Genomic DNA, 115343 nt, shown 5'->3' with positions numbered 1-115343 from the left:
AGGCCCTCCTTGGCGACGGTGCCGACGACGTCGTACGGCAGCCGCTCCCGCAGCAGCGCGCCGTCGGGCGAGTTCAGCAGGTCGCGCAGCGCGGGGGAGGCCAGCATCTCGCCGGGGCCGGGGAGTCCGTCGATGCCCGGCGGTACCGGCGGCCGGTCGCCCTCCGGCTGGAGAATGCGGCCCCGCACCCGTTCGCCGTGGTACGTGGTGTCGGTGGTGAGCTGGAGTGCCGAACGGTCCGACTTCTGGATCGTCGCCCCGCCCGGGGTGAAGCCGTAGTTCTCTCGGGCCTCGGTGCGTGCCTCGCGGGCGCCGATCATGTTCGGCACGGACGCCGCCACCAGCAGCACCGTCACTCCGATGCCGACGCCGAACGCCGTGAGCACCGTGCGCACCCAGCCCTCGCGTCCGCCGCCGACCGCGAAGCGGGCGCCCATGGCGAGGTCCGTGGCCCAGCGCCGCAGCGTGCCGGGCTGTGGACGGTCCCGGTCCGCTTCGGGGGCGGGCGGGGGCGGGGCGAGTGTCGTCCGGGTCATCGGGTCGCACCCGCCAGGTCCTGCGCCCGCCCGTCCCGCACGACGACCTCGCGGTCGGCGTAGGCGGCGACCCGCGACTCGTGGGTGACCAGCACGACGGCGGCGTTCGTGTCCCGCGCGGCGTCGGTGAGCAGCTCCATCACATGCTCACCGTTGAGCGAGTCGAGCGCGCCGGTGGGCTCGTCGGCGAAGACCACCCGGGGGGTTCCCACCAGCGCGCGGGCGATGGCGACCCGCTGGCCCTGGCCGCCGGAGACCTGACCGGGCCGGTGGTGGCGGACGTCCGCGACCTCCAGCCGCTCCAGCCACTCGACCGCGCGCGCCTCGGCCTGTTTGCGGCCGGTGCCGGTCAGCCTCAGCGGCAGGGCGACGTTCTCCGCACAGGTCAGTTCCGGCACGAGCTGGCCGAACTGGAAGACGAAGCCGAAGTCGGAGCGGCGCAGGGCGCTGCGGCGGGCGTCGGACAGCCCGGAGAGGTCCTCGCCGCGGTAGCGGACCGAGCCCGCGTCCGGCGGCACGATGCCGGCCAGGCAGTGCAGCAGGGTGGACTTGCCGGAACCGGAGGGCCCCATCACGGCGACGACCTCGCCGGCGTGCAGCGAGAAGTCCGCGCCGGCCAGGGCGGGCGTGGCGCCGTAGGTCTTGTGCAGGCCGGTGGCGGTGAGCAGGGCGTGCGCCGTCGTGGCGTGCTCGGTCATGGCCGCACCTCCGCGGCGAGCTTGTCGAGCCGGGCGGCGGCGAGTTCGAGCCAGCGCAGATCGGCCTCCAGGTGGAACAGGGCGTGGTCGCAGATCAGCTGGTCCGCGAGGTCGCCGTCGCGCTTGCGGCGGGTGAGCTCCCGCATCAGCCGCAGGTGCTCGGTGCGCTGGACGTCCAGGAGGTGGCCGGCGTTCCGCCCGGTGAGCAGCGAGAGCACGACCTTGCTGTAGAGCACGCTCTGGAGGTACGGCTCGGGCTTCTCCGGGCGGCCGAGCCACGTGTCGACGTCGGTGACCCCGGCGTCGGTGATGGCGTAGCGCTTGCGGTCCGGGCCCTCGCCGGCCTCTATCCCCTCGACCTCGACGAGGCCGTTCTTGAGCAGCCGGGACATGGTCGAGTAGACCTGCCCGTAGTGCAGTTGCCGGTCGTGACCGAAGCGCTCGTCGAAGGCGCGCTTGAGGTCGTAACCGTGACGTGGCCCGGACTCCAGAAGGCCGAGCAGAGTGTGACTGATGGACATGGGCGGGACTGTACACCATGTGTATACACGCGATGTATACACGAGGGAGTCGCGGCCCCCGTCCCGTCCGGACGGACCGGTGGACGGGGGCCGCGGCGGTGGGGTGTCGCGGCGGTGGGGGTCAGCCGCCGTTGACGGCGGTTGCGATCCGGTCGCCGACGTTCTTGTCGATGTTGCGCCAGTACTGCAGCGCGCGGTCCAGCACCGGACGGCTCACCCCGTCGAGCAGGTGTCCGGTGACGTTGCTCACCAGGCGGTCGCGGGCGGCGTCGTCCAGCACCTGCCGGACCATGGTCCCGGGCTGCCCCCAGTCGTCGTCCTCGCTGCGCAGCGTGTACGCCTCGCGGACCATCTCGCCCGCCGTGGCCCAGCCGGCCGGCTCGCCGAACCGCGCGGTGTCCGCCTCCGGGCCGCCGTAGGAGTTGGGCGCGTACGGCCGGGCGGTGTTCGGCGGCTCGTAGCGCATCGGACCGTCCTTCGCGTACGACCGCACCGGCGCGTGGGCGCGGTTGGGCGGCAGCTGCGCGTAGTTCGGCCCGATCCGGTAGCGGTGCGTGTCGGGGTACGAGAAGAGCCGTCCCAGGAGCATCTTGTCCGGCGACGGACCGATGCCCGGCACCAGGTTCGCGGGCTCGAACGCCGCCTGCTCGATGTGGACGAAGTAGTCCTCCGGGTTCCGGTTCAGCGTCATCCGGCCGACCTCGATCAGCGGGTAGTCGCCGTGCGGCCAGACCTTGGTCAGGTCGAACGGGTTGAACCGGTAGTCCGGCGCGTCGTCGAACGGCATGACCTGCACGTACATCGTCCAGGTCGGATCCTCGCCCCGTTCGATGGCGTCGAAGAGGTCCCGCCGGTGGAAGTCGCCGTCCTCGCCGGCGAGCCGGTCCGCCTCCTCCTGTGGCAGGAAGTCGATGCCCTGGTCGGTCTTGAAGTGGTACTTGACCCAGAAGCGCTCGCCGCCGCCGTTGACCCACAGGTAGGTGTGCGAGCTGTATCCGTTCATGTGGCGCCAGGAGCGGGGAATGCCCCGGTCGCCCATCAGCCAGGTGACCTGGTGCGCCGACTCGGGGGAGAGTGTCCAGAAGTCCCACTGCATGTCGTGGTCGCGCAGGCCGTTGTCCGGACGGCGCTTCTGGCTGCGGATGAAGTCCTGGAACTTCGACGGGTCGCGCACGAAGAACACCGGGGTGTTGTTGCCGACCATGTCGTAGTTGCCGTGCTCGGTGTAGAACTTCAGCGCGAAGCCGCGCGGGTCCCGCCAGGTGTCGGGACTGCCCTGCTCGCCCGCGACGGTGGAGAACCGGGCCAGCATCCCGGTCCGCCGACCCGGCTGGAACAGGTCGGCCCTGGTGTACTGGCTGACGTCGTTGGTCACCTCGAAGACGCCGTACGCGCCGCCGCCCTTGGCGTGCACCACCCGCTCCGGGACCCGCTCCCGGTTGAACTGGGCCATCTTCTCGATCAGGTAGTGATCCTGGAGCAGGATCGGTCCGTCGGGGCCGACGGTCAGCGAGTGCTCGTCGCTCTCCACCGGGATACCCGCGTTGTTGGTCGTGTAGCCGGTCATGAAACCTCTCCCGTCCCGCGTGACTGTGCGGTTCTCCATGCGGATCCGGCCCTTCCACCCGGGCGCCTCGGGCAACCCGTCCGTCCGCCGTTCGGCGGCGGTCCGGGCGCCGGACGCGGAGTGTGCGGGACCGGCGTGCCGCCGGGTACCCCGTCACCGCGCACGGGTCACCTCCCGTCCGGCTCCGGCGGGTGTGAAGGCGCGGGGCGGCGCGCGGAGGCGTCGCGGGTGTGCCGGTCGGGTGTCCGTCAGCCGTGGGCCGGGCGCACCGGCAGCTCGGACAGCGCCTCGCGCAACGCGTCAGCGAAGGCGGCGAACTCCTCGCCGCGGGCCGCGCCGCTGCGCATGGCCAGCACGATCCGACGGTACGGGGCCGGCTCGGCGAAGTCGCCCGTCGCCAGCTGCTCGCTGCGCCCGGTCTCCAGGCGGACGGCCGTGCGCGGCAGCAGGGTCACGCCCATGCCGCCGGCGACCAGCTGCACCAGCGTGGACAGGCCGGCCGCGCTGGTGGTGAGCGAACCGCCGGGCGACCGGCCTGCCTCGCGGCAGACGTCGAGGGTCTGGTCCCGCAGACAGTGACCCTCGTCCAGCAGCAGCAGATCCAGCTCGCGCAGCGCGCTGCGCGGCACATCGCGCTGCCCGGCGTACGCGTGCGTCTGCGGGGTGACCAGCACGAAGTCCTCGTCGAAGAGCGGGATCTCGGTCACCCCGGCGGTGGTGAGCGGCGCGGCGAGCAGCAGCACGTCCAGCCGCCCCCCGACGAGTCCCTCCAGCAGCGAGGCGGTCTGCTCCTCGTGCACCTGGAGGTCCAGCGCCGGGTACCGCTCGTGCACCAGGCGCAGCACGGTGGGCAGCAGGTAGGGGGCACAGGTGGGGATGGCCCCCAGCCGCAGCACGCCGGTGAACGGTGCGCGGGCGGCCTCCGCCTCGTCCAGCAGTTCGGCGAAGCATTCCAGCACCCGGTGGGTGCGGGCGGCGAGCCGTTCACCGGCGGGGGAGAGGAGGACCTTCCGGGTGGAGCGCTCCAGCAGCTGGACGCCCAGGGACTCCTCCAGCGCGGCGACGGCGCCGGAGAGGGCCGGCTGGCTCATGCCGATGGCGGCCGCGGCGTCGCGGAAGTGCAGATGCTCCGCGACGGCGGCGAACGCGCGGAGCTGGGACAGGGTGGGCCGGCGGGGGGCGCCGCGCCTGGGCGAAGGGATCTCGGGCCTCCGGTACACGGCTTCCGGTCGGTCTGCAGCCGATGCTAACCGGGGCCGGTCCGTGCGTCAGTCCGGGCCGCCGGACGGGCCGGAGGGGGCGGGCTCTGGCCCGCCCCCTCGGCGCTCACCCGGTACGGCGTCAGTCGTTGACGCAGCCGTTGCCGAACGCCGGGTTGAGGGCGCCGACCAGGTTGAGGCTGTTCCCGCACGCGTTGACCGGCACGTGGATCGGCACCTGGACGACGTTGCCGGAGAGCAGGCCCGGCGAGTTGGCGGCCGCGCCGCGCGCGATGCTGTCGGCGGAGGCGGTGCCCGCGGCGCCCAGGACGCCGACGGTGGCGAGGGCTACGGCGGCGAGCGAGGTACGAACGCGCATGATGACTCCTGTGTGTAGTGATGCGGTCACAGAGCATCACAGCCTAGGTGCGGCGGCCTCGCACGCCGGAGACCTTCGACGGAGTGGCGTGCCTCTTTCTGGCTGCGGCGGGATGCGGCCGGAGGGGAGGCGTCCCAGTGGGGTCCGTCCGCGGCCGACGAGGACCTCGGCTACCGCTGGGGGCCACCGGTGCCCCCCGGCGGTAGCCGGCGTCAGCCGGTGACCGGTGCGGTCCTCCGGGGGCCCTCGGCCCAGGACATCGCCCGGTGGACGTCCTCGACGAGCTGCCGGAGCACCGCGGTGGGGTCGGGCTGAAAGTAGAAGTGGCCGCCCTCGAACAGTCGCAGCCCGAGGAAGGGGTCCGCCCGGTCGGCCCAGCCCGCCAGCCGCTCGGGCGGGGCCACCGCGTCGTCCCTGCCCCCGAACACCGACAGCGGTACGGGCATCGGCGTGCTTTCCGGGCGCGGCCGCCAGGTCTCCACCAGGCGCAGGTCGTTGCGTATGACGGGAGCGAACAGCTCCCAGATGTCGCGGTTCTCCAGGACGGCGCCCGGCGTGCCCCCCATGGCGACGAGTTCGCGGCGGAGCTCGCCGTCGGAGAGCAGGTGCCGCTGGGTGCCCTCGCCCTCCGGGCGGGGCGCACTCCGGGCGGACAGCCCCAGCCAGCGAGGCGGTACACGGCCGGCGTCCAGGATGCGGCGGGTCAGTTCGTACGCGATCAGCCCGCCCATGCTGTGGCCGAAGAAGGCGTAGTCGCCGTCGAGTTCAGGACCGAGGCACTCCAGGAAGTGGTCCACCAGGCGGTCGGCGTCCGCGATGGGCGCCTGGTCCGCCCCCAGGCCGCGGCCCGGCGCGTCCACCAGGCGCACGTCCCACGAGGGCGGCAGCAGCGCGGGCCAGCCGCGGTAGGGGAGGTGCGAGCCACCGGCGTGGTGGAAGATGAACAGGCGCAGTTCCATGAGGGCTTCCCCTCGGTGCGGGGCCGCGGGCGTCCCCCCGCGCTCACCGGGCATCCTCCCACCTGTCGACCGCGGCATGGTGCTCGGGGTCGCCGCCGCTCGGCAAGGACCGGTGGCCGTCGACACCGCACAGGGCGACGGGTGCCGGGAAAGGGATAACCGATCGCCTGCCGCAGAATTCTGTGCCAGGCTGAGCGCGCGCTGCGCATCGCATCGAGGAGGTCCTATGCCCGACGTGCAGGACGGCAGTGACGGCAGGGAAGACGCCCGCGCGAAATTCCGTGAGGCGCTCGACCGCAAGAAGAAGTCCTCCGGGGCGAGGAGGGCGTACGAAGAGGGCCGCATGAAGGTCAAGGGGATGGGCGGCCCCATGGGTCAGAAGCGCTACACCCGGCGCAAGACCGGCTGAACAGTAACGTTCCCGCCTCGGAAGGGGTCCGGCTGCCGTTTTCCCCGAGCCTCCCGGCTCGGGGAAAACGGCAGCTCTTGCGTGCCCGGAAACGGCCGCCGGAGCGGAGCACCGGCCGGAACGGGGCCGGATCCGGGGCGCTCCCTTCCCGCGGCTTCCCCGAGGCTTTCCGCGGATTCCCCGCGTTTTCCCCGGCCCCTTCCGGTGCGACCCGGAATGCACGCGTAAGACCGTGCGAGGAGTGCCGGAGAACCCCTCCGGGAGACGAGGAGGGGAATGCTGTGACGCACGCGTGCGCCGCGGCCCGCGCCGGTGTGGGGAACGCCACGCGGCCCACTCGGCAGACCCCCGCTACCTGCATAAATAGGGAGATCCGATCAAGATCTTCGATCGTGTCGATTTAACTGATCAATACCGGCTGTGGCAGGGTGAAGATCGTCCAACCCATGGAAGGCCCGTACCAGGGGCTTTCCGCTGTGCAAGGAGAGCGCGTGCTCACTGTCGGTGACAAGTTCCCCACCTTCGACCTGACCGCCTGTGTGTCCCTGGAGAAGGGGCAGGAGTTCCAGCAGATCGACCACAAGACCTACGAGGGCAAGTGGAAGATCGTCTTCTTCTGGCCGAAGGACTTCACCTTCGTGTGCCCGACGGAGATCGCGGCCTTCGGCAAGCTGAACGAGGAGTTCGCCGACCGCGACGCGCAGGTTCTGGGCGTCTCCGGCGACAGCGAGTTCGTGCACCACGCGTGGCGCAAGGACCACGACGACCTGCGCGACCTGCCGTTCCCCATGCTCGCCGACTCCAAGCACGAGCTGATGCGGGACTGCGGGGTCGAGGGCGAGGACGGCTTCGCCCAGCGCGCCGTCTTCATCGTGGACCAGAACAACGAGATCCAGTTCTCCATGGTGACCGCCGGTTCCGTCGGCCGTAACCCCAAGGAGGTCCTCCGGGTCCTCGACGCGCTGCAGACCGACGAGCTGTGCCCCTGCAACTGGACCCAGGGCGAGGACACCCTCGACCCTGTCAAGCTGCTGGCCGGTGAGTGACCGGCATGTCGCTCGCTGACCTGAAGTCGGCACTGCCCGACTACGCCAAGGACCTCAAGCTCAACCTGGGTTCCGTCATCGGCAACTCCGATCTTCCGCAGCAGCAGCTGTGGGGCACGGTGCTGGCCTGCGCGATCGCGGCCCGCTCGCCGATCGTGCTGCGCGAGCTGGAGCCCGAGGCCCGGGAGAACCTCAGCCCCGAGGCCTACACGGCCGCGAAGTCCGCCGCCGCGGTGATGGCGATGAACAACGTCTTCTACCGCACGCGGCACCTCATCTCCGATCCCGAGTACGGCACCCTGCGCGCCGGCCTGCGGATGAACGTCATCGGCAACCCGGGAGTGGAGAAGGTCGACTTCGAACTGTGGTCGCTCGCGGTCTCCGCGCTCAACGGCTGCGGCATGTGCCTCGACTCGCACGAGCAGGTGCTGCGCAAGGCCGATGTGGACCGGGAGACCGTCCAGGAGGCCTTCAAGATCGCCTCGGTGATCCAGGCCGTGAGCACCACGGTCGACGCCGAGGCCGCGCTGGTCACCGCCTGACGCCCCCGGCGCACCCGCCGGCACGCGACGACGAGCCCCGCACCGCCTTGCTGCGGTGCGGGGCTCATCGCGTGCGCGGCGTGCGAGGCGCTGCGTCGGTGCGGCGCGCGGGCCGTCAGGTCAGGCCGAGGTCGTCCTCCGGGATCACGAGCGGCATCGGGGGCGGCGTGAGCTGCCCGCCGCCGGTCAGCGGCAGCTCGAACCACACCACCTTGCCGGTGGACAGTCGGGTGGCGCCCCAACGCCGGGCGATGCGGTTCACCAGGTACAGCCCGCGCCCGCCCTCGTCCGTCGCCCGCGCCTGCCGCAACCGCGGAAGCTGCGGCACGTCGTCGCCGACCTCGACCCGCAGCCGGTCCGTGCACAGCAGCCGCAGCGTCACCGGGCGCTCCGCGTACCGGACGGCGTTCGTGACCACCTCGCTGACCAGCAGCTCCACCGAGTCCTGGAGCTCGTCCAGCCCCCAGCGGGACAGCGCCCGCCGCACCAGGCGCCGCGCCTGACCGGCGGTCTGTGCACGCGGGTCCAGGTACCAGTACGCCACGTCGCTCGGTGCGATCCCGTCGAAGCGGGCCGCGAGCAGCGCGATGTCGTCGTCCCGGTCGCCCGGCCCCAGGATGTCCAGCACCTCGTCGCAGAGCGGCTCCAGTGGCGGCGCCGTCCCCGGCCGGGTCAGCCGCGCCGTCTCCGCCAGTTTCTCCCGCAGGAACTCGATGCCGGTCCAGACGTCCCGCTGCCGCGACTCCACCAGGCCGTCGGTGTACAGCAGCAGCGTCGCCCCGGCGGGCGCGTCCAGCTCCACGGCCTCGAAGTCCACGCCGCCCACGCCGATCGGGGCGCCCGCGGGTATCCGCAGCACCTCGGCGCCGCCGCCGCGGTGCAGCAGCACCGGCGGCGGATGGCCGGCGTTCGCCACCACGATCCGGTGCGCGACCGGGTCGTAGACGGCGTACAGGCAGGTCGCCATGCGGTCGCTGCCCAGCCGCTGGGCTTGCTCGTCCAGGTGGTGCAGGACCTCCTGCGGCGGCAGGTCGAGCTGTGCCAGGGTCTGCGCGGTCGTCCGCAGCTGGCCCATGATCGCGGCCGACGTCATGGAGTGCCCCATCACGTCGCCCACCACCAGCGCCACCCGGCTGCCGGGCAGCGGGATCGCGTCGTACCAGTCGCCGCCCACCCGCGCCGTCTCGGCGGCCGGCAGATAGCGGCTGGCCAGGGTGCAGCCCGTCGGCCGCGGCAGCTCGTCCGGGAGCATCGTCCGCTGGAGCTCGTCGGCGATGTACACCTCGCGGCCGTACAGCACCGCCTTGTCCACGCCCAGCGCGGTGTGCGTCGCCAGCTGGGCCGCGATCAGCAGGTCGTCCGCCTCGAACTGCGGACGTTCCGGCCGCCGCAGGAACACCGCGGCGCCGATGACACGGCGACGGCCGCGCAGCGGAGCCAGGATCGCCCGACCGTCGTCCGGCACCTCGCAACCCCGGCCGAGGAGTTCCGGCAGCGCCTCGGAACCGGCCACGGAGTTGCCGAACACCGGCCGTACGCCGCGCAGCACCTCGGCCAGCGGTCCGCCCGGCCGTACCTCCGTGTGCTCGGCCGCGCCCTCCGCGCTGCCGTCCTGCGCGGCCGCGCCCAGCAGCGGCAGCTTCGCGCCGGGCCGCTGCTCCTCGGGAATGCGGTCGCTGCGCCGCAGTCGCAGCACCACAGGGCTCGCCGGCCGTTCGTCGCCCACCGGCAGCGGGTCGCGCAGGTAGACCAGAATCGCGTCCGCGTAGGCGGGCACGCTGGCCCGGCACAGGCCGAGCACCGTCTCGTCCAGGTCCACGCCGCGGGCGATCCGGCGCGTCGCCGCGCCCACGAACCGCAGCCTGTCACCGCCGCGCCGCTCCCGCTCCGCCCGTTCCGCCTCGTCCGCGTCCGGGGCCGTCCCCGCGGGCGGCACCTGGGGAGCAGGCGGGTTGGCGTCGTCCGGGGTGCCGGGAGAGTCGACCGCGTCGTGCTGGGGGCGCTGCCGCGCGCCGGAGCCGCCGTCCCCCGCCTGTCCGGGCGGTCCGGGCGGAACCGACGTGGTGGGCGGGCGCCGCCGTGCCGCGCCGCGCGCCGCGTTCCGGTCGGGCGCGGGTGCGGCCGCGTCGTCCGGCCGGCGGCGGCTGGTCGCGTCGCCGGGGCCGCGGTCCGCGTGTACGGCCTGGCCGCGGCGCGTCCCGGTGGCCCGCTCGCGGGGGTCCGGCACCTGGGCGTGCGCGCCCTCAGGGGCGGCCGCGCCGGGCGCCGTCTCGCTCTCGGACCTGCTCGCCGCAGGCGGTTCGTGCTCCGTCACGCGTTCGGTTTCCATCCGTCGGGGCTGCGCGTCCTGCGCGCCCAGCGCTCCATGCTCGCGGCCGGGCCGGCGGGGCGCCGGCCCGGCCCGGGGGTGCCTCGTGGACCGGACCCCGCCCGGCCCGCGGGCCACCCCTTACGAGCGCTTTCTACAGTGCAGGAAGATCTGGATCTCGGGCGGTACGTCCGTGGTGGCCGGTGCGTAGGCATAGGAATCCTCCCCGGCGATCTCGAATCCCGCATCCGTGACGACCCGGTGCAGGTCCTCCCGTAGATAGCCGGATACCCGGATCGTGTTGCCCAGGAACGGGATCGAGAAATCGTCGACGTCCGCCTCGACCATCGACAGCACCAGCGGCGCGCCGGGGCGGAGCAGGCCGTGCAGCATCCGCAGCGCGACCGGGATTTCGGCACGGGGCAGCATCAGCAGGGCGAAGAAGGCCGCCGCGCCGTCGAACGGGCCGAGGCCCGCACTCTCCACATCGGCGATGTCGAGGGTGTGGAAGTCGGCCTTCGGCACGTTCTCCCGGGCCAGCTCGATCATGCCGGAGGACAGGTCGACGCCCGTCACCTTCAGGCCGGACTCGGTGAGCTGCCGGGCGGTCGGCGTGCCGGTGCCGCAGGCCAGGTCGAGCACCCGGGCGCCGGGCGGAAGCTGCTCCGCGAGCCAGACGCCGGCCGCGATCTGGCCCTCCTTGTGCGGGAAGGCCTCGTCGTAGCGGTCCCCGATCGCGTCGAACGCCTCCGCCTGGCCGGAACGGTCGAGGCCCGCGCGGCCGAGGGCGGCGTAGGCGCCGTGGTCCTCCGCCCTTGCGTGGGAGGTGCCGTCAGCACCGTTCACCTGCTCGCTCCTCTCCAGCTCACCGGCAAGTCCCCCACCCAAGAGGGGAGTTGCTCGGAAGCGCACGGTCTCCGGACGCTGATCCTACGGTTGCGGACTGGGGGCGCAGCAAGAGGTGGCGGCAGGTTGTGGCAGGCATGTGATCGACCAGCTCTCAGGATCGGGGCCCGCGCGAGGTGCCGTCGAGGCGCCGCGGCCGGGTGGGCGGCTCCGAGCGCGGCACCGGTGACCGGTCCCAGTCGGCCGGCAGCGCGGGCACCGTCCAGCGCGGGTCCGGGCGCCAGCGCTCCCAGCCGTCGCTGTACGGCGGACCCCAGGCGCGGATGCCTTCGACCGCCGCGCGGCCCGCCTCCCGTACCCTTCCGGCCTTCTCGTTGTCCATCAGCCCTGCCTGCTGCGCCTGGGCGAACTCGTCCTCGTCCCGCCACTCCCAGGTGCGGTCGGGGTAGACGGCGATGTCCAGGAAGTGGTCCTCGGAATCGATCCCGCCCGCCCACCGGTGACGCGGTTCTTCAAGGTTCACGTACCAGTTCTTGAATTGCCACCCCCGCTCCCAGAACAGCCACACCGACCAGGGCTCGCCGGGCGCGGCCAGCTTCAGCACGCCGGTGCCGAACCAGCGGGAGAGGGCCGTGGTGCGCGGCTTGGTGTAGCGGGTGGCCAGCGGCTCCCGGTGCACCGGCGTGCCGTCCACGAGCTGCGGTTTCACACACACGGTGTCCGGGGCCATCCAGACCGCGAGCAGGTCCTCGGTGTCCTGCACGACCGTCACCGGGCGGCAGATGTGCGGATGATCGTGGCCGTTGGCGCGGTACCGCCAGAGGATGTGCTCACCGGAGGCCCAGCGCTGCTCCGGGCCCCGGGCGGGGCGGGAGTACGGGTCGTCCGCCCCGCCCGGCTGCGGGCCCACCGTGTGCGCTGTCATGGGCAAAGGGTAGTCAACCTCTTACAGGACGCGCCGTGACCTGTGGTGCACGACACCCGTTCGGCGGCGCCGCCCGGGGCTCGCCTCAGCGTGCGCCTTACGGCCGGGTCATGCGCAGCACGTCCAGCGCCTCGTCGAGGTGCGCCAGGGTCAGCTCGCCCCGGTCCACGTACCCGGCCTCCAGCACCGCCTCCCGGATCGTCTTCGCCTCGGCCAGCGCCTTCTTCGCCACCGCGGCGGCGTTCTCGTAGCCGATGTAGCGGTTGAGCGGCGTGACGACGGAGGGTGACGACTCCGCGTACACGCGGGCGCGCTCCGTGTTCGCCGTGATGCCGTCGACCGTGCTGTCCGCAAGCAGGCGGGCGGCACGGCTCAGCAGCCGCACCGATTCGAGCAGGTTCCTCGCCATCACCGGCAGCATCACGTTGAGCTCGAAGTTTCCGGCGGCCCCGGCGGTCGCGACCGTCGCGTCGTTGCCGGTGACCTGGGCGCACACCATCAGCACCGCCTCCGGGATCACCGGGTTCACCTTGCCCGGCATGATCGAGGAGCCCGGCTGCAGGTCGGGCAGCGCGATCTCGGCCAGCCCGGTGCGCGGGCCGGACGCCATCCAGCGCAGGTCGTTGCAGATCTTGGTCAGGCCGACCGCGATCGTACGGAGCTGCCCGGACGTCTCGACGAGTCCGTCCCGCGCGCCCTGCGCCTCGAAGTGGTCCCGCGCCTCGGTCAGCGGCAGTCCGGTGATGCGGGCGACCTCCGCGATCACGGCCTCCGAGAAGCCCGGCGGCGTGTTGATGCCGGTGCCCACCGCGGTGCCGCCGAGCGGCAGTTCGGCGAGCCGGGGCAGCGAGGCGTGCAGCCGCTCCACGCCGTGCCGCATCTGCGCCGCGTAGCCGTCGAACTCCTGGCCCAGCGTGACCGGGGTCGCGTCCATCAGGTGGGTGCGCCCGGACTTGACCACCTCCGCGAACTCCTCGCCCTTGCGGGACAGCGCCGCCGCGAGGTGCTCCAGCGCGGGCACCAGGTCGTGCGTGACGGCGGCGGTGGCGGCGATGTGGATGGAGGACGGGAAGACGTCGTTGGACGACTGGCTGGCGTTGACGTGGTCGTTCGGGTGCACGGTGGCGTCGCCGGCCAGCCGTTCGGTCGCGAGGGTGGCGACGACCTCGTTCATGTTCATGTTGGAGGAGGTGCCGGAACCGGTCTGGAAGACGTCCACCGGGAAGTGGTCGTCCCAGCGGCCGTCGGCGACCTCCTCCGCGGCGGCGCGGATCGCGTCGGCGACCGGGGCGTCCAGCACGCCGAGGTCCGCGTTCACGGTGGCGGCGGCCGCCTTGATGTGGGCCAGCGCCTCAATGTGCGCGCGCTCCAGGCGCCGTCCGCTCAGCGGGAAGTTCCCGACCGCGCGCTGCGTCTGCGCCCGCCACTTCGCGTCCGCGGGCACCTGCACCTCGCCCATCGAGTCGCGTTCGATCCGGTACTCGGCGTTCTCGCTCATGGCCCCGAACATAACGCGCTTTTCCCGCCCCCGGGCGGAGCCCGGAGCCGTCAGCGGGCGGGGCCGCCGACAGGGATGGAGGTGACGAAGGGCTGCGCGGGACCGGGGTCCGTGAAGAAGTCGTTCCCCTTGTCGTCGACGACGACGAACGCGGGAAAGTCCTCCACCTCGATCCGCCAGACCGCCTCCATGCCCAGCTCCTCGTACTCCAGGACCTCCACCTTCCGGATGCAGTCCTGCGCCAGCCGGGCCGCCGGTCCGCCGATCGAGCCGAGGTAGAAGCCGCCGTGCGCGGCGCACGCGTCGGTGACCTGCTTGCTGCGGTTGCCCTTGGCGAGCATCACCATGGAGCCGCCGGCCGCCTGGAACTGCTCCACGTACGCGTCCATGCGCCCGGCCGTGGTCGGCCCGAACGAGCCGGACGCGTAGCCCTCCGGCGTCTTCGCGGGCCCGGCGTAGTACACCGCGTGGTCCCGCAGGTACTGCGGCATCTCCTCGCCCGCGTCCAGCCGTTCCTTGATCTTGGCGTGCGCGATGTCGCGTGCGACGACCAGCGGGCCGGTCAGCGACAGCCGGGTCTTCACCGGGTGGCGGGTCAGCTCGGCGCGGATCTCGTCCATCGGACGCTCGAGGTCGATCTTCACGACCTCGTCCTCGCCGTCCAGTTCGTCGTCCGTGGTCTCCGGCAGGAACCGTGCGGGGTCGGTCTCCAGCTGCTCCAGGAACACGCCCTCGGCGGTGATCTTCGCGACCGCCTGCCGGTCCGCAGAGCAGGACACCGCGAGTGCGACCGGGCAGGAGGCCCCGTGCCGCGGCAGCCGTACCACCCGCACGTCGTGGCAGAAGTACTTGCCGCCGAACTGGGCGCCGATGCCGATCCGCTGGGTGAGCTCGAAGACCTTCTCCTCCAACTCCTTGTCGCGGAAGCCGTGCCCCGCCGGGGAGCCCTCGGCCGGGATCTCGTCCAGGTAGTGCGCGGAGGCGTACTTGGCGGTCTTGAGCGCGTACTCGGCGCTGGTGCCGCCCACGACGACCGCCAGGTGGTACGGCGGGCAGGCGGCCGTGCCCAGCGAGCGGATCTTCTCCTCGAGGAACTTCATCATCGAGTCCTCGTTCAGCACCGCCTTCGTCTCCTGGAAGAGGAAGGATTTGTTGGCGCTGCCGCCGCCCTTGGCCATGAAGAGGAACGTGTAGGCGTCGCCGTCCGTCGCGTAGAGCTCGATCTGCGCGGGCAGGTTGGTGCCCGTGTTCTTCTCCTCCCACATGGTCAGCGGCGCCATCTGGGAGTACCGCAGGTTGAGCTGCGTGTAGGCGTCGTGGATACCGCGGGAGAGGGCTTCCTCGTCCCGGCCCCGTGTGAGGACGTTCTGGCCGCGCTTGCCCATCACGATGGCGGTGCCGGTGTCCTGGCACATCGGGAGGACGCCGGCGGCGGCGATGTTGGCGTTCTTCAGCAGGTCCAGCGCGACGAAGCGGTCGTTCGCGCTGGCTTCCGGGTCGTCCAGGATGCGGCGCAGCTGGGCCAGGTGCTCGGGCCGCAGGTAGTGCGCGATGTCCTTCATCGCCTCGGAGGCGAGCGTCCGCAGCGCCTCCGGCTCCACGGAGAGGAAGGTCCGGCCGTCCGCCTCGAAGGTGCTGACGCCTTCGGCGGTGACCAGGCGGTACGGCGTGGTGTCCTCACCCCGCGGCAGCAGGTCCGTGTAGCTGAACTCCGGGGTGGCGGCCATGGGGCATCTTCCTCTCGACGGTGAGCGCGCTTCACAGCGTAGAACGCTTCCCGGGGGCCGGAAGACGCGGGGACTCCGGTCTCCCGCCGCCCCCGGGCCCCGGCAGCCGAAGGACCGTGTTCTCGCGGATTCTCACGGAGTCTCTCAGTGCTGCAACTTTCTCCGATTTCCGCTGTCTGACCCTATTGCAAGAGAAACCTCACGTATTGCACCACAGGGGGCAGCCATGCGAAGAATGATCACTCTGTTCGTCACCGCCGCCGTCGCCGGGGCCGGCCCCGTCCAGGCGAGCGCGGCGGCGGACGGCGGTGCCGCGAGCGCCGCCGTTACGGCCCGGGGTGCTGCGGCGTCCTGCGCCGTGACCTGGGGCAGCCCGCCCAAGTCCGCGCCGTTCGTGTCGAACCGCCCTCTGGTGGACGTCCGTACCGGCCGGCACGCGTGCTTCGACCGGATGGTCCTCGACATCCGGAGCGACGCTCCGGCGACCGCGGCCGGCTACCACGTCTGCTACGTGTCCCGCTTCCAGCAGGACGGTTCCGGGCGGCCGCTGCCGATGTCCGGCGGCGCGGTGCTGGAGATCGTGGTCGGCGCGCCGTCCTACGACCCGGAGACCTTCGAGCCCACCTACGCCGGGCGGCCCGGTCGGCCGCTTCCCGGTGTCGACCTCGACGGCTACCGCACCTTCCGCGACGCGCGGTACGGCGCCAGCTACGAGGGGACGACCCAGCTCGGCCTCGGAGTCCGGGCGCGGCTGCCGTTCCGCGTGTTCCCGCTGGGGGGCCGGGTCGTGGTCGACGTCGCCCACTCCTGGTCGGCGGCGCGGTGACGGAAGGAGTCCGGCGGCGGCCTCCGCTCCCGGAGTGGAGGCCGCCGTTCACCGTGTCGGGCGCGTGCGCGTCCGGCCACGGGGTGACGCGCGCACGGTTCCCCGTCGCGGACACTGGTCGCGATCTATCGCGTCTGGGTAGGCTGGCGTGGTGACTGATTCGCCGCTGGAGAAGCGCCCCTCGCCGGACGAGAAGCCCGCCGTGCGACCGGCCGCGGAGGCCGACGTACGAGCGTCGGACGCCGACCGTGACCGCGTCGCGGACATCCTCCGCGAGGCGCTGGCCGAAGGCCGGCTCGACGCGGACGAGCATTCCGAGCGGCTGGACGCGGTCTACGCCGCCAAGACCATGGGGCAGCTCGAACCCCTGGTCCGCGACCTGCCGCAGCCGGTTGGCAGGACCGCTCTGCGGCCCGCCGCCGCGTTCGACGTCGCTCCGCACGGTGACGAGGGCGCCGCGGACAACGCCGTCGCGATCTTCAGCGGCGCCACCCGGCGCGGCAGTTGGCGGATCGGCCGGAAGACGAACGCCTTCGCCTGCTTCGGCGGCGTCGACATCGACCTCACCCAGGCCGTGTTCACGCAGCGGGAGATCGTCATCAACGCCACCGCCGTCTTCGGCGGCGTGGACATCCGGATCCCCGAGAACGTGACCCTGCGCGGCCGCGGGACCGGCATCTTCGGCGGCTTCGACGTCCGCTCCCACGATTCGCCCGACCCGGACGCGCCGGTGGTCGTCGTCAAGGGGCTGGCGCTGTTCGGCGGCGTCTCGGCGAGGCCGAAGCGCGGCAAGCGGCTGAAGAATCTGCACCAGGGCCACGGGCACGGGCACTGACCGCCCGGGGCGTGCGGTGGGCGGTCCGCGGCACGGCGTGCCGTACCGCACGGCCGCATGGCACCGTGTGCATAAGCGCGCGCACAGCGGGTAAGGCTGGTGCATCGTCTCTCGTACGGCGAGCAGCGCGAACTGCCGTGCGCAGCAAGACGGGTGAAGGTGCACACATCGGCCAGACCGACCGCCGTAGCCGTCTCGTGTAGGAGTCAGACCGTGCTGCAAACGCCGCATCAGTCCCTGCAGGCCGCCGTCCCCACCCCACGGGCGCCCGCCCGCGACGACGATGCCGGCCCCTGGCACGCCGATGCGGTCTGCCACCGGGACGAGGCCGGGCTGTTCTTCGCCCCGTCGAAGGAGCCCACCGCCGCCCGCCTCGCCCGTGAGCAGGCCGCCAAGCGGGTGTGCGCGCGCTGCCCCGTCCTCGTCGAGTGCCGGGAGCACGCGCTGCTCCAGCCGGAGCCGTACGGCGTGTGGGGCGGGCTGACCGCGGCCGAGCGCCGCGTGGTGCTGGCGCGCCGGCGCCGGTCCGCGGCGGCGGCAGCGGAGAGCGCCGCCCCTGTCCGCCGCATCGCCTGACGCAGTACGCACGGGCCGCGTGGCCGGCGATCCCCGAGGTCGCCGGCCACGCGGCCCGCGTACGCCTGCGGCGGATGCGCCTGACGCAGCCGACGGGCGGCGACGTCAGGGCAGTTGGGCGATGGCCTCGATCACCGGCACCGGCAGGTACGCCGGCCACGCACCCTCCCGCCCCACGGCGTAGGTGAAGTAGCCCTCCTTGCGGGCCACTTCCAGCTCCTTCGCCGTCTCGCCCTGGTAGACCACGTGGCAGCCGTGGGCGGCGCCGGAGCCCCGCTCGAACAGCGCGGGGGACGGCTTGCGCTCCTCGACGGTGCGGGGCGTGAGGATGCGGCCCTCGAAGTCCTCCCACGCGAACGGGCTGGTGCCGGTCCAGTCGGCGTCCACGATCTCGCGCAGCTTCGCGGCCCGTTCGGCGTCCGTCTCGCCCCACTCGGGTGGGACGTTGGTGATCAGGCCGACCTCGACGTCCGCCTCACGCAGCTCCCGCAGATGGCGGGCGGCTTCCGGCAGGTAGTGGAGCGAACCGTCGTCCTCGGTGTGGACCAGCGTCTCGCCGAGGTCGAAGTACACCACGGCGCAGTGGCGTCCACCCTCCGGGCTGCGCTGTACGGCTGTGTCGGTGCTCCCGGCCGCGGCAGCCGGGGCCGAGGCCGCGGCCAGGGCGGCGAGGGCGGTCGCGGCAGTCGTCGCGAGGCCCGCCCTCCGTGCGGCCCGACGAGGCGCCGGGGTGGATGTCTGCGATGAGTTCACGGTGTTGTGGGGCACCCGCGGAGGCTACCCACCGCTGTCGCAGGCATGTCAGCTCGACCGGTTGCCGCGCACCCGGCGTCCCCGCCGGGCTCTTGTATCCGGGCTTGTATCCGCTTTGTATGCCCGCCTCCTTGAATCCCCTGGTCACCGAAGACAAGGGGAGAATCCATGCGCAGACGTACCCGCAGCCTCCTGGCCGCCGTGAGCGCCGCGGCAGCCGTCACGGTCGCGGCGCCGGTCGCCGTCGCGTCGCCGCAGGCCGCCTCGTCCGCCGAACCGCTCGCCCGGCCGAACTTCAAGATGCCGTTCCTGTGCAACCAGACCTGGGTCGGCAACAACTGGAACGGCCACAGCCCGGCGCACTCCATCGACTGGAACCACTACAGCGCCAGCGGAAGCCCCGACGACCTCGGCCGGCGGGTCTTCGCCAGCGCCGGCGGCACGGTGCTGTCCTCCTACTACTCCACGGGCACCGGCTACGGCAACACCATCGTCATCGGCCACGGGAACGGCTGGCAGACGCGCTACGCCCACCTGAAGACCCGCGCCGTCCAGAAGGGCGACAGGGTCAAGCTGGGCCAGAAGATCGGCCGTGTCGGCGCCACCTCCGCGCTCTACAACATCACCCCCCACCTGCACTACGAGCAGATCCACAACGGCAGCGTCGTGGTCGCGGTCGTCCAGGGCGTCCGGTGGGGCGACTACACCAAGCGCAGCCAGCGCAGCAAGAACTGCTGACCGGCTGCCGGTGTCGCACGGGGCGGGACGGCGTAACCGGCCGTTCCGCCCGGCGGCAGCACACGACCGGCTGCGGCCCGCGCACGACCGGCCGTACCCAGGGGCGTCAGCGCAGAGCCCGCAGCTTCGCGTGCACCAGCTCCGCCTGCTCCCGCACCTCCAGCCGCCGCCAGGTCGACAGCGAACGGTGGAAGTAGCGGCGCGCCGTCTGCTTGCGGCCGGTCGCGTGATGCAGCTCGCCCAGCAGGCACGCCACCCGTGCCTCCGCCCGGCGGTCGCCGAGCTGCCGCTGCACGTTGAGCGCGTCGACCAGCAGCGCCGACGCCTCACCCGCACGGCCCTGGCGCAGGCACAGTTCGCCGACGCTCTGCTGCACGTACGCCGCGCAGTGCGCGTCCCCCAGCTCGTCGAAGATGCCCAGCGCCCGCTCCAGCTCCTGTCGCGCCTGCCGGAGTTCGCCGCGCTGCTCGTGCGCGACGGCCATCCGACGCCGCACCTGCGCCTCCCGGTGCCGGTCGCCCACGCCACCGGACAGCTCCAGCGCGGCGGTCAGCCAGGGCGTGGCCGCCTCCGGCTCGCCCCGCTCCAGCCACACCGAGGCGATCGCGTTGTGGGCGACCGCCTCGCCGTGCCGGTCGCCGGCCTCGCCGAAGCCGCGCAGCGCCTCGCCGAACGCCGCCAGCGCGGTTTCCAGGTCGTTCAGCACGCGGTGCACGGACCCGGCGCCCACCGCGGCGACGGCTTCGCCGTAGCCGTGCCCGAGGCGCGAGAACAACGAGCGCGAGAGGTCGAACGCGGCGAGCGCGTCGGCGTAACGGTCCTGGTAGAGGTGCAGCTGGCCGAGGTTCCGCAGCAGCGTCGCGGCCCGCGCGTCGGTCGGTTCCTGCATCGCGTCCAGCACCAGCCGGTGCGTGCGCAGCCAGTCGCCGTAGTAGCCGCGCATGTCGAAGAACCCGGCCAGTTCGACGGCGAGGTCGGCGGCCTGCGCGACGTGTCCCCGCCGCAGCGCCGACTCCACGGAGGCGACCAGCACACGCCGTTCGGACTCGAACCACTCCACCGGCCGCGCCCGCACCGCCGGTACGACCGCGGCGGCCGCTCCCTGCGGATGCGCCGGTTCCCCCAGCACGCCCAGGAAGCGGGTCGGCATCGCGGAGTTCGCGCAGCGCGCCAGCGCGACCAGGTCGTCCACCACTCGTAGCCGGCGGCGCGTCCGCACCTCGTCGCCGTCGGCCTCGGCGAGTTCCCGGGCGTAGCAGCGCAGCAGATCGTGCATGCGGTAGCGCTGCATCCCCAGCGCGTCGGTGCCCACCACCTCGACCAGGTGCTCGTCCAGCAGGGTCTCCAGCCCGCCCGCGTTCGCGTCGGCCACGCCCGTCGCCGCCGCGACCAGCCAGCCCGGCGTCGCCTCGTCCGGGAGCTGCCCGAAGACGCGGAACGCCGTCGCGGCGGGCTCGGGCAGGTGGCGGTAGCTCAGTTCCGCGCTCGCCCGCACCTCCAGCTCGCCGGTCTGGAGCTGGTCCAGCCGGCCGCGCTCGTCGTGCAGGAAGTCGGCCAGCGCCCCGACGGTCCACCCCGGCCGGTTCGCCAGCCGGGATCCGGCGATGCGCACCGCCAGCGGCAGCGAACCGCAGCCCGCGAGCACCCGGTCCGCCTCCGCGCCCTCCGCCCGCAGACGGTCCGTCCCGACGATCGTGCCCAGCAGCTCGCGCGCCTCGTCCCGTTCCATCACGCCGAGCGCGCAGTGGTAAGCCGGAAGCCCGGGGAGCCGGCGGCGGGAGGTCACCAGCACCGCGGAACCCCCGGTGCCCGGCAGCAGCGGCCGCACCTGCGCCCCGGCCGCCGCGTCGTCCAGCACCACCAGGAACCGCCGCTGCGCCAGCCGCGACCGGAACAGCGCGGCACGCTCCGCCGGGTCTGCGGGGATCGCCGCGTCGATCACCCCCAGGCTGCGCAGCAACTCCGCCAGCACGTCGACGGGTTCACGCGGCCGGTCGCTCAAGCCGCCCAGGTCGACGAAGAGCTGCCCGTCCGGGAACGCGTCCCGCACCCGGTGCGCCACATGCACCGCCAGCGTCGACTTCCCCGACCCCGGCGGCCCCGACAGCACCGCGACCACCGGCTGCCGTCCGGCCGCCGACAGCCACCCCTCCAGGACGCCGATCTGGTCCCCCCGGCCGGTGAAGTCCGGAACGTCCATCGGCAGTTGGCACACCGGCCCGGGTTCGGCCGTACGCCGCCGGCCCACGTACCCGTGGTCCACCCCGACCGCGCGCAGCGGCGCACTCGGCTCGACGCCCAGCTCGACCGCCAGCACCCGCTCGGCCTCCGCGTACGCCTCCCGCGCCTCGGTGGTGCGGCCGGCGCCGTGCAGCGCCCGCACGAGCATCTGCCACAGGTCCTCCCGCACCGGGTCCTCGGCCAGCCTGCCCCGCAACTCCGCGACCAGCGGGGCGTAGTCGCCCAGCCGCAGCCGCACCTTCAGGCACTCGTCGACCGCGACCGCACGCAGCTCCTCGACCCGGGTGACCGCCGGGTCCCACACCACGCTCGACGGCACGTCCTGCAGCACACCGCCCCGCCACAGCCCGAGCGCAGCCTCGTAGCCGCGCAGCGCCGCCGCGTCCTCGCCCCGGTCCCGCGCCGCCCGCGCCTGCTCCAGCCGCCGTTCGAACAGCAGCATGTCGAGGTCGTCCGGCGCCACGTCCAGGGCGTAGCCCGAGGGCCGCGTGGTCAGCCCTTTCGTGTCCACCCCCGCCGTGGCGAGCGCGCTGCGCAGCGCGCGCACGTACGTCCGCACGTTCGCCACCGCGGACCGGGGCGCACCCTCGGGCCACAGCACCTCGGTCAGCACGTCCAGTGACACGAACCCGCCGGGCTGCAACAGGAGCGTGGCCAGCACCGCTCGCGGCTTCGGCCCGCCGAGGCGCACCGGGGCGCCGCCCACCCGCACCCGCAGCGGGCCCAGCACGCCGAACGCCGGCTCCCCCATGCGCGCGCCTCCGTGCCCGTTGGTGACACTCCGTCACTGGCGCACAGGGTACTGTCGCGCGCCCCGCCCGAACAGTGCTTCGACCCCACCTCCGGTCGTCCGCCTAGGACCTGTCCGGACCCGGGGGGTCGTCAGGCGGGTGTCCGGCCGCCGCGGAGGGAAGGGTGCCGGCCGGGGCCGGGGCCGGGGGCGGGGGCGTCGGGGAAGGAACGGTCGCCGAAGAGGACGCGGCCGGCTGCGGCCCGTCCGAGCGGTGTGCGTCCCCGGCGGCCGCGTCCGTCCGGCCCGCCGCTCCGCCGTCGGCTGCATCGGCTGTGTCGGTGTGCTCGGCCTGGTCGGCATGCTCAGTCTGGTCGGTCCGGTCCGCCTCCCAGCGCAGCAGGTCGCCCGGCTGGCAGGCCAGTACCTCGCAGAGCGCCGCGAGCGTCGAGAAGCGCACCGCCTTCGCGCGGCCGTTCTTCAGCACCGCCAGGTTGGCCGGGGTGATGCCGACGCGCTCCGCGAGCTCTCCGACGGACATCTTGCGGCGGGCGAGCATCACGTCGACGTCGACGACGATCGGCATCAGATCACCTCGTCGAGTTCGGCCTGCATCTGCGACGCTTCGACGTCGCGCGCGACCGCCTGCGCCAGCAGCATCCGCAGCACCAGCACGATCAGTGCCACCGCCAGGACCCCGAGGGCGACCCCGCCCAGCAGCAGCACGAGGCCCGGCGCCACCTCCTCGCCCGGCGCGAGAACGGCGCCCAGCGTGCACACCAGCAGGGCGGCGGCCGTGAAGGCGCCGATCACCACGTCGACGTACCGGAAGGCGGCGGGGGAGAACACTGTCCCGCGGCGCATCATCGTCACCAGCCGCCACACGCAGGCCAAAACGGTCTGCGCCGCCACGACGCCGAGCACCACGATCACGACCACCGGAACGCGCCGGTCCGCCAGGCCGGCCTCGTCCAGGTCGGCGGCCAGCAGCGTGGCCATCACGGTCTGCACGCCCACCGACCCGGCCAGGAGCGACACGATCACCACCCGCAGTGCCAGCACCGTCAGCTTGCCCATCCCCACTCCTTCGATCGAAGTGCGATGGGAACCTATCGAATCTCGATAGGCAGGGCAAGGGGTCGGCTCGGCTGTGCTCGTCGGGCTCGTCGGGCTCGTCGGGTCGTGATCTCGGCTCACCGGGCCGGGGCGCCCGGGGTGCCGGTCACCCGGTCATCGCGCGCGACAAGCCGGTGGCCTTGACGGGTGCCGTGACGGCGGTGCCGGGCAGCCTGTTGACAGGCGCGCCCGAAAGCGCCACCCGGATGCCGGTCAGGGCATCGGCGGTTCCTTCAGATCCACTCTCCGTTGCCTGTGCACCTGCTATGGAAAACGCGAGACTGTCTTGCAGATGCGAGGCTGTGGGGCCTAGTGTGAGGCATATGCAGTCCTACACGATCGGTCAGGCGGCGCGGCTGCTGGGTGTCAGCCCCGACACCGCACGCCGCTGGGCGGACGCCGGCCGGGTCGCGACCCACCGCGACGCGTCCGGACGCCGTCTCGTCGACGGCCGGGACCTGGCGGCCTTCGCGATCGAGGTCGCCCAGAACGGCCAGGGGGGTCAGGGGGGCCAGAGCGGTCAGGACGAGGAGGAGCCCTTCACCTCCACCCGCAACGCCTTCCCCGGCATCATCACCTCCGTCCGGCTCGGCGACGTGGCGGCGCAGGTGGAGATCCAGGCCGGCCCACACCGGCTCGTCTCCCTGGTGACCCGGGAGGCCGTCGAGGAACTGGGCCTCGAGGTCGGCATGCGGGCCACCGCCCGCGTCAAGTCGACCAGCGTGCACATCGACCGCGGCTGAACCCGCAGCACGGTCCCCGGTTGCGTCCGGCCGCCCCTGAGCCGGCTCCCCGCACCTCCCCGACACGCACGCGGCCCGCACCGGGCCTCCCGACCTCCCCGCGAAGGAGCCGATCGATGCCCTCTTCCCCCTCCGGGCGGCGCACCGCCGCCGCACTGCTGACAGCCTCTCTGCTGGTGCTGCTCACCGCGTGCGGTGGTGGCACCGGGGGCTGGGGCACCGGCGACGGCCGCCCGGCGAAGAAAAAGATCACGGTACTGGCGGCCGCGTCGCTGACCGACGTGTTCCAGGCCGCCGGGGCGAGGTACGAGAGGACGCACCCCGGCACGGACGTCACCTTCTCCTTCGCCGGCTCGCAGGTCCTCGCCGCGCAGGTCTCGCAAGGGGCGCCCGCGGACGTGCTGGCGACCGCCAACACCGAGACCATGGACCGCGTGCGGGACGACACCGCGGAACCGGTGGTCTTCGCCCGGAACCGGCTGGTGATCGTGACCCGGGAGGGCAACCCGGAGGACATCGACGCGCTGGAGGACCTGGCGGACCCCGGACTCAAGGTCGTCCTGGCCGCACCGGAGGTCCCGGTGGGCGACTACAGCGAGCAGGTCCTCCGGCGGCAGGACCTGCGGGTGAAGCCCGTCTCCAGGGAGACCGACGTGCGCGCGGTCCTGTCCAAGGTCGAACTCGGCGAGGCCGATGCCGGACTCGTCTACCAGACCGACGCCGCGACCTCCCCCGACACGGTCGACGCGGTGACGGTGCCGGACGCCCGGAACGAGATCGCGACCTATCCCGTCGCCGGCCTGAAATCCTCCGAACACGCCGAAGCCGCAGGGGAGTTCGTCGAATGGCTGACAGGTCCAAAGGCTCAGCGGATCCTCCGTGAAGCAGGCTTCCAGAAGCCGTGAAACGCCCCCACCGCGCCGCCGCGCCCGTCCGTTCCGGGGGGACGGGCGAGGGTTCGCGGCGCCCGGAGCCGGGCGGGACGGACCGGCCCACACGGCGGTGGGCCGGGGGCGCGAGGCACCGCCCGCCCGGCACCGGAGCCCCCGCCCTGCTCGCCGTGCCCGCCCTGCTGGCGGTGGGATTCCTGGCCCTGCCGCTCGTCGGCATCCTCGCCCGCACCCCGTGGCCGGACCTCGCCGCGAACCTCACCGCACCCGCGACCACGCAGGCGCTGCGCCTGTCGCTGCTGGTCTCCTGCTCGGCCCTCGGACTGTCGCTGCTCCTCGGCGTTCCCCTCGCCTGGCTGCTGGCGCGCGCACGGTTCCCCGGCAAGGCCGTCGTCCGCTCGCTCGTCCTGCTGCCCATGGTGCTGCCCCCCACCGTGGGCGGAGTGGCACTGCTGCTGGCCTTCGGGCGCCGCGGCCTCCTCGGCCCGTGGCTGTACGACACTTTCGGCGTCACGCTGCCCTTCTCCACCGCCGGGGCCGTGGTCGCCGCGACGTTCGTCGCCATGCCCTTCCTCGTCATCAGCCTGGAAGGTGCGATCGGCGGGCTCCGCCCCCGCTACGAGGAGACCGCCGCCTCGCTCGGCGCCACCCCTGTCCGGGTGTTCGTCACCGTCACCCTCCCCATGGTCGCCCCCGGGCTGCTGGCCGGAGCGGCCCTGACGTGGGCCCGGGCACTGGGCGAGTTCGGCGCGACGATCACCTTCGCCGGCAACCTCCCCGGCACGACGCAGACCCTGCCGCTCAAGGTCTACCTGCTGCTCCAGGGACAGCCCGAGACCGCCACCTCGGTCTCCCTGCTGCTGCTGGTCATCGCCATGGGGGTGCTCGTCGCGCTCCGCGGCCGCTGGACCGGAACCCCCCGTGCCCGCGTCCAGCAGCCGCCCCCGACCACGGGCGAACCCGACCCCGGTCTCCCTTCGGTCGCCCAGGGCGCACCGCCCTCCGACCCGCGCCGGGACTACTCCCTCCAGGCCCGCGTCACCGGCTTCAACCACGTGACGCTGGACGCCCCCGGCGGCACGACCCTGGCCGTCGTCGGCCCCAACGGAGCCGGGAAGACCACCCTCCTGCGCGCCCTGCTCGGTCTCACCTCCCGCGCCCACGCCGACATCCGCCTCGGCGACCGCGACGTCACCGGCACGGCCCCCCACCGCCGTGACATCGCCTGGGTCCCGCAGGACGGCGCCCTCTTCCCCCACCTCACCGCGCTGGGCAACACCGCCTACGGGCTGCGTGCGCACGGCGTCCCGCGGACCGAGGCCCGGCGCCACGCCCGGCAGTGGCTCGACCACCTGGGCGTCGGCGACCTCGCGCACCGCAGGCCCGGCCGCCTCTCCGGCGGCCAGGCCGGCCGCGTCGCCCTCGCCCGCGCCCTCGCCGCCCGGCCCCGCCTGCTGCTGCTCGACGAACCCCTCGCCGCCCTGGACCAGACCACCCGCGCCCGCGTCCGGCACGCCCTGCGCAGTCACCTCGCGGCGTTCGGCGGCGTCTGCCTGATCGTCACCCACGACCCCGTCGAAGCCGTGTCCCTCGCCGACCGCGTCCTCGTGATCGAGGAAGGACGGCTGATCCAGGACGCGCCGCCCACCGAACTCACGCGCTCGCCGCGCTCCCCCTGGGTCGCCCGCATGCTCGGCCGCAACGCCTGGACCGGAACCACCACCGCCACCGGCCTCGCCACCCGGGACGGCGGACGCCTGCACGTCGCCGACCCGCTCCCCGCGGGCGAGGAGGCCCTCGCCATCATCCCGCCCGAAGCCGTCGCGCTCCACCGCGAACGGCCGCACGGAAGCCCCCGCAACGCCTGGCACGGCACCGTCCGCGAACTCACCGCGTCCGGAAGCCGCACCCGCGTCCTCCTCACCACCGACGCGACCCCCGACCTCGTCGCCGAGATCACCCCGCAGGCCGCCGCCGAACTCGACCTCGCCGACGGCACCCGCGTCTGGGCCGTCGTCAAGGCCACCGAGACCACACTCGTCCCCCTCTGATGCGGCCGCTGAAACCGCCTTCGAGACGCCGGGCCTCACCGGGCCCCGGACGCACGTCTGCCAGGCGGCGAGCAGTATGAATTCCGCGAGATGTCGGCTCCGGGGCCGTGTCGGCAGTTCCGTGGATCCCCGCGGTGGCCCTTCGACCAGGCCTGATCGAAGGGCCGCGCCGACGAGACCGTCGTGGACGGCGTGGGGTCTCAGGCCTCCAGCGTCGGGGGGCCTCCGAGTGCTTGCAGCGTGCCCGCGGGGAGCCGGTCGCCGCCCCAGCTGCGCTCGACGTAGCCGACGATCCGCGCGACGTCCTCGGCGGGCACTCGCTCCGGTTCGCCGTGCTCGAGCGGGTCGGCGTGGAAGATGTAGAGCCGCGACGCGAACTGGTCGAACGGCAGCGAGGCCTCGCCGAACCGCTCGCCGTTGCCCGCGGTGGAGACGACGACGCCGTCGCCCCAGTCCTGGCCGCTGTCGTTGTTCGGGTTGTAGAAGTACACCCGCATGACGTCCTGCGGGTCCGGCGCGACCCGCAGGATCGTGATCGCGTGCCAGCCGACGTAGCGGGCCGCGCTGTCGGTGACCGCGACGCCGGCGGGCTGCGGATGGATCAGCGGCTGGTCGCCGTTGAAGGACGGGTGGTAGCTGGCGTGGAACTGCCGCAGGAACTCGTCGAGGTCGAGCAGGTTCCCGGTCGCGACGTCCACGTTGATGTGGAATCCGCGGGCCGACCACCAGCCATGGAACTCGGGGTTGACCCATCGGTGCGGGTCCCCCGGCCGCGTGGCGCAGCGCCGCCCCATCTCGGCGTAGATCCGGTCCAGGTGCGGTACCGCGATCAGCGACACGGGGTCCAGGTCCATCGGCAGCGTGGTCGCGACTCCGGACCCGCTCTCCTTCGACGAGATCGGCTGCCCCTCGAAGTGCATGATGATCTCGTCGTCGCGGGCCGCCCAGACGACCATCTGCAGCAGGTAGTCCGGGTCGTTGTAGGACCACATCGACAACGCACGGGCCGACTGGCAGGTCGGGTTGTCGCCCTGGCCGACGCCGAGCGGCTGGCCCAGCATCGAGAGCACCCCCGCGACCAGCCGCGCCTCCGGCCCCGGCACGTCGCCGAACACCGTCGTCAACCGCTCCCGCGCGACCGGGGAGAGTGCGAGCGCCAGCTGGCGCCACAGCGCGGGCACGATCGGCGGCTCGTAGAGGATGCCGCGGTCGAGCAGCAAGGCCAGCCCGTAGATGCACTGCGCGGTCTGCGGGTGCACGGCCACCTCGATCAGCCGGTGCACCAGGGGGCTGTAGCGCATCAGGCAGTTGCGGCCGGTGTCGGACAGCCCGAGCGCCTCCCCGACGAGGTAGTCGCTCTCGCGCAGGAGGAACCGGAGGAGTTCGGCGTGGTAGGGCGACACCAGACCGGTGTCGTGCATCGCCCGCGCGAAACCCGTCGCCTCGTACTGCAGGCCGCCGTTGTCCATCGCCTCGAGCCGCGAGCGGAAGACGTCGATGCCCGGGTCCTCCCGGCACGCCTCCGTGGTCCCGAACAGGCTCGTGATGAGCCTGTCCATGCCCTGCCCCGACGTCGTGCCGAGATCCACATCGGGGTCTTCGCGGTAGCCCGCGATCCGGGTGATCAGCGACTGCACGGCCTCGACCTGGATCGGGCGCTGGCGCAGGATCCGCCAGATCTCGTCGACCAGGTTGTCCAGGACGCTGTCGTAGCCGATCTCGTCGGCGAGGTGGTGGAAAAGGTCCCGGACGAGCTGCGCGGTCCGGCCCTGCCGGGTTCGTTCCGCCTCGCCGGGCGGGGTGAACAGCAGTTCCAGGTTCGTCGCCAGCACCTGGGACAGGAACTGGTGGGCGTCCTCGGCGGGCAGCGTCGGGTGCGCGTAGTCGCCGCGGGCCACCGCGAGCATCCGCAGCTCGCTGGTCGCCTCCATGACGACGGTGTCCGCGTCTCCGCTGTGCAGGCTCGGGCCGACCAGCGCCGGGATGAGGATTTCCGGGGACGCCCAGTCCGTCTCCAGGAAGAGCCCGGCCTCCTCGATGGCCTGCGCCCTGGCCTGGACCGCCGCGGCGCCGCCCGGTTGGAGGAGCACCCGCCGCAGTGCTTCCAGGACCCGCCGCAGCTTCGTGTGCTTGCCGAAGTCGCGGGTCTCGGCCATGGCCTGGATGGCGTCGTCGAGTGAGGTCACGCGCTTGTCCAGCGTCGTGGCCGCACCGTTGACGTCGACGGTCGGTTCCACTAGGTCGTCCTCGGGTAGGTCTCCTGCGTCCATGGGGCCGTCAGACGTAGAAGTCGAGCTCTTCCTGCTTCTTCAACAGGTCGCGCATCCGGTACGGGTCATCGCCGAAGAAGTACACCAGACCCCAGTGCGTGCCGAACGCGGTCCGCTTGGTGACGGTCTCCTCGAGCGGCGTCGAGAGGTCGTGCGACTCGTAGTAGTCGTCGTCCTCGGTCTCCTCGGGGATCTGCAGTTCGCTGACGACGCGGCGGCGCGGGTAGACACCGAAGCAGCCGGCGACCCCGGACGCGTCGACGACCTCGCGCGGGAAGAAGGCGTCGATCTCCTCCTCCGTCGTCTTCGGGTCGAAGGCCAGGACCAGGCCATGGTAGGCGTTGAACCCGTAGGCCCGCTCCAGCAGTTCGAACACCTTGAAGCCCGGCGGCCGGTACGCGACCTCCCCGAAGTACATCTCGCCGTCACTGGTGACGAAATACTCCGGATGCACGAAGCCGAATTCGATGTCGAACGTCTTGATCAGCTTCTCGATCTGCGCCGTGATCTGCGCGCGGTGTTTCTCCAGTTCCGGCGTCGCCGGCACGAACACCGAATAGCCGAGCGTGACGTACTCGGAGATGTTGAGGAACTTGATCTTCCCGTTGTGCACCCACGCCTCGACCGCGAACTCCCAGCCGTCGAGGTGGGACTCCATGAGGACCGGGAACTCCTCGTCCGGAATCGTGTCGACCTCGTCCGGGGTGCGGATGACGCGGTGCCCGAGGCATCCGGCCTTGTCGAACGCCTTGAGGTGGATCGGGTCGTTCGGGTCGCCGTCCAGCTTGAGCAGAGTCTGGTTGACGCGCTTGAGGAAGCGGATCACGTCGTCCCGGTCGTGGGCCTCCTCGAAGATCCCGACCCGGATGCCGCCGAGCTGGGCGCGGCGCTTCATCAGCGCCTTGTCGCGCAGCAGCATGGCCTGACCGTACAGACGCGGATTGTCCAGCAGGACCGAATTGATCGCCCCGGCCCATTCCACCGTTTCCTCGAACAGCGGGATGGCGACGTCGACGCCCTCTTTCTGCAGCGTCTCGGCGATCTCCATCGAGCGGTCGTTGAGCCGGTCGAAGTTCCACGGCACGTACGGTATGTCGTGCTCGATGCAGTACTCCTCGGCCCATTCCGGTGCCACGACGACATAGCGCCGGTCGAACCGGTCGAGGGCCTCCACCGCGTTGAGACTCCAGCCGAGAAGCGCTACATAGCCCTTGTCCGGGTTCCAGTGGGCCGTTTCGCGCTGTGGCATAGACCTTTTCTCCTTCGGCGTGTGGACTCGTCGACGGGTGGCTGGCACCACCGTACCCGCGCCGCGCGAGCCCCTCACCCCCACGCGCAGTCCCGGGAGCCGTCCCACCCCCGCGGGCACGCTACCGCGGCGGAGTTCACACGCTGAAGCGAAACGTATCGAGGCACGGTCTGGCCTGCGGGCGGCGGTGACACGGGGGGACTGACCTGCTACTTCGCGTTGGCGTGCGACGGCCTTCGACGGCGATTCGCGACCATCCTGCTGACTGCTGCGGACTGATGGGTCCCTGGCACCGGCTCAGCACCTGCGCTGGGCGCCGGCGGGCCCGCTGGGCACATTGGCAATGGGAGGGAGTGCGGTTGTTCGTCGGGCTCCAGCCGCACGTCGGAGAGGAAGAGGAGCAGTGGCTCCCTACAGGAGGCTGATGCCGATGGCGGTGACGAGGAGGCCGCTGGCCAGTCCGAGCCAGGCCAGCATGGTCTCGCCTGCGAGATGGATGGTCACGGGCAGCAGGATGCCGAGGACACGGTGGGGGGACACCGACACGGGCGCACGTCCCGCCGGGTTCTCCGCAGGGCACCGTCCCCCTTCACGTTCGGCCCGCTCCGGACGGCGGTGCGTGCGGGCGACCGGCTCCGGTGTCGATCAGGAGAGGTCCGGCGCGGGTCGTGTTGTCGGCGCTCACGGCCCTCGTCATCGCGTCGCAGGCCGCTCCGTGTTCGGCTTCCGGCGGGACCACCAGCAGGGAGAACAGGTCACGGTCACCGCGTGTGATCAGCGCCGTGTCATCACCGATGCGTGAGGAGTCGATGTGCACGATGCGGTCATCGACGACCAGGCGGGTCGGAAGCCTGTCCCATGCACGCGCGTCGAGACCGACACGCCGGATCGGACCGAGGTGCTCGGTCAGGGCGACGATCAGCTCGGGCAGTTCCGTCGTGACATCGCGGGAGCGGGGCCACCACGCCCCGTCGAGAAGTCCCGCACGGTTTCCTGTCGTCTCCAGCCTGAGCAGCGCCGTGCCGGGACGTACCGCTCGGTGGACCTCGTCCGGCAGCCGGGGGTTGTGCGGTGAGGTGTCCGGATCTGTCATGCCCTTCGTCCTTTCCCGGTGTCCGATGCGGGCGCTTCACCGGTCGGCCAGATTGACGAGGACCTCGTCGGAGTGGGGCTCCGCGCTGGTCACGGTGCGTCCGAGCGCCGGTCGCAGCCCCGTGCCACGAGGGTTCCGGGCGGGGCGCCGAGTGGTGTCGACCGTCAGGTTGAGGCGGGTCCCGGCGTCGTCGGCTCCCGCCGGGTAGCTACGCTGCTCGCCCCCGTCGAAGACGTTGCGCAACACTTCGGCGACCCGGCGGGCGGCTTCCGGTGAGGCGGCGATGATGCGGACCTCGGCGAGGTCGGCCGCCGGCAGGGTGTAGTCGGGTTCCATGAGTGCCTCGGATCGGAATGCGGCGGTGCGGCACCGCGGGGAGTGGGGCGCGCGACCTTCACCGCGCGGGGGACATCGTCGTGCGTTGAATCGCCCCGCTGTCGTGGAGATAGGCGCCGCCCTCGCCCTCCCACGCGCGTTCTTCGAGAGGGGCGTCCGTCCGCGCGGGGTCGCGGGCGGTGATGCCGCGTGCCTCCTGCAGCAGCGCGGAGGCGGTGGCGGGGCGACGGGGGTCGCAGGCCGCGCGTGTGAGCCAGCGGCATGTGGTCGGGTCGGTCTCAGGAGGTATGACCAGCAGGTCCCACCGGCCCACGTGGCCGGAGAGGAGCAGCAGCTTGTGCGGGTCCTGCTCGGCGGTGAACCAGCCCACCTTGACCACGTGGCCGGCAACGGCCACTCTGCGCGGGATCACGGGCCAGTGCTCCGGGTTCACGGCTATACGGGTGATGCGCCCCCACTTACTGTCGAGCACCGCGATGAGCGGGGGGAGTTCGCGCGACAGGTCGCGGGAGTAGGGCCACCATGCTCCGTCCAGCAGTCCGGCAGAATCGCCGGCTGGTTTCAGGCCCAGCCGTAGGGGCGCGGAGGGTGGGGGTGAGGTGGGAGGTGAGCGGTCGGTCGTCGCGGTCATGCTGCGAACCCGCCTCCGGGCGCGTTGTAGGCGACCGGTGTCGTCGTTCTCCGAGGACGGCAACGGCTCTGCAGCCGGTGCACGAAATGCCCTCGGTGATGACCAGCGTACTCCTCGGCTCCTCGCGGCCGCCCCCATGCGCCCTGCAGGCCCGAGAGCGAGAGCCGTCGACCGATGCGCGTGAGGAAGGCCCGCCGGGGGTGTCGAACGTAGAAAGGGCACACCTTGACGAACACGGTGAGTGACCGGGGGCAATTGGAAGGGCGAACACCTATGACGGCGAGTACACAGCACATGACGGAGTTCGCCGACCCGCGACGGGGCGGAAGTGACTACTCTCGCCTCTCCCGCCAGGTGCGTGACGCCGGTCTGCTGCGGCGACACCCCGTACGCGGGACGCTGCTCCTGTTCGTCACCTTCGCGATGCTGGCCGGTGGCTGGGCCGCCTTCGTCCTGGTCGGGGCGTCCTGGTGGTCCCTCGCCCTCGCCGCACCGCTGGCCTTCGCCTCCACCCAGTGCGGATTCCGCGGCCACGAGGCCGGACACCGCCAGACGTACCGCAGCAAGCGTCTCGACAACGCAGTGGGCCTGCTCTTCGGCAACCTCTTCATCGGCCTCGGGTTCGGCTGGTGGATGAACAAGCACAACCGCCACCACGCCCACCCCAACCACATCGGCCGCGACCCCGACATCGAACCCGGCGCCGTCATCTTCGACGAGGCCGACGCACCGGGAAAGCCGGGCCCAGGGGCGTACCTGACGCGCCACCAGGCCGGACTCTTCTTCCCGCTGCTGCTCCTGGAGGGCTGGGCCCTCCACGTCGCCAGCATCCGCGCGCTGCGCTCTCGCCCGCGCGGCGCACCCGCACCGGTGGCCGTCGAAGCCCTGCTCCTCCTGGCACACGCAGCGGCCTACCTCACCGTCGTGCTGTGGGTGCTCTCCCCGCTCCAGGCACTCGTCTTCGTCCTGGTCCAGCAGGGACTGTTCGGCCTCTACCTGGGCTCCTCGTTCGCCCCCAACCACAAGGGCATGGAGATGCTCAGCCCCGACCAGCGCATGGACTTCCTGCGCAGCCAGGTCCTCACCTCCCGCAACGTGCGCGGCGGGGCTGTCACGGACTTCGTGCTCGGCGGGCTCAACCACCAGATCGAGCACCACCTCTTCCCCAGCATGCCCACATCCGAACTCCCCCGCGCCCGCAGCCTGGTACGCGCCCACTGCGAGGCCCTCGATCTGCCCTACACCGAGACGGGCCTGATTGATTCCTACCGCCAAGCCCTGCGCCACCTGCGCGCCGCAGGCCACCTCGCCGGCGCCCCCGCCTGAGCATGACCGTGGGCATGCGCTGTCGCCTGGCGCGACCAAGCCGGTCTCACCCGGCCCCATGGCGCCCGCTCACCCGCCCATCACCCATACGAGCAGAATGCACGTAATGACCTCTTCGGTCGCGAAGTCCGCGAGTCCCCTGATCCGCTTGGTGCACAAGTCTCTCGCCCCACGGCCACGTCTCGCGATGCTCCCGGTGGTGCTCGGCGCCGCCGCCGTCGTAGTGATCTTCGCCGAGCCTCAACGTCTGATCACGGAAGACGGGATGAACGAGCTTTCGGCAGCTCTTGCCGTTCCCCTGTTCGTCGTCGCTTTCGCGGCTTGCACGGTGGCTTTCGTTCCCCGGCCGTTTCTGAACCTCGCCGCCGGAGCGTTCTTCGGTGCGTATCTGGGCGTTGCCGCCGGCCTCGCCGGCACCCTGCTCGGGGCAGGCGTCTCTTTCGGCCTTGGCCGACTCCTCGGGCAGGACGCCCTGCGCCCACTGCTGAAAGCGAAGCTGCTCACCGCCGCGGACCGTCAGATGAGCGGCCACGGCTTCCGCTCGATGCTCGTCGTCCGATTGCTCCCGGGCATCCCCTTCGCCGGGTCGAACCTGGCGGCGGCTGTCTCCCGGATGCGCTGGCCCGCCTTCTTGACGGGGACCGGACTGGGGGCCGTGCCCAGCACCGCCGCCTACGTGGTGGCCGGGAGCCAAGCAAGCACTCCGACGTCGCCCGCGTTCCTGGCGGCCTTCTCCTTCCTCGCGCTCACCGCCGCGGGCGGCTCCCTCCTCGCCTGGCGCAAGCATGTCCCGTTCCGGGCATCACCGGCTCTTCCGGCCCCTGCCTCCATCCGTCCGACACTGCCGTTGCCCGCCGGCGTTCTCACCGCCGTCCAGCGCACCCGTTGACGCGTCGTCACCGGTCGTCGCCGGAGGCGCAGAAGAACCTAGAAGTCCGGGACGGCGAGATGAGCGGCGCTCTCCCCGCGCCACTCGGCGAGGAAGAGTGTGGCGTCGTCGGTGGTGACCCCTCGACGTTCGTGCATCAGAGCGTGGGAGAGGCTGCGGACCATCTCCTGCACGCTGCGGGCCGACGGGCTGACGCGTTCGATGGTCTCTGTCAACCGTGCCTCACCGAATTCCTCCCCGCTCCGTCCGTGTTCCTCGACAAGGCCGTCGGTGTAGAAGAGCACCCGGTCTCCGCGCCGCAGCTGGATGGTGTTGATCTGCGGGGTAGCGCCTCCGAAACCGACGGGCAGTGTTCCGTGGCCCTCCAGCTTCCGGGTGACGCGGTTCTCGCGCAGGAGGAGCGGTGCCGGGTGGCCGGCGTTGACCCATTGGAGTGCGCCGCTGCTGGTGTTCAGGCGCATCATCTGCGCGGTGACGAAGTGGTCGGGAGCGAACTGCTCGCTGATGGCGCGATCCATGAACGCATACAGCTCGTCCAGGTCGACCTCGCCGCGCCGGGCGTGCCGGTAGGCACCCACTGCGACGGTGGCCATCACGGAGGCGCCCAGACCGTGACCCATCGCGTCGATGACCGCCATGTGGAGGATGTCGTCGTTGAGCGCGTAGTCCAGGCTGTCGCCGGCGACGTCGTAGGCGGGCTCGAGGATCCCCGAGACCTCCACCGTCGGGGTGCGCATCGACAGAGGAGGCAGCAGCGACCACTGGATCTCCGCCGCCACGCTCATCGATTCACGTCGCCGGGCCTGGAAGAAGCGATCGGTGTAGCCGTTCTTGGTGACGAGCATGTCGGCCACCAGCCCGGCAAGCCGGCGCAGCAGCCGTCGGTCGTCGTCCCCGACTCTGTCCAGGGTCAGAGCCATCACTCCGACCTCGTCACTGCCGTCCAGCAGGGGGAGGTACATCCGCACGCCGTCGGGCTGCGACCGTTCCACCGGGCTCGCACTGAGGAACGCCTCCCCTGCCAGGGAGGCGTCAAGCGGCACCGGCTCGCCGTCGGTGAGCCCCTTGCCGGGCAGGGGGACCAGCAGCAGCTGGGCGTAGTCCTGCAAGAGGATGGACACCTCGCGGCCACCGATCGCACGAATCTCTTCAGCGACGAGCGGGCCGATCAGCTGCGGGGGCATCTCGTGAGCCCGGTCCAGCAGCTGCCCAAGAAGCCGTTCACCGAAGCCTTCCGACAAGTCCAGCCGGCCCCTGCCGCCACTCTCCGCCTCGCCTGGCTGCGCCATTACGCACCTCGAAACGTTCGAGACCCACTGGCCGAGGCATCTCGGCGCTCGTCTCCGCCTGCACCCAGCATCGCAAGCATCCGCACGTGTCGCACGTTACTCGGCCACTCATCGAGCGTTTCCAACCTCAGGTTGAGCAGGTCAGCTGGAGGGTGAGGACGGCTTGGACGAGGCTGATGATGCGGGTGGTTGAGCATCGCAGCTTGCGCAGGAGTCGCCAGGTTTTCAGGGTGGCCATGGCCTGCTCGACGAGCGCGCGGATCTTCGCATGCGAGCGGTTGACGGCCCGCTGACCTGCGGACAACGTCTCCCAGCGCCCCCAGCGGGGCACACGTATGGTGCCTCCGGCGCTCCGGTAGCCCTTGTCGGCCCAGCACTCCACCCCGGCCCCTTCGAGAGCGCCGGTGATGTTGTGGGTTCGCGCGGCCTTGATGTCGTGAACCGCTCCGGGCAACGCTGGCGAGTCCCACAGCAGTCGCCCCGCCGGACAGGGTCTAGATGTATTGACCCGGAGCGTTGTTCACACGGCTGATCGGTGGCTGGCCGCCGAGTGCGGTGTGGCAGCGGTGGTGGTTGTAGGTGTGCAGGAAGTCTTGCAGAGCTGCGGTCCGCTGCTCGTTGCTGGTGTAGGGCCGCAGGTAGGCCCATTCGTCGAGCAGGGTGCGGTTGAAGCGTTCGACCTTGCCGTTGGTCTGCGGTCGGTAAGGGCGGGTGCGTTTGCTGGTGGCGCCGAGGTAGGTCAGGGACTGCTTCCAGAGGGTGCTCTTGCGGTAGGACCAGGCGTTGTCGGTCAGCACCCTTTCGATGCGGTCGATGCCGAGGGCGGCGAAGTGGGCGGCGGCTCGGCGGAGGAAGCCTGCGCAGGTGGCGGCCTTCTCGTCGGGGTGGACCTCGCTGTAGGCGAGGCGGGTGTAGTCGTCGACGACGGAGTGGATGTAGTCGAAGCCGACTCCGGTCTTGGTCAGGCGGCTTTCCGCGCGGCCGTGGACACGCCAGCCGCCGCCGTCGGGAATCCGCCCGAGTTTCTTCACGTCCACGTGCACCAGCTCGCCGGGCCGCTCGCGTTCGTAGCGGCGAATGATGCGCCCGGTTGGCCGGTCCATCCAGGCCAGCCGGTGCAGGCCGTGCCGGGTGAGGATCCGGTGCACGGTCGAGGGCGGCATGCCCAGGATCGGGCCGATGCGGGCGGGTCCGAGTTTGCGTTCGGTCCGCAGCCGGCAGACCCGTGCTTCGGTATCGGCATCGGTGCGGTGCGGTGTCGTGTGCGGGCGGCTGGGGCGGTCACACAAGCCCGGCTCGCCCTCGGCTCGCCACCGGTGGACCCACTTGTGGGCCGTGGCCCGGGATATGCCCATCTCCGCAGCCACATGGGCCACCGGGCGGCCGGAACGGACACGATCGACCAGCAGACGCCTGCCCAAAGGAGTCAGACGGGCATTACGGTGGGACACGAAGGCCTCCGTGCGGTGAAGATTCGACACCTCCACCACACACGGAGGCCTTCGCCATGATCAAGACCTGTGAGTGTCAACAACGCTCATGAGCAATACATCTAGACGTTGAAGCGGAACTCCACGACGTCGCCGTCCTGCATGGTGTAGTCCTTGCCCTCCATGCGGGCCTTGCCCTTGGCGCGGGCCTCGGCGACGGAGCCGGTCTCGACCAGGTCCTCGAAGGAGATGACCTCGGCCTTGATGAAGCCCTTCTGGAAGTCGGTGTGGATCACGCCGGCCGCCTCGGGGGCGGTGGCGCCCTTCGCGATGGTCCAGGCGCGGGACTCCTTGGGGCCGGCCGTGAGGTAGGTCTGCAGGCCGAGGGTGTCGAAGCCGACGCGGGCGAGGGTGGCGAGGCCGGGCTCGTGCTGGCCGACGGACTGGAGGAGCTCCAGGGCGTCCTCCTCGTCCAGCTCGGCGAGGTCGGCCTCCAGCTTGGCGTTGAGGAAGACGGCCTCGGCCGGGGCGACCAGGGCGCGCTGCTCGTCCTTGAAGGCGTCGTCGGTCAGCTCGTCCTCGTCGACGTTGAAGACGTAGATGAACGGCTTCGTCGTGAGCAGGTGCAACTCGTGCAGCGGCTCGGCGGCCTCGGTGCCCTGGCGGATGCCGGCGGAGAACAGCGTGCGGCCGTCCTCCAGGATCGCCTGGGCCTCCTGCACGGCCTTGACCTGCGCCTGCTTGTCCTTCTTGATCCGGGCCTCCTTCTCCAGCCGGGGAAGGACCTTCTCCACGGTCTGGAGGTCGGCGAGGATCAGCTCGGTGTTGATCGTCTCGATGTCGTCCGCGGGGGAGACCTTGCCGTCGACGTGGACGACGTTGTCGTCCTTGAAGGCGCGGATGACCTGGCAGATCGCGTCCGACTCGCGGATGTTGTGCAGGAACTGGTTGCCCAGCCCTTCGCCCTTGCTGGCGCCGCGCACGATGCCGGCGATGTCGACGAAGTCGACGTTGGCCGGGATGACCTTCTGGGAGGAGAACAGCTCGGCCAGCTTGTCCAGCCGCGCGTCCGGGAGGCCGACGACGCCCACGTGCGGGTCGATGGTGGCGAACGGGTAGTTCGCCGCCAGCACGTCGTTCTTGGTCAGGGCGTTGAACAGGGTCGACTTGCCGACGTTCGGCAGGCCGACGATTCCGATCGTGAGCGACACGTGGCGACTTCCCGTAGCGGTGTGGTGGCTTCGACGGCCCGGTGAGGTGTGGGCCAGTCCAGCAAGTCTACGGGCGCCCGCTCATGGCTGCGGACGCCCGTCCAGGGACGGGAAGAGCGCGCTGCCGAGCAGCGCGGGCAGCGGCTCCGGAGCTGGAGCTTGTCGCCCCAGGGGGTGTGCCGCGCCCGGTACTCCCTGTGCGAGGGGTCGGGGAAAAGGGTGATCTCCTTGGCGAACGGGTCGACCAGCAGGTAGAGCGGGATACCAGCCACGGCGTACTGCTTGCGCTTCGCGACGCGGTCGATCGTCTGGCTGGAGACGACCTCGGCGGTGAAGACCGCCTCGGGGGACGGCACGGCGGATGACCTCGAAGTCGTAGCCCTCGGGATGCCTCCCGAAGCGTTGCAGTCATATGGTCAAACACCTCCACGCCGCCTCAAAGGTGCCACGGGCCCGTGGTCACGGCCATCGAACTGGGGGATCAAGGGGCGTCCGTGCGTGTCTGTGCGGGCGTGGCGGGGGAGAACGTGCCTACCGTGATGGATTGGATCAGCGGAGCCTGAGCGGAGAGGCGAGGTTCATGCGAGAGCTGCGCAGGCCGCCCGTAGGCGGGCCCACCGGGCGGTACGTCCGCCGTGGACGCCTGGCGGAGGCCGTGGAGCGGCTGCCCCGGCCGAGGCTGACGGCGCTGGGCGTCGGCGTGCTCGTGGTGGTGCTGATGCTGCTGCTCGGGGCGCTGGACGCGCTGCTGCTGGAGGGGCACCGGCCGAGCTACGGCGTGTGCTTCCTGATGGTGTCCGCCGCCGGCGCGTGCTGGGTGCGGCCCGCTGAGCTGTACGCCGCACCTGTCGCGGCGCCGCTCGCGTTCACGGCCGGGCTGCTGTTCGTCAGCCCGGGGTCGGGTGGCTTCGCCGGGGTGATGATGGGGCTGTTCACCGGCCTGTCGACGGAGGCGGCCTGGGTGTACGGGGGCACGCTGCTGGCCGGGCTGATCGTGCTGGTGCGGCGCGGACTGGACGCCGCACGCCGGCGTGCGGAGCGTGCCGAGAGCGGCGCGGGCTTCGACGTGCTGCCCGCGGGCGCCACCGCGCTGGGCGTACAGGCGCCCGCCGGGGCGCCCGCGGGAGTCGGACGCGCCGTCCGTCGCGGTCGGCCCGCCCGCCGCCCCCAGGCGGGCTGAGGGCCGGGGCGCGGGCGCTCGCAGGCGGGGGGCGTGCGGACAGCGGGGCCGGGGCCTGCCCGCCGGCGTTGACCCGCTGCGTATGCGGTCCGCGTCAGCGGACCTTGTCGGCGGCCTCGGACCGCAGGTCGCGCCGCAGCTCCTTGGGGAGGGAGAACTGCATGTGCTCATCGACCGGCTGCACCAGTTCGACGTCCTCCCAGCCACGCTCCTGGAGCCACTCCAGCACGCCGTCGACCAGCACGTCCGGCACGGAGGCGCCGGAGGAGAGGCCGACCGTGGTGACGCCCTCGAGCCACCTCTCGTCGATCTCGGAGGCGTTGTCGACCAGGTGGCCGTCCTTGGCGCCGTGCGCGACAGCCGTCTCGACCAGGCGCACCGAGTTGGAGGAGTTCTTCGAGCCGACGACGAGGACCAGGTCGGACTCGGCGGCGACCTTCTTGATCGCGGTCTGCCGGTTCTGCGTGGCGTAGCAGATGTCGTCGCTGGGCGGGCTGAGCAGGTTCGGGTAGCGGCCCTTGATCGCGTCGACCGTCTCCATCGTCTCGTCCACCGAAAGAGTGGTCTGGGACAGCCAGACAACCTTGTCGGGGTCGCGCACCTCCACGTTCTGCACGTCGTCGGGGCCGTCGACGAGGGTGATGTGGTCGGGGGCCTCGCCGCTGGTGCCGATGACCTCCTCGTGGCCGTCGTGGCCGATGAGGAGGATGTCGTAGTCCTCCTTGGCGTACCGGACGGCCTCCTTGTGCACCTTGGTGACCAGCGGGCACGTGGCGTCGATGGTGGCCAGCTTGCCGCGCTCGGCCTCCTCGTGGACGACGGGGGCGACACCGTGCGCGGAGAAGATGACGATCTCGCCCTCGGGTACCTCCTCGGTCTCCTCGACGAAGACGGCGCCCTTCTTCTCCAGGGTCTGCACGACGTACTTGTTGTGGACGATCTCGTGCCGCACGTAGATCGGGGCGCCGTACTGCTCGAGGGCCTTCTCGACGGCGATGACGGCGCGGTCCACGCCGGCGCAGTACCCACGGGGGCGGCGAGCAGGACGCGGCGGTCGCGGGCAGGCGTTGCAGTCATCCCCCCATCGTACGGGCGGCCTGTCGGCGGGACCCCGTAGCCTCGTCCGCATGGCACTCCAGACGACGGCCGAGACTCCTGTGACGGTCGGGAAGATCTCGCAGCTCATCGGGCAGTGGGTCCACCGGCTGGGCGCGGTGTGGGTGGAGGGCCAGATCACGCAGCTCAATCGCCGTTCGCGGCAGAGCTGGGTGTATCTGACGCTGCGTGACCCGTCGCAGGAGGTCTCGCTGTCCGTGGTGTGCCCGCCGGACGTCTTCGACCGTGTGGGGGACACCGTGACGCAGGGCGCGCGCGTCGTGGTGTACGCCAAGCCGTCGTGGTACGCGCCGCGCGGCTCGCTGTCGCTGCGGGCGACCGACATACGGCCGGTGGGTGTGGGCGAGCTGCTGGTCCGGCTGGAGCAGTTGCGGCGGACGCTCGGCGCGGAGGGCCTGTTCGACGCGGACCGCAAGCGACCGCTGCCGTTCCTGCCGCAGCGGATCGGCCTGGTGACCGGTCGCGCTTCGGACGCCGAGCGGGACGTGCTCCGGAACGCCGCGCTCCGCTGGCCGGCGGTGCGCTTCGACGTGCGGCAGGTGGCCGTGCAGGGCGTCCACGCGGTGCCACAGGTCACCGAGGCGGTGCGGGCGCTGGACGCCGACCCGGAGGTGGACCTGATCATCGTCGCGCGCGGCGGCGGCAGCCTTGAGGACCTGCTGCCCTTCTCGGACGAGGGCCTGGTCCGCGCGGTCGCGGCCTGCCGTACGCCGGTGGTGTCCGCGATCGGGCACGAGCGGGACGCGCCGCTGCTGGACTTGGTGGCCGACCTGCGGGCGTCCACGCCCACCGACGCGGCCAAGCGCACGGTGCCGGACGTGGGCGAGGAACGGGAGCGCGTACGGGCGCTGCGCGAACGGGCGTGGCGGGTGATGGCCGGGTTCCTCGAGCGGGAGGAACGCGGGCTGGCCGACGTGTGCAGTCGTCCCGCGATGGCCGACCCGCACGTGCTGCTGGAGGACCGGGAGGCGGACGTGGCGATGCTGCTCGGGCGCGCCCGCCGCTGCTTCGGGCACCGGCTGGACAGGGCGGAGGACGACCTGACGCACACCCGGGCGCGGGTGGTCGCGCTGTCGCCGGCCGCGACGCTGGAGCGCGGGTACGCCGTGCTCCAGCGGGCGGACGGCGGCGTGGTGCGCAAGCCCGCCGAGGTGGCGTCGGGGGAGGCGCTGCGGGCCCGCGTGGCGGAGGGCGAGTTCGGGGTCACCGTGGACGCGGCCGACGGTGCGGACGCGGGCGGCGCGGGCCGTGTCTGTGAGGGCGCTTAGCCTGTCGGCATGACGCAGACGCAGGAATCCCCGCTGAGCTACGAGCAGGCCCGCGGTGAGCTGGTGGAGGTGGTCCAGCGGCTGGAGGCGGGCGGCTCGACGCTGGAGGAGTCGCTGGCCCTGTGGGAGCGGGGCGAGGAGCTGGCCCGGATCTGCCGGGAGTGGCTGGAGGGCGCCCGGGCGCGGCTGGACGCGGTGCTGGGCGGCGCCGCCGGGGAGGCCGAGGACGCGGCGGGCGCCTCCGGCGACGGGGCCGGGCCGGTCGAGGGTGACGAAGAGGACAGCGAGAACGTTTGATTGAAGTTTCAAGGTTTCCTACGGTGACGGGAGCGTCCGAACCGACGACCCCACGTGAGGCACCGCACCATGGCATTCGCCCTCGACCCGACCGCTCAGGACCTGCTGTTCCGTGAGGCCCACACCGCCCACGCGTTCACCGGCGAACCGGTGGACGAGGAGCAGATCGCGGCGGTCTACGACCTGGTCAAGCTGGCGCCGACGGCCTTCAACCAGTCGCCGCTGCGGATCACGCTGGTACAGAGCGCGGAGGCCCGGAAGCGCCTGGTGGCGCAGATGGCGGAGGGCAACCGGCCCAAAACGGCCACCGCCCCGATGACGGCGATCCTCTCCGTGGACCTGCGCTTCCACGAGCGCCTGCCGGAACTGCTCCCGTCGGCGCCGCACATCAAGGACGCCCACTTCTCCGAGCAGGGGCCGCGGGAGGCGGCGGGAACCTTCAACGCCACCCTCCAGGCCGGGTACTTCCTGCTCGGAGTCCGGGCGGCGGGTCTTGCCGCCGGCCCGATGACCGGCTTCGACGCGGACGGCGTCGACAAGGAGTTCTTCGGCGACGGGCGGCAGAAGGCGCTGCTGGTGGTGAACATCGGACGCCCCGGGCCGGACGCCTATCGCCCCCGCAACCCGCGCCTCGCCGCGGCCGAAGCCGTCACGACGGTCTGACCCGCCGCCGCGCGGCGACGGCGGGTTCGGGCGTCAGCTCTTCGCGGTGCGGGGCTCAAGCGATGCGGCCAGCCGTTCGAGCTGCTTGGCGGGTGCCGTGCCGGTGACCACGGTCGTCACGTCCTGCTGAACGCGCACCAGCGCGTCGTACTTCTCGCCCGCGTACCGCGTCCACGTCTCGCCCTCGATGCGCACGGTCCGGCCGGTCTTCTCGGCGCCGTACGTCACGTCGTCGACGAATCCCCGGGGGTCCGCGTCGCTCTGCTCCACGGCGGCGTACTCGTTGCCCGGGGCCATGAAGCCCAGGTGCCACGCGGCTCCGTCGCGGCCCGCCCCCTCGTACCGGACGGAGGTGGCGCGCCACTCCTGCCCAAGCCCCTCCGGGGTGGCGATCGGGTACGGCGCCGCGCGGGAGGCGGTCTTCACCTCGACCGAGTAGTCGACCACCCGGACCGGGTCCTTGCTCCCGTCGTGCGGGATGAACAGGTAGATCACCCCGGCGGCGAGGGCGACCACGGCGACCGAGAACACCATGTCCCGGATCGTCTGGGTGCCGCGCTTCTTCTCTGCTGCCACCCCGCCATGGTCTCTCACGGCTCTCGGCGGCCCGAGGCCGGGGCGGCCCGAGGTCGGTGGCCCCCCGGGAGGAACGGGGCATTCCGGCGGGGGAGAACACCCGAGACGGGGGCACTCGGGCGCCGCCCGCCCGGAAAGCGCTCAAACGTGGGCCATGCCGCTCACTCTTTCGAGTGCTGTATAGAGTCGGGGGAACCCTCGTCCACGGCCGTCGCCGTACAGAAAGGTGCGCTCCGATGACGGAACACCACCACCTGCCCGAACAGCTCGAGCCCGGCCCCGAGGCGCCGGACCGCAACCTCGCCCTGGAACTGGTCCGTGTCACCGAGGCCGGGGCGATGGCCTCGGGGCGCTGGGTCGGGCGCGGCGACAAGAACGGCGCGGACGGCGCCGCTGTGAAGGCCATGCGGACCCTGGTCTCGACCGTGGCGATGAACGGCGTGGTGGTCATCGGCGAAGGCGAGAAGGACGAGGCGCCGATGCTGTTCAACGGCGAGCGCGTCGGCGACGGGCACGGTGCGGAGTGCGACGTCGCCGTGGACCCGGTGGACGGCACGACGCTGACGGCCAAGGGCATGGGGAACGCCGTGTCCGTGCTGGCGGTCGCCGAGCGCGGCGCGATGTTCGACCCCTCGGCCGTCTTCTACATGGACAAGCTGGTCACCGGTCCGGAAGCAGCGGAGTTCGTCGACATCAACGCGCCGGCCTCGGTCAATGTGCGCCGGGTGGCCAAGGCCAAGGGGCTGGCGCCGGAGGACGTCACGGTCGTGGTCCTGGACCGGCCGCGGCACGAGGGCATCGTCAGGGAGATCCGCGAGTCGGGCGCGCGGATCAAGTTCATCTCGGACGGCGACGTGGCCGGTGCCATCATGGCGGTGCGCGAGGGCACCGGTGTGGACATGCTGCTGGGCGTCGGCGGCACCCCCGAGGGCATCATCGCGGCCTGCGCGATCAAGTGCCTCGGCGGCACGCTCCAGGGCAAGCTGTGGCCGAAGGACGAGGCGGAGAGGCAGCGTGCGCTGGACGCCGGCCACGACCTGGACCGGGTGCTGGAGACCGACGACCTCGTCCGTGGTGACAACGTGTTCTTCGTCGCCACCGGTATCACCGACGGCGACCTGCTGCGCGGGGTGCGCTACCGCGCGGAGACCGCCTACACGCAGTCGCTGGTGATGCGGTCCAAGTCGGGCACCATCCGGCAGATCGACTCCACCCACCGGCTGGCGAAGCTCCGCGCCTACAGCGCGGTCGACTTCGACCGGGCCCGCTGAGCCCGGGCCTCCCGACTCCTCCGACTCCCGGCCCCGGACGACCGCCCGCTTTCCGGCCGCTCCGCCGACCTCGCCGGGCCTCTGAGCTGCAGTTCATCACTTCGGGTGAATCCTTGGCCGGATATTGCGCGCTGCGACCCACGGTTGCCAAGCTGTTGCTCACGGTCAAACCCCGGGAGGGTACGTGGCATTCGGTGAGCAGCCCGCATACCTGCGCGTCGCCGGCGATCTCCGGCAGCAGATCGTCGACGGGAGCCTTCCGGCGCACACCCGCCTGCCGTCCCAGGCCCGCATCCGGGAGCAGTACGGCGTCTCCGACACGGTGGCGCTGGAGGCGCGGAAGGTGCTGATGGCGGAGGGCCTGGTTGAGGGCCGCTCCGGCTCGGGGACGTACGTGCGGGAGCATCCGGTGCCGCGCCGCGTCGTCCGCACCGGCTACCGGGTGCCGGGGAGTGAGTCCGGCCCGTTCCGGCAGGAGCAGGGGGACGACGAGGTCAAGGGCACCTGGGAGGCGTACAGCGAGCAGGAGGAGGCGTCCCCGGGTACGGCTGAGCGGCTCGGCGTGCAGCCCGGAGCGCGGGTCATGCGCACCCGCTACCTCTTCCGCGAGGAGGGGGAGCCGGTGATGCTCTCCACCTCCTGGGAGCCGCTCACGGTCACCGGCCGGACTCCGGTGATGCTGCCCGAGGAGGGGCCGCTGGGCGGGCGCGGAGTGGTCGAACGCATGGCGGGTGTCGACCTGGTGGTGGACAACATCGCGGAGGAGGTCGGCGCGCGGCCCTGTCTCGCCGACGAAGCGGTGGCGCTGGGCGGCGTTCCCGGCCAGATCGTGCTGGTCGCGCACCGCACGTTCTACGCGGGTGGGCGCCCGGTCGAGACGGCGGACGTCGTGGTGCCCTCCGGTCGTTTCCGGCTCGCGTACCGGATGCCTGTGGGCTGATGTCCGCGGGGCCGAGGGCTTGCCGCAGAGCGGGGAGACCGGCTCAGGGGACGCGCAGGAGCGGGAGCAGGAGCAGGAAACGGGGAGAAGCCCGAACGAGCGGCCGAAAACGTTCGCCCTTGGTGCCATGGCGAATGCGGTGCGTGAGGGGCGGTTATAGGCTCTGGCATATGCGGAGTGCGAACGGTGACGGCGGTGCGGTACTGCCCTGGCTGCTCATACGCCAGGACGGGCTCGGCAACCGGTATCGCGTGGGAAGCTACGCCACCCGTGACGAGGCCGAACAGGTGGCCGACCGGCTGGAGTCCGGCGCGGCGCCCTCCGGTGCGGACGCGGGCGCCTACCTGGTGGAATCGCGTGACGGCGGGAGCGGTGCGCGAGGCTGAGCACGTGCAGAATCGGGTATGTAGAGATTAGTCTCACTTGGCCAGGATGTCCGGCCAGGGTGGATACCCGATCAGGGACGTGGGCGGCGTGGCAGAGACCGCGGGACCGGAGGGCGTGAACAGCGAAACGACGCGCGACGGTGTCCGCGCCGCGCCCGCGGACGGGGGTGACGCGCTCGGTGCGGCTCCGGGGCGCCCGCGCGGCGTCTCACCCAACGAGGCGATGTCCTCCCTGCTGGACACACTCCGGCTCGGGATCGTCATCCTCGACACCCGACGCCGCGTCATGCTGTGGAGCGGAACGGCGGAGGAGATCCTCGGCCGGCTCCCTGGCCGCCTCGTCGGCAAGCCCGTCGAATCGTTCCTGCGCCCCTTCGAGGGCATGAGCCCCGAGCAGCAGGCCGAGGACATCTTCGCCTGCCTGCGCCGCGAACGCCGCTGGCGCGGCATCCTGCGCGTCCACCACGCCGAAGGCCACCCGGTCACCGTGGAGAGCCGTGCGTTCCTGCTCTCCGACGGCGCCGCGGCCCCCTACGTCGCGCTCAGCCTGGCCGACGTCGGCCAGCTCCGCGCCATCGACCACGACCTCGCCGCCCTGCACGCCCTCTTCGGCTCCTCCCCGCTCGGTATCGCACTCTTCGACACCGAACTGCGCTACGTCCGCGTCAACGAGGCGCTGGCCCGGCTCAACGGTGTTCCCGCCGGGGAACACCTCGGCAAAACCGTGCACGACGTGCTGCCGCCCGGCATGGCCGAGGAGATCACCCAGGTGCAGTCCACCGTGCTCCGCACCGGCCGCTCGGTCATCGACCTGGTCACCAACGCCCCCGACGGCATCGGCGCACGGTCGGTGTCCTACAGCCGTCTCACCGACGACTTCGGTCAGGTCCTCGGCCTCAGCTGCGCCGTGATGGACGTCTCCGAGCGCCGCGACGCCCTGGAGAAGATCGAACGGGCCCGGCAGCGTCTCGCTCTCCTCGACCACGTCGGCGTCGCCCTCGGCGACTTCCTCGACGTCCGTAACATCGCACAGGCCCTGGCCACCGCCCTGGTCCCGCGCTTCGCCGACTACGCGGGCGTGATGCTCGTCGGCAACCTGGCGCACGGCGGCGACCTGCCCGGTCGTACACCCACCTCCGGCACTCCCCTGCTCCAGCTCGGCGTCGCCGCCCGCGACCGCGGCCCGTCGGTGCGCCGGATGCTCCGCATCGGTCAGGACATCGCCTTCGAGTCCGGCTCCTACTTCGGCCGCACCCTCTCCACCGGCGCCCCCCACCTGATCACCTCCCAGGAGGAGCTGCGCGCCGCGACCTACGCGGACGACCCCAAGGTCGTCGCCGCGCTGGACCTGGGCATCCACTCGCTGATGGTGGTTCCGCTCCGCGCCCGCGGCATCGTGCTGGGCCTGCTGGTCGTCAGCCGCGCCACCGAGAGCGACCCCTTCGACCACGACGACCTCGCGCTCGCCATGGAGCTGGCAGACCGAGCAGGCACCTCCCTGGACAATGCGCGCCTCTACGCCCGCGAGCGCGAGGGCGCCCTGATGCTGCAGCGGACCCTGCTGCCGCAGTCCGTGCCCTCGCCGCCCGGCGTGCAGGTCGCCTACCGGTACGTGCCCGGCAGCAGCGGTACCGAGGTCGGCGGGGACTGGTTCGACGTCATCCCGCTGGCGGGCGGCCGGGTCGCACTCGTCGTCGGCGACGTCACCGGGCACGGTCTGCGGGCCGCCGCGACCATGGGCCGGCTCCGCACCGCCGTCCGTACGCTGGCCGGACTGGACCTGCCGCCGGACGAACTGCTGCGCCGCGTCAACGACCTGGCCGACGACCTCGCGCCCGGGCCCGACGACCCCTTGCTGGCCACCGCCGTCTACGCCGTCTACGACCCCTCCACCCGCCGCTGCCACCTCGCCAAGGCTGGCCACGTGCCGCCCCTGCTGCTGATGCCCGGACCGGAGGGAGGCTGGCGTTCCCGGGTCCTCGACCTGCCGTCCGGGGCGCCGCTGGGGGTCGACGGCGTGCACTTCGAGACCACCGAACTGGAGGTGGAGGACGGCGCGGTGCTCGTCCTCTACACCGACGGCCTGATCGAGAACCGCGGCGAGGACATCACCGACGGCATCGAACGCCTCCGCGACCTGCTCTGCGCCCGTACGCCGGCGCCCTCACTCGACGACGCCTGCGACGCCGTCGTCGCCACCCGTGCCTCCAGCGGCGCCCGCGGCGACGGCTCCCGCGGTGCGTTCGCCGGAGCCGTCCGCCTCGGGGACGAGCCGCACCGTTCCCGGTCCGCCTCGCCGTCGGTGCCGGTCGACGACGCGGCGCTGCTCATGGCGCAGCTCGGCGGCCTCCCCGAAGGCAGCGCCGCCTCCTGGACGTTCTCCGCCGAGAGCTACGCGGTGCGCCGTGCCCGCTCGGTCGTCCGCGACACCCTGCGCGACTGGAACATGCGCGAGCTCATCGACAGCACCGAGCTGTTGGTCAGCGAACTGGTCACCAACTCGCTCCGCTACGCGCATGGACCGATCGGTGTGCGGATGGTCCGCGGGGGTTCGCTGCTGGTCGAGGTCTCCGACCCGCTGCCCGACCCGCCGCAGCCGCGCAGTGCCACCGAGGAGGACGAGGGCGGCCGTGGCATCCAGTTGGTCGCCCGGGAATCCCGCAGGTGGGGGACCCGCCACGGCCCGCTGGGGAAAACAGTCTGGTTCGAGCTTCCGCTGCCGGGTTAGGAGGCATCAAGGACCCTGCCGAACGGGGGGTCGAGCAAGACGGTGCCTGCGGGGCTTCCGCCGAAAACCGGAAGAACGCGTGCAATGACCGGGAAGGGTATGGCGCGTGGGCACGGACCTGCGACAATGCTCCGACCCGGGCGGACACCGGTGAAGGAGGGGGCGGCGTTGAGTGACATCCCAGTCGAGGCGGCAGGCAAGCCCGACGACGTACGGCGCGCCCTGGCGCTGCTGAACGCCGCCGGAGCGCGCATCGGCAACACCCTCGACCTGGAGACCACCGCCCGCGAACTCCTGGACGTCGCCGTGCCGCAGTTCTGCGACCTGGCGTCCGTCGATCTGTACCAGGTCGTGCTGATCGGCGACGAACCGCCCGCGGCCGGCGCCAACGAGGGCACCGGCGAACTCCGCCGGGTTGCCTTCGCCAGCTCCGTCTCCGACGCGCCGCTGCCCCTGCCCTCCGACGCCGGCCACGCGGACGCCGGTCCGGTCTCCGTCGGCTCCGCGCACTGCTACGCCGCCGACTCCGCCGGGGCCGAGGCGCTGCGCACCGGTCGCGTGCAGCGGGTCACCGGCCGCGACTACGGTTCCGTGCCGGTGCAGTTCGGCGCCGTGGTGCAGTCCACGCTGGCGGTGCCGATGGTCGCCCGGGAACGGGTCCTCGGCCTCGCGCACTTCTCCCGGGCGAAAGGCAGCGGCCCATTCGGCGAACGCGACGCCGCGCTGGCCGCCGAACTCGCCGCCCGCGCCGCCGTCTTCCTCGACAACGCCCGCCTCTACCGGCGCGAGCACGAGCGGGCGCTCATCCTCCAGCGCAGCCTGCTCCCACCAGGCAACCCGGAGGCGGCGGGGCTCGACATCGCGTGCCGCTACCTGCCGGGCAACCCGGCCACCGAAGTCGGCGGCGACTGGTTCGACGTCATCGAACTTCCTGGTCACCGCACCGCGTTGGTCGTCGGCGACGTGATGGGCCGCGGTCTGCGCGCCGCCGTCGCCATGGGCGAACTCCGCACCGCCGTGCGCACGCTGGCGCTGCTCGACACCGAGCCGGCCGAAGTGCTCGGCGCCCTCGACGAGATCGCCCAGGGGCTCGGTGCAGCACCCAGCGACAGCCGGCGCCGCCGCGCCCGCTGGCAGCACAGCAACAGCGCCGACGACCTCGCCGAGGTCTACCTCGCCACCTGCGCCTACGCCGTCTACGACCCGGTCACCCGGCGCTGCACGTTCGCCAACGCCGGCCACCTGCCGCCCGTCCTGCTGGAGCCGGACGCCGACGACCCGGACGCCGGGGCGCTGCTGCTGGAGGTCCCCAAGGGCGTGCCGCTCGGTGTCGGCGGCGAGCCTTTCGAACAGGTCGAAGTGGAACTGCCGGACGGCGCGCTGTTCGCGCTGTACACCGACGGTCTCGTCGAGTCCCGCGACCATCCGCTGGACGAGGGCCTCAACGCGCTGCGCCGCGCTCTGGCAAGGCCGCCCAAGGCCCTGGAGGACGTGGCCGACCGGGTGCTCGGCGAGCTGGACGTGCACCACGGCGAGGACGACATCGCGTTGCTGGTCGCCCGCGTGCACGGCCTGCCGGCCGGGTCGGTGGGCGACTGGTACCTCGAACCCGAGCCGCAGTCCGTCGCACGCGCCCGGGACATGGCCGTCGAGCAGCTCGCCGGCTGGGGGCTGAACGAACTCGCCGACACCACCGAACTGCTCGTCAGCGAACTCGTCACCAACGCGCTGCGGCACGGCGAGGGTGAGATACGCCTGCGGCTGCTGCTGGACCGCACCCTGGTCTGCGAGGTCTGGGACTCCGGCCTGGTCCAGCCGCGCCGCCGCCGCGCCCGCGCCACCGACGAGGGCGGCCGCGGACTCCAGCTCGTGCAGCTGCTCAGCCAGGCGTGGGGCAGCCGGCGCACACCGCACGGCAAGACGGTGTGGTTCGAGATGGCCCTGCCCGACGGGGACAGCAAGCCGAAGGACCCGACCGAAGCGCTGCTCAGCCTGTTCTGAGCACACCCCGACCGGGCCCGGACGGTTCCGGAGGGCCCGCCCGCCGCCGGGGCCGGGCGGGGCGGGGGGTCAGTCCGCGGATTCGGCCCAGCCCTCCGCCCGGATGCGGTCGTTGTCCCGGGGGCGGACCGACAGGAACACCGGCCGGTGCCCGTCGAGCACCCGGATGTCGTCCACGTAGACGCCCCGTCCCTGGTAGAGCGAGTCCGTGACATACCGCCAGCGCACCGCGGTCACCCCGTCCGGCAGCTCGGCCCGTCCGCGTAGCCGGCGGCGCGCCGCGAATCCGGAGAACGCGCCGTCGTCCGCCGCCCACCGGTGGTCGTCGCCGGCACGCAGTTCCAGCCGCACCGGCTGCCAGTCCGCTTCGCCCGGGTCGGCGACCGTGGTCGCCTCCACCGTGCACACGTCGCTGGCCTCGGTGTCGTACCAGAGCCGGAAGCTCAGCGAGGCGTCGTCACGCACCGGACGGCGCAGCGGCACCTCCAGGGTGGCGGTCGCCTCGTCCTCCTGCCCGGAGAACCAGGCGTACCGGCCGACCGGCGGGCGCACCGGCAGCGCGCGTCCCAGTCGGCGGGCGGGCTGCCGCCGGTAGGAACTGGTCGTGCCCCACTCGCGGGTCGGATGGACCCGGTTGGTGAGCAGCACGTACAGCATGCCCTCGAGCGGATCGCCCACCAGGCAGGTGCCGGTGTATCCGGTGTGCCCGAAGGCGACCGGCGAGCTGAGGCAGTCCATGTAGAAGCGCTGGTCCAGCTGCCAACCCAGACCGCGTGCCGCGCCGCCGCCGAACCGCCCGTTCCGGTTGGTCAGCATCGACCGGACGGTGTCCTCCCGGAGCAGCCGGGTGCCGCCGTACGTGCCGCCGTTCAGCACCATCTGCCCGAACACCGCCATGTCGGCGGCGGTGGAGAACACCCCCGCGTGGCCGGCGACGCCGCCGAAGTAGTACGCGTTCTCGTCGTGCACGGTGCCGCGCACCATGCCGCGGTCCGTCCACGGCTGGTACTCGGTCGCCGCGACGCGGTCCAGCTTGGCGGCCGGCGGGTTGTAGCCGGTGTCGCGCAGACCCAGCGGCCGGGTGATCAGCTCGGCGACCAGGGTGTCCAGGCCCTTGCCGGTCAGCTCCTCCACGATCCGTCCGGCGGTGATCAGGTTCAGGTCGGAGTACGTGTAGTCACTGCCCGGTTCGAAGTCCAGCGGCTGGGCGTAGATCGCCGCCATCCGCGCCGCGTTGTCCGGGTAGTCGGCGAGGCTCATCCACGCCTTCATGCCGGAGGTGTGCGTCAGCAGCATCTCGACGGTGACCGGCGCCTTCGCCGGATCGGCGGCCGTGAAGTCGGGCAGGTACCGCGACACCGGCGCGGAGAGGTCGAGGTCGCCGCGTTCGGCGAGGATCGTCAGCACGACCGAGGTGTACAGCTTCGACACCGAGGCCATGTCGAAGAGCGTGTCGGGCCGCATGTCGACCCAGTCCTCGCGCGGCAGTTCGACCGGCGCGCCCGCCTCCGCGTCCCAGCTCGCGTAGCGCAGCGCGTGACCGCGCGCCTCGTGCTCCACGACCACGCCGTGCCGCGCGGCGAGGACCACGAAGCCGGGATGGGACGGGTCGGGACGTTCCGGGCCGGGGAGCATGAACTCGGCGGCCGTCGGCGTGATCCGCGCGACGTGCTCGGCCAGCAGGCCCGCGCGCTGCGGACTGCCGGGGCGCAGGGTCCGCGGACGGAACCGCAGGTCGTCGGGCGTGACGGTGGGCGGGCCGGGCACTCCGGACGGGGCCGGTGCCGCCCCCGCGGGCGACGCCCCCGTGAGGCTCAGCGCGCCCGGCACCGCGGCCAGGCCACCCACCGCACCCGCTGCGCCCAGGAACTGACGACGTCTCATTGCCACACCTCGGGTTCTCGAAGACCGGCCACTCGTGCGGCAGCGTAGTCAGCCCGCGGTGATCTGCACCCCGGCGTGCGGACACGCCGTTGGTACGACCTCTGACGGAGAACGGCCCGGCGGACGTCGTCCCGCCGCGAAGTCGCCGGGGACGACCTCGCGCGGACGGTCCGCGACGGGAATTCAGCGTGCCACGCGAAAACCGGTGTTGCCGCTGGAGCTGTCCGGCGTGTTCCCCATCCGCGCGGACGTGCGGTAGCGCAGGCAGTACGACTCGTGGCACAGGTGCGAGCCGCCGCGCAGCACCCGGGCCTGCCCGACGGGCGGCCCGGCCGGGTCCGTGCGCGGGCCCCGTTTGTGGAAGCCTGGGCTGAACCAGTCGGCGCACCACTCCCACACGTTGCCCGTCATGTTCCACAGCCCGAACGCGTTCGCCTCGAACGCGTCGACCGGGCAGGTGGCGGCGTAACCGTCCGCTGCGGTGTTCCGGTCGGGGAAGGTGCCGCGCCAGATGTTCATGCGCGGCTCCCCGCCCGGGTCGCGCTCGGCGCCCCACGGGAACGGCTGCTGCTCCAGGCCGCCGCGCGCCGCGTACTCCCACTCGGCCTCGGTGGGAAGGCGTACGCCCGCCCACGCGCAATACGCGACGGCGTCGGCGTGGCTGACGTGCACCACGGGATGGTCGCGGCGGGCGGCGGTGTCCGTGCCGGGGCCCTCGGGGTGGTTCCAGTCCGCGCCGAACACCTGCCGCCACCAGGGTGTGGCCGCGGCGCCGCGGGTGGGCGCGGTGTCCCGCGGCAGGAATCCGGCGAAGACGAACGACCAGCCGAACCGTTCGGCGTCCGTGGTGTGGCCGGTGGCCTCCGCGAAGGCGGCGAACTCGGCGACGGTGACGGCGGTGGCGGCCAGGGAGAACGGGGAGACGGCGACCTCGCGGACCGGGCCCTCGCCGTCGGCGGAGTAGGGCCCGTCGGCGGAGCCCATGAGGAAGGGACCGCCGTCGAGGGAACGCCACCCGCCGTGCGGCTCCGGCACGCCGCGGGACCCGGCGCCCGGCGCACCGTGCGACGGCGCCGCGGCGTGGGGTGCTTCGGCGGGGGGCGCACCCTCACGGACGGGCGCGCAGCATGCGCGGAATGCGGGGTCGCTCACACTGTGTGCCTCTCCGTCCACGCCGGTCTCCGTCCACGCCGGTCTTCGCACATGTTCCCGGCGGAGGGCGTCCACGCCAAATCCTCCGCGCGGCCAAGCTGAGGGATGCCCTGCCCAGGGCGAGCCCTCCTCGTACGTCCCCCGGCTCATCCGGGGGCGTCGCCGTACCGCCGCTGGAGCGCCGAGAGCTCCGCCTCCAGTGCGCGCCGCACCTCCGTGTACCCGGCGTCGGCGTACACGTTGCACAGCTCGTCCGGGTCGGCCTCCAGGTCGAACAGCTCCCACGCCGGCTCCCGCGGAACGTCCCGCGCTCCGGAGGCGCCGGAGCCGTGCCCCGGGTAGTGGATCAGCTTGTGCGTGGCCGTCCGCACGCCGTAGCTGGCGGGGACCCCGTGGTCCCGGTCCATGTGCATCCAGTACCGGTAGTACACCGACGACCGCCAGTCGGCCGGGGTGTGCCCCTCCAGCAGCGGGCGGATGCTGCGCCCCTGCATCCGCGGGTGCGCGTCCACGCCAGCCAGGTCCAGCAGAGTCGGCGCGAAGTCGATGTTGGCCACGAGGTCGTCGTTCACCGTTCCCGGCGCGACCACTCCGGGCCACCGCACCACCAGCGGAATCCGCAGGGACGGGTCGTACATGAAGCGCTTGTCGAACCAGCCGTGCTCCCCGAGGAAGAATCCGTGGTCGGAGGTGTACGCGACGGCCGTCCCGTCCTCCAGCCCCGCGACGTCGAGGTAGTGCAGCACCCGGCCCACGTTCTCGTCCAGGGCGGCGACGACCCGCAGGTAGTCCTTGATGTAGCGCTGGTAGCGCCACTCCCGTTCCTCCCGCTCCGAAAGCCCCTCCGGTACAGGGGTCTTGAGGTCGAAGTCCTGGAGGTCGGACATCCGCATCCGCGCCTCGGCGGCCTCGGGGACACGCCCGCCCCCGTAGTCGTCGTGCAGGGTGGCCGGTACCGGCATGTCCCGGTCCTCGTACAGCCGCAGGTGCCGCTCCGCGGGCTCGAACGCGCGGTGCGGCGCCTTGTGCTGCACGAGCAGGGCGAACGGCCGGTCCCTGTCGCGCCGGTCCAGCCACCGCAGCGCCAGGTCGGTGATGATGTCCGTCACGTACCCCTGGTACGTGTGTGAGCCGTCCGCCGTGAGGAACGTCGGGTCGTGGTAGACGCCGTGTTCGGGGAGGATCTCCCAGTGGTCGAAGCCGCGCGGGTCGCTGTCACCGCCGTGCCCGAGATGCCACTTGCCGATGAGGGCCGTCTGGTAGCCGGCGGCCTGAAGCATCTCGGGGAACGACGGCTGCGTCGCGTCGAAGACGTGGTCCGGCGCCTGCAGCGAGGTCATGCCGTTGACGTGGCCGTAGGTGCCGGTGAGCAGCGTCGCGCGCGCGGGAGTGCAGATTGCGTTGGTGCAGAAGGTGTTGTCGAAGCGCATGCCCTCCGCCGCCAGCCGGTCGACCGCCGGGGTACGGCACAACGCGCTGCCGTACGCGCCGATGGCCGGCACCGCGTGGTCGTCGGTCATGAACAGCAGCAGGTTCGGCGGCTGGGTGGTGGAGGGCACGCGTACTCCGTTCCGTGCGGGGCGAGAGGCGGGGTGGGTGGTGCCCCGGCGGGCCTACGCTATGCCGAAGTCCTCCCGTCGCAGCAGGGGCCGCACGCGCCGGGCGAAGCCGCCCCGCCGGAACGGGCGCTGCAGCGTGCCGGGCCGCAGCACCTGCGCCAGCGCGGCGGCGATCATGCCCTGGTCGAGGGCGAGCATCGCGCCGCTTACCGTGCCGTCGCGCACGTCGACGGAGTCGCGGAAGCCGAGCCCGTCGTGGTACGCGCCGAAGTCCCGTTCGATGCGCAGCAGGTTGGAGACGGCGTGCCCGCGTGCGAACGGCATGGCGAGGAAGGAGGCGTGCGGCGTGACGACGCCCTTGGAGGTGTAGCCCTCCGTCTGCATGCCGACAGCGTCGACCCCGTATTCGCTGTACCCGCCGGCCGGGACGTTGGCGGGGGAGAAGCCCCAGTAGCCGTATTCCTCCTCGCGCAGCCCGTGCTCGATCTGACTCCACACGTGCCGCCGGTGGTTGACGCCCCACGAGCGCGGCGACCACTCGCCCTCGGGCACGAACAGCGGCACCATCAGCGCCTCGAACATCGACCCGCCCCAGGACGGCACGATCTTCTTCCCGCGGTAGGTGTAGTGGCCGCGCCACACGCGGAAGCCGTCGACCTCCGCCCACTCGCCGGCCGGCTCCTGCTCCTGGCCCATGCCGGGCAGCAGGGTGCGGAAGACGTGCCAGTAGTGCTCGCCGGGCACCGTGCCGTCGGCGATGCCGAGGTAACTGGCCATGCGGGGCTCGGTGTTGAGCGCGCCGTACCAGTGGCCGGTGTAGGTGTCGTCGTCGGTCCAGTAGCCGCCCTTGAGCTGGCCCGGGTGCTGCACCGGGTCGTCGGCGTCGAAGGGCGTGTAGTAGAACGACCAGTCCGCGTCGGCCAGCAGAGCCCGGACGCGCGGCCGCAGGGCCGGGTCGGCGTCGGCGGCGATGCGCAGCCCGGTGACCAGCCAGGCGTTGTCCACCGACGACAGGAACGGGCGGACCGGGTCGCCGGTCTCCGGCCACTCGGTGAGCACCTCGCCGGTGTGCGCGTCGTACCAGTTGAGCCAGAAGCCGTGGGCGCGTTCCAGCCGCTCCACGGCGGCGACCGTGCGCCTCAGGCGGCGGCGCATCGCGTCCCCGTCGACGACGCCGAGGCGGGCGGCGGCGACCGTGGCCCACAGGCCGCAGCCGATGTTGGTGGGCGAGGTGTTGGGGCTCTGCACCGGCGCGTCGCCGCTCACGTCGATCTTGTCGGTGGTGAGACCGAAGTCGGTGTACATGGCGTCCAGGGACCGGTAGGTGTCCCGGAACCAGCGGCGCAGCAGCGCCTCGGTGTCCCGGCGGCGCGGTGCCCCTGCGGGGACGGCGGGGGCGCTGCTCGCTGCGACGGGGGCGGCCAGCGCGAGCGCCGCCGTGGCGCCCGCTCCGGCGCCGAGGAAGGTACGTCGTTCCACGGTGTGCGACTCCTTCGGTGTGCGGGGTGAGGGGGAGGGGAGACCGGGGCCCGGTGTCAGGGCCGGGCCCCGGACGTCATGCGGGGTGCCTCATGCCGGGCTCAGGCCCGGGTCAGGCGCAGTGCCCGGATGCCGGGCATCGGCAGGCCGACGGTCACCTCGACCGTGCCGTCGCCGTCGGCCGACACGGCGGGCAGCGACTCCTCGGGCAGCCGGTCGGCCTCCCGCAGCCGCGTCCACTGCCGCTCGTCGGGCCAGTCGGCGCCGGTCTCGTTCAGCTCGTCCCACACGGCCTTGAGGTTGCCGTGCTGCTGGTCCACCGCCCGTACGCCCACCGCGTACGAGGCGCCCGGCGCGAGTCCCGTGACGCGCACCGTCGCCGTGCGGTCCAGTGCGCGGGCGCCGTCGATCTTCGACTGGTCCAGGGTGCCGTTCCACACCAGGACGTCGACCGTGGAGGTGTCGTCGGCGCGGGTGGCGAGGGCCTCGGTCAACGCTCCGGCGCCGTCGCCCGCGACGTCCACCGGCATCCGGCCGCCGGCGAGCCGGTTCAGCAGGTCGAGGGCCCAGAAGCGCGGCTTGCGCAGGTTGCCGACCGTCAGCAGGCCGAAGCCGCCGTGGAAGAGCCTCGGTGGGCGGCCCAGCTCCTCGAAGTGGTCGGTGGCCACCCAGTAGGCCAGGCAGTCGGTGGAGGCCAGCGCGCTCTTCATGCCGCGCAGCACGAAGGGTGCGGCGAAGACGGAGTCGCTGACCCGGTGGAAGTGGGTGGGGGTGACGCCCCATTCGGTCCACAGGATCTCCGGTTCCGGCTTGCCGGTGGCCTCGGCGAACGACCGGGTCTGCGGGCGGAAGTCGAGCGGGGCGTTGCCGTAGGTGTGAGTGGAGACGAAGTCGATCGGCACGTCGTGCTCGCGGCAGTACTCCAGCAGTGGGCCGACCCAGCCGGCCGCCGCCGAGGAGGGGCCGCCGACGGGGATGCGCGGGTCGACGGCCTTGATGGCGCGCACGGCCTTCTCGTACAGCAGGTGGTACTGCTCCTGCGTGCCGTTCCAGAACACCTCCAGGTTGGCCTCGTTCCAGACCTCGAACTCCCAGGTCGCCACCTCGTCGGCGCCGTACCGTTCGCGCAGGTGCCGGGTGAGGTCGCCGCAGAGCGCAGCCCAGCGCTCCCAGTTGCGCGGGACGGAGGCGATGCCCCGGTACTCGAAAACGGTGTAGTCCGGTTCCGCTGCCAGCTCGGCGGGCATGAAGGAGAGTTCGACGACCGGCTTGAGGCCGGTGGCCAGGAAGCGGTCGTACACCTCGTCCAGACCGGAGAAGTCGAACGAGCCGTCCTCGCGCACCTGGACGCACTCCGGCAGGAACGTGCCGTGCGCGCGGACCGTGCGGACGCCCAGTTCGTCGCGGACGATGCCGAGCGCCTGGGCGTACTCGGCGGCGACGTCGGAGCCGCCGGGGCCGGGGCCTTCCGGCCAGGTGAGCATCGACAGGTGCTCGGCGCCGATCATCCGGTTCCACACCCTGGGCAGCGGCTCGGTGGGGGTGGCGGCGTTGGCGGTGACGGTCACCCGCGCGGGGGCGGTGCCGGGCGCGACGGGGCAGCCGGACACGGGGTTCTCGGTCATCGGGCCGGGGCCGGCGTCGGTCCAGGAGGCGACCTTGTACCAGTGGCCGCGGCCTGCTTCGGCCAGGGTGTCCGCGTACGGCGGGTGCGGCACGGCCAGCACGTCGCCGCCCAGGTGGTCGAGCGGTTCGTACGGGCCGTCGACCGAGGCCGAGCGGTACACCAGGTAGCCGAGCGCGCCCGGCACCGGCTGCCAGTCCAGCAGCACGTGTCCGGTGCCGTCCTGGGAGCGCAGCCCGGTGGGGGCGGGCAGGTCGGCGGTGCCGGTCAGCGGCCGGTCGCTCGGGAGGCCGATGCGCTGCTCCCAGTCGAGGCGGGCGTTCTTCTCGGTCATGTGGGGCAACCTCCATGGATGCGCTTACATCGCGGCCGTGCTCAGGCCCCACGATGCGCGAGGGGCGTATGTCCTGGGAAGGAACGGGACGCGGGTCGGGACGAGAGGGGACGGGACGAGACGGGACGTCAGGGGACGAGAGGGGACGGGACGAGACGGGACGTCAGGGGACGAGAGGGGACGGGACGGTGGGACGGACGTGTGCGGGTGACCGCCGCCGGACGGCTACTTGAGCCCGGCGGTGGCGATGCCCTGGGTGAAGTACCGCTGGAGCACGACGAAGACCAGCAGCACCGGCAGCACCACCAGGAACGCGCCGGCCATCAGCACGCCGTTGGAGCCGTCCGCCTTCGTCGGGTCGATGGCGAAGGTGGCCAGGGCCACCGGCAGGGTGTACCGGTCGGGGTCGTTGGTCGCGACCAGTGGCCAGAGGAAGTTGTTCCAGGAGCCGAGGAAGGTGAAGATCGTCAGCGTCGCCAGCGCGGGCTTGACCAGCGGCATCGCGATGCGCCAGAAGATGTACCACTCGCTCGCGCCGTCGATCCGCGCGGCCTCCAGCAGTTCGTCTGGCACCGACAGCATGAACTGCCGCATCAGGAAGACCCCGAAGGCGCCGGCTGCGAACGGCAGGATCAGTGCCGCGTAGCTGTCGATCAGGCCCATCCTGCTCATCATCACGAACATCGGCATCAGCATGAGCGTGCTGGGCACCATCAGCGCGCCCAGTACGACCGCGAACACCGGGCCCCGGCCGAGGAAGTTCAGCTTGGCCAGCGCGTAGCCGAGCATCGAGCAGAAGACCAGGTTGCAGACCGTCACCGCCACTGCCACCAGGGTGGAGTTGAAGAAGTGCAGCCCCATGTCGAGCAGGTCGAGCAGTTCTCGGAAGTGCTCGAGCGTCCACTGCGTGGGAATCCAGACGGTGGGGCTGGCGCCCAGTTCGCGATCGGTCTTGAAGGCGGACAGCACCATCCAGACGAACGGCGCCAGCATGGCGACCACCCCGGCCGTCAGCCCGGCGTAGACGAGTCCTCTGCGCAGGCGGGCGGCGTTGCGGCGTCGACGGGCGGCCTGGTGTCCGGCGGATGCGCCGGGTGCGGTGGTGGTCATCGCGTCCTGTCCCTCAGCAGACGGAGCTGGAGCAGCGTGATCGCGAGGATCACGGTGAACAGCACGTACGCCATGGAGCTGGCATAGCCCATGTGGAAGAAGTCGAAGCCCTCCTGGTACATGTGCAGCGACACGGTGAGCGTGCTGTCGCCCGGGCCGCCGTCGGTCATCACGAACGGCTCCTCGAAGACGTTGAGGAAGGCGATCGAGGTCATGACCGACACGTAGAGCATGGTCGGGCGCAGCAGCGGCACGGTGATGCGGCGGAACTCCTGCCAGATGCCGGCGCCGTCGATGCGTGCCGCCTCCCGCACCTCGGTGGGGATGGCCTGGAGGCCCGCGAGGAAGAGGACCATCGCGGTCCCGAGGTTGCGCCACACCGCCATCACGATCAGCGAGGGCATGGCGAGGATCTCGGAGCCGAGGAAGTTCGGCCCGTCCAGTCCGACTTCGGCGGCCAGGCCGGCGATCAGGCCGTCGGCCGGGTCGAGTACGAAGCGCCACACCACCGCGACGGCGACGATGCTGGTCACCACCGGCGCGTAGAAGCCGACACGGAAGAACGTGCGCATCCGTTCGACCCCGGAGTTGAGCAGGACGGCCGCGGCAAGCCCGGTCCCCACGGTGAGCGGCACCCCGAGGACGACGAAGTAGGCGGTGTTGAACAGTGCCGTGGTGAACTTCTCGTCCTCGAAGAGCCGGGTGTAGTTCTCCAGGCCGATGAACTCCGCACCGAACGGGTCGGTGACGTCCCGCAGCCCGAAGCTGGTGAAGCTCATCGCGAGGGTCGCGAGGATCGGGAACGCCATGAACGTCCCGAAGACCGCCAGGAACGGCGTGGAGAAGAGCCACCCGGCGAGATTCTGCATGCTGAGCCTGTCGCGCCGGGGGCGCCGCGGCCCCCGCCCCGCCCCCGGCGCGGTCGGCTGCTTCGCCGTGCGTCGGGGGGTGGGGCCGGTGGTGCCGGGCGGCCCGGAGGCGGTGGTCGTGGACATCGGCCTCAGCCCGCCAGGCCCTCGGTGGCCTGCTGGAGCCAGGCGGCGGCCTTCTTCGGGTCCTCGCCCTGCTGGGTGACGCGGGAGACGGCCTCGTCGACCTTCGCGGCGAACTCCTCCCACTTCTCCATCGGCGGGATGGGCTCGGAGTTCTCCAGCTGGGTGCGGAAGACGTCGAGGCCCTTGGTGCCGGAGACCTCCGGCTCGTCCCAGGCGGCCTGGTTCGCGGGCAGCGAGTTGGACCTCTCGTACCAGTCGGCCTGTTCCTTCGTGCTGGTCAGGTAGGCGGTGAACTTCTCGGCGGCGGCCTTGTGCCCGCTGTCGGCGAAGGTCACCAGGCTGGAGCCGCCGACCCAGGACTTGCCGCCCTCGGGGCCGGCCGGCAGCGGCACGGCTGCCCAGTCGCCCTTGATCTGCGGCTGTTGTTCGTTCAGCAGGTTCACGATCCACGGTCCGGAGACGAACATCGGCGTGCGGTCGTTGCCGAAGGTCTTCACCGGGTCGAAGCCCGGCGGCACGCTCTTGGCGGAGAGGCCCTTCTCGGCGTAGGCGCCGTACTCGGTGAGCGCCTCGACAGTCTCGGGGGAGTTCAGGGCGGGCTTGTCGTCCTCGCCGAGCAGCGAGCCGCCGGCGGAGAACAGGAACGGTACGAACGTCTGCCACGTGCCGGTGTTGGACGGCTGGAGGTAGGCGCCCCACTGGGTGCCGGCCTTTTCCTTGTAGCCGGAGGCCAGGGAGCTCATGTCCTCCCACGTCTCGGGCGCCTCGTCGATCCCGGCCTTCTCCGCCAGGTCGGTGCGGTAGTACAGCACGCGGGTGTCCACGTACCAGGGGACGCCGTAGGTCTCGCCGTCCTTGACGTTCCCCTCCCAGGCCGCGGGGAAGAAGTCGGACTTCTGGAAGGTCTGGGTGTCCACGGGCTCCAGCGCGTCCAGCGCGATGAACTCGCCCATCATGGTGCTGCCCATCTGCGCCATGTCCGGCAGTTCGCCCGCCGCGACGGCGGAGATCAGTTTCTGGTGCACCACGTCCCAGCCGATCGGGGTGACCTCGACGGTGATGTTCGGGTTCTCCTTCTCGAACTCCTTGCCGAGCTTCTGCAGGTGCTTGCCCTCCTCGCCCATGCCCCAGACGGTGAGGGTCTGCTTCTCGTCCGCGGCCTTCTGCTCGCCGTCGCCGCCGCTGCCGCCGCAGGCGGTCAGCAGCAGCGCGCTCGCGGCGGTGACGGCCGCCAGGGTGGTGCGTGGACGGGACGCCGTGGGAAGACGGGGGATGAGCTTCATCGGCTCCTCCTGAGGACTTGGAGCGGGAGCTGGCGGGGGACCCGGCGTTGTGGGGACGCTGGTGGGAGTATGGGGGGTGGAGCGCTTGTAAGCGCATACATAACTCGTCCGGGCGGTCGGGTCGCAAGGTCCCCGTGTATTACGAATAGGTAACGGAATCCGAGCTTCCGTCGTCGCAGCCGCAGCTTCTCCGCCGGATCACCGACACCGGGAGCACCACGGACACCGGCTCCGCCTTGCGATCCTCCAGGCGCGCCACCAGCAGTTCCACGGCCTTCTCGCCCAGCCGCCGCATCGGCTGCCGCACCGTCGTCAGCGCCGGGGTCACCAGCCGGCCGAGCGGAATCCCGTCGAAACCCACCACGGCCAGGTCCTCCGGCACGCGCACCCCGCGTCGTCGCAGCGCGGCCAGGGCGCCCACGGCCATCTGGTCGTTGGCGAAGACGATGCCCTCCGGCCGCTCACCGGCGCTCCCCGCGGCGAGCAGCTCGCCGACGGCCCGGTGTCCCTCCGCCTGCGTCAGCTCCGCCCGGACGTCCGGCCGCTCGGACACCGGCAAACCGGCCTCCCGGTGCGCCGCCTGGAAGCCGCGGAAGCGCGCTTCGCCGTCGGGCGAGTCCGGGGTGCTGCCGACGAACGCCAGCCGCCGCAGCCCGTGGTCGGCGATCAGGTGCCGGGTCAGCGCCAGCTCCCCGTCGCGGTTCGCCACCTCGATGTGGTCGAGGTGGTCCAGTGAGGCGTCCTCGCGCGGCCCGGCGAGCATCACGACCGGCAGCCGCCGGGCGATCACCTCCAGCTCCTCGACCGGCACCGTCTGGGACAGCACGGCGAACCCGTCGACGCGGCCGGCGACCTCCGCGACCAGGTTCTCGGGGCCCTCGGCGAGCGAGGCGGCGATCAGCAGGGCGTAGCCCCGGCGCCGTGCGGCCCGTTCCATACCGCGGATGATCTCGTCGGAGTACAGCATCAGCTCCGACCCGTCGGGAGCGCCGTCGGACTCCCCGTCCGGGTCCTCGGCATCGGGATCGGCGTAGTCCGGAAAGCACAGTCCCAGCACGCGCGTCGTGCGGCTGGCGAGGCCGCGGGCGCTGCCGCTGGGGACGTAGCCGAGGGTGCGGGCGGCGGCCATCACCTTGGCGCGGGTGCCGGCCCGCACGGACTCCGGGTTGCGGTAGACGCGGGAGACGGTGGCGATCGAGACGCCAGCCTGCTCGGCGACGTCGTACACGGTGGGAGCACTCACTGGAACGACGCTCCCCTGCTTGCTCTGACGAAAGAGCGCTCAGGCTACGTCGCTCCCTTCGCGCCGGGCAAGGCGCGCCGGCTTCGTCCGGACGGGCTGCCCTCCGGCTGCCGGGCGGGCTCCCCTCCGGCCCGCCCGGCAGCGGCTCCGGTTAGGGGGCGACCCCGGAGAGCTTCACCGGGCGGTAGGGCTTGTACTCGCTGCCCGCGCCGAGGCCGTAGTCGAGTACGCGGTGGTCCGTGCCGTGCCCGCCACGCTGCTCGTAGGCGGAGTAGGCGCTGTGCGAGGCGTCCGTCCACTTCTCGAAGATCACCACGTGGCGTGTGGTGTTCGAGCCGTCGGCGTCGATGAGCAGGTCCCCGGGTTTCAGGTTCTTGAGCTTGATGGGGGTGGTGAGCTCCCGGCTGCCGGCGAGTCCGACCGTGTTGGGGCCGGGTTTCGACAGGCCCAGTGTCATCGAGACGTATCCGGAGCAGTCCTGGCGGTATCCGTCGGACCACGTCCGGGTCTGGCTGTAGGGCACCGGGGAACCGTTGTCGGCCGTCAGCCAGGAGTCTGCGCGGTTGAGCATCTGGCCGGGGGTGAGACCGGCCGCCTCCTGCTGCGACGCGGGGGCGCGCTCGGCCGTGTAAGGCGCCGGGGCGGCGGACGCCGGGGCGACCACGCTCAGGGCAGTGAGACAGCCTGCGGCTCCGGTCGCCACCGCGATGCCGGAGCGGCGGCTCGCGCGGGAAAGCAAGGACATGAGGGTGCTTCCTTCCTGTGGGGGGAAGTTGCGCACCGGCCCCGGACGTGGGGGTGGGGCCGGACCGACGGACCCCGCAGGCCCGGCGGTCGCCTCATCGTGACGCAGATCACCGCCGCGGCGGGCGGTGGGGCGTGACCTTCCACGCTTCGGTCACCAAGGCGTCGCATCGGCGCCGGGGTTCCTCCACGGACCCCGCCCGCCTGGTCCTGTCCGGCGGACCCGAGAGCCCGCCGGACAGCACGCCCTAACGGCGGCGGATCTTGTTACCGAGCCAGACCAGCGGGTCGTACTTGCGGTCCGCGGCCCGCTCCTTGAGCGGGATCAGGGCGTTGTCGGTGATCTTGATGCCCTCCGGGCACACCTCCGTGCAGCACTTGGTGATGTTGCAGTAGCCGAGGCCGTGCTCGTCCTGCGCGGTGGTCTTGCGGTCCAGGCCGTTCTCCTCGGCGGCGTCCAGCGGGTGCATGTCGAGCTCGGCGATCCGCATGAGGAAGCGGGGGCCCGCGAAGGACTCCTTGTTCTCCTCGTGGTCACGCACCACGTGGCAGGTGTCCTGGCACAGGAAGCACTCGATGCACTTGCGGAACTCCTGCGACCGCGCGACGTCCTCCTGCTGCATCCGGTACTCGCCCGGCGCCACACCCTTCGGCGGCACGAAGGACGGCACCTCGCGGGCCTTGGTGTAGTTGAAGGACACGTCCGTGACCAGGTCGCGGATGACCGGGAAGGTGCGCATCGGCGTGACCGTGATGGTGTCGGCCGGGCTGAAGACCGACATCCGCGTCATGCACAGCAGCCGCGGCCTGCCGTTGATCTCCGCGCTGCACGAACCGCACTTGCCCGCCTTGCAGTTCCAGCGCACGGCGAGGTCGGGCGCCTGGGTGGCCTGCAGCCGGTGGATGATGTCGAGGACGACCTCGCCCTCGTGCACCTCGACGGTGAAATCCTCCAGACCGCCGCCCTCGGTGTCGCCGCGCCACACCCGGAAGTGCGCCTGGTAGCTGCTGCTTGCGGACGTGCCGCCGGTGGACGGGGCGCGGCCGTCACGCGGCTCGCCGCCCGCGGCGTCCTTGAGGCCCCCGCCGCCCGGCGCCTGGGTGGCCTCGCCCATCGCGCCCGCGTCGCTCTCGCCGGCGATCGCCGGCTCGCGCTCCCGGTCGTCGTCCGGGGTGCGGTCCGGACCGTCGGCCATGGCTCCACTGGTGGTGCCGCTCGTGCTGCTCACTGGTCGGTCAGCTCCTCGTCCGTCAGGTACTTGATCAGCTCCTCCTTCTCGAAGAGCCCCAGCAGATCCGCACGGATCGGCGGCATGTCGCGGCGGCGCAGCGCGATCTGCCCCGGCCCCTCGGCGTCGTCCGCCAGCGAGCAGACGAGGTTGACCTTCCGCCAGTCGTGGACCATGTCCGGGTGGTCGTCGCGCGTGTGGCCGCCGCGCGACTCGGTGCGTTCCAGCGCGGCACGCGCCACGCATTCGCTGACCAGCAGCATGTTCCGCAGGTCGATGGCCAGGTGCCAGCCCGGGTTGAACTGGCGGTGCCCCTCCACGCCCGCGCGGGCCGCACGCAGCCGCAGCTCGCCGAGCCGCTGGAGCGCCTGCGCCATCTCCTCGTCCCGGCGGATGATGCCGACCAGGTCGTTCATCGCCTGCTGGAGTTCCTGGTGGATGGTGTACGGGTTCTCGCCCGTCTCGCCGGAGGCCGTCTCCTCGGCGCTGAACGGCCGGAGCGCCTCCGCCGCCGCCGCGTCGATCTCGGCGTCGTCCACCACCGGACGGGCGTCCGCCGCCGTGCTCCTGGCGTGCTCGGCGGCGTACAGGCCCGCCCGGCGACCGAAGACCAGCAGGTCGGAGAGGGAGTTGCCGCCCAGTCGGTTGGAGCCGTGCATGCCGCCGGACACCTCGCCCGCGGCGTACAGCCCGGGCACGCCCGTCGCCTCGCCGGTGTCGGGGTCTACGTCCACGCCGCCCATGACGTAATGGCAGGTGGGGCCGACCTCCATCGGCTGTGCGGTGATGTCGACGTCCGCCAGCTCCTTGAACTGGTGGTGCATCGAGGGCAGCCGCCGCTGGATCTCCTCAGCCGGCATGCGGGTGGAGACGTCGAGGAAGACGCCGCCGTGCGGGGTGCCGCGTCCGGCCTTGACCTCGGAGTTGATGGCGCGGGCCACCTCGTCGCGGGGGAGCAGCTCGGGCGGGCGCCGGTTCTTGTCCGGGTCGGTGTACCAGCCGTCCGCCTCCTCCTCGGAGGTGGCGTACTTGTCCTTGAAGACGTCCGGCACGTAATCGAACATGAAGCGCTTGCCGTCGGAGTTCTTGAGCACGCCGCCGTCGCCGCGCACGGACTCGGTGACCAGGATGCCCTTCACCGAAGGCGGCCAGACCATCCCCGTGGGATGGAACTGCACGAACTCCATGTTGATCAGCGACGCACCGGCCAGCAGTGCCAGCGCGTGGCCGTCGCCGGTGTACTCCCAGGAGTTGGACGTCACCTTGAACGACTTGCCGATGCCTCCGGTGGCCAGCACCACTGCGGGAGACTCCAGCACGAAGAAGCGGCCGGACTCGCGTTCGTAGCAGAAGGTGCCTGCCACCCTGTTGTCGGCGGAGCGGTCCTTGAGTACGCGAGTGACCGTGCACTCCTGGAAGACCTTCAGCCGGGCCTCGTAGTCGCCGGACTCCTCGAAGTCCTCCTGCTGGAGCGAAACGATCTTCTGCTGGAGGGTGCGGATCAGCTCCAGGCCCGTACGGTCGCCGACGTGCGCGAGGCGCGGGTACTCGTGGCCGCCGAAATTGCGCTGGGAGATCTTCCCGTCCTTGGTGCGGTCGAAGAGCGCACCCCAGGTCTCCAGCTCCCAGACGCGGTCCGGGGCCTCCTTGGCGTGCAGTTCGGCCATCCGCCACTGGTTGAGGAACTTGCCGCCGCGCATCGTGTCGCGGAAGTGGACCTGCCAGTTGTCGCCGGAGTTGACGTTGCCCATGCTGGCGGCGATGCCGCCCTCGGCCATGACCGTGTGCGCCTTGCCGAACAGCGACTTGCAGATCACCGCCGTCCGCATCCCCTGTTCACGCGCTTCGATGGCGGCGCGCAGCCCGGCGCCGCCGGCGCCGACGATCACCACGTCCCACTGCTGGCGTTCGACTTGCGTCATCTTTTCTTCGCTGTCCTCTCGAATCAGAAGAACCGCGGGTCGTCGAACGCCCCGATGGCCAGCAGGTACACGTACAGGTCCGCCAGCGCCACGCTGATCAGCGACGCCCAGGCGAGCAGCATGTGGCGGGCATTGAGCTTCCCGACCCAGCCCCACATGCGGTACCGCACCGGGTGCTTGGAGAAGTGCTTGAGCCGCCCGCCGACGATGTGCCGACAGGAGTGGCAGGAGAGGGTGTAGAGCCAGATGAGCACGATGTTCGCGACGAACACCAGGGTGCCCAGGCCCATGTGGCCCCACTCGTAGTCCGCGTTGCGGAAGGCGAGCGCGGTGTCCCAGGTGAGGATGACGGCGACCAGCAGCGCGGCGTAGAAGAAGTACCGGTGCAGGTTCTGGAGGATCAGCGGGAAGCGGGTCTCGCCGCTGTACTTCGCGTGGGGCTCCGCGACCGCGCAGGCCGGCGGCGACGCCCAGAAGCCGCGGTAGTACGCCTTGCGGTAGTAGTAGCACGTCAGACGGAAGCCGAGCGGGAAGATCAGGATCAGCAGCGCGGGCGACAGACCCCACCAGCTGCCGAAGATCTCCCAGTTCGGGCCGCCCTTCATGGGCACGCAGCTCTCCGCCAGGCAGGGCGAGTAGAACGGCGAGACGTACGGCGCCGCGTAGTAGTCGGCGTTCGCGAAGGCGCGCCACGTCGAGTAGACGATGAACGCCAGCAGGCCGGCGGCGGTGGCGGCCGGCGGCAGCCACCAGCGGTCCACGCGCAGGTGGCGCTGCGGGATCGCGGCGCGCCCGGGGGCGTCGGTGACGCCGCCGGGCGCGGAACGAGGTCCGGGGCTGTCCGGCCCCGTGGGCTCGGTGGGGTGTGTGGTTCCGGTGGCCAAGGGTCGACTCCGTCGAGGGGAGGGTGGCGGGCGGTTGCGCGGGGGACGCGGCGGCGCGGGGCCGGGGCACGGCGGTGGGCCGGGCGGGTGGCCAACGCGCCGGCGCGCGCCGGGGTCACGCCTGCGTCAACGCGGCGTGCACCCCGGCGCGGCCGGGCTCAGGGTGCGTGCCGGTCCCGTGCGCCGAGCCCCTCGTCCTCCGCGTCCGTCCACAGCGCCGCGTCGTACGGCGCGTCGGGGATGGTCACCATCTCGGGACGCGGAGCGGGTGACGCCTCCGGCCCGCCGGTGGCGGCCCGGAGCAGCGCCAGGGATTCCCGCAGGTGCTCGGCGTCGCTGCGTACCCGCCTCATCTCCAGTCCGTTGCCGACCTGTTGTTCCAGGCGGGTCACACAACGGGTGAGATCGTCCAGGCAACGCTGGACGCTGGTCATGTCGTCCTGCAGGGTCATGTGCTGGGGCACCTCCGCTTCGGTGCGGGTGGCTCGGCTGGTCCGCCAGAGTGTTCTACGTCACACACGCGTTGTGAAGAGCGCGGACGGGGATTCGCTCTGCGGGGTACACGAGTGACCCGTTCGAGTGAGGCGTTTCGGGGCGGGCAGGAGACCCTTCAGCGGTAGCCCGTGACGTCCGCCGGCCTGCCGGGGTCCTGCACCTCGACCAGGTAGCGCCAGGCGTCCGGGCGGCTGCCGTCGAGATCGGTGAAGCCGTACTCCCGCGCCAGCCCGCCGCTGGAGAGCGAGTCGCCGTTCCAGCGCGCCACCTCCGGGTCCGCGGCAAGCGCCGCAACCGCCCGGCCCACGAAACGCGGGGTCTCGGAGATCGCGAAGTGCGGCTGCTCCGTGAGCGCCTCCCGCCAGTTCTCCTCGGCGACGCCGAACGCGTCGAGCATGAGTTCCGACCGCATCCATCCTGGGGTGAGCGCCACCGCCGTCGCGCCGCGCGGGCCCAGCTCACGGCTCAGCCCGAACGCCATGCGCAGTACGGACGACTTGGCGAGGTCGTAGAAGAACGACACCCGGTAGTTCCGCGCGTTGTACTCCGCGGTGCCGTCGGTCATCTCCACCACCAGACCGCCCGGGTTCCGCAGCAGCAGCGGCAGCGCGTGATGACTGGTGATCGCGTGCGTCTCGACGGCCAGGCGCAGCAGGCGCAGGCCGTCGTCCAGGTCGTGCTCCCAGACCGGGGCGTCCCAGTCGAAGAGCTTCTCGCCGCCCCAGATGTCGTTGACCAGCACGTCCAGTCGGCCCTGCTCGGAATCGATCCGCTCCACCAGCGTGCGCACCTGCGCCCGGTCGAGGTGGTCCGTGGGCACGGCGATGCCGTGCCCCCCTGCTTCGCTGACCAGGTCGGCGGTGTCCTCGATGGTCTCCGGCCGGTCGTACTCCGACCGCCGCTCGCGCGTGGTCCGCCCGGTGACGTACACCGTCGCCCCGGCCGCACCCAGCTCCACGGCGGTGCCCCGCCCGGCTCCGCGCGTCGCCCCGGCGACCAGCGCGACCCGCCCGTCCAGTGCTCCTGCCACGTCCCTCTCCCGTCCTTGCGTGCCCGAGCGATGATTTTCCGGGCCCCGTGCCGTCCGTACCGGTGAACCTCACCACAGTGCACCGCGCGGTGCCTCGGATTTCCATCAGGAGCGGGCCATGGCGACGACAGCAGAGAGCGCGACGATCGAGCAGGGATCCGTCGTCTCGGCGGACGGCACGGAGATCGTCTACGACCGCCGCCGCGGTGGCGGCGCGGGCACCGTCATCCAGATAGGCGGCGCGTTCAGCTACCGGAAGTTCCCCAAGATGGCGCAGCTGGCCGAGGCGCTCGTCCGGGACCACGGGCTGACGGTGCTCACCTACGACCGGCGCGGTCGCGGCGACAGCGGTGACACGCCGGGTGTGTACGACGTGCGGCGCGAGATCGACGACCTGGTGGCGCTGGCGGAGGCCGAGGGCGGGCCGGACAACGAGGTCTCGTTGTTCGGCTGGTCCTCGGGCGCCGCCCTCGCGCTGCTCGCAGCCGCAGGCGGCCGGCTGCCCGGGCTGGTGCGCGTCGTCGCGTTCGAGCCGCCGTTCGTCGTCGACGACGAACACCACGTTCCGCCCGCCGACCTGCAGACACGGCTGCATGCGCTGATCGATGCCGGCCGCCGGGACGAGACCGTGCGGTACTTCATGACGCGGGGCATGGGCGTCCCGTCCTTCGTCGTCGCGGCAATGCGGTTCACGCCGTTCTGGCCGAAGCTCCGGGCCACGGCGCCGGCCACCGCGCATGACTGGGCGGTGATGGCGCCCTACATGCGCGGGGAGCCGCTGCGGCCGGAGGACTGGGCCGGGGTGACGGCGCCCACCCTGGTGATCTCCGGCGAGAAGAGCGCCCCGTTGCTGCGCAAGGGTTCCCGTGCGATCGCCGGCCTGCTGCCCGCGGCCGAGCACAGGATGCTGACCGGACTGTCCCACAACCCGAAGGTCGGGCTGTTGGCACCGGAGGTGGGGGAGTTCCTCGTCGGCCGCTGACGGGAGGGGCGGGGCCGGAAGAGCAACGAGGGGCGCCGGTCCGGGGGGACCGACGCCCCGCTGCTGCCACGGCGGTGCGGTGTCAGCAGCGCTTGGAGCTTGCGGCCTGACCGGCCAGCGGGTCGCCCGCGGCGCGGAGGGAGCCGACGGCGGCGGTGCACTCCGAGGTGGTGTCGGCCGGGTTGGACCAGTACTCCTTCCCGTTGGTGTTCAGCCAGGTGCGCTTACCGACGAACTCGTCGCGGCTGTAGCTGTAGACACCGACCGAGACGTCGTAGTCGCCGTGCGAGGCGCGGAAGCTCTGCCACACCCACAGGTAGCCGTAGTTCTCCCCGCAGGACGGCGAGTAGAACTGCTTGACGGAGCCGATCCGCTGCCCGTCGCGGATGATGTATCCGGCGGTGCCGATCTCGTACGCGTCGGTGCAGACGCCGGCCGCCTGGGCGCGGGCGCTCAGCGGATTGCCGGCGGCGGAGGGCGCGGTGGACGCGGCCTTGCGCTGCTTGTCCGGCGCGGGCCCGGTACCGGCGACGGCGGAGGCCGCCGGCAGCAGCGCCAGCGCACAGGCGGTGGCGGCGATCGCGGTCGTTCGTGCACGCATCGAGGTGTCCCCCTTGCTTCGGTCCGACGGGTCGGTGGAGCGCGCACGCGCCAGGCGCACACGTTCCACGCTGCGGACGACGCGAAGAACGTAGTCTGTCCGCTTCTTCCGCCTTGTCGGACACACCGGGCCGGTGGAGGGTTGCCCGCGCGTGGGGGCGCGTTCGCCGCAGGAGGTGTGCGCCCCCGGCGCTGACGCGCGAGCCGCACCGCCCGGTCATGAAAGCGGCGCGGCGGGGTATGCGGGGTGCCAACTCCCCTTCGTACACATGGGAAAGAGGTGGAGAAACGTGTCGTCCTCCCTCGTGGAGACCGTGGACGTCGACGCTCCGGTGGCGGTGACCTGGGCGCTGTGGAGCGACGTGACGCGCTGGCCGGAGTTTCTCAGTCACGTGCAGAAGGTCGCGCGCATCGACGACCGCACCTTCTCGTGGTGGCTCGCCCTGCCCGGCGCGGACAAGGCGTTCACCGCCGAACTCACCGAGGTCATCCCTCACGAGCGGATCGCCTGGCGCACGATGGACGGAGTCGAGCACGCCGGCGTGGTCACCTTCCACCACGTCAGCGACACGCGGACGCGGGTGGCGCTCCAGATCGAGTACAACCCGCACGGCTTCGTGGAGCACCTGGGCGCGCTCACCAACCTCGACTCCGTCCTCGCCCACTACGACCTCGGCGAGTTCCAGCATGCGGCGGAAAAGGCGGCCGGCAACGCCTGAACGGTTCGCCTGAACGGAGTGCGGAGTCGGGTTGACCGACAGAAACGTATCCGCTCACGCGTTCGAGTGAGCGGAGTCCGTTCTCGTGGTCGTCGGCTCGCTTGGGGTGAGAGCGTCGCTCCGAAAACAGGAGGAGGCCCGCCGTGGTGCTGACCGTCCCGGAGCGTACGACGTGCGCTGACGAGGATGACCGTATGGACGATCCGATGGCCCGGTCCGCAAAAGAAGCCTTCGACTCCATCAGCACGGCCGCCCCCGAGGGTGGCGCGCGGAGTTGATCGAGGGGGAGATCCACGTGACCCCACCGGCGGACGGGGAGCATGAGGAGATCGTTTCGGAGTTGACCGGAAAGGTGCGCGACCAACGCCGGAAGCTCGGTGCTACACCGGCCTCGGGCTGAACGTCCCCTGGGCTTCGGTGAAGGTGACTCCCGACCTGGTCGTGGCGCCCAAGGGGGCGTTCGCCGACCAGGAGGACTACCACGACCCCGCCCGAAGGACGCGCCGGGAAACTCAGGGGATACGCGGCCGCGGGCGTCCCCCTCCATCTCCTCGTCGACAGGCAGTCCGGCACGGGTCAGGGTCTACTCCGAGCCGCTGGACGGCCGCTACACCCACCTCGAGGAGACGGCCTTCGCCAAGACCCTCACCCTGCCGGAACCGCTGGCGATCGAGCTGGACACCTCCGAGTTCCGAACCGCCGTCAGCTTGCGCCCGAACCGGCGTTCGGCCTCGCGGGCCACGGCCATCCGGGTCTCCCGGGTGCGTTCCCGGAGTTCGTTGGGCCGGCCTTCAGCCGCAGCCTCCCGCTCCTCCTGCGAGACATCGTCGGCGAGCCTGGGCCCGGTGATCCGCCCGACGACGGTGATCTCCTCGCGGTCCACCGTCACGTCGAGCAGTTCCTCGTGCACCTCGTCCGGCAGGCGGCCGGTGAACCAGCCGCGCAGCTTCTCACGCTCTTGCCGGGTAATCATGTAATTCAGATCACACCCGCTCGCGGCAGGGCAGGCGCCCGTGGACGTGTGCGCCGGGCGGGTGGCGTCGGCGCACGGATGGACGTGCCCGGATGCCGCACCGCGTCCGGTCGCTTTCAGTGGGTGCGTACCGATCCCGTGCACCACACGGCCCACTGCGACGACCCGCCGGCCCACCCCGGGCGGCGTCTGCGCGCCCCGGAGGTTCCCGCGATGCCAGCCGCACCAGCCATCGACACCGCCGCGCGGCGCTGCGCGGCCGTACTCGCCGCCGGCGGCCTGCTGCTGCCGCTCGCCGCGTGCACCTCGGGCGGAGACGACGCCCCGCAGGGCGACAGCGGAGCCGCCCGGGACGTCCGCGCCGTCTCCCGCGACGACGTCACCGACGGAGGAACGCTGCGCTGGGCCGTCGACGCGATGCCCACCACGCTGAACGTCTTCCAGCCCGACGCCACCGGTGCCACCACCCGCATCGCGGAAGCCGTGCTGCCCGCACTGTTCACGTTGGACAGCCGGGGCCGGCCCCAGCGGAACGGCGACTACCTCGAATCCGCCGAGGTCACCGGGACCGAGCCCCGGCAGACGGTCGTCTACACCCTCGCCGAGGACGCACGCTGGAGCGACGGCCGTGCCCTCTCCGCCGCCGACTTCCGTGCCCAGTGGAAGGCGCTCGGCGGTGGCAACAGCGCCTACTGGACGGCCCGCAACGCCGGCTACGACCGGATCGCGAAGGTGGCGGCGGGCGACACCCCCCGCCAGGTCGAGGTCACCTTCAAGAAGCCGTATGCCGACTGGGAGTCGCTGTTCACGCCGCTCTACCCGAAGTCGGTGATGGGCAGCCCCGACGGCTTCAACGAGGAGGCACGCACCCGGCTGCCCGCCTCCGGCGGGCCCTTCGCGGTGAAGCCGCTCGGGAAGAAGGACGACCGGGTCACCCTCGTGCGCAACGACGCCTGGTGGGGGGACGAGGCGAAGCTGGACCGGATCGCGCTCACGGTCGTGCCGCGCGGCGAACGCGGCGCGGCGCTCGCCGCCGGAAAGGTCGACGTCGCCGAGGTCACCCCGAAGCTCGCCGAGCGCATCGACGGCGTCCACACCACCGACGCCAAACCCCGCGGCAAGGAGAGGGCCGACGGCAAGACCGCCGGAAAGCCCCGGAAGAAGACCGGCGACCTCGGGACGTACGACGTGCGCCGCGCCCTCGCCCCCGCCTACACCCAGCTCGCCCTGAACGGCGCCTCCGGCCCGCTCGGCGACGAACGCGTGCGCCGCGCCCTCGCCCGGACCCTGGACCGGGGGGCGCTCGCCGAGAAGGCGCTGGCCGACCTGGGGCTGCCGGCCCAGGCGCTCGGCAGCCACCTGCGGATGCGTGACCAGGCCGGCTACCAGGACAACAGCGCCGCTCTCGGCGGCCGCGACCTCGAGTCCGCGCAGGCCCTGCTCGCCGACGCGGGCTGGGAGAGCGGAGCACCCGCCACGGGCGACGACCCGGACGCCCCGGTCGATGCCAAGGAGAAGGGGGCCGAGGAAGGGAAGAACCGCGACGGTGAGCGGGCCGAGCAGCGCGCCGACGAGATGAAGGGGCTGGAGGCCGGCCGTGCCGCCGCCGTCCGCACCAAGGGCGGCAACCCGCTGGCCCTGCGCTTCCTGGTCCCGGCCGGCCCCGGCACCGCCGTCACCCGGGCGACGGCCGAGCAGGTCTCGGACCAGCTCGCCGAGGTCGGCATCCGCACCCGCATCGAGCGGGTCGAGGACGAGAGCCTGTTCCGCGACCACATCGCGTCCGGCGACTACGACCTGGCCCTGTACGCGTGGCCGGCCAGCGCGTTCCCCGCGACCGACGCCGGCCCGATCTTCGCCAAGCCCGTCCCGGCGGGGAACGGCTCCCTCACCGTGCGCCAGAACTACACCCGGGTCGGGACCGACCGCATCGACCAGCTCTTCGCCGCGGCCGTCGGCGAGCTGGACCGGGAGGAGCGCCAGGATCTGCTGAGCCGCGCCGACTCCCGCATCTGGGCGGCCGCCGGCTCGGTGCCCCTGTACCAGCGCCCCCAGCTCGTCGCGGTCCGCGAGGACCTGGCCAACATCGGCGCGTACGGCTTCCAGACCCCGCGCTACCAGGACATCGGCCGCACGGAGTAAGCCGCCGTCGTCCGCAGGGCCGGCTCGCCCGCCCGGTCACCCCGGGTGGAGGCGAGGCGGCCCTGCCGTGCGTCCGGGCGCCGCGCCTGCGCTAGCACACGTGCGTCCGCACGTCGAGACCCGGGGGCGGCGGCGAGGCGCCCGGCCCGTACCATGGGGCGGTAAAGAGGCCGCGGCGCACAGCACAGTGATGAGCCCGGCGACCGCGCGGACCGGATCGGTCGCGCCGTCATCCACGACTCCGGGAGAAGCGCCCACGCATGCCCACCCGCCACGATATTCGTAACGTCGCCATCGTCGCCCACGTCGACCACGGCAAGACGACCCTGGTCGACGCCATGCTCAAGCAGGCGGGGGCGTTCGCCGCGCACCAGCTCGAGTCGGTCGACGACCGGGTGATGGACTCGAACGATCTGGAGCGCGAGAAGGGCATCACCATTCTCGCCAAGAACACCGCCGTGAAGTACCACCGCAAGGGCGGCGACCCGGTCGTCATCAACATCATCGACACCCCGGGCCACGCCGACTTCGGCGGCGAGGTGGAGCGCGGCCTGTCCATGGTCGACGCCGTCGTGCTGCTGGTGGACGCCTCCGAGGGCCCGCTCCCGCAGACCCGCTTCGTGCTGCGCAAGGCACTCCAGGCACGGCTGCCGGTGATCCTGTGCATCAACAAGACCGACCGGTCCGACGCCCGCATCTCCGCGGTCGTCGACGAGACCTACGACCTGTTCCTCGACCTGGACGCCGACGAGGAACAGATCGAATTCCCGATCGTGTACGCCTGCGCCCGGGACGGCGTGGCCTCGCTGACCCAGCCGGACGACGGCACCGTGCCCGCCGACAGCGACAGCCTGGAGCCGTTCTTCACCACGCTGCTGGAGACCGTGCCCGCCCCCACGTACGAGGAGGACGCGCCGCTCCAGGCGCACGTCACCAACCTCGACGCGGACAACTTCCTCGGCCGCATCGCGCTGCTCCGGGTCAAGAACGGCGAGCTGCGCAAGGGCCAGACGGTGGCCTGGATGAAGCGCGACGGAACGGTCCAGAACGTGCGCATCAGCGAACTGATGATGACGGACGCCCTGACCCGCAAGCCCGCGGAGAAGGCCGGCCCGGGCGACATCTGCGCGGTGGCCGGCATCCCGGAGATCATGATCGGCGAGACCCTCGCCGATGCGGAGAACCCGGTGGCGCTGCCGCTGATCACCGTGGACGAGCCGGCCATCTCCATGACCATCGGCACCAACACCTCGCCGCTCGTCGGCAAGGGCGGCAAGGGCCACAAGGTCACCGCGCGGCTGGTGAAGGACCGCCTTGACCGTGAGCTGATCGGCAACGTCTCGCTCCGCGTGCTGCCCACCGAGCGTCCGGACGCCTGGGAGGTGCAGGGCCGCGGCGAGCTGGCGCTGGCCATCCTGGTGGAGACCATGCGCCGGGAGGGCTTCGAGCTGACCGTCGGCAAGCCCGAGGTGGTCACCCGGGAAATCGACGGCAAGCTCCACGAGCCCGTCGAGCGGATGACGATCGACTCGCCCGAGGAGCACCTCGGGGCCATCACCCAGCTGATGGCCTCCCGCAAGGGCCGCATGGAGACCATGACCAACCACGGGTCGGGCTGGATCCGGATGGAGTTCCTGGTGCCGTCGCGCGGCCTGATCGGCTTCCGGACGGAGTTCCTGACCGAGACCCGCGGCACCGGCATCGCGCACTCCATCTCCGAGGGCCACGAGCCGTGGTTCGGGGATCTGCGCACTCGCAGCAGTGGCTCGCTGGTCGCGGACCGGGCGGGCAAGGCGACCCCGTTCGCGATGATGAACCTCCAGGAGCGCGGCACGATCTTCATCGAGCCCGGCACCGAGGTGTACGAGGGCATGCTCGTCGGTGAGAACTCCCGCGCCGACGACATGGACGTCAACATCACCAAGGAGAAGAAGCTCACCAACATGCGCGCCGCCTCCGCGGACACCACGGAGAACCTGGTGCCGCCGCGGAAGCTCTCCCTGGAGCAGTCGCTGGAGTTCTGCCGTGAGGACGAGTGCATCGAGGTGACGCCGGAGACGGTGCGCATCCGCAAGGTCGTCCTGGACCAGAAGGAGCGCGCCCGCACAGCCTCCCGCGCCAAGCGCTGACGCGGGGCGCCGGGAGGCGCCCCGGCACGCCCGTAGGAACGGCCCGGGGCCGGCGACGTCACGTCGCCGGCCCCGGGCCGTCGAGGTGTGCCCGTGTGTGTCCGTCGTTGCTTCTGTTCGATCGCGCATCGGCCGCCGATCGGGTGGTGAGGTCTACCCGCGTGGACTGAGCAGGCGAAAGACCGAATCCGTGTCGCGAAACAGGAGAGACTGTGGAGACGGCTGTACGGAGTTCAGTTCCCCACGTTCGTATATCGGCGTGGCGACGGCCACGTTGCGAGATGGTGAACGCGTTTCGCATGAATTTGTCCGTTTTTGTGTACTACGATCGTTCTTTGTCAAGCACGCTGGGACGTCAATCTGCGCAATCTTCGCTCAAGATGCACCCCGGGCTCATAAGCCAACCCCAACACCTCTTGACTGAGCACTTATTCACTTGCAAAAGTCCGCTCAACCCCAGGCGCACCCCGGTGCCATCCAGACGGGTTCAGCGAAGTACCACTAACGCAGGGGCTAACACGCGATGACAAGTCCAACCCAGGTGCCCTCCGTCGAGACCGACACCCCCGGTCCCGGCGAAGTGAGCCTGAGCAAGGATGCGGCCGGCCAGAGCGGCGAGCAGAGTCTCTCTCCCGGCCAGCTGATGTGGCGACGCTTCAAGCGCGACCGCACCGGCGTGCTTTCCGCCTGCGTGGTGATCTCCTTCTTCGTGGTCGCCGCACTGGCTCCGGTGATCTCGATGCTGTACGGCAAGAACCCGTACACCCTGTACGGACAGGACACGCCCGGCCTGCTGGACGCGTTCAACTATCCCGCCGGCTCCTATGGCGGTATGTCCTCCGAGTTCTGGTTCGGTGTGGAGCCCGTGCTGGGCCGCGACGTCTTCACCCAACTGCTGTACGGCATGCGTACCTCGCTCTTCACCGCGCTCGTCTGCACCATCCCGATGGTCCTGCTGGGCATCCTGATCGGCCTGGTCAGCGGCTACTTCGGCGGCAGGGTCGACTACTGGCTCGGCCGGATCACCGACTTCATGATGGCGCTGCCGGGACAGCTGACCCTGATCGCCACCATGCCGGTGGTGCTCGCCCTGTTCGTGCCGCCCACCAAGGAGACGCCGGTCTACGTGCAGTTCTGCGCGATCGTCGTCGTGCTGGCGGTGCTCGGCTGGATGGGCATGGCGCGCCTGGTGCGCAGCTCGGCCCTGACTCTCCGCGAGCGCGAGTTCGTCGAGGCGGCGAAGGTCTCCGGCGCCTCCCCGTGGCGGATCATCCGCAAGGAACTGCTGCCGAACCTGATGACGCCGATCCTGGTGCAGGCCACCTACATGCTGCCCTCGGCGATCCTGACCGTCGCGTTCCTGTCCTACGTGGGTGTGGGCTACGTCGAGCCGACACCCGACTGGGGCCGGATGTTCGCCGCGGCCGCGGACTACTACCAGTACGACCCTGCGTACATGTTCTTCCCCGGTATCGCCATGGTGATCTTCGTCCTGGCGTTCAACCTCCTCGGCGACTCCGTGCGGGACGCCTTCGACCCCAAGTCCGGACGTTGACGGACGTCCACCCGGGGGGCTGCCACCCCCGCATCCGGCCTACCGGGCTGCGAACCGGCAGCAGATGGATCCCAACTGACAGGCAGGTGTATTCGGCATCATGAGTTTCCTCCGTTCGCGCAGAATGCGCGGAGCCGCAGTCGCCTTGGCGGCCGGCTCACTGATTCTCACCGGCTGCAGCGGCGGTGGTGGTCAGGACAAGAGTCCGGGCAAGGACACCGACTTCGGCGACATTGAGGCGCAGTCGCAGCCGGTCACCTATGCGGACGCCGCCGCCTCGCAGGGCCCTGCCGACGAGGTCGAGGGTTCCTCCAAGGGCGGGACCGTCCGTGTCTACCAGCAGACGGACTTCACCCACCTGGACCCCGGCCAGATCTACGTCAGCGACGCCGGCAACCTGGCCGTGCTGATCCACCGTGGTCTCACCGCGACCAAGGAGAACGACGACGGGTCGAAGACCATCGTGGGCGACCTCGCCACCAGTGCCGGTGAGGTGTCCGACGGCGGCAAGACCTGGACGTACACGCTGAAGGACGGCGTCAAGGACCAGGACGGCGACACGATCACGTCCGCGGACGTCCGCCACACCTTCGAGCGCCTGTACGCCGAGGTCATCTTCGACGGCCCGACCTTCATCCAGAAGTGGCTGTCCGGCGACGACTACCGCAAGGCCCTCCCGGACGGTCCGTACAAGGGTGACCACCTGCCGGACAGCGTCATCGAGACGCCGGACGACAAGACGATCGTCTTCAAGTTCGACGCGCCGCAGAACGACCTGCCGCAGGCGCTCGCGATGGCCGGCTACGCGATCGTTCCCGAGGACGACGACACGCAGAAGAAGTACGACCAGAACCCGAAGGCGCTGGGTCCGTACAAGATCGGCGACTACAAGCCGGGCAAGTCGATGACGCTCGTCCGCAACGAGCACTGGGACGCGGAGACCGACCCGATCCGCCGCGCCTACCCGGACAAGTGGAAGTTCACGTTCAACCACGATGACGCGGACCAGACCCGCCGCATCCTCGCGGACAAGGGCGAGGCCCAGCGTGCGCTGCAGTTCAGCGGTGCCGTCTCCGCGGCCCAGCTCCGTGACGTGGTCACCAACGCCAAGGACCGCAGCGTCGCCGGCTACCAGCCCTACGTCTGGCAGCTGAACATGAACATGAAGCGCATCGAGGACAAGAAGGTCCGCGACGCCATCACCTACGCGCTGCCCGGTCCGGCCATCTTCGCCCCCGAGGGCGGCGAGTACGCGGGTGCCACCGCCGGCAACCTGTTCGCGCCGACGCTCCCCGGCCACGAGCCGGAGTACGACCCCTACGGTCGCCTGGACAACCCGAAGGGTCAGCCCGAGAAGGCCCGGAAGCTCCTGAAGGAGGCCGGCAAGGAGAACATGGAGCTGGTCTACGCCTTCGCCAACACCGACATCCGGCAGAAGCAGTCGGTCGTGATCGCCAAGGCGCTTGAGGAGGCCGGCTTCAACGTCCAGAAGAAGGCGGTCAACTCCCAGACCTGGTACGAGCAGATGGGCAAGGTCGACAACCCCTTCCACGTCTACATGACCGGCTGGGGTCAGGACTGGTCCTCGCCCTCCACGGTCATCCCGCCGGTCTACGACGGTGACGTGATCGCCGACGGTGCGTCGAACTACTCGCACATCGACGACCCGAAGACCAACAAGGAGATCGACCGGATCCTGAAGATCAAGGACCCGGAGAAGGCCAACGAGGAGTGGGTCAAGCTCCACCACCACATCGTGGAGAACGTCAACCCGGCCGTCCCGCTCTACTACACCAAGACGATCCAGATTCACGGCTCGAAGATCGGCGGCGCGAAGTTCAGCACCGTCCGGAGCTACATCAACGTGAACCAGGTGTACGTCAAGCAGTAACAGCACCTCACCACGGGTTCCCGGGGGCCTCAGGCCCCCGGGAACCCGCCCGGGTGTCCAGCCCACGTTTCACCGTCGTAGCCGCCGCGCCGAGAGCAGCGAACCAACATGCTTAAATTCTTTCTCCGCCGATCGGTCGGCGGCCTCGTGATTCTCTTCCTCATCAGTGCGTTCACGTTCTTCATCTTCTTCGCGATCCCGCAGAACCCGGCCCTGCTGGCCTGCGGCAAGAACTGCACGCCGGAGAACGTCGCCCTGATCGAGAAGCAGATGGGGCTCGACCAGCCCATCCCCGTGCAGTTCTGGGAGTTCATGAAGGGCATCGTCGCCGGCCGCAGCTTCGACGTCGGCCACTGCGACGCTCCGTGCTTCGGAGTCTCCTTCAACGACCAGCGCATGGTCTGGGACACGATCATCGACCGCCTCCCGCTGACCGTCTCGCTGACCCTCGGCGGTCTGGTGGTCTTCCTGACCCTCGGCATCGGCGCCGGCATGATCGCCGCCCGCAAGAAGGGCACGCTGATCGACAAGTCCTTCAGCTCCGCGTCGCTGGTGCTCAGCTCGCTGCAGATCTACTTCATCGGCCCGATCGTGGTCGGACTCCTGGTCTACAGCACCGGCCTGCTGCCGGCCCCCGAGTACGTGCCGTTCACGGAGAACCTCGGCGGCTGGTTCATCGGCCTGCTGATCCCGTGGTTCGTGATGTCGCTGATCTTCACCGCGAACTACACACGTATGTCCCGCTCCACGCTCATCGAGCAGTTGCAGGAGGACCACGTCCGGACGGCCCGGGCCAAGGGCATGTCCGGGAAGTACGTGTTCTTCCGCTACGCCTGGCGCGGCTCGCTGACCCCGATCGTCACCATCCTCGGCATCGACCTCGGAGCACTGCTCGGCGGTGCCATCGTGACGGAGACGACGTTCAGCCTCGCCGGTCTCGGACGCCTCGTGGTGGACTCGGTGAACAACAAGGACCTGCCCATGACCATGGGCGTCATGCTGTTCGCCTCCGCCTTCATCCTGCTGCTCAACATCCTCGTGGACTTCGTGTACGGGTTCATCGACCCGCGCGTGCGCCTCGCCTAGGAGATCGACCCGTGACCACTCTCACAAAAACCGCGGACAGCACGCCCCCGACCGGGGCGGACTCGTTCCTCTCCGTCCGCGACCTGCGCATCCGGTTCAGCACCGAGGGCGGCATCGTCAAGGCCGTGGACGGCCTGTCATTCGACCTCGAGCGGGGCAAGACCCTGGGCATCGTGGGCGAGTCGGGCTCCGGCAAGTCGGTGACCAACCTGGCTGTGCTGGGCCTGCACAACCCGGTCAGCACCGAGATCAGCGGCGAGATCCTGCTCGAAGGGCAGGAGCTGACCGGTGCGCGCGAGAAAGACCTGGAGAAGCTGCGCGGCAACAAGATGGCCATGATCTTCCAGGACCCGCTGACGGCGCTGTCGCCGTACTACACGGTGGGCCGGCAGATCATGGAGCCGTACCGCAAACACCTGGGCGCGGGGAAGAGGGAGGCCCGCGAGCGGGCCATCGAGATGCTGCACAAGGTCGGCATCCCCAACCCCAAGGTCCGCGTCGACGACTACCCGCACCAGTTCAGCGGCGGCATGCGCCAGCGCGCCATGATCGCGATGGCCCTGGTCTGCAACCCCGACCTGCTGATCGCGGACGAGCCGACCACCGCGTTGGACGTGACCGTCCAGGCGCAGATCCTCGACCTGCTCAACGAGCTCCAGGAGGAGTTCGGCTCGGCGATCGTCTTCATCACCCACGACCTGGGCGTCATCGCCAACGTCGCGGACGACATCATGGTGATGTACGGCGGCCGCGCCGTGGAACGGGGCACCACCGCGGAGGTGCTGCGGGCGCCGCAGCACCCCTACACCTGGGGCCTGCTCAGCTCGATGCCGCGCATCACCTCGAACGTGGACGACGAGCTCGTCCCGATCGAGGGCACGCCGCCGAGCCTGCTCAACCCGCCGCCCGGCTGCCACTTCAACCCCCGGTGTGACTTCCAGGGCCACGTCACGGGTGCCTCCTGCACCGCGGACCGGCCGCCGCTCCCCGAGGGACGCGGCGCGGCCTGCCACCTGACGCCGGAGCAGAAGCAGACCTTCTTCGTCGAGCAGATCAAGCCGCGGCTGGTCTAGGGAGAACGGAACATGAGCGAGGAACTCACCCTGACGAAGACGGAGGGCGCGGCGCCACAGACCGGCGCGCCCCTGCTGGAAGTCAAGGGACTGAAAAAGCACTTCCCGATCAAGGGCGGCTTCCCCATCCGGCGCACCGTCGGCCACGTCCAGGCCGTCGACGGCGTCGACCTCACCGTGCACGAGGGCGAGAGCTTCGGCCTGGTGGGCGAGTCCGGCTGCGGCAAGTCCACCACCGGACGTCTGCTGACCCGGCTGATCGACTCCACCGCCGGCGAGATCCGTTACCAGGGCACGGACATCGCGCACTACTCGCGACGCCAGATGGCGCCGATCCGGTCCGAGATCCAGATGATCTTCCAGGACCCGCAGTCGTCGCTGAATCCCCGGCACACCGTGGGTACCATCATCGGCGGCCCGATGGAGGTCAACGGGATCAACCCGCCCGGCGGCCGCGAGAAGCGCGTCCGGGAGCTGCTGGAGACCGTCGGTCTCAACCCCGAGCACTACCAGCGCTTCCCGCACGAGTTCTCCGGCGGCCAACGGCAGCGCATCGGGGTCGCCCGCGCGCTGGCACTGGAGCCGAAGCTGATCGTCGCCGACGAGCCGGTCTCGGCGCTGGACGTGTCCATCCAGGCCCAGGTGGTGAACCTGCTGCAGAAGGTGCAGCGGGAGATGGGCATCGCCTTCCTCTTCATCGCGCACGATCTCGCCGTGGTGCGGCACTTCTCACAGCGGGTCGCCGTGATGTACCTCGGCAAGATCGTCGAGGTGGGCGACCGCGAGTCGATCTACAACCGGCCCCGCCACCCGTACACCCACGCGCTGCTCTCCGCGGTGCCGGAGGCACGGCTGGACGAGGGTGAGGAGGAGCAGCGCGAGCGGATCCGCCTGGCCGGCGACGTGCCGTCGCCCATCGACCCGCCATCGGGCTGCCGCTTCCGCACTCGCTGCTGGAAGGCGCAGGACAAGTGCGCCACCGACGAGCCGCCGCTGGTGCAGATCTCCGGGAACCACGACGGTCACCTGACCGCCTGCCACTTCCCGGAGGAGCCCACCATCCTCGCCCACGGCGAGGACGTCGTGATGACCGGCGGGGGCGCCCGGCGCCGGACCGACGAGTTGGTGACTCCGGAGGAGGAGCGCGAGCTCGTCGAGGAGCGCGCCGAGACGGAGAGCGTCAAGAAGATGCCGTGACGCCGCCGCGCGTCCGCCGACCGTGCCCGCCACGACCAGGTCGTGGCGGGCACGGTCGCGTCCCGTGCCGGTCAGCCCATGCCGAGGGTCCGCTTCAGGAACGCCACCTGGAAAAGCAGCAGGTTCTCGGCGACCTGTTCCTGCGGGGTCATGTGGGTGACGCCGGACAGCGGCAGGACCTCGTGCGGGCGTCCGGCGGCCAGCAGGGCCGAGGACAGCCGCAGCGTGTGGGCGGCGACCACGTTGTCGTCCGCGAGGCCGTGGACGAGCAGCAGCGGGCGGTGCGGCCCGGTCGCCTCGACCAGACCGTCGTCGGCCACCGCGGAGTTGTGCAGGTAGACCTCCGGGTCGTCCTGCGGCGTGCCGTAGTACCGCTCGATGTAGTGGGCCTCGTAGAGCCGCTGGTCGGTGACCGGGGCGCCGGCGACAGCGGTGTGGAAGACGTCGGGGCGGCGCAGTACCGCCATGGCCGCGAGCCAGCCGCCGAACGACCAGCCGCGGATACCCACCCGGCTCAGGTCCAGCAGCGACGGGCGGGCCTCCGCCAGCGCGTGCAGGGCGTCGATCTGGTCCTCCAGCACGACGTCCACGACCTGCCGGGAGATCGCCTTCTCCCATGCGGGGGAGTGGCCGGGGGTGCCGCGGCCGTCGGCGACGACCACGGCGAATCCCTGGTCGGCGAACCACTGCGAGGTCAGGTACGCGTTCCGGGCCGAGGTGACCCGCTGGCCGTGCGGGCCGCCGTACGGGTCGAGCAGGACGGGCAGCGGCCCGTCGCCGTCCCGGTGGCCGGTGGGCAGCAGCAGCGCGGTCGGGATCTCCCGCTTGCCGACGTGCGCCAGCAGCGGGGCGGCCGTGAGCACCGGCTCCTCGGCGAGCGAGGGGACCGTGCCCCGCTCCTCGAGGGCGCCGTCCTCCCGCAGCCGGAGCACGTGCACCCGGTTGCCGTGGCGGTCGAGGGCGGCCGAGGTGAGGACGACGGTGTCGCCGCCGCGGACCGCCGAGGCGACGTGTGGGCCGGTGTCCACCGCCAGCCGCCTTACGCCCTCGCCGTCGCCGTCGAACGGGATGCGGTGGACGCCGATGTCCCCCGGGTCGGAACGCCCGGTGTCGCCCGCCGCGGAGGCTGCGACCAGGACGTCGTGCTCACCGATGTCCAGGACGGTGCGGACGTGCAGGGTGGCCGGGGAGAGCGGCACCTCGCCCGCGAACAGACGCCGCGCGCCGTCGGCGTCGGCGATGCGCAGCAGCCGTCCGCACGGCGTCCAGGCGGGGCATCCGGCGAAGAGTTCCAGCCATGTCGGGTCCTCCTCCGCGTACAGCTGTGAGGTGGCGCCGGAGGCGGTGTCGACGGACAGGTAGAGCTGACTGCGCTGGTCACGGGCCTGCACCAGGATCACCGGCGGCCCGCAGGCCGACCAGTGCACGCGAGCGAGATAGGGGTAGCGCTCGTGGTCCCAGCGCACTTCGGTGCGCGGCCCGCCGTCGGTGCCGACGAGCCACAGCCCCACCTCGGCGTGCGCCGTCCCGGCCGTCGGGTAGGCCAGCTCCGCGGACGGCTCGTGCGGGTTCGCCGGGTCGGCGATCCACCAGCGCCCCACGGGCGCGTCGTCGGCCCGCGCCACCAGCAGGCGGTCGCTGCCCGGCGACCACCAGAACCCCCGGTAGCGGTGCATCGACTCGGCCGCCGCATACTCCGCCAGCCCGTAGGTCACGGTCTTTGACTCGGGTGTGGCCACCGCACGGTCCTCGCCCCCGTCCACCGGGGCGATGCGCAGCACGCCGCCGGTCACGTACGCGACCAGACGTCCGTCCGGGGAGGGCCGCGGGTCGATCACCGGGCCGGGTGCGGGCAGTTCCCGCGCCGTGCCCGCCCGCAGCTCGGCCGTGAAGAGGCGCCCGGAGAGGGCGAACGCCGCCAGTTCCACCGCGGCGTCCGTGGCGTACGCGACCACGCCGGAGGACGTTTCCCGGCTCCGTTCGCGCCGCGCCCGCTCCTCGGGCGACACTTCCTCGCCGGCGCCGCCGAGCAGCACCGCCGGGTCGGCCGCGGCGTACTCCCAGCCGTCCGGCTCGCGTACCCACAGCACGTGCGCACGGTCGGTTCCGCCCCGGCTGCGGAGGAACACGACGCGTGTGCCGTCCGGGGCGACGGTGAAGGCCCGGGGCACCCCGAGGGTGAACCGGGCCGTACGGGCGTGCTGCCGGGGAAAGGTCGTAGGCATACGGCGAGCCTATGCGCCACCCCTAGGGGGAGCGCTGGCCGAAATCGCATATGCGCCCCTGTCTTGCACCCGTGCGACGAGCCGTGCCGCCCCGGTCGATAGTTATGATCCTTTGCGCATGACCGGTGCCGGGTATGTAGCCCGTGCATCCGCAACCGACGCACGCGACTTGGGAGGTGAACCGCCGTGGCACTCTCGATTTCGGCGGTGGTGCTGCTGGCGATCATCGTGGTTCTGCTCGTCAAGAAATCCGGCCTCAAGGCCGGGCACGCGGTGGTCTGCATGCTGCTGGGCTTCTACCTCTCCAGCTCGTCCATCGCGCCGACCATCGAGCAGGTCACCTCGAACGTCGCCGGGATGCTCGGGGACATCAGCTTCTGACGCCGTCCGTGCTCCCCGGACGTCTCCTCTCCCGGGGCGGGAGCGCCGACGACGGGCGCCGGGTCGTAGGCTCGGGGGCATGACCGATGCTCCCGAGCGCCGTCTGCTGCTGGTGCACGCCCACCCGGACGACGAGTCGATCAACAACGGCGCGACCATGGCCCGGTACGCCGCCGAAGGCGCCCGCGTCACCCTGGTGACGTGCACCCTCGGCGAGGAGGGCGAGGTGATCCCGCCGGAGCTGGCCCACCTCGCTCCGGACCGGGACGACACCCTGGGCGCGTACCGCATCGGTGAACTCGCCGCCGCCATGCGGGAACTGGGCGTCCGGGACCACCGGTTCCTCGGTGGTGAGGGCCGCTACCGGGACTCCGGGATGATGGGCCTGGCCACCAACGACCGGCCCGGATGCTTCTGGCAGGCCCCGCTCGACGAGGCCGCCGGCCACCTGGTCGCGGTGCTCCGCGAGGTGCGGCCGCAGGTGCTCGTGACCTACGACCCGAACGGCGGCTACGGCCACCCCGACCACATCAAGGCGCACCGCGTCGCCACCCGCGGCGCCGAACTCGCCGCCCACGAGGACTTCCGCCCCGACCTGGGGCCGCCGCACACCGTGGCCAGGGTCTACTGGAACTGTGTCGCACGCGGCGCCGTGGAGGCGGGCTTCGCCCGGCTGCGGGAACAGGGCCGCGAGATGCCGTTCCCCGGCATCGCCACCCCCGACGACGTGCCGGGGGTGGTCGACGACGGCCAGGTCGCGGTCGTCGTCGAGGGCGGCGAGCGCTACATGGCGGCGAAGAACGCGGCCATGCGCGCACACGCCACGCAGATCGCCGTGGACGGCCCGTTCTTCGCCCTGTCGAACGACCTCGGGCAGCCCCTGTTCGGCACCGAGCACTACCGGCTCGCCGACCGTCCCGCGCCCGAAGGCGCGCCGTGGGACGACCTGTTCGCCGGTCTGGAGGTCGCATGAGTACCGGGGGGGCCGGCGCGACCGGCCACCCAGGTGAGGGAGCGCTGACCCGTCCCGGTCCGGTCCGGTGGGCGGCGTACGCCTTCCTGTTCGTGCTGGGCGCGCTGGTCGGCACGGCGGGAGCGCTGGTACAGGACGGCTGGTCCCCGGGCGGGCTGCTGCTCGCCCTGGCGGGCGCGGCGGGCGCGTTCGGCGGCGGCGCCAAGCTGACGCGTACGAAGGTCGGCGCCATGGTGCCCGCCGCGGGCTGGCTGGTCGCCGTGATGCTGCTGACCTCCTCGCGCGCGGAGGGCGATTTTCTGTTCGGCACCGGATTCAGCTCATATGCCTATTTGTTCGGCGGGATGCTCGTCGCGCTGTTGTGTGCCACCATCTCGCTGCCTGCGCCTCCCCGCCGGCCGATGGAACGTCGCGGCGCGCGGCAGAGCTGACGCTGCGCCGGATGTGCCGATTCGGTGGGCACGGGCCTGGCGCCGGACGTCCCCAGTAAGGTGGGGCGCGCCGGCGAGCCGCGGGCGTCGACTGCGGTCGACGCCGGGAAGGGCGGCGCATCCAACCGGGAGAACCTGCATTGAGCCGTGAAACTGACAGTTCGTCCTCCGGGCCCCACGGGCGCGGCGGCCCTCCGTACGGGCCGGGCTCCGAGCCCTACGGCGCGCCGTCCCGGCCGTCCGACGCGCCGGAGGCCGGCGGCGACGCACCGGCCCCCGCGGACGAACCGAAGACCGAGACGACGCTGACGACCCGTATCCGCATCAACATCCCGGGGTCGCGCCCGATCCCGCCGGTCGTGATGCGCAAGACGGTCGGCGAGGGTGGCGACGCCGGGGCCGCCGGAGGCGAGGCCCCCGACAGCGATCCGTCACACCGGACGGGCCCCGGCTCGCGTGCCGCGTCCGGATCCACGGGTGGTTCCGGTTCCGGGCCGGTCTCGACGCCGGGCGGGGCGGCTGCGTCTGGTGCCGCCTCGGGCACGGGTGCAGGAAGTGCTTCCGGTCGGGGTGCCGACCCCGGTTCCGGTTCTGGTGCCGGCGAGGCACCCCGCGGTACGAGTGACTGGTTCGCGCCGCGCAAGCCGCCGCGTCCGGCGCCGGACCCCGAGCCGCCGGTCGCGGAGCGCCCCGGAGCGGAGGACGGCCGCACGGCGACCCCGCCCGACGGCTTCCCCACGGTGGCCGGTCTCGGCGGGACTCGCGGCTCGGGCGGGGCACAGGACGGCGCGCTGTCCGACTTCCTCGACCGGCCGCCCTCCGGGTTCGATCCCGGCGCGCCGGCAGGCCCGCCGTCCGGCCGCACCACCGGCCCGCAGACCGGCGACATGCCCGTACGGCCGATCCCGGACGGCTCCTCGCCCGGCCCGACCCCGGGCTCCGTGGGCGACCCCGGCGCGTTGGGCCGCCCCAAGGGCCCGGACGTGGGCCCGCCCGGCACCGGCGCGCCCGGCACTGGCACCGGCTCCGGGTTCGGACAGGGCTCCACCTCCGCGCTCTACTCGCAGGGGCCGACCCCGCCGGCGCCGCCCCGCCCGCGTGGGGATGACCGGATCACCGGCGACACCCTCGTCAGCGGCATCCCCCGGGTGCCCTCCGTCGACAGCGTGTTCCCACCCGATGCGCCGGGCCCCCGCCCGGTGGACCACGGACTCTTCGACGACGACCGGGACGACCGGGACGACCGGCGCGACGGCGACCCCGACGTCGCCCCGGACCGCGGTGACCGCGGTGACCGGGACGGTGACGGGGGCCGCCGCAAGGGGCGTTCGAAGCTGGTGCTCGCCGGCGTCAGCCTGGTCGGCGTCGTCGCGATCGCCTACGGCGCGGGCCTGCTGCTGGACCACGCCGATGTGCCCAACGGCACCACCGTGCTGGGCGTGGACATCGGCGGCCAGACCCGGCAGGATGCGACGAACACACTGGACGCCGCCCTCAAGAGCCGAATGACGGACCCGATCCCGCTGGTCGTCGACGGCCGTGAGGAGAAGGTCGAGCCCGAGACCTTGGGCCTGACCATCGACACCGACGAGACCGTGCGAGCGGCGGCCGGCCGTGACTACAACCCGGTCTCGGTGATCGGCTCGCTGTTCGGCGGAACCCGGGTGGTGGACGCGCACGTCAAGGTCGACGACGAGAAGCTGACATCCGCCGTCGGGCGTCTGCACGGCAACGGCGGGAAGGACGGCCGGGTCGTCTTCACCGGTGGCAAACCCGCGGCCGTACCGGGCAAACCGTACGAGGCCGTCGAGGTCGGCAAGGCGGCGACGCTGGTCGAGGACGCCTACCGCGAGCGTGCCGCGACCGGACGCTCCGCACCGGTGACGCTGCCCGTCAGCACCCAGCAGCCGAAGATCGGCGAGCAGGAACTCCAGGCCGCCGTCGAAGGCTTCGGCAAGGACGCCATGTCGGGCTGGGTCTGGCTGCGCGCCGGCGACGTCGAGGTGCCGTTCAGCCAGCAGACCATCGGCACCTTCCTCGTCATGGAGGCCCCCTCGGGCGGGACGCTGCAGCCGGTGATCGACCTTGAGAAACTGGAGGCCACCTACGGATCCGCCTTCGACGGTGTGGTGATCGACGGGGGTGCCGGCACCGTGCCGATGCAACCGAAGCACGCCGCGTCCGCCATGGTCGACGCGCTGCGTGAACCGGCACCGCCGACCCCGCAGAAGCGCGTGGCCGAGGTGACCGGCGCGCGCAGCCAGTGAGCAGGAGCCGCTGAGCCGCTGCCGGCGAGCAGGCGCGGACGGGTCTACGCGGGTGCGGGCGCCGCCGGTCCGGGGCCCTCAGATCCCGGACCGGCGGCGCCGCAGCACGTACACCCCGAGGCCGACGGTGAGCGACAGCATCGCACCCCCGGCGGCGACCACCGCGGTGTCCACCTCGTCGCGGCCTCCGCCCAGGCCCGCGTGCGCACCGCCGCGCGGCTTGTGTTCGACGAACACGCTGGTGGTGAAGTCCTTGCCGTCGGGGCAACTGCCGTTGACGCCCCAGGACTTCCCGTGGCTGCCGGCGCCCGGGTCGTAGGAGTCGCCGGAACCCGGGGTGCCCTTACCGGTGGCGCCTTCGGACCCGTAGCCGTCCGAGCCGTATCCCTCGGAACCCGGGGCCTCGGAGCCGTGCTGGTACGAACCCCCCGCGTCGAAGGCACCCTCGGCCCCGGAGGTGTCCTCGGCGCCGTACTCGTACGATCCGGAGGACTCGAAGGAGCCCGGGGACTCCTCACGCCCCGACGAGCCGTCATTGCCCTCGGAACCGTCCCGACCGGAGAACGCGTGCGAGCCCGCGATGCGTGCCCGGCCCTGGTAGGTCGGTTTGCCGTAGTCACCGCCGCGGGGCAGCAGCCGCAGCTTGGCCTCGCCCTCCGCGAACGCCTGCGAGTACGCGGTGAGGTACGCGACCTGCTCGTCGTGCTTCCCGCACGTCACCGTGATCGTCACGGTGCCGCCCGGGTGCACCCGGCGCGGGCTGACCTCGGCCAGGGGTTCGGCCGCGACCGCCGCGGAGGGGGTCAGGGTGGTCAGGCAGACCGAGCCGGCGAAGGCGGCGGCGACCAGTCGGGCGCGACGCATGCTGTTCTCCACATCCCGGGCGCAGCCGCAGCACCGGCGTCTGCGTAAGCCGTCACATACGCACCGTTACCGTGACGTTACGGGTGCCCTCAGGGGGTCGCAATGCGGGCGGGACCGTCGGAGCGACGTTCCATGCGTGCCGTCAGTTCAGCCGTGCACGCGCCTCCCGTGCCTCCCGCCGTACGGCATCCGCGCTCTGCGGCTCGACCTCACCGGCCACGTCCGCGTACGCCTCCAACTCGCGTGCCCCGGCCCGGAAGTCGCCGCGCTCCACCAGTAGCCGCGCCCGCTCCAGCCGCAGCCGCAGCGGGCGGTGGGGGAGCAGCAGCGACAGGTCCAGCGCCCACAGCTGCACGGCCGACTGCTCCGGGCGGGCGGCCGCCCAGGCCCGGATGTTGTTCAGCACGCGCAGCACGACGTCCAGCGGTCCCGCCGGGCGGAGCATCCCGGGCGTCACCGGCGCGGGAGATCCCGTGGCCCGCGCGACGATCTCCGCGACGTCGTGGTCGCCGAGCAGGGCGCCCCCCGCGTACGGGTCGGCCAGCACGTGGTCGCCCAGCGGGTCGCCGAAGCCCACCACGAAGTGGCCGGGCAGGCCGACGCCGTAGACCGGGGCGCCGGCGCGCCGCGCGACCTCGGTCCACACGACGGAGAGCAGGATGGGCAGGCCGCGCCGCCGGTGGAGGACCGCCTGCAGCAGGGAGGAGTCCAGCCGCCGGTAGTCGCCCGGGGTGCCGTGAAAGCCCTCGCGTGCGCCGAGCAGTTCGCGCAGCGCCTCGGCCCACGCACGCGGGTCGGCCTCGCCCGTCGCCCCGGCGCCGGCCGCTCCGCGGGGGGAGCCCGCACCACCCCTGCCGCGCAGGCGGGCGGGGAGGAGCCCGGCGAGCCGGTCCAGTTCGATCTGGGCCTCGTCGACGGCCGCCCCGCCGTGCTCCGGTCGGTCGGGCTGCGCCGCGCCGTGCTCCGGTCCGGCCGCCTCGGCGCCGATCAGCAGGCAGAGCAGGGCGAGGTCCGGGCGTTCGTCCGCCGCCGCGGCCCGGAACCGTTCGCGGTTCGCCGCGCGCCGGGGGTCGTCGGCGCCCGTCATGGCGTGCTCCCCTGCGGGGCGCGGCGGTAGTGGTAGGCGTGGTGGTCGGCGAAGCCCAGCCGGTCGTAGAGCGCCAGCGCCGCCGCGTTGCCGGTCTCGACCTGAAGGTAGGCGGCGGAGGCGCCCTCCCGCAGGGCCCGGCGCGCCAGTTCGGCCATCACGACCGTGGCCAGTCCCTGCCGGCGGTGCGAGGGGGCCACCTCGACGGCGGCGAAGCCCGCCCAGCGGCCCGCCACCACGCAGCGGCCGATCGCCACCGGACCGGCGTCCGAGTCCCCCACGCCCGTGTCGGGGCACCCGCCCGGCACGGTGGCGAACCAGACCGACGGCCCGCCGCACAGCACGCGTACGGCCGCGTCCCCCGCGGCGCCCTCCGCCCGGCGGTAGGCGCCCAGCCACGCGTCGCCGGGCGTCCGGTGCAGCCGCACCCGCGGGTCGGGGGCCCGGTCGGCGAGCGGCGCGAGAGCGCCGGTGCGCAGCACGGCATGCCGTTCCGCCGTCCAGCCGCGCTCGTCCAGCGCCCGGGCGAGCACGCGGTCGTCGTCCACGTCGCCCGTGGTCACCTGGATCTTCGCGGGCAGTGCGCGGGCGTCGTACCAGCGCGTCACTCGTTCGAGTGCCGCGTCGAGTCCGGTGCCCGGGTCCCCCATGGGAAGGACCGAGTTGGCGCGGCTGGTGAATCCGTGCGCGGCGCGCAGCGTCCACTCCCCGAGGCGTTCCGTCTCCAGGGCCGGCCAGCACCGGGCGGCGACCCGCTGGAGTTCGTGCGCCCCCGCCGCGGGGACGCCGCGCCGTCGCGCCGGGGCGTCGGGCACCGTCTTGGCGGCCACCACGTCGTCCTCCGGCAGGGCGACGATCCGGCCGTTCCGTCGTGTGATCTCCAGCACACCGGACGTCCACGATGTGAGCACGCCGACGGTGTCGGTGAACCGCGCGCCGGGTACCCGGTCACCGGTCAAACTGCGCACCGATACCCGTTTCCCCACGTCATCCGGGGTGATACGGACTTCCAGGCGTCCGCCGCCAGTGAATTCCACAGCTCTACCCGCCCCTCCTGTTCGTCTCGTGGCCGGGAACGGAGATACTAGGTGTGGGCATCGACGACGCCGCGCTCCCGCGCGCCCTGCGGCGGAGCCGTACCACGGGCCGCCAGCCCTATCGAGGAGGAACGACAGCGTGACCTACGTCATCGCGGAGCCTTGTGTCGACCTGAAGGACAAGGCCTGCATCGAGGAGTGCCCCGTCGACTGCATCTACGAGGGCCAGCGGTCCTTGTACATCCATCCGGACGAATGCGTCGACTGCGGGGCCTGCGAGCCGGTCTGCCCGGTCGAGGCGATCTTCTACGAGGACGACACTCCCGAGGAGTGGAAGGACTACTACAAGGCGAACGTCGAGTTCTTCGACGAGCTCGGTTCGCCCGGTGGCGCCTCGAAGCTCGGCCTCATTGAGCGGGACCACCCCGTCATCGCCGCGCTGCCCCCGCAGAGCCACGACGAGTGACTCCGCCGGGGTGCGCGCCCAGGGGTGTGCGGTGACGTCCCGTTCGCGGCCCGCCGGCCGCACGGCGCTCCGCACAGGAGAACCGGACACCCCCGGGGCCGGCCACCGGCACGGTCCCCGCGCCCCGAGCAGAACCCGGTCCCGTACGGTCCAGCCGTACGGGACCGGGGCGTTTCCAGCCGCCGTCCGGCGTCCCGTCGGACGGCCGTACCGTCAGCCCACCGCCTGGAAGTGAGCAGCCGAACCGTGTCCTCCGAGACCGCCCCCGCCTCCCTCTCCGCCGGGGCCCCCGCGCCGTCGCCCATGTCGGAGCGGCTCCCCGTCTTCCCGTGGGACCGGCTGGAGCCGTACAAGGCGACCGCCTCCGCGTATCCCGACGGCATCGTGGACCTCTCGGTGGGCACTCCCGTCGACCCGGTTCCGGCGCTCGTGCGGCAGGCACTCGTCGACGCCGCCGACAGCCCCGGCTACCCCACCGTGTGGGGCACCCCCGCCTACCGCGAGGGCATTGTCGGCTGGTGCGAACGTCGCCTTGGCGCCCGCGGACTCACCGACCGGAACGTGCTGCCCGTCGTGGGTTCCAAGGAACTCGTCGCCTGGCTCCCCACCCAGCTCGGACTGGGCCCCGGCGACCGCGTCGCCCATCCGCGCCTGGCCTACCCCACGTACGAGGTCGGTGCCCGCCTGTCCGGCGCCGAACCCGTGGTGCACGATGACCGGCCAGGTGACCTGGACCCGCGCGGGATGCGCCTGCTGTGGCTCAACTCGCCGTCCAACCCCACCGGGAAGGTGCTGTCCGCCGCGGAGCTGCGCGCCGCCGTGGAGTGGGCGCGCGCGCACGAGGTGCTGCTGGTCAGCGACGAGTGCTACCTGGAGCTGGGCTGGGAGGCCGAAGCCGTCTCGGTGCTGCACCCGGACGTGTGCGGCGGAACGTACGAGGGCATCGTCGCCGTCCACTCGCTCTCCAAGCGGTCCAACATGGCCGGCTACCGTGCGGCGTTCCTGGCCGGCGACGCCGACGTGCTGGGCGAGCTGCTGGCGATCCGCAAGCACGGCGGCATGATGACGCCCGCTCCCGTGCAGGCCGCGGCCGCGGCGGCGCTGGAGGACGACGCGCACGTGGCCGAGCAGCGCGGACGGTACGCGGCCCGGCGTACGGCGCTGCGCGAAGCCCTGACCGCGGCGGGCTTCCGCATCGAGCACAGCGAGGCGTCCCTCTACCTGTGGGCGACGCGGGACGAGCCGTGCTGGGACACGGTCGGCGCGCTGGCCGAGCGCGGCGTTCTGGTGGCGCCGGGCGACTTCTACGGGGCGGCGGGCGAGCGCTTCGTGCGGGTGGCCTTCACCGCCACCGACGAGCGGGTACGGGCCGCGGTGGCCCGGCTCGGCGGCTGAACCGGTGCGCGGGCTGAGTCCCCGCGACGGCTGACGGCGAGCGGCCCCGGACCTGAGCACAGGTCCGGGGCCGCTCGCCGTCGGGGCGCGGCGGATCAGCCGATGGGCAGGCCGCCGCTGATGGGCAGGCCGCCGCCGAGCGGCAGGCCGCCACCGGTCAGGCTGTCGGTGGGCAGGCCGCCACCGGACAGCAGGTCGCCGGTCAGACCGCCTGCCAGCGCGTCGCCCGACAGGGCGTCCCCGGAGAGGGCGTCGCCGGTGAGGCCCTGCGTCGGCAGGCTGCCGTTCTGCAGGTCCTTCATCGGCAGCACGTCGTGCGCGGTCCGCTGCACGGTCTGGCCGAGCTCGCCGTTCGCGGTCTCCGTCGTGTCCGCCACGACCCCCTCGGCGAGCGGGGTCACGCTCTCGCCGGCGTCGCTCACCAGGCGGCCGGTGGGCATGCCGCCTTCCAGTGCGTCGCCGCCCACCTCACCGGCCAGGTCGGCGGCGGTGCCGGCGGTGGAACCCGCGGTCTCGGTGACACCCGCGGTGTCCAGATTGCTCAGCCCGCCCAGGTCGGTGGCCTGCTGCAGGTCGATGGCGCTCGCGGACCCGGCCGCGCCGACGACCGAAGCGGCACCGGCTGCCGTGAGAAGGGCGGCCCGAGCGATCCGGCGCGTGAGGGGGAGGGACATGATGCTCCTTTGACGGAGAAGATGCTGCTTCTTCACATACGGTCGGGACGGGCGTGGTGCCCGGCCGGACGCAGTGCCTATCGCGCCGGAAGGGCCGAAGGTTGCGGCCGGACCAGGTAAAGGATTGGTAACGCGTCGCACTATCCGTATCGGATGAAAAGGGCGATACGGGGTCGCGTGAAGAATGCGGCGGAAACGTCACAGCTCCTGTGCCGCACGGGAAAGGGGAATGCGCCGCACGCGCCGTCCGGGGGCGCCGGAGTGGTGGTTCAGGCGCCTGTCGCTCCTTCCTGCGAGGGGCGGCCCGAACGTCCGTGCCCCCGTGCGACTCCCGGTGATCCGCGGCCGCTCGGGGTATCCGGAAACGGCTACGTCGTGCCGGGCGAGACCCGCAGGGTGACGGCGGCGGCCCGTGCGTCCGGTGCTCCGGCGCCCCCTTCGACCGGACGCCATCCCTCCTCGGCGCGCTCGGCGCTCCACGCCCGCCCGTCGTAGGCGATCTCCGCGATGCGCAGTTCACCGGCCTGGGCCACCGCCCAGTGCGCCAGCTCCCAGCCCCGCTCGGACGCGGACGCGGGCAGCACGACCTCCCGCCGCGCGTCGCCCGCCCGTGCGCCGTCGCTCTGGGCTCCGTCGCTCTGGGCTCCGTCCGCCGCGGTCGATCCGGGGGCGCTGCGCCCGCCGCCCGTGCCGGTTCCGGCCGCGACGCTCTCCTCGCCGAGCACCTCCGGCCCGAACTCGCGCGCCAGCTTCTCCCGCACCCGGTTCGCGTCGCCGGGCCGCTCGTCCGGACCGCCCGGCCCCATCGTGCAGGTGAGGGAGGCCGCGTGGCGGCCGGTCAGCGCACCCGTCAGCAGCGACGCCTTCCCCTCGTGCTTCGCGTACGCCTGCGGGAAGCCGCTGCGCTGGACCTTCTGAGCCGCGACGGTCAGCGGCAGCCGCGAGTAGCCGGGGACCTCGACCAGGTGCTCGTAGAACTTCCCCGCCGCGTACACGGGGTCCATGATCTGCGGCACGCTGCCCCAGCCCTGCGACGGCCGCTGCTGGAACAGCCCGACCGAGTCACGGTCCCCGTGGTCGATGTTCCGCAGCCCTGACTCCTGCATCGCCGTGGCGAGGGCTATGGTCACCGCCCGCTCCGGCAGCCCGCGCGACGACGCGACCGCTTCGATGGTGGCTGCGTTGGCCGCCTGTTCGGGATGCATCCGGTACGTGGCGCCGTCGCCGCTTCCGCCCGCCGACGTCACCGTGCAGCGGGCCGGGCCCGAGCCGGAGGTGAGGTGCTGGGTCACCAGATAGCCGGCGACGGCCGCGAGCACCAGGCAGGCGGCCAGCACGCGCAGGAATCTGCCGCGACGCCCGCGCGGCTTCGCCGGGGAGGGGGTGGACTCGGCTTTCTCGGACACGCGGACCAAGGTACCGCCGACACCGGAGATTAGAGTGGGAGCCATGTCGCCCACCGCACTCGACCTGCATCAGGACGCCGCGCGACTCACCGCGCAGCTCGTCGACTTCCCCTCCGTGAGCGGCGACGAGAAGGCGCTCGCCGACGCCGTCGAGGAGGCGCTGCGCTCCCTGCCGCACCTGACGGTCGACCGGCACGGCAACAACGTCGTCGCCCGCACCTCGCTCGGCCGCGCCGAACGCGTGGTGCTGGCGGGCCACATCGACACCGTCCCCCTCGCGGACAACGTGCCGTCCCGGCTGGACGAGGACGGCGTGCTGTGGGGCTGCGGCACCAGCGACATGAAGTCCGGGGTGGCCGTGCAACTGCGCATCGCCGCCACCGTCCCCGCACCCAACCGGGACCTGACCTTCGTCTTCTACGACAACGAGGAGGTCGCCGCCCACCTCAACGGCCTCGGGCACGTCGCCGGGGCCCACCCGGAATGGCTGGCCGCCGACTTCGCTGTCCTGCTGGAGCCCTCCGAGGGCGAGGTCGAGGGCGGCTGCCAGGGCACGTTGCGGGTCGCGCTGCGCACCGGGGGCGAGCGCGCACACTCCGCGCGGAGCTGGCTCGGAGCGAACGCGATCCACGCCGCCGCGCCCGTGCTGGACCGGCTGGCCGCGTACACGCCGCGCCGCGTCGTCATCGACGGCCTGGAGTACCGCGAAGGACTCAACGCCGTCGGAATCGAGGGCGGTGTCGCCGGCAACGTCATCCCGGACGAGTGCACCGTCAGGGTCAACTACCGCTACGCGCCCGATCTCTCCGAGGAGCAGGCGCTCGCCCACGTCCGCGAGGTGTTCGACGGCTGCGGCGTCGCGGAGCCGACCGTGGAGGACAGCTCCGGAGCCGCGCTGCCCGGTCTCTCCCACCCGGCGGCGAGGGCGTTCCTGCAGGCCGTCGGCGGCGAGCCGCGCCCGAAGTACGGCTGGACCGACGTCTCCCGGTTCAGCGCGCTCGGCGTGCCCGCGGTGAATTACGGCCCCGGCGACCCGAAACTGGCCCACAAGCGGGACGAACGGGTCGACACCCGGCTGATCCTGCACTGCGAGGAGCGGCTGCGCAGCTGGCTCACCGCCTGAACCCCGCTGCAGCGGGCAGGAACCCGACGGCGGCGCGTCACCGGGAATGACACCGCGTGTCACCTGCGGCTGCGTACGCTGAACGGGAACACCGCAGGCGGAGGGAGCACGACATGGGCAGCCCTGAACGAGGGCCGGAGCGGGGCGCGGAGCGCGCCGTGCGGCGTGCCGAGGACCTGGCCGAGGACCGTGAGGTGGAGGACGCCGCGCGCGACGCGGCCGACGCCGCCGCGCGGGAGGCGTCGCCCGGCGGCCGGGGCGGCGCGTCCTTTTCCGGCGGGCGCGCCCCGTCGTCCGGCGGGGGCGACGGGCGGGAACGCGGGCCGCAGGAGCAGCGCCTCGGCCCGGTGGTGCGCCGGCGCGGCCAGGTCCAGACGGGCACCACGGACCAGCGGCTGCTGGACACCACGGGCGACTCGGACTTCATTCACAAGGATCCGTGGCGGGTGATGCGCATCCAGTCCGAGTTCGTCGAGGGCTTCGGCGCGCTCGCCGAACTCGGCCCCGCCGTCAGCGTCTTCGGCTCCGCTCGCACGCCGGTGGACTCGCCCGAGTACGAGGCGGGGGCGCGGCTCGGCCGAGGGCTGGCCGAAGCGGGCTTCGCGGTCATCACCGGCGGCGGGCCCGGTGCCATGGAGGCCGCCAACAAGGGCGCCCTGGAGGCCGGCGGGACCTCCGTCGGCCTCGGCATCGAGCTGCCGTTCGAGCAGGGACTCAACCCGTACGTCGACATCGGCGTGAACTTCCGCTACTTCTTCGTCCGCAAGACGATGTTCGTCAAGTACGCCCAGGGGTTCGTGGTGCTGCCGGGCGGACTCGGCACCCTGGACGAGCTGTTCGAGGCGCTCACCCTGGTGCAGACGCGCAAGGTGACCCGCTTCCCGATCGTGCTGTACGGGTCGGAGTACTGGGCGGGGCTGGTGGCCTGGGTGCGCGACCATCTGATCGGCAGCGGCAAGGCCTCACCGCACGACCTCGACCTCTTCCATCTGACCGACGACGTCGACGAGGCGGTCGCCCTCGTCACGAAGGAGGCCGGCGCGTAGCGCCGCGCGTCGGCCGGGGACGCCGTCAGGCGAGCCCACGGCGGGCCACGGCGGGCGGGCGGTGGCCGGCGAGGGAGGCCACCATCTCCAGGACCTGCCGGGTCTCCGCCACCTCGTGCACCCGGTACACCTGCGCACCGAGCCACGCGGAGACCGCCGTCGTCGCCAGCGTCCCGGTCAGCCGTTCCTTCACCGGCCGGTCCAGGGTCTCCCCGACGAAGTCCTTGTTCGACAGGGACACCAGCACCGGCCAGCCCGTCCCGACCATCTCGCCGAGCCGCCGCGTGGCCTCCAGCGAGTGCCGGGTCGACTTCCCGAAGTCGTGACCGGGGTCGATCAGGATGCCGTCCCGCCGCACCCCCAGCTCCACGGCGCGCTCCGCGAGACCGAGGGTCACGCGGAGGATGTCGGCCATCACCCCGCCGTCGCCGTCGTACGCCACCCGGTGCGGGCGGGTCCGTGGCCGCGCTCCGCCCGCGTGCGTGCAGACCAGGCCGGCGCCGTGCCGGGCAGCGACCTCGGCCAGGAGCGGATCGACCCCGCCCCAGGCATCGTTGAGCAGGTCGGCGCCCTCGGCGCACACGGCGTCGCCGACCTCGTGCCGCCAGGTGTCGACGCTGATCACCACGTCCGGGTGGCGCCGTCGCACCTCGGCCACGAAACCGGCGGTGCGCCGCACCTCCTCCTCGACGGTGACCTCGTCGCCGGGGCCGGCCTTCACCCCGCCGATGTCGATGACGGCGGCGCCCTCGGACACCGCCTGCTCCACGCGGTCCAGGGCCGGGCCGTCGCGGAAGGTGGCGCCCTGGTCGTAGAACGAGTCGGGCGTACGGTTCACGATCGCCATGATCACCGGCTCGTGTTCGCCGAACTCGCGTGTTCCCAGGCGCAGCATCCGCCATCCTCTCCTCTCGTCCCGGCCGAGCCGCGCACGTCCGCGTGCCCCGGCTCACCGCAGGTCACCGCTCGGGTACCCGCCGCCGAGGGTAGCTGTCGGCGCGGCGTGGGACGATCGTTGCCAACGGTCCGCGGAACGGCTGCGGAGCGACGAAGAAGAACCTCGGGGAGATGGCCGTGTTCTGGTTCCTGCTGATCTCGCTGGTCGTGGTGATCGCCGCGATCACGCTCGCCGTGGTGGGCAGCCTCGACGGGGACGGACGTGGGGACGCGGTGCGCGGCGGGCTTGCCGATGCGCCGCCGGACCGCCTGCACGAACCGCTGCCGGCTTCCCGCGCGGTCGGCCGCGCCGACGTCGACGCGCTGCGCCTGCCCACCGCCGCCCGCGGTTACCGCATGCAGGACGTCGACGACGTGCTGGACCGTCTCGGCGCGGAGCTCGCCGAGCGTGACGCGCGCATCGCGGAGCTGGAGTCCGCGCTGGCGGGAGCGCAGGCGGTCGCCTCCGGGCACGGGGGGCTGTTCGACAAGGCACGCGAGGAGCACGAGGCCGCCGGCGGCCGGGGCGCGCAGGAGCACGGCGATGGCCGCTGACGGCGCGGCCCTGCCGGGCCCGGACGGCCGCCTGCGCTGCCCCTGGGGACTGTCCGCGGAGGACTACGTCGCCTACCACGACACCGAGTGGGGTCGTCCCGTACACGGAGACGACGCCCTCTTCGAACGGATCTGCCTCGAGGCCTTCCAGTCGGGGCTCTCCTGGCTGACGATCCTGCGCCGCCGCGAGGGCTTCCGTGCGGCGTTCGACGGATTCCGCATCGCGCGCGTCGCGGCCTTCACCGAGGAGGACGAGGCGCGGCTCCTCACGGACACCGGCATCATCCGCAACGGTGCCAAGATCCGGGCGACGACGGCCAACGCGAAGGTTCTCGCCGAATGGAGGCCGGGCGAGCTGGACGCCCTGGTGTGGTCCTTCGCGCCGGAGGCGGCGGGGCGTCCGGCGCCGAAGGTGCACGGCGACGTGCCGGCCGTGACGGACGAGTCCACCGCGTTGTCCAAGGCCCTGAAGAAGCGCGGTCTGCGCTTCGTCGGCCCCACCACGGCGTACGCGCTGATGCAGGCCTGCGGCCTCGTGGACGACCACCTCGCCGACTGCGCCTTCCGCGGAACCGCCTGACGCGGGGCCGGGCTCCGGGCCCCGCGTCATACGAGGGCCCCGGAAGCCCGGCGGGGGATCAGCGGCCGACGTACCGCGGCGTCTCCTTGGCGACGAACGCCTCCACCGCGATGGTGTGGTCCTCCGTCCCTCCGGAGCGGATCTGCAGCTCCGCTTCCTTCTCCAGGGTCTCGGCGAGGGAGTGCTCCGCCCCGTACGCCAGCGACTCCTTGATCGCCGCGTACGCCGCCGTCGGCCCCTCGGCGAGCTGCCGCGCCACGGCCCGCGCCTCGTCGGCCAGTTCGGCCGCCGGGACGACCCGGTTGGCGAGGCCCAGTTCCAGGGCCTCCGGGGCCTTCACGGACCGCGGGAAGAGCAGCAGGTCCTGGGCGCGGCTGGGGCCCACCAGGCGGGGCAGAGTCCAGGACATCCCGGAGTCGGCGGTCAGGGCGATCCCGGCGAAGGCGGTGTTGAACGCGGCTGTGTCCGCCACGATCCGGTAGTCCGCGGCGAACGCGAACCCCGCCCCTGCCCCCGCGGCGACGCCGTTCACGCCGGCGACGACCGGCTTGGGCATGGCCGCGAGGGCCAGCGTGATGGGGTTGTAGTGGTCGTGGACGGTGGTGAGCGCGTCTCCGCCCTTGTCGCGCAGGGCGCCGATGTGCTCCTTCAGGTCCTGCCCGACGCAGAACGCCCGCCCGTTGCCGGTCAGCAGCACCGCACGGACGCCCGGGTCGTCCGCAGCCCGCCGCAGACCGTCCCGCAGGGCGTCCTTGGTGGCGGTGTCGAGCGCGTTCATCGCGTCGGGGCGGTTGAGGGTGACGGTGGCGAGTCCCTCGGTCACGTCGTACAGCACGGTGTCGGACATGGGCACAGCATCTCCCAGAGCACCCGGCTTCCGACAGGCGCAACGATGCCCGGCGGCTTCCGCGGAATGTGACGTGCGTCAAACTCGTACGGCCCGATGAACGGAGAATGGCGGGGTCCCGGCGAACAGGGGGCGAAGTTCCGGACGACTGAGCGCCGAATTGGGTGGTTTTGCGCATGTGCGTTGCCGAAGGGTTGCCGACCGAAGTTGGTCATCGGGTCGTGCGATGCGGGATAATGGCGGAGAAGCAATGTGTTCGATGCCGGTGACACGTGCCTGTGCAGAGGCCGTCGGCTGACGATGAGCTGGTTTCAGGAAGGGGAACGAGCATGGCGGCCATGAAGCCGCGGACGGGCGACGGCCCGCTCGAGGTGACCAAGGAGGGGCGGGGCATCGTCATGCGCGTTCCGCTCGAAGGCGGCGGGCGACTCGTCGTCGAGCTGACCCCCGACGAGGCGGTAGCGCTCGGCGAAGAGCTGAAGAAGGTCTGCGGCTGACCCAGTCATCATCGTTCCGCCCCGGGAGCATCGCGCGCCGCGCGGCCCCGGGGCGGAGCCGTCTGCGCGGCCGGAGGTTCCTGGTGCCGCCGTGACCTGAGGCGTGAGCCGGGGCCCGCAGGCCGCCCGCGCCGCCTTCCGTACGTCACGAGCGGCCGGAGGCCCGCTTCACCGCACACAGCAGCCCGTCGCCGACCGGCAGCAGCGACGGCAGCAGGTCCTCGCTCTCCCGCACCGTCCGCAGCAGCTCGCGCAGCCGCTCGACCTCGGTGCGCCGGTCGCCGGAGTCGACCGTGCTGCCGCCTGCGAAGACGCCCTCGAAGCAGAGCAGCCCGCCCGGCCGCAGCAGGCGCAGCGATTCGTCCAGGTAGTCCGGGTACTCCGACCGGGCTCCGTCGCAGAACACGAGGTCGTACCCGCCGTCCGCGAGCCGGGGCAGCACGTCCAGGGCGTGGCCGGGGATGAAACGCGCCCGGTTCCCGGCGAAGCCGGCGGTGCGGAACGCCTCCCGGGCGAACGTCTGCCGCTCCGGTTCGAGGTCGACGGTGGTGAGGACGCCGTCCGGCCGCATCCCGCGCAGCAGGTGGATGCCCGACACCCCGGTCCCCGTTCCGATCTCGGCGACCGCCTTGGCGTCCACGGTGGCCGCCAGCAGCCGGAGCGCGGCCCCCGTGCCCTGTGAAACCGGGCGCACGCCGGCGTCGCGGGCGCGCTCGCGGGCCCAGTCCAGGGCTGCGCTCTCCGCGTTCTCGGCGAGCTCGGAGCCGTAGGCGTCGGCGAACGCCCAGCTCGTCTGCCGGTTGCCGGTAATGGCCCTCTCCTGTCCCCGTGGACGACGCAACGGTGACTGTATCCGTTGAGCCGGGAACCCGATGATGGGACCGGGCGTTGTGGGGAGAGGAAAGAGACCTGCGAGACAGGACCGAAAGCCGGTCAATTCTGCTTATCCGGAGCTAACGGGCGAGGTGGCTATGGTTGGGGCTCCACTGGACACCACCAGAGCCGACAGGGGAGGTGCGGCTGCGCGCGGTGGCCTGGGAGTGCTGAGGCGCTTTCGTCGGCCGGCGGGCGAGCCGAAATCCGTGACCGACACCGCTGACCGCGTCCACACCGCCGCCGACTCCGCCAAGACCGCCACCTTCGACACCGATGCGGATGCGCAGGCCTGGACCCCTCCCTCCTGGGAGGAGATCGTCAGCACGCACAGCGCACGGGTCTACCGCCTGGCCTACCGCCTCACCGGCAATCAGCACGACGCCGAGGACCTCACCCAGGAGGTCTTCGTCCGTGTCTTCCGTTCCCTGTCGACGTACACACCCGGCACCTTCGAGGGCTGGCTGCACCGCATCACCACCAACCTCTTCCTGGACACGGTGCGGCGGAAGCAGCGCATCCGGTTCGACGCCCTCGCCGACGACGCGGCGGAGCGGCTGCCGAGCCGCGAGCCCACCCCGCAGCAGCACTTCAACGACACGCACTTCGACGCCGACGTGCAGCAGGCGCTGGACACCCTTGCCCCGGAGTTCCGGGCCGCGGTGGTCCTCTGCGACATCGAGGGGCTGAGCTACGAGGAGATCGCCGCGACGCTGGGCGTGAAGCTGGGCACCGTGCGCAGCCGCATCCACCGCGGGCGCTCGCACCTGCGCAAGGCGCTCAAGCACCGTTCGCCGGCCGCGCGTTCGGAGCAGCAGGCCGGGCAGCCGCAGGAGCAGCCGGGCGAGGCGACGGAATCCGGGACGTGGGTGCCGGAGCCGCAGACCGTGTCGACGACCGCCGTGGCGGTGCCGGCGGGTGGTGCGGCCGAGGGGGTCGGTCACGGGTGAACTCCGCCGACAACGGGCTCACGCCGGTTGAGCAGCATCTCGGGGACCGGCTCGCCGCGCTGGTCGACGGCGAGTTGGGCCACGATGCGCGGGAGCGCGTCCTGTCACACCTCGCGACGTGCTGGAGCTGCAAGACCGAGGCGGACGCGCAGCGCAGGCTGAAGAGCGTCTTCGCGGACACCGCGCCCCCGCCGCCCTCCGACGGTCTGCTGGCCCGTCTCCAGGGCCTCCCGGCAGGCGGCGCCGGGGGAATGCCCGGTGGTTCCGGGCCGGGCGGCCTTCCCCGCGGCGACGCCCCCCTGACCGCGCCGGCCGGCGGCCTCGGCGGGGTTCGCTCACCCCTGCTCTTCGCCCCGCTGCCGGGCGGGTCAGGGCCCAGCGTGCTCGCTCCTGCCCACGGCGCCCGCTCGCACCGGGACCACGACCTCGACCGTTCCGCTTCGCGGGGCCGGCGGTTCGCGTTCGCCGCGGCCGGCGCGTTCTCCATGGCGGCGCTCGCCCTGAGCGGCACGGTCGGCGGCGCTACGCTCAGCGGCGCCACCCAGGCCCCCGGCGAACGGGGCACCGCCTCGACCGCCAACCAGGCGCGGCCCGCCGCGACCACGGCCGCCGCAGCAGGCGAGTCGCGCCGGCGCACGGCCACCACACTGAGCGCGGAACGCGGTGCCCGCAGCCTGGCCGCCACGCCCATGCGGGCGCCGATCGCCCTGGTCGCCGCCTCGCACAGCCGTGCCCCGCTGGCCGGGTACTCCGTCTTCACCCCGTCGCTGACGCGCACCCCGCTGCCGCCTCGGGTGATGCCGGAAGCGCCGCCGACCGGAGTGAACGCCGAGCCTGCGCCCGCCCCCGCGCCCGCGCTCCCGTTGGCCGGCCCCCGGCCCTGAGGGCCGGACAGGTCCTAGTCCTCCCGGGCGAACCGGCGGACCCACGGCCTCTCCCGTGACCGGCCCGGCAGACGCGCGCGGCGGCGCTCGCCCGAGCCTTCCACCCGGCCGTGGCCTCGTGCGTCACGGCCGTGAGCAGCAGAACCCCTCAGGCACCACCCGGTGGTGCGGCGCTGCCGTGCGGGGAGGAATGTGCGGGGCCGGGAGGACTTCCGTGCGTCCGGCTGGTTGAATCCTCCGCATGACCGAGGGGAAGCCGACCGCCCGCACACCCCTGTGGTGGAGCCGCCCGGCTCCGCCCCCGGCCGGGGCACCCGCCGCGCCGCCGCCCGTCCAGGTCGGCCCGGGCGATTCCGGTCCCGGGACCGGGCCGGGCACGCAGCCTCCGCAGGCCGACCCGGTGCCGACCCCACCCCCGTCGGCCCGCGCGGACGCCCCAGCCCGCGCCGAGCCGCCGCCCGCCGCGCGTCCGCTGCACGCGCCGGACCCGTACAGCACCCCGCCGTACGGCGGCCCCGGGCCGTGGGCGCCCGCACCGCCCGTGCAGCGCCCCCAGCCCACTCCCGCCCACGGCGTCCACCTGCCTCCGGCGGTCGCCGGGCCGCCCGCGCAGCCACCCTCGACAGCGCCCGCGGACCGGTCCCTGCGGTACGACCCGTGGGCGGTGCCACTCGCCCCGCCCCCGGCGTCCCCGGCCGCGCCACCCCGGCGGCGGCGCGGCCGGACCGGTGTCCTGATCGGCGCGCTGCTCCTCGCCCTGGTCGCCGGCGTCTGCGGCGGCGTGGTCGGCACGTACGCCGAACGGAACGGCAGCTTCAGCACCGTCCGGCTCCCGCAGGCGCCCGCCGAGCAGAGCAGCCGCCGTGCCGAGGGCAGCGTCGCGGCGATCGCGCAGGCCGTGCTGCCCGGCGTGGTGACCATCCACGTCAGCGGGCCGGGCGGTCAGGGCACCGGCACGGGCTTCGTGCTGGACGACCGGGGCCACATCCTCACCAATCACCACGTCGTCCGGCCCGCCGGGGACGGCGGCGCGTCGGGCGAGGTACAGGTCCGTTTCCACAGCGGCCAGACCGCCGACGCGGAGGTGGTCGGCAGCGACGCCGGGTACGACCTGGCCGTGCTCCGCGTGGACGGCGTGTCCGGCCTGCACCCGCTGCCGCTCGGCAATTCCGCCTCCGTCAGGGTCGGCGACCCGGTCGTCGCCGTCGGCGCGCCGTACGACCTGGCGGGCACCGTCACCACGGGCATCATCAGCGCCAAGGAGCGCCCGGTGACCGCCGGCGGCGAGTCGGAGGGCGGCGACGTGAGCTACGTGAACGCGCTGCAGACCGACGCCTCCATCAACCCCGGCAACTCGGGCGGCCCGCTCGTCGACGCCGAGGGCCGGGTGATCGGCATCAACAGCGCCATCCGGTCCGCCGACGAGAGCCCCCACGACATGCCCGGCGACACCGGAGGCGGCAGCATCGGGCTGGGCTTCGCCATCCCCGTCAACCAGGCCCGGCGGGTCGCCGAGGAACTGATCAACACCGGCCGCGCCACCCACCCCGTGATCGGCGTCTCGCTCGACCTGGCCCACCGCGGAGACGGCGCACGGGTCGCCGCGGACGACGACGGCGACCCGTCGGTGGTCCCCGGCGGTCCCGCCGACGAGGCCGGCATCCGGGCTGGAGACGTGGTGACGCGGATCGACGGCGCACCCGTGGAGGACGCGGAGGAACTGATCGTGCGCATCCGCAGCCACCGCCCCGGCGACCGTCTCTCCCTCACCGTGGAACGGGACGGGGAGGAGCGCGTCGTCCGGCTGACCCTCGGCTCGTCCGCGGGCGGCTGACCCGCCCGCCCGGCGGGGCTGCGGGAAGGCCGCAGCACCTGCGCCCGGGGCGTCCACAGGGCCGCCTGCCTGCGGTACCGTGACGTCCGGGGCCGTGCGGTCACGCACCCGTCCGGTCACACACCGGCAAGGCCGCACACCGGCAAGGCCACGCAGACGACGGTCGCGGACGACGCTTGAGGGAGTGAAGGTGTTCTTCGACATAGGAGCCCTCGAGCTGATCGCGCTCATCGTCCTCGCCATCTTCGTCTTCGGTCCGGAGAAGCTGCCGAAGCTGATCCAGGACGTGGCCGGGTTCGTCCGCAAGGTGCGGGCGTTCTCCGACAGCGCCAAGGAGGACATCCGCAGCGAGCTGGGCCCGGAGTTCAAGGACTTCGAGTTCGAGGACCTCAACCCGAAGAACTTCGCCCGCAAGCACCTGCTGGACAACGACGACCTGGGCATCAAGGAGATCCGCAACGGCTTCGACCTGCGCAAGGACCTCGCCGAGGTCACCGACGCGGTCAACAGCCGGGACGACGACTCCGGCACGGTCCCCGTCAGCGCCTCTCCGAACGGCTCCACGGCGTCCGCCGCCGAGGAGCCGGGCAGCGTCCGGCTCGACAAGGACGGCGGGAAGCCCGGTACGGCGACGCGCACGGCGGCGGACGACGCGCCGCCGTACGACGCCGACGCCACCTGAGACTGCCCCTCGCACCGCCTTCGGCCCGCCCTCGTCCGGCGGTCGCCCGTACGCCGTCCCGGTCCCTTCGGTGACCGCCCCCCTGCCAGTCAGTCGCGTGACCTCCGTCACCCCCGCCACCCGCGTCACCCTGCGGCGATAGCAGTTACTCCGCACGTCCGCGGGCATTTCCGCGTCGGCGCGCGAAGCATTCGGGGGGCGCGTAACGTCAGGCATGCCCGACACGGCCGTTCCGGGTGGCTATCCTCCCTGTGTCCGTGGTCGGGCGTCCCGGGCCTCTGGGCCGGGCCGACCGAGGAAGCCAACGAGGAGGCGTCGCGCAGATGGAGACGACGAGTCGGGTGGAACCGCAGGCAGCGCCCGGCGGCACGCCGGCCGGCGAAGAAGCGCCCGCCGCACAGGACGCGCCCGGAGCGAGACGGGGGGTCGACGGATACCTGACGGCCGACTTCCCCTGGTACGGCCTCGACGAGGCGTTCACGGGTGCCCGCTGGCTGATGCGGGTCGGTACGGCCGCCGACGGCACCGTCGAGCACGGTTCGACCGGTCACGGCGAGGTGCCGTCCTGGAAGGGGGACCAGGGCCTGGAGGTCCAGCGGTTCGCCGTGGTGGTGACCGTCGCGGGGCGTCCGGTGCGCCACAGCGGCGACGGCACCGGCGTGCTGGAGGCGACCTCGGTGTCGACCGCCGCCTGGCTGGCCGGCTCGGGGCTGCTGTCCTGCACCTGGCCGACGGAGATGGAGCGGGCGCTGCGGCAGGACTGGCTCGATCAGCAGACCGCCCTCTCCTGGGAGCTCGCCGACGACCTGGGCGGTTCCGGCTGGTCCCGGCTCACCCTCCCGGTGGACGGGGTGCCGACCGAATTCCACTACCGCGAGTCCGAGTACGGCTGGGTGCTCGCCGGGCCCGCCCAGGAGGGTGTGCACATCGGCGCCTACGGGCGCGGCATGAGCGCGTACGGCCTCGGCTTCTCCGTGGTGAAGGACATCGCGGGCTACGCCCCGCCCGCCGACTGAGCCGGCGGACCGGACGGACGTCTCCGCGCCCCCTGCCGGACGTCCCCGCGTCGCGTGACGGCGAAGGGCCACACCCTCCGGGTGTGGCCCTTCGCCGTGCCCCGGCGTGCCCCGCCGGGGGCGTCAGAACTTGTTGCTCGGCGTCAGACCCAGCGACATGCCGGACAGCCCGCGCTCGCGTCCGCCGATCTTGCCCGCCACCGCGCGAATCGCCGCGCCGGCCGCGGACTCGGGGTCGGTCAGCACCACGGGCCTGCCCTCGTCGCCGCCCTCGCGCAGCCGGACGTCGATCGGGATGGAGCCGAGCACCGGCACCTGGGCGCCGGTCGTCCTGGTCAGTCCGTCGGCCACCCGCTGGCCGCCGCCGGTGCCGAACACGTCCACCATCTCGTCGCAGTGCGGGCAGGGCAGACCGGACATGTTCTCGATCACGCCGACGATCTTCTGGTGCGTCTGCACCGCGATCGACCCGGCCCGCTCGGCCACCTCGGCGGCGGCCTGCTGGGGCGTCGTCACCACCAGGATCTCGGCGTTCGGGATCAGCTGGGCGACGGAGATCGCGATGTCGCCGGTACCCGGCGGCAGGTCCAGCAGCAGCACGTCCAGGTCGCCCCAGTACACGTCCGCCAGGAACTGCTGCAGCGCACGGTGCAGCATCGGCCCGCGCCACACGACCGGCGCGTTCCCCGGGGTGAACATGCCGATGGAGATGACCTTCACACCGTTCGCCGACGGCGGCATGATCATGTCCTCGACCTGGGTGGGCCGGGCGTCGTCCGTGCCCAGCATGCGCGGCACCGAGTGACCGTAGATGTCCGCGTCCACGACGCCGACCTTCAGCCCGTCCGCCGCCATCGCCGCGGCGAGGTTGACCGTCACCGAGGACTTGCCGACGCCGCCCTTGCCGGACGCCACGCAGTACACGCGGGTCAGCGACCCCGGCTGCGCGAAGGGCACCTCGCGCTCGGCCTTGCCGCCGCGCAGCGAGTCGCGCAGCTCACGGCGCTGCTCGTCGCTCATCACGTCCAGCTCCACGCTGACGCCGGAGACGCCCGGCACCTTCTGCACGGCCTCGGTGACGTTCGCCGTGATCGTGTCGCGCATCGGGCAGCCCGAAACCGTGAGGTAGACGCCGACCGCGACCGAGCCGTCCGGTGCGACGGCGACGGATTTGACCATCCCCAGGTCGGTGATCGGCCGGTGGATCTCCGGGTCGTTCACCGTCGCCAGTGCGGCGCGCACCGCGTCCTCGGTGGGAGTGGTCTCGTACGGTTCGGTAGCCATGGGGAAATGGTAAGGGGCGGGGACCGCCGTCCCGAAGGGGAGCCGTCAGCGGTCTTGGTCACCCCTGCGGCGCCGCGGGCCGCGCTGGGCGTCGGGCTCCGGGTCCGTCCGGCCGTCGCGGCCGTGCGGTTCACGCCCGTCCCTTTCGCGGCCCCGCCCCGCCCGGCGATGCTCGCCCGGGTGCTCGTAGCCGTGACCGTCGTGACCGTCGTGCGGCGGGGCGTGGGGCGCCGGGCCGTGACCGTTCGTGTGCTCCAGCTGCCTGACCACGTCCTGGAGCTCGGAGCGGATCCAGTCGCGGGTCGCCACCTCGCCCAGCCCCAGCCGCAGTGACGCGACCTCCCGGGACAGGAACTCCGTGTCGGCGATGCTGCGGTCGTTGCGCTTGCGGTCCTGCTCCAGGTTCACCCGGTCCCGGTCGTCCTGCCGGTTCTGCGCCAGCAGGATCAGCGGCGCGGCGTACGACGCCTGGAGCGACAGAGCCAGCGTCAGCAGGATGAACGGGTACTCGTCGAATCGCACGGCCGGCGGCATCACCACATTCCAGCCGATCCAGAGGATCACCACCGCCGTCATCCAGACGATGAAGCGACCGGTGCCCAGGAAGCGGGCGATCTTCTCCGACAGGCGCCCGAAGGCGTCCGGGTCGTACTCCGGCAGCAGGCTGCGCCGCGGCACCCGCGGCTGGTCCAGCCGTACCCGGGTGCCCGTGCCGGCCGCGGCGGCGCCCGCGCCCGCGCGGGAGGGGCGCTGCTCGTCGCGCTCAGCCATCGAAGGCTTTTCGTACGTCGTCGCGCAGCTCCTCCGTCGTCGCGGCGCCGCCGCTGTCGGCCGCGGGGCCCGACGCGCCGTCCCCCGACAGGTCCGGCAGGGCCGATGCGGGGGACTCGCGCCAGTCCGACGGCAGCAGGTGGTCCAGGACGTCGTCGACCGTCACGGCGCCCAGCAGGTGCTCGCCGTCGTCGACGACGGGCGCCGCGACGATGTTGTACGTCGCCAGGTAGCTGGTCAGCGCCGGAAGCCGGGTGTCGGGTGGCAGCGGCCGCAGGTCGCTGTCCACGATCGAACCCACCAGCGTGAACGGTGGGTCGCGCAGCAGCCGCTGGAAGTGCACCACGCCCAGGTACTTCCCGGTCGGCGTCTCGTCCGGCGGCCGCACCACGTACACCTGTGCGGCCAGCGGCGCCGACAGGTCCGCGTTCCGCACCCGGGCCAGGGCCTCCGCGACCGTCGCGTCCGGCCGCAGGATGATCGGCTCGGTGGTCATCATGCCGCCGGCCGTGTCCTCCTCGTACGTGAGCAACCGCCGCACGGGTGCCGCGTCCTGCGGCCGCATCAGAGTGAGGAGACGTTCCTGCTCCTCCTCCGGCAGCTCCGAGAGCAGGTCGGCCGCGTCGTCCGGGTCCATCGCCTCCAGCACGTCCGCGGCGCGCTCGTCCTTCAGCTTGCCCAGGATCTCCACCTGGTCGTCCTCGGGCAGCTCCTCCAGCACGTCCGCCAGCCGGTCGTCGTCCAGTGCGGCCGCCACCTCGGCACGCCGCTTCGGCGACAGGTGGTGCAGCACGTTCGCCAGGTCCGGCGCCCGCAGCTGTTCGAAGGTGGCCAGCAGGTTCGCGGCGCCCTGGCCGGACTCCTCCAGCGCGAAGCCCGTCACCGCCGACCACTCCACGGTCAGCGTCTCGCCCCGGCGCCGCAGGGTCGCGGACCGGCCCCCCCGGCCCCGGCGCACGAACACCTTGTCGATCTGCCAGTCGCGGCGGGCCGGGAGCTGCGCGATGCCGACGTCCAGCACCGTGGCCTCCTCGCCGGACTCCACCAGCGTCACCCGCCGGTCCAGCAGTTCGCCCAGCACCAGCGTCTCGGTGGGGCGCTGCTCGAACCGGCGCATGTTCAGCACGCCGGTGGTGATCACCTGGCCCGACTCGACGCCCGTCACCCGTGTCATCGGCAGGAACACCCGACGCCGGCTCACGACCTCCACGACCAGCCCCAGAACTCCGGGCGCCCGCCCACCGGGACGCAGCTGGGTCACCACGTCGCGAACGCGGCCCACGCGGTCGCCGTTCGGGTCGAAGACCGAGACGCCGGACAGATGCGAGACGAAGACCCGGGAGGAACCTGCCATCGGACGTGCTCCCTTCCTCCCGGCCCGGTCGCGCCGCCGGGGCGCGGCGGGCGGGGCCGGGGGCTGAACGAGGGCGTTCCACCCCCTTGTGGCGCCCCGCGACCCGGCGTTTCGTCCGCTTCAGACTAACGTGCCCCCACCCGCCCCCGCCCCGCGACGTGGCAGGTGGCGGCTGCCTCATCGTGTCCCCACACCTGCCGGGTAAGGTGCGGCCCTGTCCCCTCTCCCCCTTCCTCCGGAGGAAGCCCCAGTGACGCGACGGGTCCGCACTCGACGGAGTGCCGTGCTGACGGCGGCCATCTGCGTGGGACTCACCGTGTCCCTCACCGCCTGCGGCGACGACCCGGACCAAGGCACCAACGGCGTCCAGGAGCTACCGCCCGCGAAGATCGAGAAGAAGGCCCGCACGGCGGTCGAGGACGCCGAGTCCGTCCGCCTCTCCGGCACCATCGTCGCCAAGGGCCACACCTACCGCCTGGAGATGCGTCTCAAGGACACCGGCGCCGTGGGCGAGGTCGCCACCAAGGGCGGCGAGACCTTCTCCCTCCTGCGCGTCGACGAGGACCTCTACCTCAAGGCCGGCGCCGCCTTCTGGGTGGACCAGGAGAAGGGCGGCAAGGGCGAACCCTCCGAGGCCGACCTCGCCGCGGCGCAGAAGCTCGAGGGCAAGTACGTCAAGGTCCCCGACGGCGACGCGGCGTACGACCAGCTCAGCGGCTTCACACAAATGGACGTCCTGCTTGAGGGACTGCTCGTGCTCGACGGCGAACGCACCACCGGGGACCGGCTGGAGGTCGCGGGCACCCGCGCCGTCCAGGTCCTCGCAGGCGGCGGCTCCGGCGGCTCCATAGCCGTCTCCCTGGAGGGCACCCCCTACCCCCTCCGTCTCAAACGCGCCGGCGGCGCGGGAACCGTCGAACTCGACGAGTGGAACCAGGGCTTCGCCATACACGCCCCCAAGGACGGCAACGTCGTCGACTACGGCAAGAAGATCTCCGCCTCCACCGACGACGCCTGACCGGCGGGTTCAGTCCTCGCCGAAGATCTCATCTGCCGTGATGGCGCGGCGGAGCCAGGTGCCGAGGAGGTCGAGAGCGTGGCACCCGAACAGCCCGCGGTCCACGCGAACAGGTGAACGGGAGTACCGCAGGAACGTCACGGCTGGAAGCGCCGGACGTAGCGGCGCTGCCAGGGGGTCTCCACCGCGCGGGGGTGGTAGTGGCGCCGGATGTAGGCGACGGCGTCGGCGGCGGGGACGCCGTCGAGGACGGCGAGGCAGGCGAGGGCGGTGCCGGTACGGCCGCGGCCGCCTGCGCAGGCGACCTCGACGCGTTCGCGGCCGGCGCGCGTCCACGCTTCGGCGATCAGGGCGTGGGTGAGGTCGCGGTCCGCCGGGAGGCGGAAGTCCGGCCAGCGCAGCCAGCGGGATTCCCAGGGGGTCGGTGGTGGCTGCGTGCCGAGGAGGTGGAGCGCGAAGTCCGGTGCCGGTCCGTCGGGCAGCGGCGCGCGGAGGCCGCGCCCGCGGACGAGGCGTCCGGAGGGGAGGGGGAGGACGCCGGTGGCGCCGGGTTCCCAGGTGCCGGTCACCCTCGCACCCTAGCGACGGGTGCGGACGCCGAGCGGCCCGCCCCGGAAGAGGTCGGGCCGCTCGCGGGTGCGGGAGGACCCGAACGTCAGAGGGAGCAGACGGCGTAGACCGTGAGCGGGAGGCCGTGGAGCTTCTCGTCCGGGCGGTCCAGCTCGTCCTGCTTCTTCTCGGCCTTCTTCACGGTCTTGCGCTCCTTGCTCTCCTTCTGCTTCTCGCCGTTCCTCTCCGAGGGCTCGACTTCGCCGAGGGCGCGGCCCTCCCAGCCGAGGCCGTCCTGAGTGGGGCGGGAGTGGAGGGTGGCGACCTCGTCCTTGTGGTCGACGGCGACGCCTCCGCCGGTGGCCCGGTATCCGAGCGGGCAGCGAGCGGTCACGTCGCCGTACCCGCTCTCGTGAACGACTTTGGTCGGGCCGCCGCTCATCGGGAGCGGGGTCGTGTGGGCCGTCGCGGCGGGGGCGGCGCCCAGGGTGAGTGCGGCGGCGAGTGCGGTGGCGGGGAGCAGGCGGGTCGTCAGGCGCATGGTGTGGCCTGTCCTTTCGGAGTGTGCGGGAAGGACGGGAGGCTGTGTTCCCCGTCGCGGGAGCGCCACCACCTGCCCCTTCAGAGATCACCGGGTCGGCCCGCGCCCGTACGCCGCACGGTGCCGGGCCGATCGCCCCGGATCGGGTCGCGCCATGGCCTCGCTGCGGCTGGAGCGCCTCACCCCTCAGAACGTGGAAGCCCGGCGCAGGCGGGCCGGAGGCGTTCTGTCTCACGCTCGGCTTCCGCCCCACGGGGGAGACCAGCGGCGGCGAGACGGTGGGCGTGCTGGAGCTGTGACCGGCGCTCCCGGACGGTGCTTCTAGCGGCGTTTGCCCCGGCGGCCGCGCAGCAGCAGTTTCGGCAGGCCGGCGGGGGCGGGGCGCCGGGTGGTGGCCGGGCTGGGCAGCGGAGGGGCGGCCTGCGCGGTGTCCGGCATGCTGTCCGGTGCCTGGACGGGGATGCCGGCCGGCTCCAGCCGGAGCACCCGGCAGTCGCGGGACCACCGCTCGAGCAGGGTGCCGGAGTCGGGGGCGTTGAGGCGTTTGCCCTTCAACTCCTCGGTCGCCGTCTGCCATGCCTCCGTGCCGGGGCGGAGTTCCACGACGCGGGCGGGCCACGCGACGAGGCGACCGCCCTTGTCCTTGCTGCGGGCGGTGACGGTGGCGGTCCCGC

At 72.2% G+C, this 115343-nt stretch carries 103 protein-coding genes and 6 pseudogenes (2 of these 109 cut by a window edge); 49 read left to right on the top strand and 60 right to left on the bottom strand.

The features are described 5' to 3' along the window. The 7 genes from E4198_RS08290 to E4198_RS08260 form a co-directional block, all read right to left on the bottom strand. Positions 1–536, bottom strand: partial view of an FtsX-like permease family protein gene (locus E4198_RS08290; protein ID WP_136182603.1) — the 5' end (the start) only. The gene continues 1885 nt to the left of window position 1, outside the view; 536 of the gene's 2421 nt are visible here — the first part of the coding sequence; it begins with the start codon at positions 534–536; its stop codon lies off the left edge, out of view. Continuing rightward, complete coding sequence (locus E4198_RS08285; protein ID WP_136182602.1) at positions 533–1234, bottom strand: ABC transporter ATP-binding protein; 702 nt, start codon at positions 1232–1234, stop codon at positions 533–535. Before E4198_RS08285 ends, E4198_RS08290 begins: the two co-directional genes overlap by 4 nt. Continuing rightward, positions 1231–1755, bottom strand: a complete 525-nt coding sequence (locus E4198_RS08280; protein WP_136182601.1) for a PadR family transcriptional regulator — start codon at positions 1753–1755, stop codon at positions 1231–1233. Before E4198_RS08280 ends, E4198_RS08285 begins: the two co-directional genes overlap by 4 nt. A gap of 121 nt (positions 1756–1876) precedes the next feature. After that, a complete protein-coding gene (locus E4198_RS08275) occupies positions 1877–3322 on the bottom strand; it encodes a catalase (protein WP_136182600.1) in 1446 nt (481 codons plus the stop codon). A gap of 248 nt (positions 3323–3570) precedes the next feature. Then, positions 3571–4542 (bottom strand): hydrogen peroxide-inducible genes activator, encoded by a 972-nt coding sequence (locus E4198_RS08270; protein ID WP_136182599.1) that lies wholly within the window; start codon positions 4540–4542, stop codon positions 3571–3573. Between the two features lie 121 nt (positions 4543–4663). Next, positions 4664–4900, bottom strand: coding sequence for a chaplin (locus E4198_RS08265; RefSeq protein WP_136182598.1), 237 nt, complete (start codon positions 4898–4900; stop codon positions 4664–4666). 212 nt (positions 4901–5112) lie between these two features. Beyond that, positions 5113–5859: an alpha/beta fold hydrolase gene (locus tag E4198_RS08260; RefSeq protein ID WP_136182597.1), complete on the bottom strand. Its 747-nt coding sequence runs from the start codon at positions 5857–5859 to the stop codon at positions 5113–5115. Between the two features lie 226 nt (positions 5860–6085). Between E4198_RS08260 and E4198_RS08255 the strand changes: the two genes are divergently transcribed. From E4198_RS08255 to E4198_RS08245, 3 genes are all read left to right on the top strand, one after another. Next, on the top strand, positions 6086–6268 hold the full coding sequence (locus tag E4198_RS08255) for a DUF5302 domain-containing protein (RefSeq protein WP_136182596.1): 183 nt from the start codon (positions 6086–6088) through the stop codon (positions 6266–6268). Between the two features lie 491 nt (positions 6269–6759). After that, on the top strand, positions 6760–7314 hold the full coding sequence (locus E4198_RS08250; RefSeq protein WP_027764993.1) for a peroxiredoxin: 555 nt from the start codon (positions 6760–6762) through the stop codon (positions 7312–7314). A gap of 5 nt (positions 7315–7319) precedes the next feature. Then, complete coding sequence (locus tag E4198_RS08245) at positions 7320–7856, top strand: alkyl hydroperoxide reductase (protein ID WP_136182595.1); 537 nt, start codon at positions 7320–7322, stop codon at positions 7854–7856. A gap of 115 nt (positions 7857–7971) precedes the next feature. Here E4198_RS08245 and E4198_RS08240 read toward each other — a convergent pair whose 3' ends face one another. The 5 genes from E4198_RS08240 to E4198_RS08220 form a co-directional block, all read right to left on the bottom strand. Then, the gene (locus tag E4198_RS08240) at positions 7972–10185 is read right to left on the bottom strand and encodes a SpoIIE family protein phosphatase (protein ID WP_136182594.1); all 2214 of its coding nucleotides are present in this window, start codon (positions 10183–10185) and stop codon (positions 7972–7974) included. Between the two features lie 120 nt (positions 10186–10305). Further along, positions 10306–11010: a class I SAM-dependent methyltransferase gene (locus E4198_RS08235; protein WP_136182593.1), complete on the bottom strand. Its 705-nt coding sequence runs from the start codon at positions 11008–11010 to the stop codon at positions 10306–10308. Between the two features lie 154 nt (positions 11011–11164). Continuing rightward, the gene (locus tag E4198_RS08230; RefSeq protein WP_136182592.1) at positions 11165–11935 is read right to left on the bottom strand and encodes a DUF402 domain-containing protein; all 771 of its coding nucleotides are present in this window, start codon (positions 11933–11935) and stop codon (positions 11165–11167) included. Positions 11936–12032: 97 nt separating this feature from the next. Continuing rightward, the gene (locus E4198_RS08225; RefSeq protein ID WP_136182591.1) at positions 12033–13433 is read right to left on the bottom strand and encodes a class II fumarate hydratase; all 1401 of its coding nucleotides are present in this window, start codon (positions 13431–13433) and stop codon (positions 12033–12035) included. 50 nt (positions 13434–13483) lie between these two features. Further along, complete coding sequence (locus E4198_RS08220) at positions 13484–15160, bottom strand: fumarate hydratase (RefSeq protein ID WP_136182590.1); 1677 nt, start codon at positions 15158–15160, stop codon at positions 13484–13486. Between the two features lie 226 nt (positions 15161–15386). Here E4198_RS08220 and E4198_RS08215 point away from each other — a divergent pair, with 226 nt between their 5' ends. The 3 genes from E4198_RS08215 to E4198_RS08205 all read left to right on the top strand — a co-directional run bounded on the left by E4198_RS08215 (position 15387) and on the right by E4198_RS08205 (position 17397). Next, positions 15387–15986 (top strand): hypothetical protein, encoded by a 600-nt coding sequence (locus tag E4198_RS08215; RefSeq protein ID WP_247597596.1) that lies wholly within the window; start codon positions 15387–15389, stop codon positions 15984–15986. 151 nt (positions 15987–16137) lie between these two features. Continuing rightward, a complete protein-coding gene (locus E4198_RS08210) occupies positions 16138–16821 on the top strand; it encodes a DUF1707 domain-containing protein (RefSeq protein WP_136182589.1) in 684 nt (227 codons plus the stop codon). A gap of 213 nt (positions 16822–17034) precedes the next feature. Next, complete coding sequence (locus E4198_RS08205; protein WP_027764987.1) at positions 17035–17397, top strand: WhiB family transcriptional regulator; 363 nt, start codon at positions 17035–17037, stop codon at positions 17395–17397. A gap of 105 nt (positions 17398–17502) precedes the next feature. Here E4198_RS08205 and E4198_RS08200 read toward each other — a convergent pair whose 3' ends face one another. Beyond that, positions 17503–18165, bottom strand: a complete 663-nt coding sequence (locus E4198_RS08200) for a hypothetical protein (protein WP_247597595.1) — start codon at positions 18163–18165, stop codon at positions 17503–17505. A gap of 153 nt (positions 18166–18318) precedes the next feature. Here E4198_RS08200 and E4198_RS08195 point away from each other — a divergent pair, with 153 nt between their 5' ends. Further along, on the top strand, positions 18319–18888 hold the full coding sequence (locus E4198_RS08195; protein ID WP_136182588.1) for a M23 family metallopeptidase: 570 nt from the start codon (positions 18319–18321) through the stop codon (positions 18886–18888). A 106-nt stretch (positions 18889–18994) separates the two neighbouring features. Here E4198_RS08195 and E4198_RS08190 read toward each other — a convergent pair whose 3' ends face one another. From E4198_RS08190 to E4198_RS08180, 3 genes and pseudogenes are all read right to left on the bottom strand, one after another. Further along, positions 18995–21880 carry a BTAD domain-containing putative transcriptional regulator gene (locus E4198_RS08190; RefSeq protein ID WP_136182587.1) on the bottom strand — a complete coding sequence of 962 codons (2886 nt, stop codon included), beginning with the start codon at positions 21878–21880 and terminating at the stop codon, positions 18995–18997. Between the two features lie 361 nt (positions 21881–22241). Beyond that, positions 22242–22445: pseudogene (locus tag E4198_RS08185) on the bottom strand (helix-turn-helix transcriptional regulator); the annotation flags it as partial. Continuing rightward, positions 22445–22936 carry a DUF2975 domain-containing protein gene (locus E4198_RS08180; protein ID WP_136182586.1) on the bottom strand — a complete coding sequence of 164 codons (492 nt, stop codon included), beginning with the start codon at positions 22934–22936 and terminating at the stop codon, positions 22445–22447. The gene E4198_RS08180 and the pseudogene E4198_RS08185, both read right to left, overlap by 1 nt. Positions 22937–23298: 362 nt before the next feature. Between E4198_RS08180 and E4198_RS08175 the strand changes: the two genes are divergently transcribed. The 3 genes from E4198_RS08175 to E4198_RS08165 all read left to right on the top strand — a co-directional run bounded on the left by E4198_RS08175 (position 23299) and on the right by E4198_RS08165 (position 26659). Further along, positions 23299–23718: a helix-turn-helix transcriptional regulator gene (locus tag E4198_RS08175; RefSeq protein ID WP_136182585.1), complete on the top strand. Its 420-nt coding sequence runs from the start codon at positions 23299–23301 to the stop codon at positions 23716–23718. 116 nt (positions 23719–23834) lie between these two features. Then, a complete protein-coding gene (modA, locus tag E4198_RS08170; protein WP_136182584.1) occupies positions 23835–24623 on the top strand; it encodes a molybdate ABC transporter substrate-binding protein in 789 nt (262 codons plus the stop codon). A 155-nt stretch (positions 24624–24778) separates the two neighbouring features. Then, entirely contained in the window at positions 24779–26659 is a 1881-nt protein-coding gene (locus E4198_RS08165; RefSeq protein ID WP_247597594.1) for an ABC transporter permease, read from the top strand. Positions 26660–26859: 200 nt separating this feature from the next. Here the strand turns inward: E4198_RS08165 and E4198_RS08160 are convergent, their stop codons facing one another. From E4198_RS08160 to E4198_RS25160, 5 genes are all read right to left on the bottom strand, one after another. Further along, positions 26860–28929, bottom strand: coding sequence for a hypothetical protein (locus E4198_RS08160; RefSeq protein ID WP_247597593.1), 2070 nt, complete (start codon positions 28927–28929; stop codon positions 26860–26862). 7 nt (positions 28930–28936) lie between these two features. After that, positions 28937–30178: a carboxylate--amine ligase gene (locus E4198_RS08155; RefSeq protein WP_136182582.1), complete on the bottom strand. Its 1242-nt coding sequence runs from the start codon at positions 30176–30178 to the stop codon at positions 28937–28939. A 589-nt stretch (positions 30179–30767) separates the two neighbouring features. Beyond that, positions 30768–31271, bottom strand: coding sequence for a DUF5994 family protein (locus E4198_RS08150; RefSeq protein WP_136182581.1), 504 nt, complete (start codon positions 31269–31271; stop codon positions 30768–30770). A 36-nt stretch (positions 31272–31307) separates the two neighbouring features. Continuing rightward, positions 31308–31607: a hypothetical protein gene (locus E4198_RS08145; RefSeq protein ID WP_247597592.1), complete on the bottom strand. Its 300-nt coding sequence runs from the start codon at positions 31605–31607 to the stop codon at positions 31308–31310. Positions 31608–31665: 58 nt separating this feature from the next. Continuing rightward, positions 31666–32238: a DUF5994 family protein gene (locus tag E4198_RS25160; protein ID WP_210732792.1), complete on the bottom strand. Its 573-nt coding sequence runs from the start codon at positions 32236–32238 to the stop codon at positions 31666–31668. 273 nt (positions 32239–32511) lie between these two features. Between E4198_RS25160 and E4198_RS08135 the strand changes: the two genes are divergently transcribed. Further along, the gene (locus E4198_RS08135) at positions 32512–33564 is read left to right on the top strand and encodes an acyl-CoA desaturase (RefSeq protein WP_136182580.1); all 1053 of its coding nucleotides are present in this window, start codon (positions 32512–32514) and stop codon (positions 33562–33564) included. A gap of 106 nt (positions 33565–33670) precedes the next feature. After that, positions 33671–34453, top strand: a complete 783-nt coding sequence (locus E4198_RS08130; RefSeq protein ID WP_136182579.1) for a VTT domain-containing protein — start codon at positions 33671–33673, stop codon at positions 34451–34453. Between the two features lie 38 nt (positions 34454–34491). Here E4198_RS08130 and E4198_RS08125 read toward each other — a convergent pair whose 3' ends face one another. The 5 genes and pseudogenes from E4198_RS08125 to E4198_RS08105 form a co-directional block, all read right to left on the bottom strand. Continuing rightward, positions 34492–35742, bottom strand: coding sequence for a PP2C family protein-serine/threonine phosphatase (locus tag E4198_RS08125; RefSeq protein ID WP_136182578.1), 1251 nt, complete (start codon positions 35740–35742; stop codon positions 34492–34494). A gap of 127 nt (positions 35743–35869) precedes the next feature. After that, positions 35870–36229 (bottom strand): annotated as a pseudogene (locus E4198_RS08120) (transposase family protein); the annotation flags it as partial. A 7-nt stretch (positions 36230–36236) separates the two neighbouring features. Continuing rightward, positions 36237–37193, bottom strand: coding sequence for an IS481 family transposase (locus E4198_RS08115; RefSeq protein WP_136182577.1), 957 nt, complete (start codon positions 37191–37193; stop codon positions 36237–36239). A 101-nt stretch (positions 37194–37294) separates the two neighbouring features. Beyond that, positions 37295–38383, bottom strand: coding sequence for a redox-regulated ATPase YchF (ychF, locus tag E4198_RS08110; protein ID WP_136182576.1), 1089 nt, complete (start codon positions 38381–38383; stop codon positions 37295–37297). Then, complete coding sequence (locus E4198_RS08105; protein WP_247597591.1) at positions 38317–38739, bottom strand: Uma2 family endonuclease; 423 nt, start codon at positions 38737–38739, stop codon at positions 38317–38319. Before E4198_RS08105 ends, ychF begins: the two co-directional genes overlap by 67 nt. Before the next feature lie 224 nt (positions 38740–38963). On the opposite strand from E4198_RS08105, the gene E4198_RS08100 reads away from it, so the two are divergent. Beyond that, positions 38964–39563, top strand: a complete 600-nt coding sequence (locus E4198_RS08100; protein WP_136182575.1) for a DUF6542 domain-containing protein — start codon at positions 38964–38966, stop codon at positions 39561–39563. Positions 39564–39657: 94 nt separating this feature from the next. Here E4198_RS08100 and E4198_RS08095 read toward each other — a convergent pair. Next, positions 39658–40640: pseudogene (locus E4198_RS08095) on the bottom strand (4-hydroxy-3-methylbut-2-enyl diphosphate reductase). A 50-nt stretch (positions 40641–40690) separates the two neighbouring features. Here E4198_RS08095 and xseA point away from each other — a divergent pair. The 3 genes from xseA (at position 40691) to E4198_RS08080 (ending at position 42907) form a co-directional block, all read left to right on the top strand. Then, positions 40691–41947 carry an exodeoxyribonuclease VII large subunit gene (gene xseA, locus E4198_RS08090; protein ID WP_136182573.1) on the top strand — a complete coding sequence of 419 codons (1257 nt, stop codon included), beginning with the start codon at positions 40691–40693 and terminating at the stop codon, positions 41945–41947. Between the two features lie 9 nt (positions 41948–41956). Continuing rightward, a complete protein-coding gene (locus E4198_RS08085; protein WP_136182572.1) occupies positions 41957–42244 on the top strand; it encodes an exodeoxyribonuclease VII small subunit in 288 nt (95 codons plus the stop codon). A gap of 69 nt (positions 42245–42313) precedes the next feature. Next, the gene (locus E4198_RS08080; protein WP_136182571.1) at positions 42314–42907 is read left to right on the top strand and encodes a malonic semialdehyde reductase; all 594 of its coding nucleotides are present in this window, start codon (positions 42314–42316) and stop codon (positions 42905–42907) included. A gap of 33 nt (positions 42908–42940) precedes the next feature. Here E4198_RS08080 and E4198_RS08075 read toward each other — a convergent pair whose 3' ends face one another. Then, positions 42941–43483, bottom strand: coding sequence for a DUF4245 domain-containing protein (locus E4198_RS08075; RefSeq protein WP_136182570.1), 543 nt, complete (start codon positions 43481–43483; stop codon positions 42941–42943). 236 nt (positions 43484–43719) lie between these two features. Between E4198_RS08075 and glpX the strand changes: the two genes are divergently transcribed. The 5 genes from glpX (at position 43720) to E4198_RS08050 (ending at position 50809) form a co-directional block, all read left to right on the top strand. Continuing rightward, entirely contained in the window at positions 43720–44754 is a 1035-nt protein-coding gene (gene glpX, locus E4198_RS08070) for a class II fructose-bisphosphatase (RefSeq protein ID WP_136182569.1), read from the top strand. Between the two features lie 184 nt (positions 44755–44938). Then, positions 44939–45694: a GntR family transcriptional regulator gene (locus tag E4198_RS08065; RefSeq protein WP_136182568.1), complete on the top strand. Its 756-nt coding sequence runs from the start codon at positions 44939–44941 to the stop codon at positions 45692–45694. A gap of 170 nt (positions 45695–45864) precedes the next feature. After that, positions 45865–46080, top strand: a complete 216-nt coding sequence (locus E4198_RS25360) for an SPOR domain-containing protein (protein WP_247597590.1) — start codon at positions 45865–45867, stop codon at positions 46078–46080. Positions 46081–46168: 88 nt separating this feature from the next. Then, positions 46169–48808, top strand: coding sequence for a SpoIIE family protein phosphatase (locus tag E4198_RS08055; protein ID WP_348771292.1), 2640 nt, complete (start codon positions 46169–46171; stop codon positions 48806–48808). Between the two features lie 168 nt (positions 48809–48976). After that, positions 48977–50809 (top strand): SpoIIE family protein phosphatase, encoded by a 1833-nt coding sequence (locus E4198_RS08050; RefSeq protein WP_136182567.1) that lies wholly within the window; start codon positions 48977–48979, stop codon positions 50807–50809. Between the two features lie 69 nt (positions 50810–50878). Here E4198_RS08050 and E4198_RS08045 read toward each other — a convergent pair whose 3' ends face one another. From E4198_RS08045 to E4198_RS07975, 15 genes and pseudogenes are all read right to left on the bottom strand, one after another. After that, positions 50879–52693, bottom strand: coding sequence for a serine hydrolase domain-containing protein (locus tag E4198_RS08045; protein ID WP_136182566.1), 1815 nt, complete (start codon positions 52691–52693; stop codon positions 50879–50881). Between the two features lie 183 nt (positions 52694–52876). Beyond that, positions 52877–53728: a formylglycine-generating enzyme family protein gene (locus tag E4198_RS08040; RefSeq protein WP_281727968.1), complete on the bottom strand. Its 852-nt coding sequence runs from the start codon at positions 53726–53728 to the stop codon at positions 52877–52879. A 263-nt stretch (positions 53729–53991) separates the two neighbouring features. Further along, positions 53992–55404 (bottom strand): sulfatase, encoded by a 1413-nt coding sequence (locus E4198_RS08035; protein ID WP_247597588.1) that lies wholly within the window; start codon positions 55402–55404, stop codon positions 53992–53994. 54 nt (positions 55405–55458) lie between these two features. Further along, positions 55459–56883 (bottom strand): glucoamylase family protein, encoded by a 1425-nt coding sequence (locus tag E4198_RS08030; protein ID WP_136182564.1) that lies wholly within the window; start codon positions 56881–56883, stop codon positions 55459–55461. Positions 56884–56984: 101 nt separating this feature from the next. Next, positions 56985–58841 carry a glycoside hydrolase gene (locus E4198_RS08025; protein WP_136182563.1) on the bottom strand — a complete coding sequence of 619 codons (1857 nt, stop codon included), beginning with the start codon at positions 58839–58841 and terminating at the stop codon, positions 56985–56987. Between the two features lie 225 nt (positions 58842–59066). After that, the gene (locus E4198_RS08020) at positions 59067–59951 is read right to left on the bottom strand and encodes a carbohydrate ABC transporter permease (protein WP_051308497.1); all 885 of its coding nucleotides are present in this window, start codon (positions 59949–59951) and stop codon (positions 59067–59069) included. Beyond that, a complete protein-coding gene (locus E4198_RS08015) occupies positions 59948–60820 on the bottom strand; it encodes a sugar ABC transporter permease (RefSeq protein WP_247597881.1) in 873 nt (290 codons plus the stop codon). The genes E4198_RS08020 and E4198_RS08015 overlap by 4 nt, the downstream gene beginning before the upstream one ends. 131 nt (positions 60821–60951) lie before the next feature. Further along, positions 60952–62229 carry a sugar ABC transporter substrate-binding protein gene (locus E4198_RS08010; protein ID WP_136182561.1) on the bottom strand — a complete coding sequence of 426 codons (1278 nt, stop codon included), beginning with the start codon at positions 62227–62229 and terminating at the stop codon, positions 60952–60954. A 139-nt stretch (positions 62230–62368) separates the two neighbouring features. Continuing rightward, on the bottom strand, positions 62369–63472 hold the full coding sequence (locus E4198_RS08005) for a LacI family DNA-binding transcriptional regulator (RefSeq protein ID WP_136182560.1): 1104 nt from the start codon (positions 63470–63472) through the stop codon (positions 62369–62371). Between the two features lie 151 nt (positions 63473–63623). Then, a complete protein-coding gene (locus E4198_RS08000; RefSeq protein WP_136182559.1) occupies positions 63624–64217 on the bottom strand; it encodes a hypothetical protein in 594 nt (197 codons plus the stop codon). A gap of 247 nt (positions 64218–64464) precedes the next feature. After that, positions 64465–65226 (bottom strand): annotated as a pseudogene (locus tag E4198_RS07995) (succinate dehydrogenase/fumarate reductase iron-sulfur subunit); the annotation flags it as partial. A gap of 215 nt (positions 65227–65441) precedes the next feature. Beyond that, positions 65442–67367: a fumarate reductase/succinate dehydrogenase flavoprotein subunit gene (locus E4198_RS07990; protein ID WP_136182558.1), complete on the bottom strand. Its 1926-nt coding sequence runs from the start codon at positions 67365–67367 to the stop codon at positions 65442–65444. Between the two features lie 23 nt (positions 67368–67390). Beyond that, complete coding sequence (locus E4198_RS07985; protein WP_136185249.1) at positions 67391–68149, bottom strand: hypothetical protein; 759 nt, start codon at positions 68147–68149, stop codon at positions 67391–67393. Positions 68150–68409: 260 nt separating this feature from the next. After that, entirely contained in the window at positions 68410–68703 is a 294-nt protein-coding gene (locus E4198_RS07980; RefSeq protein WP_136182557.1) for a hypothetical protein, read from the bottom strand. Between the two features lie 158 nt (positions 68704–68861). Further along, positions 68862–69776, bottom strand: coding sequence for an SDR family oxidoreductase (locus E4198_RS07975; protein ID WP_136182556.1), 915 nt, complete (start codon positions 69774–69776; stop codon positions 68862–68864). 118 nt (positions 69777–69894) lie between these two features. On the opposite strand from E4198_RS07975, the gene E4198_RS07970 reads away from it, so the two are divergent. Further along, the gene (locus E4198_RS07970) at positions 69895–70758 is read left to right on the top strand and encodes an alpha/beta hydrolase (protein WP_136182555.1); all 864 of its coding nucleotides are present in this window, start codon (positions 69895–69897) and stop codon (positions 70756–70758) included. An 82-nt stretch (positions 70759–70840) separates the two neighbouring features. On the opposite strand, the gene E4198_RS07965 is transcribed toward E4198_RS07970, so the two are convergent. Further along, the gene (locus E4198_RS07965; RefSeq protein ID WP_136182554.1) at positions 70841–71359 is read right to left on the bottom strand and encodes a hypothetical protein; all 519 of its coding nucleotides are present in this window, start codon (positions 71357–71359) and stop codon (positions 70841–70843) included. A 289-nt stretch (positions 71360–71648) separates the two neighbouring features. Here E4198_RS07965 and E4198_RS07960 point away from each other — a divergent pair, with 289 nt between their 5' ends. Both E4198_RS07960 and E4198_RS25355 read left to right on the top strand, forming a co-directional pair. After that, positions 71649–72077: an SRPBCC family protein gene (locus tag E4198_RS07960; protein WP_136182553.1), complete on the top strand. Its 429-nt coding sequence runs from the start codon at positions 71649–71651 to the stop codon at positions 72075–72077. Between the two features lie 295 nt (positions 72078–72372). Further along, positions 72373–72477: a hypothetical protein gene (locus E4198_RS25355; RefSeq protein WP_247597880.1), complete on the top strand. Its 105-nt coding sequence runs from the start codon at positions 72373–72375 to the stop codon at positions 72475–72477. Positions 72478–72783: 306 nt separating this feature from the next. Here the strand turns inward: E4198_RS25355 and E4198_RS07950 are convergent. After that, positions 72784–73050, bottom strand: a pseudogene (locus E4198_RS07950) (hypothetical protein); the annotation flags it as partial. Positions 73051–73263: 213 nt separating this feature from the next. Here E4198_RS07950 and E4198_RS07945 point away from each other — a divergent pair. From E4198_RS07945 to E4198_RS07915, 7 genes are all read left to right on the top strand, one after another. Further along, positions 73264–75192 carry an ABC transporter family substrate-binding protein gene (locus E4198_RS07945; protein WP_136182552.1) on the top strand — a complete coding sequence of 643 codons (1929 nt, stop codon included), beginning with the start codon at positions 73264–73266 and terminating at the stop codon, positions 75190–75192. 260 nt (positions 75193–75452) lie between these two features. After that, positions 75453–77321: a translational GTPase TypA gene (gene typA / locus E4198_RS07940; RefSeq protein WP_136182551.1), complete on the top strand. Its 1869-nt coding sequence runs from the start codon at positions 75453–75455 to the stop codon at positions 77319–77321. Positions 77322–77844: 523 nt separating this feature from the next. Then, positions 77845–78876: an ABC transporter permease gene (locus E4198_RS07935; RefSeq protein ID WP_136182550.1), complete on the top strand. Its 1032-nt coding sequence runs from the start codon at positions 77845–77847 to the stop codon at positions 78874–78876. Between the two features lie 100 nt (positions 78877–78976). Further along, on the top strand, positions 78977–80767 hold the full coding sequence (locus E4198_RS07930) for an ABC transporter substrate-binding protein (protein WP_136182549.1): 1791 nt from the start codon (positions 78977–78979) through the stop codon (positions 80765–80767). Between the two features lie 108 nt (positions 80768–80875). Continuing rightward, positions 80876–81853, top strand: a complete 978-nt coding sequence (locus tag E4198_RS07925; protein ID WP_136182548.1) for an ABC transporter permease — start codon at positions 80876–80878, stop codon at positions 81851–81853. A gap of 11 nt (positions 81854–81864) precedes the next feature. Then, positions 81865–82926, top strand: a complete 1062-nt coding sequence (locus E4198_RS07920) for an ABC transporter ATP-binding protein (protein WP_136182547.1) — start codon at positions 81865–81867, stop codon at positions 82924–82926. Positions 82927–82938: 12 nt separating this feature from the next. Further along, complete coding sequence (locus E4198_RS07915; protein ID WP_136182546.1) at positions 82939–84123, top strand: oligopeptide/dipeptide ABC transporter ATP-binding protein; 1185 nt, start codon at positions 82939–82941, stop codon at positions 84121–84123. 71 nt (positions 84124–84194) lie between these two features. On the opposite strand, the gene E4198_RS07910 is transcribed toward E4198_RS07915, so the two are convergent. Further along, on the bottom strand, positions 84195–86348 hold the full coding sequence (locus E4198_RS07910) for a prolyl oligopeptidase family serine peptidase (protein WP_136182545.1): 2154 nt from the start codon (positions 86346–86348) through the stop codon (positions 84195–84197). A gap of 186 nt (positions 86349–86534) precedes the next feature. Here E4198_RS07910 and E4198_RS07905 point away from each other — a divergent pair, with 186 nt between their 5' ends. The 4 genes from E4198_RS07905 (at position 86535) to E4198_RS07890 (ending at position 90400) form a co-directional block, all read left to right on the top strand. Next, positions 86535–86729: a hypothetical protein gene (locus E4198_RS07905; protein WP_023527854.1), complete on the top strand. Its 195-nt coding sequence runs from the start codon at positions 86535–86537 to the stop codon at positions 86727–86729. A gap of 79 nt (positions 86730–86808) precedes the next feature. Next, entirely contained in the window at positions 86809–87702 is an 894-nt protein-coding gene (gene mshB, locus E4198_RS07900; protein ID WP_136182544.1) for an N-acetyl-1-D-myo-inositol-2-amino-2-deoxy-alpha-D-glucopyranoside deacetylase, read from the top strand. After that, positions 87699–88133, top strand: a complete 435-nt coding sequence (locus E4198_RS07895) for a DUF6113 family protein (protein WP_168711395.1) — start codon at positions 87699–87701, stop codon at positions 88131–88133. Before mshB ends, E4198_RS07895 begins: the two co-directional genes overlap by 4 nt. 140 nt (positions 88134–88273) lie before the next feature. Beyond that, positions 88274–90400 (top strand): hypothetical protein, encoded by a 2127-nt coding sequence (locus E4198_RS07890; protein WP_136182543.1) that lies wholly within the window; start codon positions 88274–88276, stop codon positions 90398–90400. 78 nt (positions 90401–90478) lie between these two features. Here E4198_RS07890 and E4198_RS07885 read toward each other — a convergent pair whose 3' ends face one another. The 3 genes from E4198_RS07885 to E4198_RS07875 all read right to left on the bottom strand — a co-directional run bounded on the left by E4198_RS07885 (position 90479) and on the right by E4198_RS07875 (position 93388). Beyond that, positions 90479–91264, bottom strand: a complete 786-nt coding sequence (locus E4198_RS07885) for a hypothetical protein (protein ID WP_136182542.1) — start codon at positions 91262–91264, stop codon at positions 90479–90481. 142 nt (positions 91265–91406) lie between these two features. Further along, positions 91407–92351 (bottom strand): transglutaminase-like domain-containing protein, encoded by a 945-nt coding sequence (locus tag E4198_RS07880; protein ID WP_136182541.1) that lies wholly within the window; start codon positions 92349–92351, stop codon positions 91407–91409. Next, positions 92348–93388 carry a GNAT family N-acetyltransferase gene (locus tag E4198_RS07875; protein WP_136182540.1) on the bottom strand — a complete coding sequence of 347 codons (1041 nt, stop codon included), beginning with the start codon at positions 93386–93388 and terminating at the stop codon, positions 92348–92350. Before E4198_RS07875 ends, E4198_RS07880 begins: the two co-directional genes overlap by 4 nt. Positions 93389–93527: 139 nt before the next feature. Between E4198_RS07875 and fdxA the strand changes: the two genes are divergently transcribed. Together fdxA and dapC are read left to right on the top strand one after the other, a co-directional pair. After that, positions 93528–93854 carry a ferredoxin gene (gene fdxA / locus E4198_RS07870; RefSeq protein WP_027764481.1) on the top strand — a complete coding sequence of 109 codons (327 nt, stop codon included), beginning with the start codon at positions 93528–93530 and terminating at the stop codon, positions 93852–93854. 303 nt (positions 93855–94157) lie between these two features. Continuing rightward, positions 94158–95249, top strand: coding sequence for a succinyldiaminopimelate transaminase (gene dapC / locus E4198_RS07865; RefSeq protein ID WP_136185247.1), 1092 nt, complete (start codon positions 94158–94160; stop codon positions 95247–95249). Between the two features lie 95 nt (positions 95250–95344). On the opposite strand, the gene E4198_RS07860 is transcribed toward dapC, so the two are convergent. Next, complete coding sequence (locus tag E4198_RS07860; RefSeq protein ID WP_136182539.1) at positions 95345–95923, bottom strand: ATP-binding protein; 579 nt, start codon at positions 95921–95923, stop codon at positions 95345–95347. A 368-nt stretch (positions 95924–96291) separates the two neighbouring features. Continuing rightward, positions 96292–97338 carry a hypothetical protein gene (locus E4198_RS07855; RefSeq protein ID WP_247597879.1) on the bottom strand — a complete coding sequence of 349 codons (1047 nt, stop codon included), beginning with the start codon at positions 97336–97338 and terminating at the stop codon, positions 96292–96294. Between the two features lie 34 nt (positions 97339–97372). Between E4198_RS07855 and dapE the strand changes: the two genes are divergently transcribed. Then, on the top strand, positions 97373–98452 hold the full coding sequence (gene dapE / locus E4198_RS07850; protein WP_136182538.1) for a succinyl-diaminopimelate desuccinylase: 1080 nt from the start codon (positions 97373–97375) through the stop codon (positions 98450–98452). A 113-nt stretch (positions 98453–98565) separates the two neighbouring features. Further along, positions 98566–99498 carry a TIGR00730 family Rossman fold protein gene (locus tag E4198_RS07845; protein ID WP_136182537.1) on the top strand — a complete coding sequence of 311 codons (933 nt, stop codon included), beginning with the start codon at positions 98566–98568 and terminating at the stop codon, positions 99496–99498. A 25-nt stretch (positions 99499–99523) separates the two neighbouring features. On the opposite strand, the gene folP is transcribed toward E4198_RS07845, so the two are convergent. Beyond that, positions 99524–100393, bottom strand: coding sequence for a dihydropteroate synthase (gene folP / locus E4198_RS07840; protein WP_136182536.1), 870 nt, complete (start codon positions 100391–100393; stop codon positions 99524–99526). A 173-nt stretch (positions 100394–100566) separates the two neighbouring features. Here folP and E4198_RS07835 point away from each other — a divergent pair, with 173 nt between their 5' ends. Beyond that, positions 100567–100989, top strand: coding sequence for a DivIVA domain-containing protein (locus tag E4198_RS07835; RefSeq protein WP_027764475.1), 423 nt, complete (start codon positions 100567–100569; stop codon positions 100987–100989). After that, the gene (locus E4198_RS07830) at positions 100979–101569 is read left to right on the top strand and encodes a DNA-3-methyladenine glycosylase I (RefSeq protein WP_136182535.1); all 591 of its coding nucleotides are present in this window, start codon (positions 100979–100981) and stop codon (positions 101567–101569) included. Before E4198_RS07835 ends, E4198_RS07830 begins: the two co-directional genes overlap by 11 nt. Positions 101570–101627: 58 nt before the next feature. Here the strand turns inward: E4198_RS07830 and E4198_RS07825 are convergent, their stop codons facing one another. Continuing rightward, on the bottom strand, positions 101628–102416 hold the full coding sequence (locus E4198_RS07825; RefSeq protein WP_136182534.1) for an enoyl-CoA hydratase-related protein: 789 nt from the start codon (positions 102414–102416) through the stop codon (positions 101628–101630). A gap of 329 nt (positions 102417–102745) precedes the next feature. Between E4198_RS07825 and E4198_RS07820 the strand changes: the two genes are divergently transcribed. Next, on the top strand, positions 102746–102913 hold the full coding sequence (locus E4198_RS07820; RefSeq protein ID WP_106965600.1) for a DUF3117 domain-containing protein: 168 nt from the start codon (positions 102746–102748) through the stop codon (positions 102911–102913). Positions 102914–103058: 145 nt separating this feature from the next. Here E4198_RS07820 and E4198_RS07815 read toward each other — a convergent pair whose 3' ends face one another. Further along, positions 103059–103754, bottom strand: a complete 696-nt coding sequence (locus E4198_RS07815) for an O-methyltransferase (protein WP_136182533.1) — start codon at positions 103752–103754, stop codon at positions 103059–103061. A 130-nt stretch (positions 103755–103884) separates the two neighbouring features. Here E4198_RS07815 and sigE point away from each other — a divergent pair, with 130 nt between their 5' ends. From sigE to E4198_RS07790, 5 genes are all read left to right on the top strand, one after another. Next, complete coding sequence (gene sigE / locus E4198_RS07810; RefSeq protein WP_247597587.1) at positions 103885–104736, top strand: RNA polymerase sigma factor SigE; 852 nt, start codon at positions 103885–103887, stop codon at positions 104734–104736. After that, the gene (locus tag E4198_RS07805; protein ID WP_136182532.1) at positions 104733–105620 is read left to right on the top strand and encodes a zf-HC2 domain-containing protein; all 888 of its coding nucleotides are present in this window, start codon (positions 104733–104735) and stop codon (positions 105618–105620) included. Before sigE ends, E4198_RS07805 begins: the two co-directional genes overlap by 4 nt. Positions 105621–105861: 241 nt before the next feature. Then, entirely contained in the window at positions 105862–107454 is a 1593-nt protein-coding gene (locus tag E4198_RS07800) for a trypsin-like peptidase domain-containing protein (protein ID WP_136182531.1), read from the top strand. A 190-nt stretch (positions 107455–107644) separates the two neighbouring features. Further along, positions 107645–108136, top strand: a complete 492-nt coding sequence (locus E4198_RS07795) for a sec-independent translocase (protein ID WP_136185245.1) — start codon at positions 107645–107647, stop codon at positions 108134–108136. A gap of 323 nt (positions 108137–108459) precedes the next feature. Beyond that, positions 108460–109152: a hypothetical protein gene (locus tag E4198_RS07790; RefSeq protein WP_136182530.1), complete on the top strand. Its 693-nt coding sequence runs from the start codon at positions 108460–108462 to the stop codon at positions 109150–109152. 123 nt (positions 109153–109275) lie between these two features. Here E4198_RS07790 and E4198_RS07785 read toward each other — a convergent pair whose 3' ends face one another. Genes E4198_RS07785 through E4198_RS07775 form a run of 3 tightly spaced genes read right to left on the bottom strand, consistent with a single transcriptional unit; the run spans position 109276 to position 112561 of the window. Further along, complete coding sequence (locus tag E4198_RS07785; protein WP_136182529.1) at positions 109276–110436, bottom strand: Mrp/NBP35 family ATP-binding protein; 1161 nt, start codon at positions 110434–110436, stop codon at positions 109276–109278. A gap of 45 nt (positions 110437–110481) precedes the next feature. After that, complete coding sequence (locus E4198_RS07780; protein WP_348771291.1) at positions 110482–111207, bottom strand: DUF1003 domain-containing protein; 726 nt, start codon at positions 111205–111207, stop codon at positions 110482–110484. After that, positions 111200–112561, bottom strand: coding sequence for a CBS domain-containing protein (locus tag E4198_RS07775; protein ID WP_136182528.1), 1362 nt, complete (start codon positions 112559–112561; stop codon positions 111200–111202). Before E4198_RS07775 ends, E4198_RS07780 begins: the two co-directional genes overlap by 8 nt. A 283-nt stretch (positions 112562–112844) precedes the next feature. On the opposite strand from E4198_RS07775, the gene E4198_RS07770 reads away from it, so the two are divergent. Next, positions 112845–113579 carry a hypothetical protein gene (locus tag E4198_RS07770; RefSeq protein ID WP_168711393.1) on the top strand — a complete coding sequence of 245 codons (735 nt, stop codon included), beginning with the start codon at positions 112845–112847 and terminating at the stop codon, positions 113577–113579. 137 nt (positions 113580–113716) lie between these two features. On the opposite strand, the gene E4198_RS07765 is transcribed toward E4198_RS07770, so the two are convergent. Both E4198_RS07765 and E4198_RS07760 read right to left on the bottom strand, forming a co-directional pair. Then, a complete protein-coding gene (locus tag E4198_RS07765; protein WP_136182527.1) occupies positions 113717–114148 on the bottom strand; it encodes a protein-tyrosine phosphatase family protein in 432 nt (143 codons plus the stop codon). A gap of 86 nt (positions 114149–114234) precedes the next feature. After that, a complete protein-coding gene (locus tag E4198_RS07760) occupies positions 114235–114669 on the bottom strand; it encodes a hypothetical protein (RefSeq protein ID WP_136182526.1) in 435 nt (144 codons plus the stop codon). A gap of 191 nt (positions 114670–114860) precedes the next feature. Here E4198_RS07760 and E4198_RS25350 point away from each other — a divergent pair. Next, a pseudogene (locus tag E4198_RS25350) lies at positions 114861–114968 on the top strand (GNAT family N-acetyltransferase); the annotation flags it as partial. Between the two features lie 22 nt (positions 114969–114990). On the opposite strand, the gene E4198_RS07750 reads toward E4198_RS25350, so the two are convergent. Further along, positions 114991–115343 carry the 3' portion of a hypothetical protein gene (locus E4198_RS07750; protein ID WP_136182525.1) on the bottom strand. It continues 211 nt past the right edge of the window, so only the last 353 of its 564 coding nucleotides appear in the window; its start codon lies off the right edge, out of view; it ends in the stop codon at positions 114991–114993.

Source organism: Streptomyces sp. RKND-216, assembly GCF_004795255.1.
Lineage (GTDB): Bacteria > Actinomycetota > Actinomycetes > Streptomycetales > Streptomycetaceae > Streptomyces > Streptomyces hazeniae.
This window is presented reverse-complemented; position numbering and strand designations above follow the sequence as displayed.

Coding starts and splice junctions, on each gene's coding strand:
- dapE (WP_136182538.1), top strand. CDS start 97,373: ATGTCGCCCACCGCACTCGACCTGCATCAGGACGCCGCGCGACTCACC.
- E4198_RS08275 (WP_136182600.1), bottom strand. CDS start 3,322: ATGACCGGCTACACGACCAACAACGCGGGTATCCCGGTGGAGAGCGAC.
- E4198_RS25160 (WP_210732792.1), bottom strand. CDS start 32,238: ATGACCGCGACGACCGACCGCTCACCTCCCACCTCACCCCCACCCTCC.
- E4198_RS07800 (WP_136182531.1), top strand. CDS start 105,862: ATGACCGAGGGGAAGCCGACCGCCCGCACACCCCTGTGGTGGAGCCGC.
- E4198_RS08130 (WP_136182579.1), top strand. CDS start 33,671: ATGACCTCTTCGGTCGCGAAGTCCGCGAGTCCCCTGATCCGCTTGGTG.
- E4198_RS08240 (WP_136182594.1), bottom strand. CDS start 10,185: ATGGAAACCGAACGCGTGACGGAGCACGAACCGCCTGCGGCGAGCAGG.
- E4198_RS08190 (WP_136182587.1), bottom strand. CDS start 21,880: ATGGGGGAGCCGGCGTTCGGCGTGCTGGGCCCGCTGCGGGTGCGGGTG.
- E4198_RS08080 (WP_136182571.1), top strand. CDS start 42,314: ATGGCATTCGCCCTCGACCCGACCGCTCAGGACCTGCTGTTCCGTGAG.
- E4198_RS08280 (WP_136182601.1), bottom strand. CDS start 1,755: ATGTCCATCAGTCACACTCTGCTCGGCCTTCTGGAGTCCGGGCCACGT.
- glpX (WP_136182569.1), top strand. CDS start 43,720: ATGACGGAACACCACCACCTGCCCGAACAGCTCGAGCCCGGCCCCGAG.
- E4198_RS07820 (WP_106965600.1), top strand. CDS start 102,746: ATGGCGGCCATGAAGCCGCGGACGGGCGACGGCCCGCTCGAGGTGACC.
- E4198_RS08125 (WP_136182578.1), bottom strand. CDS start 35,742: ATGGCGCAGCCAGGCGAGGCGGAGAGTGGCGGCAGGGGCCGGCTGGAC.
- E4198_RS07895 (WP_168711395.1), top strand. CDS start 87,699: ATGAGTACCGGGGGGGCCGGCGCGACCGGCCACCCAGGTGAGGGAGCG.
- E4198_RS08220 (WP_136182590.1), bottom strand. CDS start 15,160: ATGGCCGCCACCCCGGAGTTCAGCTACACGGACCTGCTGCCGCGGGGT.
- mshB (WP_136182544.1), top strand. CDS start 86,809: ATGACCGATGCTCCCGAGCGCCGTCTGCTGCTGGTGCACGCCCACCCG.
- E4198_RS08285 (WP_136182602.1), bottom strand. CDS start 1,234: ATGACCGAGCACGCCACGACGGCGCACGCCCTGCTCACCGCCACCGGC.
- modA (WP_136182584.1), top strand. CDS start 23,835: ATGCCCTCTTCCCCCTCCGGGCGGCGCACCGCCGCCGCACTGCTGACA.
- E4198_RS07965 (WP_136182554.1), bottom strand. CDS start 71,359: ATGCGTGCACGAACGACCGCGATCGCCGCCACCGCCTGTGCGCTGGCG.
- E4198_RS08020 (WP_051308497.1), bottom strand. CDS start 59,951: ATGACCACCACCGCACCCGGCGCATCCGCCGGACACCAGGCCGCCCGT.
- E4198_RS07945 (WP_136182552.1), top strand. CDS start 73,264: ATGCCAGCCGCACCAGCCATCGACACCGCCGCGCGGCGCTGCGCGGCC.
- E4198_RS08180 (WP_136182586.1), bottom strand. CDS start 22,936: ATGGGCAAGCTGACGGTGCTGGCACTGCGGGTGGTGATCGTGTCGCTC.
- E4198_RS07935 (WP_136182550.1), top strand. CDS start 77,845: ATGACAAGTCCAACCCAGGTGCCCTCCGTCGAGACCGACACCCCCGGT.
- E4198_RS07775 (WP_136182528.1), bottom strand. CDS start 112,561: ATGGCAGGTTCCTCCCGGGTCTTCGTCTCGCATCTGTCCGGCGTCTCG.
- E4198_RS07910 (WP_136182545.1), bottom strand. CDS start 86,348: ATGCCTACGACCTTTCCCCGGCAGCACGCCCGTACGGCCCGGTTCACC.
- E4198_RS08145 (WP_247597592.1), bottom strand. CDS start 31,607: ATGGAACCCGACTACACCCTGCCGGCGGCCGACCTCGCCGAGGTCCGC.
- typA (WP_136182551.1), top strand. CDS start 75,453: ATGCCCACCCGCCACGATATTCGTAACGTCGCCATCGTCGCCCACGTC.
- E4198_RS07880 (WP_136182541.1), bottom strand. CDS start 92,351: ATGACGGGCGCCGACGACCCCCGGCGCGCGGCGAACCGCGAACGGTTC.
- E4198_RS08000 (WP_136182559.1), bottom strand. CDS start 64,217: ATGTCCTTGCTTTCCCGCGCGAGCCGCCGCTCCGGCATCGCGGTGGCG.
- E4198_RS07830 (WP_136182535.1), top strand. CDS start 100,979: ATGGCCGCTGACGGCGCGGCCCTGCCGGGCCCGGACGGCCGCCTGCGC.
- E4198_RS08015 (WP_247597881.1), bottom strand. CDS start 60,820: ATGCAGAATCTCGCCGGGTGGCTCTTCTCCACGCCGTTCCTGGCGGTC.
- xseA (WP_136182573.1), top strand. CDS start 40,691: ATGGCACTCCAGACGACGGCCGAGACTCCTGTGACGGTCGGGAAGATC.
- E4198_RS08255 (WP_136182596.1), top strand. CDS start 6,086: ATGCCCGACGTGCAGGACGGCAGTGACGGCAGGGAAGACGCCCGCGCG.
- E4198_RS08245 (WP_136182595.1), top strand. CDS start 7,320: ATGTCGCTCGCTGACCTGAAGTCGGCACTGCCCGACTACGCCAAGGAC.
- E4198_RS07915 (WP_136182546.1), top strand. CDS start 82,939: ATGAGCGAGGAACTCACCCTGACGAAGACGGAGGGCGCGGCGCCACAG.
- E4198_RS08100 (WP_136182575.1), top strand. CDS start 38,964: ATGCGAGAGCTGCGCAGGCCGCCCGTAGGCGGGCCCACCGGGCGGTAC.
- E4198_RS08195 (WP_136182588.1), top strand. CDS start 18,319: ATGCGCAGACGTACCCGCAGCCTCCTGGCCGCCGTGAGCGCCGCGGCA.
- sigE (WP_247597587.1), top strand. CDS start 103,885: ATGGTTGGGGCTCCACTGGACACCACCAGAGCCGACAGGGGAGGTGCG.
- E4198_RS08215 (WP_247597596.1), top strand. CDS start 15,387: ATGCGAAGAATGATCACTCTGTTCGTCACCGCCGCCGTCGCCGGGGCC.
- dapC (WP_136185247.1), top strand. CDS start 94,158: ATGTCGGAGCGGCTCCCCGTCTTCCCGTGGGACCGGCTGGAGCCGTAC.
- E4198_RS07930 (WP_136182549.1), top strand. CDS start 78,977: ATGAGTTTCCTCCGTTCGCGCAGAATGCGCGGAGCCGCAGTCGCCTTG.
- E4198_RS08010 (WP_136182561.1), bottom strand. CDS start 62,229: ATGAAGCTCATCCCCCGTCTTCCCACGGCGTCCCGTCCACGCACCACC.
- E4198_RS08225 (WP_136182591.1), bottom strand. CDS start 13,433: ATGAGCGAGAACGCCGAGTACCGGATCGAACGCGACTCGATGGGCGAG.
- E4198_RS08150 (WP_136182581.1), bottom strand. CDS start 31,271: ATGACAGATCCGGACACCTCACCGCACAACCCCCGGCTGCCGGACGAG.
- E4198_RS08155 (WP_136182582.1), bottom strand. CDS start 30,178: ATGCCACAGCGCGAAACGGCCCACTGGAACCCGGACAAGGGCTATGTA.
- folP (WP_136182536.1), bottom strand. CDS start 100,393: ATGCTGCGCCTGGGAACACGCGAGTTCGGCGAACACGAGCCGGTGATC.
- E4198_RS08265 (WP_136182598.1), bottom strand. CDS start 4,900: ATGCGCGTTCGTACCTCGCTCGCCGCCGTAGCCCTCGCCACCGTCGGC.
- E4198_RS07760 (WP_136182526.1), bottom strand. CDS start 114,669: ATGCGCCTGACGACCCGCCTGCTCCCCGCCACCGCACTCGCCGCCGCA.
- E4198_RS07845 (WP_136182537.1), top strand. CDS start 98,566: ATGGGCAGCCCTGAACGAGGGCCGGAGCGGGGCGCGGAGCGCGCCGTG.
- E4198_RS08175 (WP_136182585.1), top strand. CDS start 23,299: ATGCAGTCCTACACGATCGGTCAGGCGGCGCGGCTGCTGGGTGTCAGC.
- E4198_RS07825 (WP_136182534.1), bottom strand. CDS start 102,416: ATGTCCGACACCGTGCTGTACGACGTGACCGAGGGACTCGCCACCGTC.
- E4198_RS07860 (WP_136182539.1), bottom strand. CDS start 95,923: ATGTCCCTCCCCCTCACGCGCCGGATCGCTCGGGCCGCCCTTCTCACG.
- E4198_RS07835 (WP_027764475.1), top strand. CDS start 100,567: ATGGCCGTGTTCTGGTTCCTGCTGATCTCGCTGGTCGTGGTGATCGCC.
- E4198_RS08260 (WP_136182597.1), bottom strand. CDS start 5,859: ATGGAACTGCGCCTGTTCATCTTCCACCACGCCGGTGGCTCGCACCTC.
- E4198_RS07785 (WP_136182529.1), bottom strand. CDS start 110,436: ATGGCTACCGAACCGTACGAGACCACTCCCACCGAGGACGCGGTGCGC.
- E4198_RS08025 (WP_136182563.1), bottom strand. CDS start 58,841: ATGACCGAGAAGAACGCCCGCCTCGACTGGGAGCAGCGCATCGGCCTC.
- E4198_RS08135 (WP_136182580.1), top strand. CDS start 32,512: ATGACGGCGAGTACACAGCACATGACGGAGTTCGCCGACCCGCGACGG.
- E4198_RS25360 (WP_247597590.1), top strand. CDS start 45,865: ATGCGGAGTGCGAACGGTGACGGCGGTGCGGTACTGCCCTGGCTGCTC.
- E4198_RS07970 (WP_136182555.1), top strand. CDS start 69,895: ATGGCGACGACAGCAGAGAGCGCGACGATCGAGCAGGGATCCGTCGTC.
- E4198_RS07780 (WP_348771291.1), bottom strand. CDS start 111,207: ATGGCTGAGCGCGACGAGCAGCGCCCCTCCCGCGCGGGCGCGGGCGCC.
- E4198_RS07925 (WP_136182548.1), top strand. CDS start 80,876: ATGCTTAAATTCTTTCTCCGCCGATCGGTCGGCGGCCTCGTGATTCTC.
- E4198_RS08045 (WP_136182566.1), bottom strand. CDS start 52,693: ATGAGACGTCGTCAGTTCCTGGGCGCAGCGGGTGCGGTGGGTGGCCTG.
- E4198_RS07990 (WP_136182558.1), bottom strand. CDS start 67,367: ATGACGCAAGTCGAACGCCAGCAGTGGGACGTGGTGATCGTCGGCGCC.
- E4198_RS08230 (WP_136182592.1), bottom strand. CDS start 11,935: ATGACAGCGCACACGGTGGGCCCGCAGCCGGGCGGGGCGGACGACCCG.
- E4198_RS08160 (WP_247597593.1), bottom strand. CDS start 28,929: ATGGACGCAGGAGACCTACCCGAGGACGACCTAGTGGAACCGACCGTC.
- E4198_RS07885 (WP_136182542.1), bottom strand. CDS start 91,264: ATGCGTCGCGCCCGACTGGTCGCCGCCGCCTTCGCCGGCTCGGTCTGC.
- E4198_RS07980 (WP_136182557.1), bottom strand. CDS start 68,703: ATGACCCTGCAGGACGACATGACCAGCGTCCAGCGTTGCCTGGACGAT.
- E4198_RS08085 (WP_136182572.1), top strand. CDS start 41,957: ATGACGCAGACGCAGGAATCCCCGCTGAGCTACGAGCAGGCCCGCGGT.
- E4198_RS07790 (WP_136182530.1), top strand. CDS start 108,460: ATGGAGACGACGAGTCGGGTGGAACCGCAGGCAGCGCCCGGCGGCACG.